The following is a 111632-nucleotide window of genomic DNA, read 5'->3' on the forward strand; positions in this document are numbered from 1 at the left end:
TGGCTACACGGCTTCCGCCGCCTGCGGATCCGCTGGGAGCGGCGAGACGACATCCATGAGGCGTTCCTCGGCCTCGCCACCTGCCTCATCACACACCGCCACGTCCAACGCCTTTGTTAGGACCTCTTAAGGGGCCCGTGACGGAGGACCGGCAGGGACACACCGTCAGGTGACTGATGTGGCACACATCGCTCGCGGCCGACAGTGAGGACACAGCGCCCACCGACCTGGCCGTGAGTGCCGGAAGCGGATGTGGTCACGGTGCTCACAGCGGGGCTCACGCTCGGCACGTTCGTCTTCGGTGGCACCGCCCACCGACCCAACCCACTGTCCGATTGTCCGAACCATCGAAAGCAGGGTCACAGCCGTGGACATGAAGCTCGAAGTCGTCATTCTCCCGGTGTCCGACGTGGACCGTGCCAAGCGCTTCTACGCGGAGCAGCTCGGCTGGCGCCTCGACGCCGACTTCCCCATCAACGACGGCTACCGGATCGTGCAGGTGACCCCGCCCGGCTCCGAGTGCTCGATCATCTTCGGCGAGGGTCTCACCGGGCAGGAGGCGGGCACACTCCACGGCCTGCAGCTGACCGTCACCGACATCGTCGAGGCCCAGAAGGAGCTGGAATCCCGCGGTGTGGAGGTCTCCGGCCCGTTCCGTGACGAGACCGGCGCCTTCCACCACGCCGGCGACTCCCACCGCGTCCCCGGTCTGCACCCCGAGCGGGCCAGCTACGGCACCTTCGCGGCCTTCAAGGACCTGGACGGCAACGAGTGGTTCCTCCAGGAGGTCACCGAGCGCGCCCCCGGCCGCTGAGACCCGGTCCCGGCGCGGCCGACCTCCCCGCCGTGCCGGGACCGCCACATCAACCGGCTACGACACCCATCCGGCCGACCCGTCCGTCAGACCCCGTCCGTCCGACCCGTCCGACCTGTCCGACCGGCCGACGTCCATCCACCGGAGCGCACATGACGACCGAGAACATCCGCACCTACGACGTCATCGTGATCGGCGCAGGACCGGTCGGCGAGAACGTCGCGGACCGCACCAGCGCCGCGGGCCTGAGCACCGTCATCGTGGAGAGCGAACTCGCAGGCGGCGAATGCTCGTACTGGGCCTGCGAACCCAGCAAGGCATTGCTGCGCCCGGCCCTGCTCCGCGCCGACGCCGTACACGTTCCCGGGCTCGGCCCCGCCGTCAAGGGCCCGCTGGACACCGAGGCCGTCCTGGCGCACCGCGACCGCATGTCCGCCGACTGGAAGGACGACGGCCAGGTCGAGTGGCTCAAGTCGGCAGGCATCGAACTGCTGCGCGGCCACGGACGCCTGGTAGGGGAGCGCGAGGTGTCGGTGCAGACCCCGGCCGGCGACACCGTCCGTCTACGCGCCCGGCACGCCGTCGCCCTGTGCACCGGCAGCCGTGCGGCCCTGCCCCCGCTGCCCGGGATCGAGAAGCTGAGGCCCTGGACCAGCCGGGAGGCGACCAGCGCCCGGAAGCCGCCCCGCCGCCTGGCGGTCGTCGGCGGCGGTGTGGTGGGCGTCGAGATGGCCACCGCCTGGCAGGCGCTGGGCAGTCGGGTCACCCTGCTCGCCCGGGAGGCGGGGCTGCTGCCCCGTATGGAACCCTTCGCGGGGGAACTGGTCACAGAGCGGCTGCGAGAGGCCGGCGCGGACGTGCGGTTCAACGTCTCCGTCGTCGCCGCGGAGCGGATGCGCGACGGAGAGGTCCGGATCACCCTGTCGGACGGCGGTGAACTCACCGCCGACGAGATCCTCTTCGCCACCGGCCGCACCCCGCGCTCGCAGGACATCGGGCTCGACACCGTGGGACTCGCCCCGGGTGACTGGATCGCCACCGACGACAGCCTGACGGTCACCGCCGTCCCCGGGAACTGGCTGTACGCCGTGGGAGACGTCAATCGCCGGGCGCTCTTCACTCACCAGGGCAAGTACCAGGCCCGCATCGCCGGTGCCGTGATCGGTGCCCGGGCCCGCGGCGAGGAACTGGACACCGGCCGCTGGGCGCCGCACAGCAGCACGGCCGACACCGAGGCCGTCCCGGGCGTCGTCTTCACCGACCCCGAGGTCGCCTCCGTGGGCCTGACCGCCCGCGAGGCCGAGCGCACCGGTCGCGCCGTCGAGGTCGTCGACTACGAGATCGGCCACCTCGCGGGTGCCCTCCAGTACCGCCCCGACTACCGGGGCAAGGCCCGCGTCCTCATCGACCGGGACCGTCAGGTCGTCGTCGGCGCCACCTTCGCCGGGCCGGGGGTCGCCGAACTGCTGTACTCGGCCACCGTCGCCATCACCGCGGAGGTGCCCCTCGAGCGACTCTGGCACGCCGTACCCGCCTTCCCCACGATCAGCGAGGTGTGGCTGCGCCTGCTGGAGACGAGGAGAGACTCATGAACATCGCACGCGACTTGGCGCTCGTCGCCCTGGGACTGCCGCCCCACCGGCCCGTGGAACAGGGCGACCTCTCCCTCGCGCTGGCGGGGGCGGAGGCGGTCGATCTGCTGGAGAGCGGGGCGCTCACGCTGGACGGCGACCGCATGGTGCCCGGGCCGCGGGTGGCGACGGACGACCGTCTGCTGGACCAGGCCCTCTCCTCGCTCGTCCGGCGGGAGCCGTACGAGACGGTCGAGGACTGGCTGTGGCGCCGCGGCAGCGAACTCGCCGCGGCCTACGTCGACGACCTGGAACGGACCGGGCTCGTCGTCCGCCCGCGGGGTCACGGGCTCCGGTCGTGGTTCACGCGGACCATGCCGGCCGACTCCCCGGAGCGCCGTCGCGCGGAGGAGCGTCGGGCCTCGGGTGATCCGGTCCTCGCCACTCTGACGGCCGTCCTGGGGATCGGCGACACCCCGTCGGACGCGCGCGAGAGCCCGGACGGGGACGCGGCGAACACGGTGCTGGCCGCCGTCGCGGACGCGGTGACGGAACTGGAGGCCGTACGGTTGCGCCGGGGTGTAGAAGGCGCCGCGTTCGACAACATATGGCGCGGTTAGGAAGCATGCGGCGGGCGCGCACCCCGACGAGGTCACACCTGTGAGTGAGTGCCGGCAGCCGAGTGTGTGTTCCGGGATGGAAGTCCGGTTCCACCTCGCCCCCACCGAACTCAGCGCCGGCCGCCCGCTGTCGGCCGTGCCCTCGGCCACGGCAGGCCACTCCGCCCAACTGGTCGACAGTCCCGGGTGGGCGGCTCTGGCGGCACGGCTGCAGGATCCCGTGCTCAACGTGGAGGAGCAGCGGTCGGACGCGGCATTGGGCGTCCCGGCTTGGGCCAGGGCGTCGCCCAGGGTGCACGACTGGCGGATGCGGTCCTGCAGCAGGACTCCTCGCCCGGGGTGCCTCACCTGTCCGCGCGGCGGCCAGCGTCGCACGCACACACCCGCGTCCGGCCGCGGGGGCCACCGCGCGCGGGACGAGCGGAGGTGTCAGCCGGCCACGCGCGACTTGACGAGGGTGTACATCACCGAACGCTGCTGCTTGTGACGCTGGATGCGTCCCTTGGCGACCAGGGATTCGAGGGTGTTCCGCACCACCTGCGGCGTCGGGTTGCGGTCCGGGTACTTCTCCAGGAGTTCGTCCCGCAGTTCCTTCGCCAGGCGCGGCCCGTCGTGCTTGCCGAGCAGTTCCAACAGGAGGTCACCGAGCAGAGGCCGACGCGACTTCCCCTTCGCGCCGGCCTTCGCCGCGTCACCCGCCAAAGTGGTCCTGGCCGAGGCCGAGCGTCGCGCAGCGGCTTCGGCAGGGGCTCGCTTCGGCTTTGCGACGACGGGCTCGTCCTGCAACTGCTCGGGCAGACGTGACGAGTCCGCGAAGCCCTCGTACCGCTGGGCGAGGCTCAGGATGTCCGACAGGAGGGCCTCCTCCTGCTTCAACACCATGAGCCTTTCCGCCAGCTCCTGCTGCTGACGGCGGTTCTCCTCCAGGTCCGACGCGGCTTGTTCTACCAACCGCGATCGGAGCGGGGCGGGTGACTGGCTGGTCACAACCGTTTCACTTCCTCGATATGGATGATTGTGCGCACGGTACCCACGCCGACGGGCCCGTGCAGATAAGTGTCGACGCCAGACGGTACGCCGGGCATGTTCACTTTTCACGATAAGCGCCGATGCGCTTGTGCAGGTAGCTGGTGCCGGCTTTCCTTCGGCCGCTCAAGGCACGTGGCCGCCACCCGCACGGGGCTCCTTGGCACAGACTGCCCGGCAGGTGTGTCACCGAACCTTCCGTGACGACCCTCGCGGGGATGTGTGTGTCGGGGCTGAGCACATGGGTCCGGGTGACCGGGGCCACCCGACATGTGGGTCCGGATCCGTCACTTTGCGGCGCGCTCACGGACCGCAAGGGCGCCTCCTGCGCCGAACCGTGGTGCACGGGTCCGTGCTGGAGCGGTCGGTGTGGATGCCGCTGTCGGTCAGTCGGTAGGCGCAGTGGCCGCCGGTGTGCCCCTGTGTGTGCACGGGAGGGGGGCCGTCGGGCAGGTCGAGCGCCCTCGGGGAGGGGAATGCGCGGGGTTCCGAGACCGGAACATGGGCGGTTCCTCCAGCGCGCAGGGCGTGCACGGCCCACGGGCGCACACCGGGCCGCCATGCCTGCGCCACACCTGCCGGCTGACACCTGGCCGAGGAAGTCGCGGCGGGTGTGCGGCACCTCATCCTGGTGCAGCAGGACGGGTACGCCGTAGCCGGTGCGCACGTCGAGGGCGCGGCTGCCTCCTCGCCCCGCGCACGGGCGGCCACCCGCCGCCCGTGCGCGGGACGCCGGGCGCACTGATGGGCACAGGTTCCTCAAGACCCTGGCAGCGCTTGCGGGCGCTGATCCCTGCAAGCGCCGGGACCGCACGAGGCCCCGGCCAAGGGGTCAGCGCGCGGTCACGGCGGACGCGGTCTTCTTGCGCGCGCGGTAGGCGGCGGCCTTGTACTTGTTGCCGCAGGACTCCATGCCGCACCACTGCCGCCGCATGCCTCGTGACCGGTCGATGTAGACGCGCGTGCACTCGGGGTTGCCGCACTCCTTCATCAGGGGGACGTCGGGGCCGCTGAGCAGTTCGACGGCCTGCCGGGCGACGGTGGCCAGGGCCTGCTCGGGGGTCGCCTCGGTGTGCCGGCCCGTGAGGGTGAGCTGCGGAGTCGCGGGGGTCTTGCGCGCGGCGCCGTTGACCACGGCGAGTGCCTGGCGGTCGAACTCCTCGCCGAGACGGCGGTTGGTGACGAGCTGGTAGATCGCTTCGCGCACGGCGATCGCCTCCCGGACGTCGTCCTCCTTGCCAGGGGTGATCGTGTCCACGAGTCCCGACTCCAGGTACCAGGCGTTGAGCCGCTCCGGGGTCACGAACATCTCGAACCGGGTCGAGCGCCGGGCGCGGAGGGTGGCCGCGAAGTCGAGTGCCGGGTGCCCGCATACGAAGACATGGTTGAGATTCACATCACCATTTTGACAGGTGACGCCATGGGGTGCAAGCACCGCAACGAGAACCGTCACCCTTCCATGCGGTCACCCCCGTGAGATGGGGAAGTGATCGTACGACACCGATGCGTGGTGCGCCCGTCAGGCCCGGGAGCCGGACGCTCCGCCGCGCTCTCCCGCTGCCCGCCTTCCGCCTGAAGCCGCAGTTCGCGCCCCTGCCACCGCCGACGCAGCCAGCGGTCGTGGCTGGCGAGGACGATCGCGCCGGGACCCGGGCCGAGCGCGGCCTCCAGTTCGTCGCACAGGGCCGGGGACAGGTGGTTGGTCGGCTCGTCGAGCAGCAACAGCTGGGGCGGGCGGGCCACCAGCAGAGCCAGCGCCAGCCGCCGGCGCTGCCCCACGGACAGCTGCCCGACCGGCTTGCCCAGGTCCGCCTCGTGCAACAGACCGAGCGAGGTCAGCGGCACCTTCTCGGCCCGCTCCGAACCCAGCGACTGCTCGTAGGTGTCGCGCGCCGTGCGCTCGGGCCGGTCGAACACGGTGTCCTGGCTGAGCAAGCCCACCGTCAGCCGGCGTCGCCTGCGCACCTCGCCCTCGGCGGCCGGCAGCCGTCCGGCCAGCACGGCGAGCAGCGTCGACTTGCCCGCCCCGTTGCCGCCCGTGACCAGCAGCCGATCGGCCGCCGACACCTCCAGGCCGTCCAGTGCCAGACGGCCGGGCACCCGCACGTTGTGCAGGGACACCAGCGGCTGCGGGCCGTCCTCCGCCCGCGCGGCCAGGTCTCCGGCCGCGAACCGCAGCGGGCGCGGCGGCTCGGCGACCTGGGCGCGCTCCAGCTCCTCCAGCCGCCGGGTGGCGTTGCGGACCCGGCGGGAGATCTGGTTCTGCACCCGGCCGGCCCGGTGGCCGTAGCCCATCTTCTCGTTGTCGGTGCGGCCCCGGTCCGGGGCGACCCGGTGCGCGGTCACGCCCGCCGACCGGCGCAGCTCCTCCAGTTCCTGCTGCTCCTCGGCGTACCGCCGCTCCCAGCGCTCCCGCTCGGCGCGCTTCTCGCCCAGATAGGCGCTGTAGTTGCCGCCGTGGCGGACCGGGCCGTGCACCGCCGGGTCGAGGTCGATCAGGTCGGTGCAGACTGCGTCGAGGAACGCCCGGTCGTGGCTCGCGACCACCACGGTCCCGGGCAGGCCGCGGACCTGTTCCTCCAGGAAGGCGGCGGCGCCGTCGTCGAGGTGGTTGGTCGGCTCGTCAAGGAGCAGCGCCGACGGCCTGCGCACGAGCAGCGCGGCCAGGGCGAGCCGGCCGCGTTGCCCGCCCGACAGCGAGCCGAGCGTGCGGTCGTGCCCGAGCGCGCCGAGGCCCAGGCCGTCCAGCACCAGCGCGGCGCGGCGGTCGGCGTCCCAGGACTCCCGGTCCTGGGCCAGGTCAAGCCGCCTGCCGTAGGTGTCGAGGAGTTCGCGGTGCCTGGGGTCGTCCTCCGGGACGCGGGCCAGCTCCTCGCCGAGCCTGTCCAGCTCCGCGAGGTCCTCGCGGGCCTCGCGCAGCGCCTCGTCGAGCACCGCGGCGATGGTCGAGTCGGCGTCGAACGGCATCTCCTGCTGCAGGAAGCCGAGGTCGCCGGGGCGGATGACACTCCCCGAGTCGGGTTGGTCCACGCCGGCGAGCACCCGCAGCAGGGTGGACTTTCCGGCGCCGTTCTCCCCGATCAGGCCGATGCGGCGACCGGGGGACGCGGTCAGACAGACGCCGTCGAGGACACGCCGTCCGCCCAGGGAGCGGACCAGGTCGTGGGCGAGCAGAGCGGGCTGGGGCACAGGAAACCGTCCAACGTGATCGAGGGTCGGCCCGCCGGGCGCACGGCCTCGGACGCGGGCCACTGCACGTCCGGCGGCTCACACCGTCGGGGCCCCCGTCTCCTTGAGCACGCCGTCGGCCAGCCGCAGCCAGCGGCTGACCCCGATCTCGGCGAGGAACCGCTCGTCGTGGCTGACCACCATGAAGGCGCCCTGGTAGGAGTTGAGCGCGCTCTCCAACTGCCCCGCGCTCACCAGGTCGAGGTTGTTGGTCGGCTCGTCGAGCAGCAGCAGGTGAGGGGCCGGTTCGGCGCACAGTACGCAGGCCAGGGTGGCGCGCAGCCGTTCACCGCCGGAGAGCACCCCGACCGGCAGGTGTGCCCGTGCGCCCCGGAAGAGGAAGCGGGCGAGCAGGTTCATCCGCTCCGCCTCGGGGCGCTCGGGGGCGAACGCCGCGAAGTTCTCCGCCACCGTACGGTCCAGGTCCAGCAGGTCCAGGCGCTGCGACAGGTAGGCGATCCGGCCGTCGTTGCGCTTGATGTCCCCGCTGTCCGGGGCGAGGTCGCCGGTGATCAGACGCATCAGGGTGGTCTTGCCCGCGCCGTTGGGGCCGGTCAGTGCGATGCGCTCCGGGCCCCGGACGGTCAGGTCGACACCGCCCTCGGCGAACACGGCCTGGTCTCCGAGATGCACCTGCATCCGTTCGCCGAGGAACAGGTTGCGACCGGCGGGCACCTTGGTGTCGGGCAGTTCCAGGGTGAGGCGCTGCTCCTCGCGCAGCGCGCGCCCGGCCTCGTCGAGGCGGGCCTTGGACTCGCTGACCCGCGCCGCGTGCATCTGCCCGGCCCGGCCCGCGGACTCCTGGGCGCCTCGCTTCATGTTGCCGGCGAAGATGCGGGGCAGACCGGCGTTCTTGAGGTTGCGCGCGGCGTTGCTCGCGCGGCGCTCGGCGCGTTCGCGGGCCTGCTGCATCTCCCGCTTCTCCCGCTTCAGTTCCTGCTCGGCGTTGCGGACGTTCTTCTCGGCGACCTCCTGCTCGGCACGCACGGCCGCCTCGTACTCGGTGAAGTTGCCGCCGTACAGGCGCAGTTCGTCGCTGCGGAGTTCGGCGATGCGTTCCATGCGGTCGAGCAGCGCGCGGTCGTGGCTGACCAGGAGAAGACTGCCGGTGAAGTCCGACAGCACGTCGTAGAGCTTGTGCCGGGCCTGCAGGTCGAGGTTGTTGGTGGGCTCGTCGAGCAGGAGCACGTCGGGGCGCTTGAGCAGTTGGGCGGCGAGGCCGAGCGAGACGACCTGGCCGCCGCTGAGCGTGCTGAGGCTGCGGTCCAGGGTGAGGTCGGCCAGGCCGAGACGGTCGAGCTGGGCGCGGGTGCGCTCCTCGATGTCCCAGTCGTCGCCGATCGTGGCGAAGTGCTCCTCGCTGACGTCGCCCGACTCCACGGCGTCCAGGGCACGGATGACTTGGGCGACGCCGAGCACCTCGGCGACCGTGAGGTTCCCGGTCAGGGGCAGGCTCTGCGGGAGGTGGCCGAGCGTGCCGCTGACGGTCACCGAGCCGGTGGCGGGCTTGAGTTCGCCTGCGATCAGCTTCAGCAGGGTGCTCTTGCCGGAGCCGTTGGGCGCGACCAGACCCGTACGGCCGGGGGTCACGGCGAAGGACAGGTCGTCGAAGACCGGGGTGTCGTCGGGCCAGGCGAAGGAGAGGTTCGAGCAGACGATGGCGGCGTCGGACATGAAAGCGACCTCAGAGGGACTGAGGGCAGAGCTTGGAGTTCTGCCCTGGGCAGACGTGGGAAAAGGGGTACGACGAAACGGACCACCTCGGCAGCGCTCCTGAGCGCCGGCCGGTGGCCGTCAGATCCGGATCTCACCCGGAGATGTCGTCGTCACCCACCACGTCTGCGACTCCTCGATACAAGGTCTACGGCCCTCAGAGCGTAGCACCTGTCGTGGCCTTGCCAGGTTCCGGCCGTCGGAACGCAGGTGTGTGCATGGGCACATGTCGAACGGGCACATTCCGCCTGACCCCATTGGACGTGTTGTTGACAGCCCGAAGCGGCCGTGCAAATATCGTCACCAGTTGAACTGGTGACGATGTCGCTGCATGGCTCGACGGTGTTCACACGTGTGGACCCACCCGGCCGGCGCCGTCTGCCGTGCGGCTGCACCTCGCCGGGATCGTCACCACTCCGAAGGAGCACACTGACCATGGCAGGAAAGCCGAAGCCGAGGGCCGAGGGCGCACCGGTGGGACGGCGGGCGATGCTGGGCATGCTCGGCGCGGGCGCTGCGGGGCTCGCCGCCGCGCCCTACCTCCAGCGCGGCTGGGAGGGGTTCCTCGGCGCCGCCTCCCAGGTCGACGCGACCGGGCTGACCGGCCTGCTGCCCAATCCGGGCGGCTTCCGGTACTACAGCGTCGTCGGCTCGGTGCCGCACAAGGACGAGACGAACTACGAACTGACGGTCGGCGGACTGGTGGAGAAGCCGAAGACCTACACGCTCGCCGACCTGCGCGCGATGCCGCAGACCCGCGTCGTCCACGACGTGCTGTGCACGGACGGATGGCGTGTGGACAAGACTCCTTTCGAAGGGGTGAAGCTGGCGGACATCCTGGACGCCGCCGGGGTGCGCTCCTCGGGCGCGGCGGTCCGCTTCACCTGCTTCGACGGTGCCTACACCGAGAGTCTCACCCTGGAGCAGGCGCGCCGCCCGGACGTCCTGGTGGCACTGAACATGCAGGACAAGCCCATCACCCACGACCACGGCGGACCCGTCCGTCTCTACGTGGCCCCCATGTACTTCTACAAGTCGGCCAAGTGGCTCTCCGGCATCTCGGTCACCGACAAGGTCGTTCCCGGCTACTGGGAGGAACGCGGTTATGCGATCGACGGCTGGCTCGACGGCGCCGACCGGCACAGCGACGCGGCCTGATCCCTCCGACCGGGTCCGCCGCTTCAACACCGCCGAGCGCATGGTCCACCGGGCCACCGGCTACCTGATGCTGGTGTGTCTGGTCTCCGCCGCCTGCCTGTACCTCGGGCCGCTGGCCCAACTGGTCGGGCGGCGGCACCTGATGGTCACGGTGCACGAGTGGTCGGGCATCTCGCTGCCGCTGCCCTTCCTGCTGGGACTCCTCTCGGCCGACTTCCGCGCGGACCTGCGCAGGCTGAACCGGTTCGCTGTGTACGACCGGCAGTGGCTGCGGGCCGTCCGCAGGCGCAGGGCCGCGCCCGAGGCGCGCCCGGCCGGCAAGTTCAACGCGGGGCAGAAGCTCTACGCCGGCTGGATCGCCGGCGCCGTCCTGGTCATGATGGTCACCGGCCTGCTGATGTGGTTCATGGGGCTGCTGCCCTTCATCTCCCGCACCAGCGCGATCTTCGTCCACGACCTGCTCGCCTGGACGATCACCTTCGTCGTCCTCGGGCACATGCGCAAGGCCTTCGAGGATCCGGAGGCGCGGCTCGGGATGCGTACCGGGTACGTCAGCCGGTCCTGGGCGCAGCGGTACCACTCCCGGTGGCTGCGGGAGGAGCGCGACGGCGGCGTGGCCGGGGGAGCGGACCAGGTGTGACGTGACTCGGGCGGGCGATGCCCGGCTGGGACGGCCCCGGGCCCCGCCGAATGACCTAACACGTTCGTCACCGTCCTCGGCCGGATTCCGTCGACGCGGACCGTCAACTGACTGTCGTCGGGTGCCCGGTGTGCGTCCAGAGTGGGAACCGGCCGCAGCGTCCGGCCACTGGCTCACCCGAAGTTCAAACCCACCCCTTCAGTCACCCCTTCAACCGGTGATAAGGTCCGGATCAGTCTTCGGTGGACCCGAGGCCGCCTCGGGTCGCACACCCAGGTCAGGGAGGCGTACGCGCGGACGTCGTCCGCGGCGAGGCCGCCGCCCCAGCCACTGTCCTGCTCATCCGCCCTACACATGTGTCGCCGCCGACCAGGCGCACACCCACTCCTTGGATGGATACCCATGAGACGACGACTTCTGACTGTCCTCGCGGCCGGAGTGCCGCTGGCTGCCGCGGTGTACCTGCCGACCGCGTCGGCGGAACCCCGGAACACCGCCTCCACGCCGCTCAATTGCGACACGGTGTCGGTGAAGGCCCCGGCCGGCACCAAGGTGGAGTCCGTGACGACGCTCCACCAAGAGGGCGGCACCATCCAGGGCACCGGGGTCCTGCAGGGCACGGTCACCGACGTCCCGGCGTTCTGCGAGGTCACGGTCACCCTCACCCACCCGGGCGACGGCGACCACGCCAAGGTGCGGACCTGGCTGCCCGTCAGTGGTTGGAACGGCCGCTTCCAGGGGCTCGGGGGCGCCGCCTACCTCGCCGGGGACAACAATGTCGGTCTGGCCACCGCGGTCAAGAACGGCTACGCGGCGACCACCACGGACGCCGGTGTCGGCGACGCCCTCGACACCAGCTGGGCACTGAACAGCAAGGGGCAGGTCAACACCGCCCTGCTGAAGAACTTCGCCTCCCGCTCCCAGCACGAGGCGGCGGTCGTCGGCAAGGAGGTCGTCGACGCCGTCTACGGCAAGCGCGCCTCCTACTCCTACTTCACCGGCTGCTCCACCGGCGGACGCCAGGGCTACATGGAGGCCCAGCGCCACCCGACCGACTACGACGGCATCCTCGCCGACGCGCCCGCGATCAACTGGGACGAGTTCGAAGTCGCCACCCTGTGGCCGCAGGTGGTCATGAACAACGAGAAGACCTACCCGGCCCCCTGCGAGTTCAAGGCCTTCACCGACGCCGCCGTCAGGGCCTGCGACCCGCTCGACGGCGTCGAGGACGGCCTCGTCAACGACGCGTCCCGCTGCGACTTCGACCCGCGCCGGCTGATCGGCACCAAGGTCGTGTGCAACGGCAAGGAGCTGACTGTCACGGCGGCCGACGCGGCCGTGGTGCGCAAGATCTGGGACGGTCCGCGCACGCCGTCGGGCAGGAAGCTGTGGTCCGGCGTCCCGATCGGGGCCAACCTGGCGGCTCTGGCCGGTGTTTCCGACCCCGACGCCAACGGGAACGTCAAGGGAGCGCCGTTCCCGGTGCCCGCCGACTGGGTCAGGCTGTGGGTGGCGAAGGACCCGTCCCTGGACGTCTCGAAGATCACTTACAGCCGGTTCACACGGCTGTTCAAGCAGTCCGAGGTCGAGTACGACAAGGTCATGGGCACGGACGACCCGGATCTGTCCGCCTTCCTCAAGTCCGGCGGCAAGCTGCTGACCTGGCACGGCCAGGCCGACCAGTACATCCCCACTCAGGGCACCGTGCAGTACCGCCAGCAGGTCGAGCGGGAGATGGGCGGTCCCAAGCGGGTCGACGATTTCTACCGTCTCTTCCTCGCCCCGAACACGGACCACTGCGGCCTCAACGGCCTTGACGGTTCGGCTGACGCCCTCGCCGCGCTGACCGCCTGGGTCGAGCACGGCAAGGCGCCCAACACGCTGCCCGCCACCCTGATCAACGCGGACGGTCAGACGGTCACCCGTGATCTGTGCAGCTACCCGTCGGTGTCCCGCTACAAGGGCCACGGCGACACGGCTGCCGCCTCCAGCTTCCGCTGCGTCTCCCCGTCCCGGCACTGACCGGCCGGTCCGCGAACGACTCCCCGACCCGAGAAAGGCCGAACCACCATGAGCACGCAGACATCGACGCCTCCGAACCCGACGACGACGGGCGAGCGCTCCTCCCTGCTGAGGTTGCACCTGGGCCGTGGCGTCCTGGCCCTGGCGTGGGCCCTGGCGTTCGCCGGAGCCCACGAGCACGTCGACGCGGTGGCGATCACGCTGCTGGTCGTCTACCCGCTGATCGACGCGGTGTCCTCGCTGATCGACTACCGCGCCACCCCAGACGGTTCCGAGCGCCGTGTCACCGCGTTCAACGGGGTCCTCAGCACGCTGGCCGCCATCGCGGTCGGCATCGCCGGCGCGGGCGGCGTGGCCCCGGTGCTCCATGTGTTCGGTGTCTGGGCCGTCGTCTCCGGTGCCGCCCAGGTGATCGTCGGACTGCGGCGACGCGGCCCCGAGCTGGGCAAGCAGTGGCCGACCCTGATCTCGGGCGGGCTGTCGTTCGTCGTCGGCATCTTCTACAACATCCAGGCCGCGGGCGACAATCCCTCGCTCGACGTGCTGTCGGTGTACGCCACCGGCGGCGGGGTGTGGTTCATCCTCCAGGCCCTGCTGCTGGGCTGGAAGTCGCGGCAGCTGCGCACCCGGACCGTCTGACCCCGGACCCCGCTTCCGGTGCCGTCCCGGCCCGCGCCCCGAGGCGCGGGCCGGGACTTTCGTGTCGTACGAACGGGACCCGGACGCGCAGCTTGTCCGCGATCAGACCGGCCAGCAATGGTGCAGGCCGGTGCGGGCGGTGCTCGGGCGAGGCGAGCTGGAGGGCATGGCTCGACCAGCGGCGGAAGTCGGCGTCGTGCTGCTCGGTGATGCCGAGGAGTCCGGCGATCACCGTCGCGGGCAGCGGCGCGTGGAACGCCTCGACGAGGTCGATGGCACCGGCGGGCGGCATGGAGTCGATCAGGTCGTGGGCGATCCGCTCGATGCGCGGAGCCAGTTCGGCGGGCGGCGCGCGGTGAAGGCGGGGGCGGCCAGGCGGCGCAGGCGGCCGTCTACGGCGGATCGGCTCCAGCGTCTGCGAGCCGAATCCCACCGACGGCTTGTTGAGGACGTAACCGGCGGCGAGGGCCGCGTTCACTCTGCCGACCTGGTACGGGCCTGCTCGTGAGGGCACTTGGGATGCCTCTACCGTACTGGCGGTCTCGTGGGTCCCGGAACGCATGGGGTGGCGTGCTCGTGCCGTCGTCATGCGAACGAGCCCGGTTCGGTGCGGGGTTCTGGCCGCCCGGTATGGGGGTCCGGACATGCCGCAGGGGCATGCGCGGCGCGCATGCCCCTGCGGCGTCGGAGCGAACTCAGTTCTCGTTGTTGAAGAGGGAGAGCACGCGCGCCACTTCCAGGTAGATCCAGACCAGCGTCAGGGTGAGACCGAAGGCGGCCAGCCAGGCCTCCTGGCGCGGGGCGCCGTAGGCGACGGCGTCCTCGACCTGCTTGAGGTCGAGGGCGAGGAAGGCCGCACCGAGCAGGATGCCGATGACGCCGAAGGCGAAGCCGAGGCCGCCGCTGTGGAAGCCGAGGCCGTTGCCGGCGCCGAAGGCGGAGAAGAGGGAGTCGGCGACAAGCAGGAGCAGGAACCCGGTCGCGGCGGCGGCGACGAATCCGGCGAACCGCTGGGTGACCCGGATCCAGCGCATCCGGTAGGCGATGAGCACGCCCGCGGACACCGCGAAGGTGCCGAGGACGGCCTGGACGACCACACCCGGCGCGATGTAGGTCGAGACCGTGCTGGAGAACACGCCGAGGAAGACACCCTCGAACGCCGCGTACCCGAGGATCAGCGCCGGAGACGGCGTCCGCCGGAACGACTGGACCAGCGACAGCACGAAGGCGACGAGGGCGGCGCCCACGGCGAGGCCGTAGGACCGGCCGATGTTCGCCTCGTCGACGGGCAGCAGGAGCCAGGAGAGCACCGCCGTCAGGGCCACGGTGCCGAGGGTCGTCGCGGTGCGGACGATGACGTCGTCCATGGTCACCGCGGTCGAGCCGGCGCGCAGGCCGGTGCCGGCGGGGGAGGCGTACGGGTTGGTCCGGTAGTCGCCGGCCGGGCTGCCGCCGACCGTGGCACCCATCGGCTCACGCTGGTGCGCGCCCGCCGGGCCTGCGTCACGGGTGGCGCCCCAGCGGGAGAAGATCGGGTTGCTTGTCCTCACGTCATTCCTCCTCGTCCGCCGCACTCGCGGCTTGCCGCAAAGCGTTTGTCGTCGGGCGCCCGTGGCGGCGCACGTGTGCCGGTGGCCACCCACTGGGCCGACGACCGCAACCCTTCGCGTCACCATTCTAACTGGTGACGTGAGGGAGGTAAGTCCCCGTCCGCTCGGGACGGGCGGGCGGTCATTCGGACGGCGCTTGCGGGCCGTCGAGCAGTTCCATGAGGAAGCCGTCCCAGTTCAAGCCGTCCATCTCGGTCTCGGCCGAGACGACGCGGTAGGTGGCGTCGAGCCACTCCGCCAGCGGCGCGGTGGGGATCTCGAACAAGGCCTCCACCTCCTCGGACTCCAGAAGCAGCCACGACGAGGGCCGTTCTCCGGGCAGAGTCGGCCACATCCGCACGTCGCCCGCCCCGCTCATCGACGTCACTCCGCGGTACAGGAGTTCACGGCCGATGTGCCAGATGAGAGTGGGTCCCCGTTCCGCCGCGAACTCGACCGTGATCACCGCGGGCATGTCCACGTCGAAGCGGAACTTGGCCCGCATGGGCTGCCGGGTGAATTCGTCCAGCATCTGGTCGAGGTCCAGCAACAACGACGGCACGAGCTCGGGCGCCGAACGCGCCCGCAGTGGTGACTGATCGCGATGCATGACAGAAGTTCCCCTCCGTGGGACGAAGTCTGCGTGCTTCCACTCTTCGCCCGGGGTGGACGCCGCACATCGGTCAGTTGACGGTCGGAGGACAGCCCCCGACGGGACAGTGACGGTCGGAGGACGGCTCAGGACGGGGCAGTTGGGTCCTGTGGACTGCGGGGGAGGTGACGTAAGTCATCGCCTGCCGGTGTCGCACGGCCGTGACGACTGCGGGGGTGCTGCCGTGGCCGGCGGCGCCGAACTCGCCGGTGCGGGGCTGCGGTTAGGGGTGAGTCAGCCGAGTTCGGGGGACCCGTGCACCGGAGCCGCCGCGTCACGTAGGCGGCGGTATTTCACTGAGAGTGCCCCGCCGCGGTCGTCGGTCTCGTGACACGGATCGGTGAGACGGCCGCAGTCACACCTGCGCGGCTGGAACGGCCACGTGGCCGGAGTGGACACCCATCTGGCGCATGTGCCGTACGGCCTTCACCACGGTCCCGTCGGCTGGGTACCTGTGGCGCAAGCCCGCCATGCGGACCGGAGGCCGGACCGGGAATCCGTTTGCGGTGGAGCTCCCATACCGAAGGATGTGGCCCCGCACCGGTGACCCCGGTGACCAGGGTCCGGGATGGCTCATCACCTGGCCTGCAGGGGGCCCGCGAAGGACTTGCGCAGGGACGGGGGAGCGGCGAGGGGGAGCAGTGCGGCGAGCATCTTTCCCTTGAGCGTGCTCGGCTGCCGCGTCAGCTCGACGTCGACCCGGGTGCCGTCGGCCTCGGGGGTCATCCGGAAGACCCAGCCGCCGCCGGCTCCGAAGAGCTTGGAGTCGAGGGTGGTGATGGTGACCGTGTCACCGCCCGGTTCCCACTCGTAACGCGCGCGCTCCCAGGCGGCGGCGGTGCCCTCGGTGACCTCGGCCCAGGTGTCACCGAGGTCGTGGACCTCGAAGTGTTCGTCGTCGATCGTGGGCCAGGCCTCGGCGCGGGAAGGGCCGAAGTCGGTCAGTACCCCCAGCACGTCCTTCGGGCTGAGCGTGGAGACGAGATGGAAGCGTACGACTGCCATGGGTTTTCCTCACCAAAAGTAACTGCTCTGACTGGTGACGAAAGATTTCCATGCGTCTGCGTCACCTGTCAAGACGGTTACTCCGGGATGGGGCGGGCGGTCACCGGCCAGGAGGTCCATGTGAGACACGTGTTTCCCTGCGGCACGATCGCCCTCGACTTCGTGGGCACTTGCAGGCGCGTCGAGGACCGGCTCGAGACGAGCGGACCGGCTCCCCGGACTGCTCGACCCCTGGTTGGGCCCGGGTTCCGCCGCATCGCCACGACGCTGCTGACGGCACGGGGCCTGCGTGTCGTGGCGGAGTCCGGGGACGGTGCCTCGGCCCTGGCTGCGGTGCGGGCACACCGCCCCGACGGGCTGCTGCTCGACCTGCACCTGCCAGACCTGGACGGACTGACCGTGGCCCGTCAGCTGACCAGGGAGGACGACCCGCCGCGGATCGTGCTGACCTCCACCGACAAGTCGTTCTGGTCGCAGGAGGAACTGCGGAGAGCGGGAATCGAGTCCTTCGTCGCCAAGGACAAACTGTTCGACGCCGACCTGCGGGGCCTATTCGCCCCCTCCGTGTCCCGACGGCAACCCCGGGCCGGGGCCCCTTCGCCGCCTGCCGCCCCCCGCTACTGCCCGAGGTAGCGCAGCACCGCCAGCACCCGCCGGTGCTGTCCGGAGGCGGCCTGGCTGAGCCCCAGCTTCATGAAGATGCCGGTCACGTGCCGCTCCGAGGCGGCGGGGCAGCTTCGCGGGGCGGCGCGCCCGGTCACCGCCCTCGCTGGAACGTCAGCGACCGGATCACTACCAGACGACGGGGCCGGCCTTGTCGAAGAAGCCGCCCGTCGGGCCGCCGACGCCGATCGAGGCCATGCGGACGATGATCTCCGCGCCCTCCTCGATGGTTTGTGTGCCCGTGTGGCCGTTGAGGTCGGTGGCGGTGTAGCCGGGGTCGACGGTGTTGAACCGGACGGCGGGGAAAGTCTTGGCGTACTGCGCGGTGACCATGACCAGCGCGGTCTTGGAGGAGTTGTAGTCCAGCGCCGTCACATGGAACTCCACCCGGTTGGGGTCGGAGGTTGCCGCCAGCGAGCCCAGACCGCTGCCGACGTTGACGACGACCGGGGCACTGCTTTCTTCCAACAGCGGCAGGAAGGCGTGCGTGACGCGCACGACGCCGAAGACGTTCGTGTCGTACGTGGTCACCATGTCGGCCCCTGTTGTCTCGCCGACCGACTTGCGTGCGCCCACGATCCCGGCGTTGTTGACCAGGACGTCGAGGCCGCCGGCGTCCGCGCGGACGAATTCGGCGGCAGCCTTGACGGAATCCTCGTCGGTGACGTCGAGCTGAACGAAGCGGGCGCCGAGCCTCTCCGCCGCCTCCCGGCCGCGGTGTGCATCGCGTGCCCCGACGTAGACGGTGTGCCCGGCCTCGATCAGGCGGCGGGCGGTCTCGAAGCCCAGGCCCTTGTTGGCTCCAGTGATCAATGTGGTGGTCATGAGTTCACTCCGTGCTCGATGGGATGGTGACGCCTCCACCCTCCTCGCACCGCGCAGGGACGGACAGTGCCCGCCTCAGCCAGTGGACCGGCAGTACCAGGCTGTCCGGGCACGGCAACGCGATACTGGGACGGTGAGCGAATCCAGGGAACTGGGCAGAGCCCTGCACGGCTGGCGGGACCGGATCGCCCCCGCAACCGTCGGACTGCCCGCGGCGGGAGTACGTCGGGCCGCCGGGCTGCGCCGCGAGGAACTGGCACAGCTCGCCAACCTGTCGGTGGACTACATCACCCGCCTTGAGCAGGGCCGGGCCACCTCCCCGTCGGCGCAGGTCCTGTCCGCGCTGGCCCGGGCCCTGCGGCTGTCGGCAGCCGAGCGCGCATACCTGTATCTCCTCGCGGGCCAGCCGGCGCCAGGCCCAGGGCAGCTGTCCGCGCACATCCCACCAGGGGTCCGCAGGCTGCTCGACCAACTGGACGGCTCACCGCTGAGCGTGCATGACGCCGCATGGAACCTGATTCTGTGGAACCCGTTGTGGGCCGCGCTGTTCGGAGACGCGTCCGCGCTGCACGGGCGCGAGCGCAACATCGTCTGGCGGCACTTCGCCGGTCTGCCGAGCCGGGTCAGCCACACCCCCGAGCAGGAGGCCCGGTTCGAGGCGGCCGTGGTCGCCGATCTCAGGGCGGCGACCGCCCGGTACCCGGCCGATGCCGACCTGCGCTCCATGATCAAGGACCTGCGGAGTGTCAGCACCGAGTTCGCGCGCCTGTGGGACTCGGGCATCGTGGGCGTCCATGAGTCGGACACCAAGACCGTCCATCACCCTGACATCGGCACATTCACCGTCGACTGTGACGTGCTCATCGCTCCCGGCAGCGATCTGCGGATCGTCGCCCATACCGCCGCTCCCGGCAGCGACGCCGCCGACCGGCTCAGGCTCCTCGGCGTCATCGGCACCCAGGCCATGACCGAGGACAGCACCCCGTGATCGAAGCCGGGCGTCACGCTCTCGGGCATCCAGGTCCGCCCGAACCGTGCTCCGCTCGCTGAAGTGGGGTGCCTGCTCGACGCGGGTCCGGTCCGCGTCGTGATCGACAGTATGTTTCCGCCTGCGGATGCCCGAGAAGGCCACCCGCGGCAACCCCAAGAGTCCGCCGCTCGCCGACCCGTCGTTCTGGCCCTGCGCGCGAGTACGCCGATCGGGACGGTGGCCCTTGCGGTCCGGCTCGGGTGAGCACCGCGGCAGGTCTCTTGTTCGTCCGGAACGGGTGCGTCGGCGCTGTTTCCGCCGCGCCGGAGCAGGCAACCGGCACCTCGCGGACGATCGCCGCGAATTCCCGCAGTAGTCATCGGCCGACGTCCGGGTGCGCCTCGGCTGCCGGGCGAGTGGCGGCAACGAGTGATTGCGTTAGCTCGTAAGCAGCGTTTGAAATAACCAGCGCATGCAATTAATGTGGGGTGCGGAAGCCGGCCGGTCCGCACCGCTGCCGAATGCGGCGTGGGCATGGCCACCTGTCGCGATCGGTCCGACGCCCCTGTGGGCAGTCGGGCCCGTCAAACAACATCTGGAGACCGTTCCTCATGACCATCCCTGCCACCGCCGTCACTCCGCTCACGGTCGGCGACGCCGAGTTCCTGATCGACACGGTGCGCTCGGCCGCCGAGGCCGCCGGTGTTCCCGTCGCCGTCACCGTCCTCGACGCAGGCGGCCACATGCTCGCCTTCCGACGGGACGACCGGGCCGTTCTGATCGCAGGTGAGACCAGCACGCGGAAGGCGTACACCGCTCTGCAGCTGAACGCCCCCACGGCCGACCTGGTCGACGCCGTCCAGCCCGGCGGCCTCTTCCACACCCTGCCGACCGCCCTGGACCGTCCGTTGCTGTTCATCGCCGGCGGAGTGCCCGTCCACCGTGACGGCCGGCTGATCGGTGCTCTCGGTGTCGGCGGCGGAGCTCCGGAACAGGACCACTCCTTCGCTGATGCGGCCGTCCAGGCGCTGCAGGCCTGAACTGCTCACGTCGAGGTGCCGGTACGGGTACCTGTACGGGACCACACATGAAAGGGCTGGGATGATGCAGATCGATCTGAAAGGCCGCACGGCCCTGGTCACCGGCTCCACGCAGGGCATCGGCGCGGCGATCGCCGCCGGTCTGGCTCGCGCCGGGGCCCGGGTGGGCGTCAACGGCCGTACCCCGCAGCGCGTGGACGACAGCGTCGCCCGACTGGCACAGGAGGTGCCCGGGGCGGAGCTGGTCCCGGTCGCGGCGGACGTGACGAGCGAGGAGGGTGCTCGCCAGGCCGCGGAAGTCCTGCCGCAGGTGGACATCCTCGTCAACAACCTGGGCATCTTCGGCGCCGAGGATCCTCTGAAGATCACTGACGAACAGTGGCGGCGCTACTTCGAGGTGAACGTACTGGCCGCCGTACGCCTGACTCGCCTGTACCTCCCGGGCATGACCGAGCGGGGATGGGGGCGCATCCAGTACATCGCCAGCGACTCGGCGGTCGTCATCCCCGCGGAGATGATCCATTACGGCATGTCGAAGACCGCGCTGCTCGCGGTGGCCCGGGGCTTCGCCAAACAGGCCGCCGGCATGGGCGTCACGGTGAACTCCGTGATCGCCGGCCCCACCCACACCGGAGGCGTCGAGGACTTCGTCTACGAACTCGTCGACCGTGACCTGCCTTGGGAGGAAGCCCAGCGTGTCTTCATGCGCGAGCACCGGCCCCAGTCGCTGCTGCAGCGCCTGATCGAGCCGGAGGAGATCGCCCACATGGTGGTCTACCTCAGCTCCGACCAGGCCTCGGCCACCACGGGTGGCGCACTTCGGGTGGACGGCGGATACGTCGACTCCATCCTGCCGTGAGCGAACCGGGGTCAATGCGCCTCCACCCGGAGCGTGGCAGAGGTGGCGGAGGAGGGGCTGAGCAGTTGCTGTTCGGGCGAGAGCGGTGTGGGGTCCAGCATGACCTGCCCCTCGTGGACGGGGTTGGGCTGGGTGGCGTTGAACCTGACGCGAAAGGTGAACGAGCTGCTCGTGCGCGGACCGAGAGACAGTGCGGTCTGTTGGGGCCGCGAGAGGAAGTCCATGCCGGTTCCCTCTGTCACGTACCGGACGCTGTCCCATGTTCCGGTCGCGGGACGCCATTCCTGCACAGGGCGGGCTGCGGGATTGCGTCACAGAATTGCGTCGTACGCTGCCCCGCATGGGTTACATGCGTTCGGGTGGGGCCCGGTCCACGCGGCGGCGGTCATCAGCCACATCGTCGGGAGCCACGGCCATACAGGCGTTGAAGTTTCTCGGCATCAGCGCCCTGTCCGGAATCGTGCTGGCCGGTATCGCACTGCCGGCCACCGGCGCGATCGGCCTGTCCGCGAAGGGCGCCGCAACCGGTTTCGACGACTTGCCGGGCGACCTCAAGCGTCCGCCTCTGAGCCAGGCTTCACACATCCTGGACGCCAACGGCGACCTCATCGCGACCGTCTACTCCCGAGACCGCACCGTGGTCCCGCTCAGCGAGATCAGCCCGGTCATGCAGAAGGCCGTCGTCGCCATCGAGGACGCCCGCTTCTGGCAGCACGGCCCCATCGATCCCAAAGGCGTGATCCGTGCGGTCGTCAGGGACACGCAGGCGGGCAGCGCTCAGCAGGGTGCCTCCACGCTGACCCAGCAGTACGTCAAGAACGTCTTCGTCGAAGAGGCGGGTGACGACCCGAACGCCGTGGCCCAGGCCACCTCGCCGACCCTCGGACGCAAGGTCCAGGAACTCAAGTACGCGATCAAGGTCGAGAAGGAACTCGGTAAGAAAAAGATCCTGCAGAACTACCTCAACATCGTGCCCTTCGGGGAGCAGTCCTTCGGCATCGAGGCGGCCTCCGAGCGCTACTTCAGCACGCACGCCAAGGACCTCACGCTGCCGCAGGCCGCTCTCCTGGCCGGCGTCGTCAACGGCACCACGCTGTACGACCCCATCCAGCACCCACAGGCCGCCCGCACCCGTCGCGACATAGTTCTGCAGCGCATGGCCGACGTCCACGACATCACCCAGGCGCAGGCCGACGCCGCCGAGCGGCAGCCGCTCGGACTGAAGCCCACCGCACCCAGGAACGGCTGCATCACCGCCGTCCGTGGCGCCGCCTTCTTCTGCGACTACGTCCGCGAGGTCTTCCTCGACAGCCCCGTCTTCGGCAAGACCGCAGAAGACCGAGCCCAGCGCTGGAACACCGGCGGCCTGACCATCAAGACCACCCTGGACCCCAAGGCCCAGGACGCCGTGCAGGCCGCCATCACCCAGCACGTCTACAAGACCGACCCCGTGGCCACCGCCGTCACCCTCGTCCAGCCCGGCACCGGCAAGATCCTCGCGATGGGCCAGTCGCGTCCGTACGGCTTCGGCACGGACGAGACGCAGATCAACCTCAGCGTCGACCACGACAGGGGCGGCGGAACCGGCTTCCAGTCGGGCTCGACGTTCAAACCGATCACCGCTGCCGCGGCGATCGACGGCGGTACCGACCCCAACACCGTGCTGCCGGCTCCGTATTCGATGGACTATCCGAGTCCGGTGAACACCTGCGGCGAACCCTGGGTACGCAATCCCACCGACCCACCGCTCTCGAACGAGGACAGGTCGGAAGTCGGTCCGATGAACATGAACAAGGCGATGGCCCTCTCGGTCAACACCTACTTCGTCCAGCTCATCGGCAACATCGGTATCTGCCCAGTGGTCCAGATGGAGCAGAAGCTCGGCGTGCACCAGGCGAACGGCGCCCCGCTCCAACAGGTCCCCTCCATCACGCTGGGCACACAGCAAGTGAGCCCGCTGACCATGGCCTCCGCCTACGCCGCCTTCGCCGACAACGGCGTCTACTGCACGCCGACGGCCATCGAATCGGTCACCGACGCGAGCGGCAAGTCGCTGCCGGTACCGCAGACCTCATGCAGCCAGGCGATGTCCCCGAAGACCGCCGCGACCATCAACACGCTCCTCAAGGGCGTGGTCGAGGACGGTACCGGCCAGCAGGCAGGCCTGAAGGACCGCGACAGCGCGGGCAAGACCGGTACGACCGACAACCGTTGGGCGGCGTGGTTCGTCGGCTACACCTCGGACCTGGCCGGCGCGGTCTGGGTCGGCGGCCCGTCCCACAACGTCCCCATGACGAACATCACCATCGGCGGCGTTTTCCACAAGGAGGTCTTCGGCGCCGACACCCCTGGTCCCATCTGGCGCGACGCCATGACCGGCGCCCTCGCCGGCACGGTCTCGCCCCCGCTGCCCACCGTCCAACTCGCTGCCGACAAGCCGCAGACCCCCGAGCCGGGCGCCTCCACCACCCCCGACAACAGTGGCAACACACCCCAGCCCCGTGCGACCCCCCGCCCACCCCGGCTTCACGGCCCGAACGGAGGGAAGCACAGGTAGCGGTCCGGTGGCCCGGTGCGACCGGTGTTCTACTGTCCTGCCTCGGTCTCGAAGTGCAGGGAGATCGACTGCAGAACGTCCGCAGCAGAGACGTCGGCGCGCCCGCTGTCGTGGATCTCGGCGAGCTGGACGAAGGCGAGTGCGAACGCTGATGCGATCTGCACGATGGCCGGCCCCAGCTGCTCGCTCACGGCGGTCGCCACCTCGTGGGCGGTCGCATCGGCGCGCAACTCGATGCGCGGCAGCATCTCCTCGAGCAACGCGGAGACGGTTTCGCTCTGTGTGACGTCACCGTCGCGGTTCTCGCGGGCTTGCCGTCGCATCTCCAGGGCCTCGGTCAGGATGCCGACGACCCGCTGCATGATTTCTCGCTGCTCCATGCGGGCACGGTACGCCGGACAGTCGTCAGAAGTGTGCTTACCCGGGCCGTGGATGTTCGTCCTGAGCCGATGAGACGGCGCGTGACGCTTCAGCGACGAAGTCGTCGCTGAAGCGCGAGGACAGGTCGCCGCCGCGGTCGCTCCACGCACGGTATTTCTCGACGAGCCAGGCGAGCAGGCCGGCGGGCGAGTCGGCCAGGCCCTGGCTCAGGGTGAGGGGACGGGTGCTCTGCTGGTGCCGGTAGCCGCCCACGTGCGTCTGCCAGGCCGCCGTGGATTCGAGGTGGGCCTGCTCCTGTGGGGTGAGGCCGGCAGGGTCGTAGACGGCCGGGGCGGCCACGGCCAGCAGGTGGATTCCGAAACCAGCGATCTGGTGAGCACCCGGGACAGACCGGACACCGTCAATGCCGCCACCACCACCGCCACCGCGAACTGGTGAACGGGCCAACGCTGCCGCCCCAGAAACCAGCATGCCGGGCTCTGCGGCTGGGAACAGAGGCGCCCGGCAATCGACCGATTCGGACCTTCGCCACCGGGGGGAGCCGGGGACCACAGCAGGCGCCGGCGGCCGTTCTCGCTGATCAGGCCGTGGCAGTCCAACTCAATGACGACCAGGGCGGGATGGACGAGACACGGCAGTCGGCGGCGCGTCGTGCGAGGCCGGAAGCTCCCGTCCCAGGCGTGCGAGCGGGGACGAAGCCATCACCACCGGGGACAGCATCATGCCTGCGGCCGTCACCAGGAGGCTGGTGCGCAGCCCCCACTCCTCGGCGAGAAATCCGCCGACCAGAGAACCGAGCGGGGTCGACCCCATGCCGACGAACGTGATCGTCGCGGCCACCCGGCCCTGCATCCCGTCCGGAGTGACGGCCTGCCGGACGGCCATGACCGTGACATTCACCAACTGGCCGCCGCCCCCGAACACGAAGCCGACCGCAAGAAGCACGGGAATCGTCACCGCAGAGGAGCCGTGCAGCGCGGGCACACACAGGAACACGCCGTCGCCGAGTGCCGCCGCACACACGAGCACCGGGCCATGGCCGAGCCGGCCCGGCAGGCGGGCGGCCAGCAGCGACCCCAGGAGCGCGCCCGGTCCCACCGCCGTGAGCGCCAGCCCGACGACGGTGCCCGGCAGATGCAGTTCCCGCGGCAGGAAGAGCAGATAGACGGTCATCATGGCCGCGAAGCAGAACTGGAATGCGGCCGAGGCCAGGCACACGGTGCGAAGCACGGTATCTCCGGCGACGAAACGCAGACCCTCACGAATCCGCTGCCAGACCCGACGGGGGTGTTCCGGGCGCTCCGGGATCGATTCTGCTCGGCGGATCCGCCGGATCGTCAGGAACGACAGCGAGAAGAACAGCGCGCTGGAGGCGGCGGCAATCGGCGCCGACAGCAAGGACACCAACGCACCGCCGAGAGCGGGACCCCCGATCTGCGCCGCGGACCGGCTGCCCTCGAGCGCGCTGTTGCCGCGCACCAGTTGGCCGCGTTCCACCAGGCGTACGAGAGACGCCTGGTATGCCACGTCGAAGAACACGGACAGGGACCCGACGGCGAAGGCGAGCGCAAGCAGGCCGGGCAGGCCGAGCCACCCGAAGAGGCCGGCCAGGGCGGCAGCGCCCAGGGCCAAGGCCCGACCGACGTCCGTGAGCACCATCGTCGTGCGGGTCCGCCACCTGTCCACCCAGGCGCCGACGAAGAGCGAGAGCAACAGGATCGGCGCTTGCCCCACCGCGCGAAGGACGCCCAGCCGGTCGGCACTGGCGTGGAGCGTCAGGACGGCGAAGAGCGGCAGAACCACCAGACTCGCGTGTTCACCGAGTTGGGAAGCTGTCTGACCCACCCAGAGTCTACGGAAGTCGACGTCCCGCCACAGGCTCGACGGACCAGGCCGACCGGAGTCGGATACAGCGGAGGAAGCGGACGGCACGGGGATCCCTTGTATTGCCGACAACGAGGCCCGCCACCGAGCACATGAAAGGTGCGTCGGCGGTTCAGGCAGGGAAAGGCTCGCTGTGCCGCAACATCAAGGGCAGCACGCGATGACAGGCCGGTCACGGCCTACGACGTCAACGCGCGCTCGGGAAACCGACCATGCCTCAGCTCCTCCTGGGTCACTCGCCGTGCCCAACCCTAGCCGCGGGGCGGCGCGACGCGAAAGGCGGCCTCACTCGCCTCTCGCGCGAACCAAGCAGGCCGGACCCGTAGTTCGGCGAAGGCGCCGCGAACCAGTGGGCAAACCAACACCGGGTCCATGGGGCGATCCAGGCGGTGGCAACCCCTGGGTTGAGACGGCCCTGGCCGGCGGGTGAACCCACACCAGTCGGCAGGGCGTACGCGCCGCCGATCTGGTAGTCCCATCGCACGTGCTTCGGCGGTGGCACCACCGTGCCCGCATTCGCCGACGCCGTTGTGGACGCCCGCCCAGAAGAACACCGTGGAGCTCGTGGCCGACCGTGCGCCGTGGGCCTGGACTTCGCCGTGGTGGTAGGCGCGTCCCACCGTTCGCCGGGTTCGGCCTCAGCAGGTCTGGCGGAGGTTTGGTTGGCGCCTATCCCACGAATACGGGAGGTGTGTCGTCCGCAGGTTCGCACGCCGCCTGGAGCCTGAAGGCTCCCCGTCCACAGCCCCTGGCTAGGCTTTGCGGGCGAGCAGTTGAACCTCCCGGAACTGCCGTCGGTCGGTGGGCTGAGGCTCGCGAACCATCCGGGCCACCTCGACCAACCCGGCCTCGCGCAGCAGCGCGGCGAGGTGATCAGGCCACCACCGATGGGCCGGCGCGACTGCGTGATCGAAGACCTGTGTCGGGTGAGACGGATCTTCGCTTGCCGAAAAGCCGACCAGAAGGTGGCCTCCAGGTGCCAGCACGCGGCGGAACTCGGCCAGTATGACGGGGAGTTCTTGCGGCGGAGTATGGATGATGGACCACCGTGAGAGTACGCCGCCGAGCACGCCGTCAGCGATGTTCAATGCGGCCATCGAGCCCACGTCGAACCGCAGGCCCGGATAGGCCTGTCGAGCCAACTCGATCATCGCGGGAGAGACGTCGACGCCGAACGCCGCCAGTCCCAGCTCTCCCAGATACGCAGTGATATCTCCGGGTCCGCACCCCAGGTCCGCGACCTGACCGTCTCCACCCGCACTGACGACCTCCGCGAAGACGCTCAAGATCGCACGGTCCAGGGGCCTGTCACGCAGCGCGCCACGGAACTGCTGCGCATACGTGGAGGCAGCAGCGTCGTAGGCCTCGCGGGTGGCACTGAGGGCATCATGTTCGACCATGCTCGCGACAGTAGTTCCTGGCGCCGCGGCGAGCCGAGAGAATCACGATCTCCCCTCCCGCCTGTTCGCCGTGCGCTCTCGCCAGTGGGCTCGTCATGCAGCCCAAGGCGGCGCCATCCCCAGTTCAAGGGGGCGTCCGTGCCGCGCTCGCCGTCCCGGGTGGTCTGTCAGCGCCCCCTGGTCTCCTGCTGGTGCAGCCGAGCGGGAAACCGTCACCATGACCGACGACGCCCGTCTATGGCTGAACACCCTGGATGACCGGGACCGGCTGCCCAGTGCGGTTCGAGCGGTGGCCGCCGCCGTCCGCACCGGCGACGGCCTGGCCCGAGCCGCCCTGCCCGGTCGGGACGACGGCCGGTGGGTGATGCTGCACGGCTCGGCAGCGGGGGAGTAGTACGGGCCGCTGCCGCCAGGGCCGACGTGCCCGGCACCGCCGCCGACAGCAAGTCGGCCCGGCACACGCTGATTCGCGGTAGCCGACCCTGAGCGCGACCAGCTCCGTGGAACCGTCAGCGCGCATGCCGACCGGGACCAGGACGCAGGCCTTGGCCTCCTACGGGCGGATGTCGAGATGGACGCCGTCGGCTCACATGGAGTCAATCGCGCTGTCCGAGACGGTTCCCGCATCGCCCAGGCCCGCCACCGGGCTGCAAGCCCTCCTCACCGAGGATGCAGCCGGCCCTTGCGCGAAGCGGGCTGGCGGTCGGAGTTGCGGCCGCCCGCTCCCGCGGCACCGCCCGTGGCCGTACCGGGTTCCGCCCGGCGAGCAGAACCGCGCCCGCCGGTTGGGGAGGTGCCACCGGACGCCCTCCTCTCGGCCGTGACGCGGCGGTCGGAGTCCCGGCTCCCCGTCCTGGTTGCAGCGCCTGTCGTGCCTTGGCCTCCGCCGCCGTTGCGGGGCTGGCGGCGGCGCGATGGCCTGGCGGGCCTGGTGCCGGTCTTCCGGTCCGGACGGGACGCCGTCGGTGCCGCCGGCTGGGGCACCTCGATGGTGACGGGCACGCCGGAAGGCTGGCGGGCGCCGGTGATGGTGGCCAGTTCCGCGTCGCTCGACGTGATGCGGGCCGTCCGGGGGCGGATGCCCGCGTCCGACATCAGCCGGGTGACGTCCCGTTTCTGGGTGGGCAGGACCAGCGTGACCACGCTGCCGGAGCCGCCGGCGCGGGCCGTGCGGCCGCCCCGGTGGAGGTAGTCCTTGTGGTCGGTCGGGGGATCGACGTTCACGACGAGGTCCAGGTCGTCGATGTGTATGCCCCGGGCCGCGACGTTCGTCGCCACCAGCGCGGTGACCTGGCCGCTCTTGAACTGTTCCAGGGTGCGATTGCGCTGTGGCTGGGAGCGCCCCCCGTGCAGTGCCGCCGCGCGGACCCCGACGGCCAGGAGCCGCTTGGCGAGCCGGTCGGCGGACCTCTTGGTGTCGAGGAAGAGGATGACCCGGCCGTCACGGGCCGCGATGCGCGTGGTGACGGCCTTCTTGTCGGTCTCGTCCAGGACGTGGAGCACGTGGTGTTCCATCGTCGTGACCGCTCCCGCGGACGGGTCTACGGAGTGCACCACGGGGTCGGTCAGGAACCGCTGCACCAGGCGGTCGATGTTGCGGTCCAGGGTGGCCGAGAAGAGCATGCGCTGTCCGTCGGGCCGTACCTGCTGGATCAGCTTCGTGATCTGCGGCAGGAAGCCCATGTCGGTCATCTGGTCGGCTTCGTCCAGCACCGTGATGCGTACGTGGTCGAGCACGCAGTCCCCGCGTTCCACGAGGTCGCCCAGCCTGCCGGGGGTCGCCACGAGCACCTCGGCGCCGCGCCGGAGCGCACCGGCCTGCTTGGTGATGGACAGCCCGCCGACCACGGTGGCCAGACGCAGGTTCACCGCCGTCGCATAGGGGGTCAGGGCGTCCGTCACCTGCTGGGCGAGTTCACGGGTGGGCACCAGGACGAGGGCGAGGGGAGCCTTGGGCTCCGCGCGCAGTCCGGCCGTGCGGGCCAGGAGCGCCAGCCCGAACGCCAGGGTCTTGCCGGATCCGGTGCGCCCCCGTCCCAACAGGTCGCGGCCGGCCAGTGAGTTGGGCAGCGTGGCGGCCTGGATGGGGAAGGGGGTGGTCACCCCTTGTGCGGTGAGGGTCTTCAGCAACCCCGCGGGCATGTCCAGACCGGCGAAGTCCTCGACGGCGGGAAGTGCGGGTGTCGTGCTTTCCGGCAGCCGGAATTCCGTCGGCGACGCGGACGGCGGGGGTGACGAGGTACGCCGGTTCGGCTTCTGGGGCCTGCGGGGCATGCAGTTATCTGCCTTCCTGGAAAACAGCACAAACCGGGGTCCGCACCATCACGGTGCGGACCCCGGTGAGCGGATACGCGTCCGGCGATCAGGCGGGGACGATGTTCTCCGCCTGCGGGCCCTTCTGGCCCTGCGTGACGTCGAAGGAGACCCGCTGGCCCTCCTGGAGCTCACGGAAGCCCTGGGTCTGAATGTTCGAGTAGTGCGCGAAGACGTCGGGGCCGCCGCCGTCCTGCTGGATGAAGCCGAAACCCTTTTCGGCGTTGAACCACTTCACGGTTCCCTGTGCCATGACTTTCTCCTTCTGTAGGCAGAGGCCCCATCCGGAGATGCCGGAAACAAATCATGCGCCTGATGGAAGCAATCCCGTCAGGCGCACATAGGTTCATGGGTACCACAACTGCAACGCCAAGACTCTAGCACGACTCGGCGGCCCGTGGTGGATCATCGAGGCGCGCGCCCGGGTTCCTCAAAGCCCTCGATCAAGGCCCTCGATGATCGTGACGTTGGCCTGGCCGCCCCCTCTCTTCCGCTCGGGGTGGCGGTGACGCCCCACTACCGTCACGACTCCACCGAGGCCGTCGCCTGGTCGTCGATGGGAATGCGCAGCCGGCCGGCCACGGTGGTGAGGGCCGTTCCCAGCGGGAGCGCGACGCGGGTCAGGGCGTGCCGGTCGCCCCGGGTCGGATCCCGGTTGACGATGAGCACCGGCTTCCCGGCCTGGGCCGCCTGGCGGACGAACCGCAGCCCGGACATCACCGTGAGTGAGGAGCCGAGGACCAGCAGCGATGCGGCTTCACGGACCAGCTTGCGGCAGTGCTCGACCCTCTGCGGCGGAACGGCTTCGCCGAAGAACACCACGTCCGGTTTGAGGATGCCGCTGCAGATCGTGCAGGGCAGCACGCGGAAGTCCCCGACCTGTTCGTCGGTGAGGTCGGCGTCACCGTCCGGGTTGATTGCTGCGGCCACCGGCTCGAAACCCGGATTGGCCTCATGAAGCCTCCGGGCGAGTTCGCGGCGCGGGCTGAAGGCGCCGCAGGAAAGGCAGACGACCCGGTCCAGGCTCCCGTGGAGTTCCACGACGCCGTTACTGCCGGCGGCCTGGTGCAGGCCGTCGACGTTCTGGGTGATCACACCCGAGAGCAGGCCGTGCCGCCCGAAAGCGGCCACGGCCCGGTGCCCGGCGTTGGGGCGGGCGCGGCCGAATGTGCGCCAGCCGAGGTGGCTGCGCGCCCAATACCTGCGCCGGGCCTGGGCGCTGGCGGTGAAGTCCTGGTAGGTCATCGGGGTGTGCCGGCTCAGGCTCCCGCCCTTGCCCCGGTAGTCCGGGATGCCCGACTCCGTGGAGATGCCCGCCCCGCTGAGCACCAGCACACCGCCGGTGCTCAGTGCATCGGCGACCGGCTCGAGATTCGTGGTGCCCGGCGGCACATCCTCGTCGGGGGTCCAGCTCAGAGTGGGGCGCATGCGCATGTCACCAGGGTACGAAACAGGCCGCATTCAGGCTTCGCACTGATCAGCAGCAGGGCGCACCGTGCAAGGGTGGCCAACGGCCGCCCCCCCAGGCCCGCCGGATCCGGGCGTCTCGCAGGGCAAGGAGGCGCCGGCCGTCGGCTTGCTCGCCGACCGCCACGGCACGCGGGCCTACGACGGCGTGGAGGCGCTGGTCGCAGCGCAGGCGCGGGCAGCCGGGCAGTCGGCATGCTGTGGTCCCTCAGGTTTGCGCTCGGGCGACGAGCAGGGCGACGTCGTCCTCGCCGCCGGGTGGCCGGAGGATGTCCAGGAGGCGGTCGCAGACTTCTCCCAGATCCGAGCCGCGCACCTCCGTGAGGGCGCCCAGGAGGGTGTCCAAACGGGCGTCGATGGGTTCGCTTCGAGTTTCGACCAGGCCGTCGGTGTAGAGGGTGAGCTGATCGCCCGGGCGGAAGGCGATGGTGGTGGTCTCGAAGGGCACGCCTCCGACACCCAGCGGGACACCCGTGGGCAGATCGAGGAGCTCCGCCGGCCGGCCGGGACGGAGCAGGGCCGGGGGCAGGTGCCCGGCGAGACTGATGTGGCACTGGCCCTGGTCAGGGTCGTAGACGCAGTAGACGCAGGTGGTGATGGTCTGCTGGACGCTCTCGGTCAGGTGATCGAGGTGGCGGAGGGCTTCGGCGGGCGCGAGGTCGAGTTCGGCGAAGGCGCGGGTGGCGCTGCGGAGCTGGCCCATGGTGGCGGCGGCGTTGATGCCGCTGCCCATGACATCGCCGACGATCAGGGCGGTCTTGCCCGCGTGCAGGGGTATTGCGTCGTACCAGTCGCCGCCGACCTCGCTCGTGGCGCCGGCGGGCTGGTAGCGGCAGGCGATCCGGAGGCCGGGCAGGTGTGACGGGGGCTCGGGGAGCAGGCTGCGCTGAAGGGTGAGGGCCGCGTGACGCTGGGCCTGGTACCCGCGGGCGTTGTCGATGCACACCGCCGCGCGGGAGGCCACCTCGCAGGCGAGGAAGACGTCGTCATCATCGAAGGGCGCGGGGTTGTGCGTGCGCTTGAGGGCGATGGCGCCGAGGAGTTCCCCCCGGGCCACGAGAGGTACGGCGAGGTAGGAGTGCACACCGGCCGCCGCGAGGAGGGCGGCGGCCTCGCTGTCGCGGGCGATGCGCCGCAGATCACCGGGGGTGGTGTGGGGCACCAGGACGGGCTTGCGGGTGCGCACGCACTGGGTGATGAGGCGGTCGCTGCCGTAGGTGGCGAGTCCCCCGGGCGGGCCGACCGCGCGGACCGCGTCTGTCGGGTGGGCCGCACCGACTGCGAGGACGCGGAAGCGCGTCGGACCCGCGTCCGGCACGGTCCGTTCGTAGAGCAGGCCGTGGAGTACGTCGACGGTCGCCATGTCGGCCAGATCCGGTACGACGGCCTCGGCCAGCTCATGCGCTGTCGTCTCCAGATCGAGGGTGGTGCCCACGGAGGCGGAGACCTTGGCGATCAGGGCGAGGCGTTGGCGTGCCTGTGCCGCATCGATGGCGGCTCGGTGGCGCTCGGTGATGTCGATCACGAAATAGGCCATGCCCAGCACCCGCCCGGCGGCGTCCTCCAGCCGGTAGTAGGAGACGGACCAGGCATGCTCATGATCGGGGTCGCCCGGGGGACGACAGACGATGTGCCGGTCCACGACTGGTTCCCCCGTCTCCAGGACACGGCGGAAACGTGCCTCGACATTCCCCCTGTCCAGGAAGGTCAGCACCTCGCCGGCCGGCCGCCCCACCCGCTCGGCGGCAGGCAGGCCGGTGATGCGTTCCAGAGCCGGGTTCACGGTCACGTACCGCAGCTCCGTATCCAGGATGGCCAGCCCGATCGGGGACTGGGACACCAGGCGCGCGGTCAGGGCGACGTCCCGCTCGACCCGCCGCACCATTGCCTGGTCCGCGGCCAGGCCCAGGGCATACGTCTCACCGCGGTCGTTCAGCAGCCGCATGTTGCGGAACTCCACCAGGCGGGTGCTTCCGTCCTTGTGCCGGATCGGGAACGCCCCGGCCCAGTCGGTGCCCGATTCCATGACCTCGGCGAAAAGCTTGATCACCTCGTCCCAGTGCTCTTCGTGGACCATCAGCCGCGCGGCGAACCGGCCCAACGCCTCCGCCGCGGTGTAGCCGAACAGTTCCTCGGCCTGAGGGCTCCAGAACACCACCTGCCCGTTCGCATCCAGCACCACGGCAGCGACGCTCAGGAGGTCGAGAAGGCCACTCGGTGGGGCGGCAGGGCTGGCCGCCGGCTGGTCTCGGCCTGCTCTGGAGGAATCCGCTCTGCCCATGCGCCGACCTCCTGCCTCACTCGGTACCCCGGATCGCGCCGAAGCGTGGCCGCTGCCTCCCTTCATAGTCGCCCCGGGGCGAGGCGGCACATCCTGGATCGGCCGGCGGGCCGGGACCGGAGGGAATGCGGCGATGCGTGACAGCTCGGCTCGGGGGTGTCCCTCCCCTTCCCGCGACGCAGAGACGCCGTCCGACTGCCCGCACTGGTGTCCGCGGGCGGCGGTGGCTTCCCTGCACCGACGAGAAGGTCAATTGCGGTCACCCCCCACCGCTGCTGATCCGTGGCGAACGGTGATCGCCGGAGCGTTGGACAGCCCCCCGCAGCCGCCGATCGGCCTGGCCGGCACACTCGCCCCGGTAGCCCGGCAGGTCCACGAGACGGCACTGGAACCAGGCGACTGCATCCTGCTCTACACCGGCGGTGTCGTTGAGGCTCGTGACGCGGACGGCGTCGAGTTCGGCCTCGACCGGTTCACCGACTTCATCATTCGCTCCTCCGCCGCCGGCCAGCGCCCGGCCGAGGTGCTGCGGCTGCTCATCCACGCCATCCTCGATTACCAGCGCAACCAACTCCGGGACGACGTGACCATCCTGCTCTTCGAGTGGCACCCGCAGTTCCGGTGACGCGGTACTGCGCCGAGCCTCGCTGCGCCGGCCCTCACCGTGTGACGTTCAGGCCAGTTGGCCTTGCGCCGTGCTGCCCATGGGTGTCGGGGCCGGCGGAGCGACGACCATTGATCAACGCGTCCCGGCTTCGTACCCTTTCCCGGTGGGACATGACGACCTTCCGACTCTTGAACTCGCCTTTCCCGGCCCGGAACGTGACCGTGGTGTCGCAGCGATCCTGAGCGGTCAGAAGACCGCGCTCACGGGTCTCCTGGAGATCTACGAGCACGCCGGAGAGGCGGTGCCGCAGGCCGGCCAGTGGTTCTCGGTGCTCGATTCCGAGGGTCTTCCGGCCGTCACGATCGAGCTCGTCGACGTGCGGGTCGTTCCCATGAAGGAGATCGACGACGAGTTCGCGCGGGCCGAGGGTCGTGGTTACTCGGACGTGGCACAGTGGCGGGCAGCCCACGAAGAGTTCTTCCGGAGCGATGGCGTGAGCGAGTTCTTGGGTCGTGTCCCCGTCATCGACGATGACACTCTCGTCGTTGCTGAACGCTTTCGGGTGGTCGAGCCCGACGACCCGCGGAGATCCCGCCACTGACCACCGGTCACAGGGCTGATCATCCATAGGATCGCGGCATGGCACTGCGACCTGTTCAGGTGAACATAAAGGCTCTTGATCACGCGGCAGTCGGCCGGTTCTGGGCGGAGGCGCTCGGCTGGAGTGCTTACAGCCCCGGCGTGACGACCTACGTCGGACCCGGCGGCGGCCTCGTTTGGCCGGACCCGGTCGCCGTCTGCGTCGACGTCGTTCCCGTCCCGGAACCCAAGACGACGACAAAGAACCGTGTGCACCTCGATCTCGCCACCACATCTGCGGCCCATCAAGCGGAGTTGGTCGCGCGGCTGAAGGCTCTCGGCGCGACACCCGTCCACGTGGGCCAGGGCAACGTGCCGTGGACGGTCCTCGCCGACCCCGAGGGCAACGAGTTCTGCGTGCTGGAGCCTCGGGAGATCTACCGGGACACCGGTCCGATCGCCGCGGTGGTGGTCGACTGCACGGATCCGCGGGCCATGGCGCGGTTCTGGGGTGAGGCGATGGACTGGACCCTGCACGAGGTGGCCGACGATCATGCGGTGTTGCGCTCCGCCAAGGGTGTCGGCCCGTATCTGGAGTTCCTCCGCACGCCCGGCGTGAAGACCGTGCCGGACCGCGTCCACCTTGACCTGCTGCCGTACCCCGGTGACGACAAAGCAGCGGAGGTGGCCCGGCTGCGGGCCCTCGGCGCCACCGACCTCGACCTGGGCCAGGGCGACGTCCCGTGGACGTGCCTGGCCGACCCGGAGGGCCACGAGTTCTGCGTCCTCGCCCTGCCCTGACACGGAGCGTTCCCCGGCGGAGACGGCCGCGTCGAAGTCGAGATCGCGGCGGCCGACCAGGGCGGGTATCGAAACGGCGGCAACGGCAGCCGAAGTGCGCGCCCGGGGTGTCCCGGGCGCGCACTTTCCCCTGCTCAGGTCCGGTACCGGTAGATGATCCGGCCGCGGGTCAGGTCATACGGGCTGAGCTCCACGACCACGCGGTCGAACGGGAGGATCTTGATGTAGTTCTTCCGGATCTTCCCGCTGATGTGCGCGAGCACGTGGTGCCCGTTCTGCAGCTCCACCTTGAAGGTGGCGTTGCGCAGGCATTCGAGGACGGTGCCCTCGACTTCCAAGCCCTTCGCTGTTCTTGCCAATGTGTCTCGCTTCTCGATTCGGTGAGTTGCGTGGGGTCGGCCGGGGGGTTTCGGTGTGTGAGCAGGCGTCAGCGGCGCACCAGTTCCAGGTAGCTGCTCGATCGCCGCGCGCCGGCCCCCTCGACCAGCGCAATCGCCGCGGCGTTGGATTCGTCCACCTCGGCCCAGGCGGAGTCGATCCCGTTCCGGTGCAGCGCGCCCAACGCGTGGGCCAGCAGTGCCCGCCCGATGCCGCGTCGGCGCTGATCGGCCCGAATCGCGATCAACCCGATCCGCGCCCGGCTGCGCACCGGCACGACCCGGACGAGACCGACGTACTCACCGTCACGGACCGCCGTCGCGTACTTCGACGGGTCCACCAGTGTGGATCCGGCCGGGCCGGGCAGCACCTCGGCCGGCATGGTGCGCCAGCCGACGGTGGCTTCGACTTCTTCGCGAATCGTGCGGTCCAACGTGCGCAGTAGGCTCTCGTCCGCCTCGCCGGCGGGCAGGATCGTCACACCCGCCGGGAGGTGCAGCTCGCCGAGCCCGGTTTCGCGCGAGCCGGTGGGCAGGACGTACTCCCACTCACGGCGTCCGACAGTGAAGCCGAGCCGCTCCCAGCTCGACTTCAGGTCGTGATCGGCCTCGCCGACCAAGGTGTAGAGCGGCTCGGGCAAGTCCGCCAGCATCGCGGTGGCGAGCTGGTCGAAGACCGCGTCCTGCCACACGTCGATGCTGATGAAGAGCCGCCCGTCGGGCCGGTGCGAGACATCGCCCTGGCCGACGATCCGGTCGTCGGACACGGCCTCCCACTGCGCCTCCGCGACCCGTGTGATCGTCACAGTGTTCATAGGTGTTCGCCTTTCAGGAGTGCCTTGGTGGAGAGGCGCTCCCGACGACACCTAGATCAGTCGCACACCGTGACGGAAAGGGGGAGCACCCACCTCGATACAACGTTCACGGGTCTCACCTCCTCCGGCAGAGTCACGGTCAACTGCAAGCTACCAGCCGGATCATCAGCCCGCCCAACCCTTTTCCCGGCCATGCGATCAGAACTCCAGACAGGCCCGGGCTCAGAGCAAACAGGGCCGACCAGCGTCGGACACCGGCGAACCTCTCGCCGTCTCTGCCCAACTATCGCTGGAGGTCGCAGGCGTGAGCACCGTGTCCGCCCCGGAGCGGCGTGTTCCTGAGCCGACCGGGTATCACTTTCGGGCGGTGGGGGACCCTCCTGCCGCTGGGAGGGGGCGTCATGGCCGGCAAACGCCGCATCCTGGACAGGACACGCCTCATCGGCCTGCTGATCACGGCGCCGGCGATCGCGATCGAAATCCCCCTTGCCGCGGTGGCGTTCCGCGACCACGTGCTCTGGGCGTACGGCCTCTTCGAGCTCCTGCTCTGCGTACTGGTCCTCGGCATCGCCATGTTGGTCATGGGCGATCACTTCGAGGAGTCCGGGGGCGACACCAAGGGCGATGACGGGGTCGGCCCCGGAGGTCTCTAGCGGCGGCTCTTCCGGTGTCCCTGCTGCCGTTGGCCGACGCCACGGTGCACGGAAGGCTCCCGCGCCGGTCAGGAGTCGTCCGACTCCCGGGCGGCAACCGGCGGGCGGAAGCAGGCATGGACGATCTTGCCATCGGGGCATGGTCGTGCCTGCCACTCGTCGGCGAGGGCGTCCACCAGCAGCATGCCCCGCCCGCCGAGTTGCTCGGTGCTCGGTGGACGCGGGGTGGGCAGGTCCGGGGAGTTGTCGTGCACGGCGACATGGAGACAGCGCGTGTCCCAGGTCAGCATCAGCTGCGCGGAGCTGTGCGCGTGCAGGTGCGCGTTGGTCACCAGTTCCGAGACGGTCAGGAGTACGGCCTCCACCGTCTGCGGCGCGCTGTCCGTCCAGCCCAGCGACTCCAGATGCGCGCGCGCCCAGTCCCGGGCAGTCTTCACCTCGCTGTTCAACGGCAGGGAGCGTGCCCACCCCACTGCCTTCACCGACGAACCGCTCACGGTGTCCTCCCTGTGGTCAGCGTGCCGGACCCGAGTACCCGTTCGGCGCGCCTCGACGCAGGCCGGCCATGCCTCGACGCCACGTCACCGCGAATCCGTGAAGCCTCAGCGAGGTGACTCCAGCCGGACCGTCACTCCGCGTAATCGTCGAAAAAATCCGGACGGCGATGTCGAGAACCGGTTCCTGGCTCCGTCCCCGCAGTGAAAGCGACCACAATGGGGCGCACCAGCACCGAGGAGACACACGATGGCCAAGTACTTGCTGCTCAAGCACTACCGCGGCGCTCCGACTCCGGTCAACGACGTGCCCATGGACCAGTGGGCCCCGGAGGAGATCTCGGCGCACGTGCAGTACATGCAGGACTTCGCGGCCCGGCTCGAGAAGACCGGCGAGTTCGTCGACGGTCAGGCGCTCGCCCCCGAGGGGACGTGGGTCCGATACGACGGCGAAGGGCGGCCCCCGGTCACCGACGGCCCGTTCGCCGAGACCAAGGACCTCATCGCCGGCTGGATGGTGATCGACGTCGACAGCTACGAGCGTGCCGTCGAACTGGCCGGGGAACTGTCGGCCGCCCCCGGAGCGGGCGGGAAGCCGATCCACGAGTGGCTCGAACTGCGCCCGTTCCTGGCCGCACCGCCCACCATCACGGAGTGTCCTCATCGATGAACGAGGCCCTGCTCCGGAGCCTCACGCCGAGCGTGCTCGCCATCCTCGTCCGCCGCGGAGCCGACTTCGCGGCGGCCGAGGACGCCGTGCAGGACGCGCTGGTCGAGGCGGTCCGCGTCTGGCCGGCCGACCCACCGCGGGACCCCAAGGGCTGGCTGGTCACCGTGGCCTGGCGCCGGTTCCTCGACGCGACCCGGGCGGACGCCGCCCGCCGCCGGCGTGAGGACCTCGTCGAAGAGGAGCCGACGCCCGGCCCCGCACCCGCGGTGGACGACACGCTCCAGCTCTACTTCCTGTGCGCCCACCCGTCGCTGACGCCGTCGTCCGCGGTCGCGCTCACGCTGCGCGCCGTCGGCGGGCTCACCACCCGCCAGATCGCCCAGGCCTACCTGGTGCCCGAGGCGACCATGGCCCAGCGCATCAGCCGTGCCAAACGCACCGTCTCCGGCGTGCGGTTCGACCAGCCCGGCGACGTCGCCACCGTGCTGCGCGTCCTCTACCTGGTCTTCAACGAGGGGTACTCCGGCGACGTCGACCTCGCCGCCGAAGCCATCCGGCTCACCCGGCAGCTGGCGGCCGCCATCGACCACCCCGAGGTGGCGGGGCTGCTCGCCCTCATGCTGCTCCACCACGCCCGGCGCGCCACCCGGACCGCGCCCGACGGCAGCCTGGTACCGCTCGCCGAGCAGGACCGCGGTCGGTGGGACACCGAGTCGATCGCCGAGGGCGTCGGGATCCTGCAGGCGGCCCTCGCCCGCGACCGGCTGGGCGAATTCCAGGCCCAAGCCGCCATCGCGGCACTCCATGCCGATGCGCCCACCGCAGAGGAGACCGACTGGGTCCAGATCGTCGAGTGGTACGACGAGCTCGTGCGCCTGACCGGCAGCCCGGTCGTCCGGCTCAACCGCGCAGTCGCCGTCGGCGAGGCGGACGGACCCCGCGCCGGGCTGGCGGCGCTCGCCGCGCTGGACGACTCACTGCCCCGCCACGCCGCGGTGGCGGCGTACCTCCACGAGCGGGCCGGCGACCTGGCGACAGCGGCACGGCTGTACGCCGAGGCGGCCCGACAGGCACCCAACCTCGCCGAGCGCGACTACCTGACGCGCCAGGCCGCGCGGCTCAACGCGCGCCGGTGCCCCTGACGGGTCGCGCTCGGTGTTTCCCACAGCGCGCGGCCCCATGGCATGGCGAAGGCACCACTGTTCACCAAGGTCAGGGGCTGTATCCATGTGTTCCGGCCCGGCGGCGGCGCCCACGGGTCCGCCCCGGTCGCATGCTCGCCGAACGTGCTTACTCCTCCGCGATCTCCGCGCGTACCCGCGCGGGCTCCAGATCCCGCACGCCGTCCCGGAAAAGGGTGGTCGGGCTGGGCACCGCCCGCGCCGAGGTGGCAGGATCAAGGGGTGTCCGTCATCAGTAGGCTGCAGCTCAGGCCCGGTCAGAGTGTCGTAGTACTGGGCAAGCCCAACGACGTCCACTTGGAGATCGACGCCACGAGCGACGCGGCTTCGGCCGATGCGGTGCTCGCCTTCGTGACCACCTCCGGCGACCTCCTCGGGGCGAACGCGCAGGCGGCGCTGGCCGCGGCGCAGCGCGATGCCCTCGCCTGGGTGGCCTACCCCAAGGGTGGGAAGCTCGGAACGGATCTGAACCGCGACACCCTGGCCGCAGCGCTTTCCGAGCGGGGCGTGCGCCCCGTGCGGCAGATTGCCATCGACGACACCTGGTCGGCGCTCCGGTTCCGACCCGGCGACTGATCTTCGGCAGCACTGCACACTTGATGTGCGGAAGCGCGGGCAGGCGAACTCGCGCATCAGGCGGTGAAGCCGCCGTCGACATGGATCGAGGCTCCGGTGATGTACCTGCCGTCCGCGCTTGCCAGATGGGCGACGGTGGCCGCGATCTCGGCCGCTTCCGCATAGCGGCCCACAGCGGTGAAGCCGGCGATCGTCTCGGCGTTCGGCCCGTCGGCGGGGTTGGCGTCCGTATCGGTGGGGCCCGGGTGCACCAGATTGACGGTGACTCCACGTGGGCCGAGTTCCCGGGCCAGGCCCTTGGTCATTCCGACGAGAGCCGTCTTGCTCATCGAGTACAGCGCCAGTCCGGGGAAGACCGCACGTTCGGCGACATTGCTGCCGATACTGATGATGCGGCCGCCCTGGCCCATATGACGCACTGCCGCCTGGGCCGCGGCGAACGGCGCCCGGACGTTGACCGCCAGGGTGCGCTCGATCTCTGCCGGGCCCAAGTCCTCGAGTGGGCCGACGAGGAAGACGCCGGCGTTGTTGACCAGGATGTCGAGTCTGCCGAACACCGCGGCGGCCTCGTCGACCGCTGCGGTGAGTGCCTCAGGTACCGCACTGTCGGCCTGGATGGCCAGTGCCCGGCGCCCGGTGGCCTTGATCTGCTCCACCACCTCGGTGGCGCGTTCCGCGCTCTTCTCATAGGTCAGGACGACATCGGCGCCTTCTTCGGCCAGTCGTAAGGCCACAGCGGCACCGATGCCCCGGCTTCCGCCCGTGATCAAGGCCACGTTTCCCTCAAGTCGGTTCATGGCCACGAGCATTGCGGGCCCCACCGTCGGGCGCTGGCGGAAAACCGACCTGGCGTTCCGCCTGCGGAAAGCATGCTCGTAGACTGACGGCATGGCATTCATGAGCACCCCCCACTGCTGCTTCCTGTGACCGGAAGGCGTTGAGGGCGATGCCGGAGGGCGTCGCCCTCCTTGGTGTGCCTGCTGCATGCACCACGTTCCCGGTGCCGGCCGTTGCTTCCTGAGGCAGCGACTTTCTGAGGCAGCGACTTTCTGAGTGCGCATGCAGGCACGGCTTCCTTCCCTCACGCTTACCAGGAGTGCCCCGTGTCCGTGTTGCTTCCCCCTGCCCTCGAACTGTCTCTCGACATGCTGCGCTGCCCAACGTGCCGCACCCGCCGCCTGCACCCCGAACGCTGCGCACTGCGCTGCCCGGTGGGTCACACCTTCGATATCGCCCGCCACGGCTACGCCGGCCTGCTGACGGGCACCCGTGCCACCAGCGGCGACGACGCAGCCATGGCCCAGGCCCGGGACCGGTTCCTGTCCACCGGTACGTACGCGCCCATCCGCGAGGTCGCGGCCCGCCTGGCGTCCGATGCTGTGCCTGAGCAGGCCACGGTTCTGGATGTGGGGTGCGGCACGGGCTACTACCTGGCCGGCGTGCTCGACCAGTTGCCCGACGCCCGTGGTCTGGGTCTGGACACATCGGTGCGCGCGCTGCGCTCGGCAGCCCGTGCCCATGAACGAGCCTCCGCGGCGGCCTGGGACGCCTTCCGTCCCTTCCCGCTTGCCGACGGGGTCGCCGATGTGGTGTTGGACGTGTTCGCCCCGCGCAACCCGGCCGAGTTCCACCGAGTGCTCCGGCCGACTGGCCGGTTGATCGTGGTCCGTCCCACCGGACGGCACCTGGCCGAGCTGCGCGGCCGACTGCCTGCGATGGTCGCGATCGACCCGGCCAAGGAACAGCGCCTGCACCGGGCGCTGGATCCCTTCTTCGAGGCCACCGTCGCCGAACAACTTGAGTACCACGCGACCCTGACCGGGACGGATGCCGTGGACTTGGTGGCGATGACGCCGAGCGCACGCCACGTGAGCCGTGCGGACGTGAGCGACGACGGCCTGCTGCCCGAGCGGGTCACGGTCTCCGTGCTGGTCACCGCCTACCAGCCTCGGTGACCACGAGCGGGCGCACCCGCCTGCTGACCGACGAGCAGTGGGCACACCTGGCGCCCTGCCTTCCCCACGACACAGGAGAGGTGGGGCGTTCGTTCACCGACCACCGTCGGATCGACCTTGTGCCGATGTCGGATGCTGCCACCCACTGGTCGCTCTTCCCCCAGGGGAAGGCGCATTGTTGCCGGTAGGTGTGGCACGCTCGGCAATGACCGGACGCTCCAGGCGCCGGTTGTCACCTTGATCGTCAGAGTGGAGAGGCGACGGCATGCGCATCGGGCTGCTCGGTACCGGCCCCTGGGCTCAGGCAGCCCACGCACCCGCGTTGAGCGGGCATGACGGACTGGACTTCGTGGGCGTGTGGGGGCGCCGGGCGAGCGCGGCCAAGGAGCTCGCCGACCGCCACGGCACGCGGGCCTACGAAGACATGGACGCGCTGCTCGCCGACGTGGACGCGGTCGCCGTGGCCCTTCCTCCTGACGTGCAGGCCGAGGTGGCGGTGCGAGCCGCGCGGGCCGGGTGTCACCTGCTGCTCGACAAGCCCCTGGCCGCGACGGTGGCGCAGGGACAGGCAGTGGTCGACGCCGTGCGGGAGGCGGGCGTGGCCTCGGTGGTCTTCTTCACGACGCGCTTCCAGACCGAGACGGACGCCTGGATCGCAGAACAGACCGGACTCGGGGGCTGGTTCACCGCGCAGGCGCAGTGGCTGGGCGCGGTGTTCACCGGCGACAGCCCCTTCGCGGCATCGCCGTGGCGGCGGGAGAAGGGCGCCTTGTGGGACGTCGGCCCGCACGCACTGTCCGTGCTGCTGCCGGTGCTGGGCGACGTAAGGCGGGTGGCAGCCGCTGCGCACGGCCCCGCGGACACCGTCCACGTGGTCCTCGACCATGTCGGCGGCGCGTCCAGCACCATGACGCTGAGCCTCACGGCGCCGCCCGCGGCGGCAGGAGCGGCCGTCGAGCTGCGCGGAGAGGCCGGGGTGGCGTTGCTGCCGGAGAGTTCAGGCGGCGTGGTCCCGGTCCTCGGCCGGGCGGTGGACGCCCTGTGCGCCGCCGCTCGTTCCGGCCGGCCACATCCCTGCGATGCCGCGTTCGGTCTGCGGGTGACCGAGATACTTGCGGAAGCCGAGTACCTTCTGCGGCCGTCCGCGGGGGACGCTCCCGGGGACGAGCGCCAACCCCCGCATCGCCACACCCTCCCACGCTCTTCCGGCGTACCGGCCCGGTGACGTGTCGTAGGAGCGGTACCGCGGCAGGCGCAGCAGAACCCGAGAACGGTCGTCGCCGACGAAATCGGCGTCGGCGCCGCCCCGGACACCGTCGGCCCGCGGCTGCTGATCGTCCTGGAAGAGGTCAACGCCACCCTGGGGCAGCCGGCCTGCTCCTGGGACAAGAGCTGAAAAACACCGGAAGCAGCCCTGGCGGGGCAGGCCGAAGTGCGTACAGCTCACAGACGCTCTGGCGTAAGTCGGTGTTGTCGCTCAGGCCGGCGTGACGTTCTCGGCCTGCGGCCCCTTCTGCCCCTGAGTGACGTCGAAGCGGACTTTCTGGCCCTCATGCAGTTCCCGGTAGCCGCCGCCGGTGATGGCCGAGTAGTGGACGAACACGTCAGGGCCGCCGCCGTCCTGCTCGATGAAGCCGAAGCCCTTTTCCGCGTTGAACCACTTCACCGTGCCCGTGGCCATGTCGGTCTCCCTCGTCAATCGTCGGGCGGCGCAGCACCGTGCCACGCAGCCGTAGGCTGGATCATCCCGGACCACCCGGGCGCAGGAAAGGAGAAACGCCCGGGACGCACCCTGCGTCTCGGGTACCCGGAACCCACACCACCTTGCACGGACATCGGTAACCGCTGCCCCGCCGGCATCACTCAACCGGATTGCGCTCTACGGGTTGCCGCAGAATCGTCCTGAGCTTGGCGGGAGCAGTCCTGCGCGGGTCGCTGAGGTAGACCTCGTGGTGCAACCCCGCCTCCATGTCGTCCGCCCACCACAGTCCCTCGAGTGGGCCCACGACGAAGTCCTTGCCAAGGTCGCCTCTGCTTGCGAACTTGACGGTACAGGCGACCGCGTAGAGCGCCTCGACCGCGCGGCGGTACGCGGCGCTGGTGTTCGGGTCGCCGTGCCCGAGTGCCGCGCCACGTTCGCGGCATGCAGCAGTTTCCCTCGTCCGCGCGCACGGGCCGGCCCGCGGGCACTCTCGTGCGGGTGACGGGCGCCAACTCCATTGACCACGGCGGCCGGTGAACGTCAGGTTCTGGCGGTTGGCGATCTGCCCGTTGTTCTATGCTGCTTGCTCATCAAACAGGGCGCCGGGCAAACGGGCCGTGGCGTCAGCATGTTCGACCATCGGGGGATGGGCGTGAGTACCGCCTACGTGCCGCACCAGTCACAGCCGCCCGTGCCTGCCTCGAAGCCGACTGCGGCCACGGCCCTGTACGCGAGTGAGCCCACCCGGCTGCTGTGCGCGGGCACCTACCTGGATTCCGACTTCCGCCACCGCGTCATCGAGGAGCTGTATCTCAACGAGCAGCGCATCGCGGCCCCTTCGGTCGGCTTCGACGCCGCCCGCGTCCTCGCCCACGCCCTGCGCGCCCGCCGCCTGGAGCTGAGCTGGGACCTGGGCATCCTTCTGCTGTGGGTGATCGGTGCGGCACTCAGTGAGGGCCTGCTTCTCTTGTTCCTTGCCTGCGGGGTGGACCTCGCCATCGCGTCGTGGGTGCGGGGCAGGAGCGAGAACCCGCCGCTGTACCGGCGCTTCCTGGCCTGGCTGCTGCGCTTGCAGGGGCTGCTCTCCGGAGCGTACTTCCTGGTCCTCACGGTGTCTCTGGCCTTCGGCGTCGGCTCCGACTCCTCATCGGGCGGAGGCGACTACGGCTCGTCCGGGCCGGACCCCACGTCGGGCAACGCCCTCCTCCCGTCCGGGAGCGACTTCGGTGCCCTGCAGGCGTGGCTGGCGGTGGCCGTGCTGGTGCTCATCGGGTTCTGCATCGCCGCCCAGCGTGCACAGGTCACCCGCTCGCTGACGCAGGAGCTGCACCCCACGCGCTTCCCGGACGCCGCGGCCGACCCGGCATTCAACTCGGAGGGCACGCGGTTCCGGCGGATGCTCCAGCGCATCCGCACCGAGCAGCACCAGGCGCTGATCATGTACCACGAGGCGCGTCCGTTCTGCGGCGCGGGCAGCGCGTACGACCCCTGGGTGCTCGCCGTGGAACTGCGGCCCGACGGGATGCGCAAGCAGCGCCCACTGAGCAACCGGGCCGTCCTGGACACGGTGCGGCCGCTGCTGGAACAGCTGCGCGAGTCCCCCGAGACCGCCCGGCACACGGTGCGCGACCGGCTGCGCCAGCTGGAGATCGACGAGTGTGTCTTCCTGCCCGTCGAGGGGCTGATGCACCGCGACGACGTCACCTACAACGCCGAGGAGTTCGAGGCGTTCCGGGCTCAGGCGGTCGAGGAGGGGGCCGAGAAGCGGCGGCACTTCCTGCGGGTACGGGTCGGTGGCTGGGACGACGAAGTGGTCGTCAGCGTCTTCGTGCGCGTCCACACCCAGGGCCGGATGCTGATGCTGGAGATCGCCCCGCACGTGCTCGCCCCGGTCCGGGAGGACTTCAAGGACGCCGACCGGGTCGCCCACCGTTACGCCCACAACAACCGTTTCGGCAAGGCCACTTACGCCGCTCCCCGGATCGTGCGCTCCGCGGGCGTCGCCATCGGGCACCTGTTGCGGCTGGGCGGCTTCGGCTGGCGTCTGCTGACCGCGGGCAACTCAGGCGCGCTGCCGGAGGGCCCGGCTGTGTCGGTACGCGAGCTGGGCTCGGCGCCGGAGGGGTCGCTGTTCCAGAAGATGGACGTCGACCGTTACCTGCGCACCATCCAGGACCGGATCGCGCACGGCGTGCGCACCGCCCTGGCCGAAGCCGGTTACCAGACCGGCGAGTTCGTCCAGAAGATCGTCAACATCAGCAACGGCGGCGTGAACATCGACTCGGTGCAGGACTCCACCTTTGCCGTCGGCACCCACGCCACCGCCAGCAGCGGCACCGAGCCGCAGAGAGGAACGGGGAGCGATGACCGACCCGCGTGAGCCGAACGTGTCCATCGGTGACGTGTCCGGCAGCACGTTCGCCATCGGCAGCCACGCCAGCGCCGTCAGCCACCACGGCGCCGGGCTGCGGACCGACGAGGCGACCGAGAAGCTGCTGGCCGCCGTGCGCGAGCTCCGCGCCGACCTGACCCGGGTGCGCGGCACCGAGCAGACCGTCGCGCTGGACGCCGAACTCGCCGGCACCGAGGAAGAGATCACCAGCACGGGTCAGGCCGGCCCGACCCGGCGTGAGCGCCTGCGCCGGCTGCTGGACGACTCCCAGTCCTTGCTGAACGTCCTTGCCTCCGCGGGTGCGGTGGCGGGGCTGCTGGCCCAGTGAGCGTGCGATGAACCGGGGCCAGCGGTACTGGAACGAGGACTCCCAGCGCTGGGAGTACGACACGACGCGTCCTTCCCCTCCCACCGCGCCGCCGGTGCCGGCCCGCCCGGAGAACCCGCCCCCGGTGCCCCCGGGACGGCCCGATGCCGGGTGGCAGGAGGCCACGGTGCTCGCGCCGCAGGCCCCACAGCCGTCCGGCAACCGGAGTGCCTTGTGGTGGAAGGTTGTGGCGGGCGTCGCGATGGTCGGCCTCGGGTCGGCTTTCGCCGTGGTGAAGCTGGCCGGCGGCGACGGTGCGGCAACGGTCCGTGCGACGGCGAGCCCCTCGCCACTCGCAAGCGGCTCGGCGTTCTCGAACCCGGCCACGGGCGGTTCGAGCCCCGGCGACTCGGCCTCCGCCTCCCTGTCGGCGGAGGCGTCAGGCCCGCCCGAGGGCTATCACAGCGTGGACGACCCCGACGGCTTCACCATGGCCGTACCGGACGGCTGGCAGCGCAGCGTCCGCTCGAACGGCATCTTCTACGCCACGGACGGCGACCGCAGGCTTCTCCAGGTCTTCGTCGTCACGGAGGCCGGGATGTCGGCCTACGACGCGGTCAGCAAGTCCTCCGAGAATCTCGCGGGCCAGCCCGGGTACGAGGAGGTGAGCTTGGACCGCGCTCCCGACACGGGCGGCGCGTCCCGTGCGGTGGGGGACGACGTGGCCCGGCTGGTCTATGCCTACGACAGCGTGAAACAGGGGGAGCGCCGAAAGGTGGTGGAGTACGCCTTCACCGCCGACAACGGCAAGTTGTACGCGGTTCTGGCGGCCGGCCCGGCTGCCCAGTGGCCGCAGCAGCAGCGGGACGCCGACACGGCCTTGCAGTTCTTCGCGACCCGCTGACTTACGGCTCGCTGATTTTCAGGCTCTTGCGGTCCCTGATGTCGCCGCCGAGATGGGCGTCTTCCGCACCACAGCGCACACGGCGGTCGGCGAAGCCGCGCAAGCCAGTGGTGTCGTCGCCGTCGCCGAGGCACTCGGTCCGGCTGCCGTTCAGGGCGACATGACGGCAGTGCGCCGGATCAGCGCCGGGCACGGGCCTGCCGCCTCTCCTGGAGGACCGCGATCGTATGCGTGCACCAGTCGCGGTTTTCCTGCTCGAAGGCCAGGCCGCGCAGGCAGGTCAGGTACGGGCCGATGCGGTCGCCGTGGCGGAGGAACTCCTTCTCCGTAAGGTCGCCCCGCAGGCGGCGCAGCAGTGCGCCGAAGAGGTCGATCTTGGCCTGGGCGACGGTGGCGCGTTCGGCCAGCTCGGCGATCAGGGCGTCGGTGTCGACGCGGTCGGCGGCCTGGACCTTGACGAGCAGGTCGTCGCGAATGAAGGCCGGTTTGGCGGAGGCGGCCGTGAAGTTCTCCAGCTCGGCCAGGCCGGCGTCGGTCACGTGGAACAGCCGCTTGTTCGGCCGGCTCTCCTGCACCACCTCCCGACCCGCGACCAGCCCTTCCTTCTCGAGCCGGGTCAGCTCGGCGTAGAGCTGCTGAGGCTGGGCGTACCAGAAGTTGGCCACACCGACGTCGAACGCCTTGGCCAGCTGGTAGCCGCTGAGCTCGCCGTCGAGCAGCGCCGCCAGCACGGCGTGCCGTAGTGCCATGGAGTCGCTCCCCACATACCTCTGTCGCTGTACCAGTCGCTCATGATAGTCATAAAAATGACTAATCACGTTCATGACTATGGAGGTGTGGGCCCGTGAACGCCGCAGCCCGTTTCCGCGCAGCCGTCGACAACCAGGACCTCGCGGCCCTGGACGACCTGTTCACCGACGACATCCGCTTCTACAGCCCCGTGAAGTTCACGCCCTTCGAGGGCAAGCCGATGGTGATGGGACTTTTCGGGGTCCTGCTGCGCACCTTCGAGGACTTCCGGTACATCGGCGACCATGTCGGCACCGCGCAGACCAGCACCGACGCCAGTACCGCGCCGTCCACAGTGCTGCTCTTCCGCGCCAAGGCGGGCGGCAAGGAGATCCACGGCATCGACCTGCTGCATTTCGATGACGACGGCCGGATCAAGGAGTTCACCGTCATGGTCCGCCCCCAGTCCGCCGTGCACGCCCTCAGCGAGGCCGTCCTGGCCGGCCTGGTCGCAGACGGCTTGGTCCCCGCCCCCACCCATCCGTAGACGACCACGGGCCTGAGGCCGTCTGCCCGGACCCGGCCGCCGGCCCCACGGCGGTGGCGATCGCATGAGGGGCTGTGCGAGCCGGTGCTGCGCTCCCACGACATCGACTCCAGAGGTTGACGATGTCGCCGTCCGGGTACTACAGCCACGGGCCCGTGCCCGGGTCAGACGTACGTCGAGCTGATCGGCGGCCCGCTGGGCGGGCTGTGTGGTTCAGCGCTTCCGCGGCGAGGCCGCCGCCCGGTTCGTGGACTGCTGTGCCCAGACGGTCTTTCCCCCTTCGTGGTAGCGGGTGCCCCAGTGATCGGCGAGGCTGGCGATGATGAACAGCCCACGTCCGCGCTCGTCGACAATGCGGGCGTGCTTGACGTGGGGGGCACTGGGCACTGCGTCCCTGACCTCACAGGTGAGCACCTGGTCGTGGATGAGGCGCAATTGAAGGGGTGGGGACCCGTAGCGGACGGCGCTGCCGACGAGTTCGCTGGCGATGAGCTCGGTGGTGAAGGCGGTCTCCTCGTCGATGTTCCAGGTCGCGAGCCGGTCACGTACTGCGGCGCGCGCGAGGGGTGCGGCCTCCGGGCCGGCCGGGAGGGGGCAGGTGAGGACGTTGTCCGTCGGGATGGCTTGGACGCGGGCGAGGAGCATGAGGGTCTCGCCTGCCGGCCGGCTGTTCGTCAGCGCGTAGGCGATGTGGTCGCACAGGTCGGACAAGGTCCGGTCTCTGCTCTCATCGAGTAGCGAGCGCAGTGGCGCGGACGGCGTGAGCACTTTCTCGGCCAGGGAGGCTGTGCTGATGGCAAGAGTGCTTCCCGCCGGGAGGTCGACGGTGGTGGCGGGGAAGGGGGCGTTGCCGGTGTCGGCGAGCGGCGGGCCCGCCGGGACGGGGAGGGCGGTCGATGTGCCGCACAACGACGAGTGGGCTGCCTCGCACCAACCAGCCACCGATCGGCGCAACGTCGGGGTCCCTTCTGCGGAGATCTGCGTCCCGTGACCGCACACGTCGCGGGGGAGTCGTGTGGGAAGTGTTGCGGGAGACGCCCCGTACGGCTCAGCAAGATCCTTCGCCGACAGCAGCAGCGCGAAGCACGAGCGCAGAACCCCTCGTTGGTGTTCCTGGTGGGGTTCGGGGCCGGTGGCCGTGACGTCCGCGCCGGACCCGTCCGGTACCCGCTCTCACACGCCTGCCGGGCGGTCGTACCGCAGCAGGCCGGGAAGTCTGCACGGGCGGTATCAGGTATGTGGGCGTCGTGGCGCTAGGGTTGTGGCTGCCGGGGTACCACAAGGAGGGACCGCAGGTGGTTGGTGTCGTTGGTGCCGCATCGTCTTGCGAGCGCGGCACCGGCCCTGTCCGGGTCCCCGGCAGTGTTCCCGAAACGAAGGTGCCATGCCCGCCGAGAACTCGCCCGCCGGTAACCTCGACGACGAGGACTACCCCGCCTACACCATGGGTCGCGCTGCCGACGTCCTCGGCATCACGCCCGCCTTTCTCCGGGCCGTCGGTGAGGCCAAGCTGATCACTCCGCGGCGCTCGGAGGGCGGCCACCGCCGTTACTCCCGCCACCAGTTGCGTCTCGTCGCCCGCGCCCGCGAGCTCGTCGACCAGGGAACTCCCGTCGAGGCCGCGTGCCGCATCATCAGCCTTGAAGACCAGCTGGAAGAGGCCCGGCGCCTGAACGAGGAGATGCGCCGCATGCTGGGCGGCTCCGGTATGGGTGACAACCGTGAGCTGAACAGTCCGCGTGAGTGAATATCTGTCACCGCCGTTGCAGAATTACCCACCGGATCGCGAAAGCCTCTTCATCTCCGCGGGTACGGAATACTGTCCCCGCTGGGTCAGGATGGAAGAAGGCGCGGGCATTCCGCGTGCGCCTGTGTTAACGTGACAGCAGTTGCGGCTTTGGTTGCCGGAGTTTTTCTATGAGAACCCTCCAGGTTTTCCGGCACTCCGGATGGTGATCATCGCGGCGACTCGGGTCTGCGCAGTGCGGATCCCGGCATTCGCCTAGGGAGTATCGAATATGGCATCTGGCACCGTGAAGTGGTTCAACGCGGAAAAGGGCTTCGGCTTCATCGAGCAGGACGGCGGCGGCGCCGACGTGTTCGCGCACTACTCGAACATCGCCACCTCCGGCTTCCGCGAGCTTCAGGAGGGCCAGAAGGTGACCTTCGACGTGACACAGGGCCAGAAGGGCCCGCAGGCGGAGAACATCGTTCCTGCCTGACGCTGACACGCGTATGACGTGGCTGGGGCCCGCGCTCTCAAGGCGCGGGCCCCAGTCTGTTTACCCCTCATTTTTCACGTCCCCGCCTTTCCGGTTTTCCCTGCGGTTCATTCTTGCGACTTCTGCCGCGGTTCCTCGTCGCCGAATGGAATTCCTCGATGCGTGCCGCGCGCATCTGGAGGTGACGCCGCGACCGCTCGCATCAGGCCGGTCGAGGTGACTGCTCGGCCGAAGTGCCGGGTGAAGAACCTGAACGCGCTGACGGCCCTGAACCTGGGCAGCTCCTTGTGTGTGCCCGCGTTGGCGTGCAACGTCTGCTCCTTCGAGGCGAAGGCGTCGAACAGTCACCTGGTGCCCGTCAGCCCCGGCAGCACTGCGTCGCCTGACCGCGACGGCCCGCCGAACGACCGAGTCGAGCACGCTGCCGTCACCGACGTGCGTCGCCCGCGCCGACGTTTGCCCTCAGGCCGAGAGTGCCGACTCCTGCCAGTCCGGATCGTGTGCGCAGGCGGCCGCCAGCTCGTCCAGGGAGACCTGGAGGGCGGCGGCCAGAGCCGCGACGGTGAAGAAGGCTGGTGTGGGAGCCCTGCCTGTCTCGATCTTGCGCAGCGTCTCTGCAGAGACTCCTGCCGCAGCCGCCACCTCCGTCATGCTCCGGTCGCCGCGCGCCTGACGCAGCAGCGCGCCGAACCGCTCGCCGCGTTCTCGTTCCCACGGGGTCAGTGGAGTCCTCACCATGACCGTGATACTAATACCGGTATAAGTATTGGGTCATCTTGGGTGGGGAGTCACAGCACATGGTGGAGATCAAGACCGATGCCGCGCTGGACGCGATGCGGGAAGCCGGACGCGTGGTGGCCCGGGCTCTGGCCGCCGCCCGGGAGGCAGCCCGGGTAGGGGTGTCCCTGCGGGAACTCGACGAGGCGGCCCGCGCCGTCCTGGCCGAGGCCGGAGCCCGATCGCCCTTCCTCGGATACCGGCCGTCCTTCGCCCCCACCCCCTTCCCCGCGGTGATCTGCACCTCGGTCAACGACGCCGTGGTCCACGGCATCCCCACCGACTACCGTCTGAGGGACGGCGATCTGGTGAGCATCGACTGCGGCGCCCAGCTCGACGGCTGGACGGGCGACGCCGCCATCACCTTCACCGTCGGAACCCCGCGCCCCGCCGACGTGGACCTGATCGACGCCACCCGGCAGGCCCTGGACGCCGGCATCGCCGCCGCCCGAGTGGGCGGCCGCATCGGCGACATCTCACACGCCATCGGCGCGGTCGCCCACAAGGCCCGCTGCGGGATGCCCACCGACTTCGGCGGCCACGGCATCGGCCGCCGTATGCACGAAGACCCCCACGTGCCCAACCGGGGCCGCCCCGGCCGCGGTTTCCCCCTCCGCCATGGCTTGGTCCTCGCCATCGAACCCATGCTCATGGCCGGGGGACAGGACACCTACCGCACCGATGCGGACGGCTGGACCCTGCGCACCACCGACGGCAGCAGGGCCGCCCACATCGAGCACACCGTCGCCATCACCGACCAGGGCCCCCGCATCCTCACCCTGCCCTGACCCCCGCACCCACCAGCGGACGGGCCCGTGGCCTCCGCCCCCCAGCCGGACGGGACGGAAGCGGGCGCGCCGCACCGCGGGCAGGCACCGTTCGCCACGTCTCGAACGACAGGGTGCGGCACGCCGAGTCGGGGCCCGGCACGGCCGTGCACACCGGGGGACCGGATCGTCGTGCTGTCCGAGGAGGCGGGTCACATCCCCGCGCTAGGCGGCGGTCTGGGAGGCGGCGGCGTCGGGGCGCAGGTCGTCGAGGCTGAGCCGGTGTGCCGGGGCGTCGGGCAGGATCATCCGGTGGGTGGTGTGCAGGTCGGGGCCGACGTGAAGAAGGGCGCCGGGTTGCATCTCGCGCCAGTAGGGGTTGTCGTCCATCCGTTCGCTGGCTACGACGACGGAGGGGTGGTCGGTCAGGTGCTCGCAGTGGATGCGCATGCGGCCGTGGCTGCCGCTGTGGTCGAGATGCCGGTTGCCGTGCTGGCCGCCCGCCCGGCGCTCGAGGACGTACAGATCATGGGTGTCCGGATAGCGCAGCGCCCACAGCTGGTCGAAGGTGATGAGGATCAGGTTCAGGGCGTAGACGGGCAGGTTCCCGGCGATCCACCGGGCCGCCTGCTCGATACCCGCAGAGACGTCACCGTCGTGCTTGCGGGTCTCCCGGGTGATCAGGGCGAAGAACCGCTCGGAATCGGTGTCGCCCTGGACCAGCGACCGGTCCGCGCCGAGGTGGTCATCGAGCTTGTCGAGACCCTCGATGACCCCGTTGTGCGCGAAGAGCCGCCCGTCCTGCTCGAAGGGGTGGGTGTTGCGGGTGTCCAGGCTGCCGGTGGAGGCGAAGCGCACATGGGCCAGGAAGGTTGCCGACTCCTCCCGCCTGGCCTCCTGGGCGAAGGCCCGGTCCTGATACGCCGCGATGGGTGCCTTGTCGACGCGCGGGGTGCCGTCGGCGGCGAAGTACCCCAGGCCGGTGCCGTCCGGGTCGTGATGGCTCTGCCGGCTGAGACTGTCGGGGGCGTCCAGCAACCAGAAGGTGGCGTGGGCGCGCCGCGGGGCGCAGCTGAGACCGAACAGACGGCACATGGGTTCCTCCTTGCCTCTCTGCTTCGGTTGGCACGGCCGCAGCGAGCGTTCCCCCGCCGGGGAGCCGCGAACCAGGCAGATCGGCGGCTGGGGCAGTCGGCGCCGGCGGCGCGGTGACGGCCTGGCGGTGAGGAGCCCCTTGCCGGCGATCCAGGTGCGGTGCGGGCGCTGCCCCTCGCCAGGGCGATGCCGCATCAGCGCCTGGCACGTCGGCCAAGGTCGGTGCCGGGTGGCGTCGGTGCGCAGAGGGGGCTGCCGGTCACGGGATCGCCTCCCTGATCTGCCGGCAAGGGGCGCAGTGGCGGACCTGCGGCAGGATCATCAGCCGTTCCCGCTCGATGGGGCGCCGGCACAGGTGGCAGGCGCCGTAGGACCCCTCCGAAACCAGCAGCCGCTCGGCGGGACGATGCAGCACCTGGTCAGCCGAATAGCCCCCATAGGCGCTCGGCGGCGCCGGTCCACACGGAGACCCTCATGTCGGCACTGAGCACTGCCAGGACGTCACCCGGTTCCACAGCCCACTCTTCAGCTGAGGATCTTGTAGAACCATCAGTGGACATATTGCAACTATGCCGCGCATGTGCCCGCCGCTCCACGGCAGGCCGCCCGACGCGCTCAAGGGGGGCTTTCCGAGTAGCGTAGGACGCCAGATGTGCTCATCGGCCGCCTTCCGCTGCCGGCCTCTCCGTCGCCCCCGATGCGCGTCCGCTGCTGGTCGTGGCGTGACAATTCCAAGTGTGGCTCGGGCACTGAATTCCACGCAGGGCGGAATTCCGGACAAGCGCTAGAGAGGCAATCATGGCCTTTGCCGCTGCCAAGGACGGCACGCAGATTTACTTCAAGGACTGGGGATCGGGTCCGCCGGTCGTCTTTTCCCACGGCTGGCCATTGATCGCGGACGCGTGGGATCCGCAGCTGAAGCTGATGGCGGACAACGGCTTCCGGGTCGTGGCCCACGACCGGCGTGGGGGTGGACGCTCGGGCCAGCCCTGGCAGGGGAACGACCTCGACACGTACGCCGAGGACCTGGCCTCGGTCATCGAGGCCCTCGACCTTCGTGACGTCATCCTGGTCGGTCACTCGACCGGTGGGGGAGAGGTCACGCGCTATATCGGCCGACACGGCACGAGTCGTGTCACCAAGGCGGTTCTGCTCGGCGCGATCCCCCCGTTGATGCTCAAGACGGAAGCGAACCCGGAGGGGCTGCCGATCGACGTCTTCGACGACATCCGAAAAGGCGTGCTCACGGACCGTTCCCAGTTCTACAAGGACCTCAGTGCTCCCTTCTACGGCGCCAACCGCGAGGGATCGACCGTTTCGCAGGGGACTCGCGACGAGTTCTGGCTCTGGAGCATGACGGTGGGCATCAAGGGCGCCCATGACTGCATCAAGGCGTTCTCCGAGACCGACCTCACCGAGGACCTGAAGAAATTCGACATCCCCACACTGATCATTCACGGCGACGATGACCAGATCGTTCCCATCGTGGCATCCGCGAACAAATCGTCAAAGCTCGTCAAAGACGCGACCTTCAAGGTCTACCCGGGTGCTCCGCACGGCTTGTCGATGGTTCCCGAGTTCGCGGATCGGTTCAACGCCGACCTGCTCGCATTCGCACGCGGCTGACCGGCCGGCCACGGGGTCATGTGATCTTGGGCTGGTCGGTCCGGTGCTGAGCGACGCCCCCTCGCGGCATCCGCGGGCACGGCGATGGCCGATTCATCGCATGGCACGGTGCGGCGAGCTTGCCGGTCACTTGGGCCAAGGCGAACCAAGGATGCGCTCGACCATGGTCGTGCGCCGGAAACCCGGAATGAAATGCTCAAGCACGTCCTGGTTCACGGTTCCATACGTGGTGTCGGGACGGTTTTTGAGGCCTTCGACGAAAGCCTGCAGAAACTCGTTCTTGAAGTCACCCCGCGGATGGACGGAGGTGATCTCCTCCACCTCGCCGGGATCCATCCTGCCCAGCCCCAGGCCCACCACATCAGTCAGTACTCCGTAGTTCGTGGCGGCGATCTCCGGTCCCAGCCGGCCCGGTATTCCGGGCGTCGTGTGCAGCGCAATCGCCATCCACACCGTGTCGGTGGCCACGGTCGAGAAACCATGGTCGAGCAGAAACTTGCGCGCGTGGTCGGCGCCGTCCAGTTCGAACCGCTGCTCCTTTTCGGAAAACGGCGTCAAGAGGCCGGAATCGTGGAAAAGAGCCGACAGGTAGAGCAGCTCGGGATCGGGTTCCAGGCCGAGCTCGCGAGCCTGAATGACGCCGAAGAAGAAGACGCGCCGGGAGTGGTGGAAAATAAGGGGGCTGGTTCTCTCCCGGATGAGCCGGGTGGCTTCGGCGGCCGCCGGGGTCTTGGGAACCTCTACGCCCGCGACGATTTCGGTCATGAGCTCTGTGCCTCTTCGGGTATCTTTCTCTTGCTGCACTGGACGGATGCTTTCTTCAACGATGCCGACCACCCGGCCTTCCGCGCCGCCTCGGTCCGGCCGTGAACCACCCGAATCCAGACACGCAAGGAAGGTGACGATGAGCTCCCACACACATCGGGTCGCGATCCTGGTGTACGACGGGGTCAAACTGCTGGATGTCGCCGGCCCCGCAGAGGTGTTCTCCGAGGCGAATCGGTTTGGTGCCCACTACCGGGTCGTGCTGGTGTCACCGAACGGTGCGGACGTCGTCTCATCCAACGGGATCCGGATCGCGGTCGACGGCGACATCCAATCCGAACGGGATCCTCACACGTTCCTTGTGGCCGGCGCGGACGTCTACCCGAGTACCCCGGTCGCCCATGATCTGGCCCGGGCCGCTCAGACCCTGTCCGCCCGAGCGGCAAGGACCGCCGCCATCTGCACGGGAGCCTTCGTCCTCGGCGCGGCTGGTCTCCTGGAAGGCAAGCGTGCGACCACGCACTGGAAGGTCACTCACCAGCTCGCCGCGCGCTGTCCGACCACCCGCGTCGAACCCGACGCGATCTATGTGCGAGACGGCACCACATACACCTCGGCGGGCGTCACCGCCGGCATCGACCTGGCACTGGCGCTCGTGGAGGAGGACCACGGCCCCGACCTCACTCGCGACGTGGCCCGCGCCCTGGTGGTCTACCTGCAGCGCTCGGGCGGCCAGTCTCAGTTCTCCGCACCGCTGCAAGGACCACCACCCCGCACGCCGGCGCTCCGTAAGATCACCGACCTGGTGACGGCGGATCCCCCGGGGAACCACTCACTCGGTGAACTCGCGAAGCACCTCAACCTGAGCCCTCGCCATCTCACCCGGCTCTTTCGCGACGAGTTGTCCACCACCCCGGCCCGATTCGTGGAATCGATACGCTTCGACATGGCCAAAGCCCTGCTTGACCAAGGGCACACCGCCACGCAGGCGGCCGCCCTCGCCGGCTTCCCCAGCTACGAAAGTCTGCGGAGAGTCTTCGCCAGGGAGCTGTCGATCAGCCCCGCGGCCTACCAGCGCCGCTTCGCCACCGCGCGCCGCGGCAACGCCGGGTAGAACCACAAGCCCAGGCCTGGCCGAGCCGGTCAGCGGTGGAGGGCGTCGCGGAGGGTGGGGTGGCAGTCGATGATCGTGTCGAGTTCCACGATGTGCAGGGTGCGCAGGACGGAGTCCTGGGCGCTCGCGAGGCGCAGCCGGCCGCCTGCTGGTGCGGTGCCACGCTTCCCTCCACGCTGTCGGATGCTTCAGGCCGGTTCTCCCGGCGGGTCGACCTGCGGTCGACGTGCGGCAGGTCACCTTCATGGACTCCGCCGGCATCAACCCGCTCGTCGCCGCGCACCAGGCCACGTCGTACGGGCCGGCCCCGTGAGTTGAGCCAGGCGGCGGGGCCAGGGCGCACGCAGACCACGAGGGCAGTGTCCTGCCGGGTGGCGGACAGCGGGGTCATCGGTATTCTCCGGTTGCGCTGCGCACTGGCGTGATGATCTCGTCGACGAGCCACCGTGCGGCCCGTGAGGGATAGGGGCTCCGCAGGCTCAGCACGATGTGCGTCACGCCCGCTGCGATGAGCTCCATGATGGCCTTGCGGTCGGTGGCCGGGTCGTCGTAGGAGACGATGTACTGCACGGAGCGGGTGATCGTCCGCGGATCACGGCCGATGGCGGCGCAGTGGTCGTCGAGAACGGCACTGCGCTCGGTGATGTGGTCCAGCGTGTTGTGCGGCGGTCCGGGGATGTTCCAGATGTCGGCCTGCTCGGCGACCAGGCGGAGCGTCCTGTTTCCCCAGCCGCCGATCAGCAGGGGCGGTCCTGACTGCTGAACAGGTTTCGGCTCGTTGCGGTTACCGGTCACGGTGTAGTAGCGCCCGTGGAAGTCGAACTCGTCGCGCGTCCACATGCTGCGGAGGATGGTGATGGTTTCCTCCAAGCGGGCGATGCCTTCGGCGGGCGGGACGAGTGTGAGGCCGTAGGCCGCGTACTCCGCGACGGCCGGATTCTCGCCTGCGATGCCACCCGCGTCGGGTGGCTGCGCGGTGCCGCCCACGCCGAGGCCCATGATCAGTCGGCCGCCGGAGATCACGTCGACTGTTGTGGCGATCTTGCCGAGGACGGCGGGTGGCCTGATCCGGTTGCTCGTCACCAGCAGGCCCAGGCGCAGCCGCCGGGTTCTGGCGGCCAGGGCGCTCAGCAGCGTCCATCCTTCGAGGATCTGCCCGTCCTTCGGGCCGACGATCGGCATGAGGTGGTCCCACAGCCAGGCGTCCGCGATTTCGGGCAGGTCGTCGGCCTCCTGCCACACGCGGAGGATGTCCTCGTAGGGAACCCGCATCGGGGTGGTCTTGATTCCGAATGTCAGAGAGGGGAGCTGCCGGTCGGACATGGTTGCCACGCGCCCTTCGAATCGACACGCCACCGTTGACGGCACGCACCGTCAACGTAGCTGATCGTCAGCATAACTGACTATCAGCCTCTGGATATGCTACGGCCATGACCCGCGACGCACCGCCCGAGGTCCTGTCCTCCCGCCTCGGTTATCTGCTCAAGCACGCGTACCTGCGGTTGACCGAAGAGTCGGCGCGGGCCTTGGCGCCGTACGGGATCGACGGCCGTGAACTGGTGGTTCTTGCCGTCCTCGACGCGCATGACGAGCTGTCTCAACTGGAAGCGGCGGGCAAGCTGGGCATCGACCGCACGACGATGGTGGCCCTCGTCGACGCTTTGGAGGGCAAGGAGCTCGTCGAGCGGCGCCGCAGTCCGCAGGACCGACGCAAGAACATCGTGCAGCTGACGCCGACCGGACGGGAGCGCCTTCGCGACGCCGAATCCGCCCGCGAGGAGATGGAACGCCGGTTCCTCGCCCCGCTCTCCAGAACGGACGCCACGTGCTTGGTCCGTGCCCTGCAGTCCGTTGTCGGTGCCCCGACGAAAGATGGTCAGGCGTCTGACTCGGCATGACGGACGGCGGCGGCCCGCAACCCCGGCCGTCCGCAAGGGCCGAGTCGGGTCCCCAACCATCCCGGGTCACGCTGCGTCAGTTCTCCGGGTGTGTGGCGTTCGACGAGTTGACCCCGTTCAAAGTGGCTCCTGGTGCGGACGCGGGCGGAGCTCCGTCTTCGCGTACCGGCGCCTGGTGCGCGAACTCGGCATCCGACCGTTGATCGCCCGCCGCAACATGGAGCACGGCTTCGGCCTGGGTATCCATCGGTGGGTCGTCGAGCGCGCCTTCGCGCTCCTGCATCACTTCCGGCGCCTGCGGATCCGCTGGGACATCCGCGACGACATCAACGAGGCGTTCTCGAGCGTGGGATGCGCGCTGATCTGCGGGAGGCGGCTCATACAAGCAAGCCCGCAAGCCTAGAAGGGCGGCCAGCCCGAACCAGGCGGAGGCGGGAGCAGCACCCGCTCGTACTTCTCGCCTCGCACGTCCACAGGCCAGCGCCCGTCGATGACGACCGATGCCTCCTTGCATCCCGGGCAGGCATCGTCCCATTCCGGCACCCACGGGTATGGCGAGGGAACGATGCCGTCCTGCCGCAGGCCGCACAAGGTCGTACCGAAGTGCCCGTACGCATGGGAGATGTCAGCGGGCAGCTCCGCCGAATCCGCGCGCTCCCAGCGCACGTGCACGGGCAGGTACCGCGGCCGTGAGACCAAGCCTGGATGAGCGCCCAGCATGGTCCACGCATGGCACCAGGGGCAAAACCACTGTTCCTTCACCCGCGGATCCGCCGTCGGCACTTGGTGCATCTCATGCCCGCATACGTCACACGTCACGGGCCGATCCTTCCACCCGCCACCGAACACGGCGTTCCCAGCCCCACTGCGGCAGCCGACAACTGAGGGATCGCCGGACCGCATTTGTTAGAGGTTCTAAGCCGTCCACCGGCTCATCCCTTAGCGGCCATACCCAGAGTCCCCACGCCCCGTCAGAGTCCGAACAGGTCTGCCGCGTTGTCGTGGCACACGGCCCGCAGCCAATCCTGCCCGAGTTCCAACCGTTCCAGTGCCTGGAGCTGGTGGAGGTAGGGGTAGGGGATGTTGGGGAAGTCGGAGCCGAGCAGGATGCGGTCGCCGAGGTCCGCGAGCCGGGGCAGGGCCTGGCGGGGGAAGGGCTCGAGTTCCTCGGTGAAGTCGGTGAACGTCATCGTCGTGTCCAGCCGTACCTGGTCGTACCGCTCGGCGAGGTCGAGGAACTCCTGGTACTCGGGCATGCCCATGTGCGCGACGATCAGCCGCAGCTTCGGGTGGCGGGCCAGCACTCGCGCGATGGGTTCGGGGCCGGTGTGCTTTCCCGGCGCGGGCCCTGAGCCGCAGTGCATCACCACGGGGACGTGGGCCTCGGCCAACAGTCCCCACGCCTGCTGGAGTCGCTCGTCCGCCGGGTCGTACGCCCCCACCTGCACGTGCGCCTTGAACACCCTGACCCCGGCTTCGAGGGCCTCCCGGACGTAGGTCGCGACGTCCGGCTCGGGGTAGAGGGTGGCGGTGTGCAGGCAGTCGGGGGTGCGGCGGGCGAAGTCGGCCGCCCAGCCGTTCAGCCACCGGGCCATGCCCGGCTTGTGGGGGTAGAGCATGGAGGTGAAGGCGCGCACGCCGAACTCCCGCAGCAGGGACGTGCGCTCCGACTCCTCCTTCCGGTAGGTGATCGGCCACTCCAGGCCGCCGATCAGCGGGCCGTTGGTGTCGAAGTAGCCCCACACCTTGTGCAGGACACGCTCGGGCATGAAGTGGGTGTGGACGTCGATCAGCCCGGGCAGCCCGAGCCCGCTCCAGAAGCGACGGACCTCACCTGCCTCCTCGCTCACGACCGTGCGGGGGGAACTCACCTGGTACTACCTCTCTCGAACGGCCTGCGACTGCCACCGGCGTCAGGGCGCTGAAACGAGCCCGCCACCCTCGGGTATCAGATGCCCTTGGCTTTGTCCACGAGGTTGGGTTCTGGCTCAAGTTCTGTGATCAGTAACAGTGGGTTATCCAGTTAAATATCGAACAGTGCGTCTTTCTGGGGATCGTATTCGGGTGCGAGGACGGTGCGAAGGCGGCTGATGCTCTGCCGCCACTTCGGGCCACTGGGTGTCTCGTTCCAGAGCTCGGCGAGCTCGGACTTCTCGGCTACCACTCGGTCGAGTGCCTCGACAGCAAGCGGCCGAAGATCGTCGGCGAACGCCGGAAGGGTTTCCTTGGGCCCGTAGCTTGTACTGATCGGTTCACCGCCCGGGCACTGTGCCGCGATGAGAGCGGCAGCTGCGACAGCCTCTGCGCCCTCTGGGCTTTCGAGGTAGTCCGGGGCCTGGATGGTGCGGCTGAGCGTCGCCCGCACGAGGTCCTCGCGCTTGTCCGGGGCCGTCTCGTCCAGGGTGTAGGCGAAGTCCGCGGCCATGTCGTTCTCGAAAGGGCCGATATCCCAAGTTCCCATGGTGATCTCCTCGCGTTGACGTGCAGTGATCATTGCAGCGGCCACCGACAGTGGTTGTCATGAGGAAAGCAGGACGCGCTTGCAGGAGGGCGAAGCCGGCCCGGCCGAACATCTGGCGCTTGAGCATCTTGATCCGGTTGACATGACCTTCGACGACGCCCGAGTTCCCGGGCAGGGTGAGGCCGGCGATGACGGCGTCATGGTCTCGGTCGATGCCGGCGGCGAGCGTGTGGAGGCTGGGCAAGTCGTCCTGCCGGACAGCGTCGAGCCAGTCCGGCAGGCGCTGTCGGGGCGCTGCCGGCGTCAAGACGTCCAGACAGCGGCGGTGCCGCGCAACACTCCGCTCGGCGGCTTCGCTCAGGTTGCGCCGGAGACGCCACCGATCGGCGACCTGGACCGCCTGCGACGCCCCGGCTGCGGCGCCTTCGGCGAAGAACGGGCCGCGGTCCCGGCAGACGACCTCGACGCCAGGCCGTTCGGCGAGCCAGGCGGCCAGGCTGAAAGCCTCCCGGGCTGGGAGGAGACCGATCGGACGGCGGGTTTCGACGTCCACCAGGACAGTGCCGCAGTGGCGGTCCTTGCGGGTGGCGTACTCGTCGACGCCGACGACCCGCGGCGCGGGCTCCTCCGGCTCAGGTAGCGCGTCGACCAGGCGCAAGACCGTGCTCCGGCTGACGGACACGCCAAAGACGACAGCCGGCGGGGCGCCGGCCCGACCGGCCGGGGTCCAACCGCCCCTGCCCGCGTAGCCGAGTCGGCGCACGCGGGTGGCCACCCTCTCCTTATTAGATAGACTGACCTACCTAATAAGGAGAGGGTGTGTGATGAGCGAGACCGGAACGGCGGCAGAGCGCCCCGGCAGGCGGCGGGGGGCCGCGCGCGAGAAGCTGCTCGCTGCCGCGGCGCGCCGCTTCTATGCGGACGGTGTGGCGGCGACAGGGATCGACACGATCACCGCCGAGGCGGGCGTGGCGAAGATGAGCCTGTACAACAACTTCTCCTCCAAGGCCGATCTGGTGATGGCCTACCTCGATGCACGGCACGAGGAGTGGTTGGGTCTGTACCGGCGGAGGCTGGAGGAGGCCCAGGACGGTCGCGGCGGCGTGCTGGCCGTTTTCGACGCGTACGCCGATCACGCGGCCTTCGCCTACGAGCGCGGTTTCCGGGGCTGTGGCCTGCTGAACGCGGCCGCCGAGCTGCCCGCCGGGGATGAGGGCCGGGACGTGGTGCGGCGGCACAAGGAGGAGGTCGAGGATCTGCTCGCCGGGCATCTTGAGGAGCTGCTGCCCGGACGGCCGGAGGAGGCACGCGCGGTGGCGGAGCATCTGTCGTTCCTGCTGGAAGGCGCGATGGCACGCGCCGGCCTGGAGGGCGCGGGTACGCGTCTGGAGCATGCCCGGGCGATGGCGGCCGACCTGCTGGACCGGCTGTGACGCGGCCCGCAGGACACGCGGCAGACTCGGTCGGCGTGGGCGCGACGTGCGTGCTGATGGCGTCGGTGCTGTGGGGTACCACGGGCACCGCCGCGACCTTCGCCCCAGGGGTGGGACCGCTCGCGATCGGGGCTGTCGCCATGGGGCTGGGCGGGCTGCTCCAGGCACTCATCGCCGCCCCCCGCATTCGCCGGGAGGCCCCTCGGCTGCGCGCGCACAAAGGTGTGGTGGTGCTCGGTGCAGTGTCGGTGGGGGCCTACCCTCTGGCCTTCTACACCTCCATGCACCTGGCCGGGGTCGCCGCCGGCACCGTGGTGTCGATCGGCTCGGCCCCGCTGGCCTCGGCCCTGATCGAGCGCGTCGTCGACGGGCGCCGCCTCACGCACCGCTGGATGACCGGCGCCGCTCTGGGCCTGTCCGGGACGGTGCTGCTGTGCACAGCCGAAGCTGCCGGCGCTCACTCCGGGTCCGGCGCACGCTCCGCAGGGGAGACCGTGCTCGGGGTGGGACTCGGCCTGGTCGCCGGGCTCACCTACGCCCTGTACTCCTGGGCGGCTCACCGCCTGATCAGCCGCGGTGTCACCTCCGGCGCGGCCATGGGAACCGTTTTCGGGCTGGGCGGGCTGCTGCTGATGCCGGTGCTGCTGGCCACCGGCGCCCCGCTCCTTGCCTCCTGGTCGAACGCGGCCGTCGGCGCCTACATGGCCCTGGTGCCCATGTTCCTCGGGTACTTCCTGTTCGGCTGGGGCCTGGCGCACGTTCCGGCGAGCACCGCGACCACCCTCTCCCTGCTCGAACCCGCTGTCGCGGCCGTCCTGGCCGTACTCGTCGTCGGTGAACGTCTGCCCCCTGTGGGGTGGGCCGGCATCACCTTGGTCGTCGGCTGCCTGGCCGTGCTCACCACGCCGACCCGGACGACTCATCGACCGCGTGGGCTCACGACGGACCAGAGCACCGGCGCAGAGGTATCCGGCGTGGCCGACCCCGGCCACGGCCCGGAGAAGGTGGTCACCGGCTGAACTACACCGCCGTGCGCGACGTCCGAACCGCCCCGCACCGCGTCGAGGCGGTTCACGGCGGCGGATCGGAAGTGCACGGCGAATGGGCGGTCCCGCTTGGGCGGTTCGAGTGGGCCGTCAGAAGTGGTGGGGCTGCGCCAGGTCCACGCGCACCACCTGCTGGCGATCACCCTCGCCGCGCTGCGCTATGCCGGCGCCGACGCCCCGACCTTCCCCGGCCCGGTCGGCAAGCGCGGCGCCGAACTCCTCTACCGCGTCGGCGACCTGAGCACTGCGCACGCCACCGGCCCCCCGCCGCGGCCGGCACCACCGACCTGGACCGACCGCACCGGTCGGGCGCACCGAGCGACCGCCATGCCGCCCGTCACTGGTGGCATCGGCAACGAGGAGGACCTGAGCAAGGTCGAAGGACAAGCTCAGGCCGGGAAGCCGTAGTTGTAGCCCTGAGCGTCCAGCTGGTCGAGGAGTCGGGCGAGCGCCTGCACCGTCTGCGAACGGTCACCTCCGCCATCGTGCATGAGGATGATCGCGCCGGGGCGCAGGTCGTGGTTGATGTTGCGCAGGATGCCGTCCACACCCGGGCGCCGCCAGTCGTTGGCGTCGTCGCTCCAGCCGAGCGGCTGCAGGTGGTTGGCGCCGGCTATCGCCCGGATCGTCGGGCTCCAGTCGCCGCCGGGTGCCCGGTAGTACATCAGCTTCGCGCCGTTTCCCGCGGCGTTGGTTATCTCGCGCTTGGCGTCCACGATCTCGTGGATGTTGTACTCGACCGGCTTGCGGCTCTGCTGCTCGTCATGGTGGACGGAGTGGTCGCACAGCCGGTTCCCAGCCGCGACGATCGCCTTGGTCAGGTGCGGGTGGCGCTGGGCGAGCGGCCCGATCTCGCAGAAGGTGGCCTTCGCGTGGTGCTGGGCGAGGAGCGCCAGCACCTGCGGGGTCCACCGCGGGTCCGGGCCGTCGTCGAAGGTGAGCGCTACGGACTTGCCGCTGCCCTCCACCCCGTGGCCGACCACCACGTCGGAGCCCGTCGGGGTGCTCGGCAGTCGCCCGAAGGCATTCGCCGAGCCGGACTGCGAAGCGGGCCCGGACGGATTCGCGGTGGCGCTTCCGTTGCGGCCGGGCTGCGTTCCTCCTGCCGCGCGGCCGGATGCCGACGCGGACGGGGAGGCGGACGAGGGCGACGGCGCCTTGGTCGACGAGTGCGCCCTGGGAGAGGAGGGCTTCGTCGAGGGAGTCATGCTGCTGGGAGAGCTCTGAGGTGTGTGCCCGCCGGCGTGCGGCCCGCACGCCGTGAGCACGGTTCCCGCGATCGCCGCCGTGAGGGCGGCTGCCGTCGCCCCTTTGAGTCTGGCCAATGCCACAGATCTTCCTCCTGGGCACCACTCGGTGCCCGAATCGGTGCTGGTACTGGCCACGCAGACGCGCGCAGGGCTGAACATGGGCGCGCCGCCGGGCCGACGGCACGGCGACGTCCAGAGTCAGGGTCCGCTGGAGATCTGCGTCCCTGCGCATCAGTGCCCAGGGGTTACCGGTCGCTCCGAGCGCTCCGGGGGTCGGTCACGGGGCGGGCGGGCTCCATCGCCCGGCCGCGGACCCCCTGGTCTCGATGACGGTGGCCAGTACATCCGTTTTATGCCTGATGTCCGACCACGTTAAAGGACTCGGTCGCCTTGCTTAACAATTCCAATGCGTGATGAATGTCGCATTGCTTCCTGAGGTGAGGGGCGTGAGGTGAAAACAAAGCCGCCCGCTCATCAATCGGTGCGGCCGGTGGCGTGATCACCGGCAGAGGGTCAATGGGATCATTTCTCGGCTCCATCACTGACTGTGAGGGCGCAAGCTGCCCGAACGTTTTCGGCCCCAGGAAGACCGTCCACAAGCGTCACCTGCTGTTGAGCGGTCGTTCAACGAGATCAAGCAGTTCAGAGCCGTACCCACCCGCTACGACAAGCGCGGATACGTCTTCCTCGGCACCGTCACAGCTGTCGCACTCTCAACTGGCTCCGCTCGTGATCGAGGAGGCAAGGCACTGGGCGTCCCGGTATTTATCCCGGACCTCGGGGCGTTGCTGAAAGCCGGCTGACTTATATGTGGCGACGGCGCCGACATTGGAGCTCGGGGTACAGACGATCGCGCTCGACGAGCCCAGCCCCCGGAGTACGGCCGCCGCGGCGACGGTGATCGCCTTGCCATAGCCGTGACCGCGATGTACCGGGTGCACGCCCAACGGTTCGAGCAACCCGGGCCTACCCGGACCGGCCGAGCCTCGTCGATGCGGCCGCCCACTCGCTCGCGCTCCAGCGCTGAGCCGCGCAGGAAGCCCCCCACAGGAGGAGACATGACCACCTCACTCGAAACCGGCCAGGCGCCGACAGGCATCCCTGACTTTCCCGAACCCAGTTCCGACCGCTGCCCGTTCGACCTCTCTCCGGAGATGCGCCACCTGACCGTGTTCGGCCCGGTCTTCCGGGTCCGGACCTGGGACGGCAAGACCCCGTGGGTGGTGACCAACCACGCCGAGCAGAAGGCACTGCTCTCCGACAACCGGCTGAGCGTGGACTTCGTCGCGCCCAACTTCCCCAGCCCGGTCGCCCACCACGGCGGAGGAGAGAGCGAGGCAGGGGCCTACGGCGAAGGCGCGGAGGTCGGTGACAGCCACGGCGTCACCGACCTGAGCTTCGTCGGAATGGACGACCCGGAGCACGCCCGGCTGCGCCGGATGGTCAGCGGCGCCTTCACCATCAAGCGGGTCGAGGCCATGCGCCCCGCCGTGCAGAGGATGGTGGACGGCTTCATCGACCGCCTGCTGGACGGACCGGCATGGGCGTCCTGCTGCTGCTCGGCGGCCACGAGACCACCGCCAACATGATCACCCTGGGCACCCTGCTGCTGCTCCGGCATCCGGAGCAGGCCGCCCGCGTCCGTGAGGCGGAGGACCCCAAGGTCGTCGTCGACGCGGTCGAGGAGCTGCTGCGCTTCCTGACCATCGCCCACCTCGGGCGCCGCCGCACCGCGCTGGAGGACATCGAGATCGCCGGGCAGACCATCCGCAAGGGCGAGGGCGTCATCATGCTCGGCGAACTGGCGAACCGGGACCCCTCCGTCTTCCCCGACCCGGACCGACTGGACATCACCCGCGACGCCCGCCGACACCAGGCCTTCGGCTCAGGCACCCACCACTGCATCGGTCAGCCGCTGGCCCGGATGGAACTTCAGGTGATCTACCCGACTCTGCTGCGCCGCATCCCGACTCTCCGGCCGGCGACCGAGCTGGACCAAGTCCCGTTCAAGTACGACGCCGTGATCTACGGCGCCCACGAACTCCACGTCACCTGGTGACCGGGGAGGTCTGAGAACTTTCGGCCGACCAGGACCGAAGTCCTGGCCGCCCTCGGTCTGCGACGATGGGCTGCATGGACGAGGAAGTCATTCCCATTCTTCATGTCGGGGACGCCGCGGCCGCGGTTCGGTGGTACGAGCGACTGGGCTTCGTCAAGCAGTGGGAGCACCGCTTCGAACCGCGTCTTCCCGCGTTCGTCGAAGTCGCCCGGGGCAGGGTGCGGTTGTTCTTGTCGGAGCACCAGGGCGATGCCCGCCCCGACACGTTGGTCTACCTCCGTGTTCGTGATGTCGATGCCATTGCTTCCGAGTTCGGTGTGCAGGTGAAGGACGCTCCCTGGGGGCGTGAGATCGAGCTGCGCGATCCGGACGGCAACCGGCTTCGGATCGGCACGCCGACGGAATGAACACTCGTCCGCGCTGTGAACTCCATCAGCGCGGCGACATCTTCCGACGAGAGTCACCACCGAAGACGCCTCCGCCATGTCCGCGGAGTGCGCCCTGGCCGAGCGTCCAGGCTACGAGGACCTTCACCCTGCGGGACGGCGGTCATCCCCGTGACGGCCATCTGGCTCTTCCACACGGGCACCCCGATCACGGTTACGTGCCGCTCGTGACAACGGGCGACCGGCCGGCTGACGCAGCCTATTGACGCGACGTCACTAGATGGCCGCGGTGTTGCAGTCGACGACCGGGCGCAGGCCGCACCAGGCTTCGGGAGTGTGGGCCTCGGCCGTCGGCCGGGTGCTCGCAGTGACAACAAACACCCAGGTGGAGATCCGCGACGGCTCGCATTGGATCGCGGTTTCCGCCTGAAGCCGCGTCCGGCCGTGACCGGCCTGGTGATACCGAGCCCCGGATCAACCGGAGCCTTTGGTGTCCCGGGAACGTATCGCAGCGAAGTACAGCAACCGCGTTCCCCGCTATCGCCCGGTCGCGTCGGACATTGCCGATCGCGGCGTATCTCTTCCCTGTCGAGGCGAGCCTCTGCGGTCGAGTGGCCCGTGCCGCCGAGGGTGTCGCCCGGCTCCGGCGGCAGTGACCAGGAAGCCTTTCGGCTGATGGTGAGTCAGGTAGGACCTGCGGAACCGTTCTGAGGGCCTTATTTCAGCGGTGTGTGCCGTGTCACGCATTTCAATGGCTTCCTGAGTTGTCTGCATCACAGCGTAAATGTCCATTTGGCGCCCATGCTCGAAACGGATGCCGGCTCCCGAAGTGGAGCTAATCGGCGAGTTCTTGGGCGCGCATTTCCAAAGTGACCCATGACACAGCACTCGTGAAATTCCTCATTGTTCCCTCGGAAAGGTGCCGCATTATGACCGCTTACGTCTGTCCTCCTGCCGTGATACACGGCGAGCACGCCGTGGAGACCAGCGAGATCGTGGCGGAGGTGCGCGGCCGGCACCCGCACGCGGCGTGGGCGCCGCGGATCGACGGCATCGCGGCCAGTACGGGCATCGAGACCCGCGGGTGGATGCTGCCCCTGGAGACCGCCGTCGCGCCCGGCAACGGCGGCGGTCTGCGGGCTGCCGGCATCGGGCCGGCCCGAGAGGCGCTTGCACGCGAGGGGTTCACTCAGCAGGACGTGGACCGCGTGATCGCCGCCCTAGAGGCGATACCCGCGCCGCAGACCGTCCAGGAGCGCACCGCGCCGGCCTGGGAGGCCGTGCAGTCCTACGGGGAGCGTGCGGCGCGCGGGGCCCTGCAGATCGCCGGGCTGGACGCCGCAGACATCGACTGCCTGATCACCAGTCATTCCACCACCCCGGCGCTGCCGGGTCTGGACATCGCCCTGGCCAACAGGCTTCCGCTCCGCAACGACGTGATGCTGCTGCCGGCCACACAGTGGGCCTGTATCGCGGGGACCCGCTCCCTGGCGCTGGCGGCGGATCTCGTGGCTGCGGACCCCGACCGGGTGGTCCTGGTCGTGATCGCGGAGGCCCTGAGCACGACCTACCAGCCCGCGGACGACACCCTCGAGTCCCTGATCGTCCGGTTGCTGTTTGCGGACACCGCAGTCGCGGCGGTGGTCACGGGCCGCCCGAGGCGCGAGTCGGTGCTGCGGCTGGACGCCGCCTGGCACCACACCCTGCCCGGCACCCAGGGCCTGCACCGCCTGGACACGCGGGCGGACGGAACCCACTTCGTGATGGACCGGCGCGGGCCGCGCGCCGTACAGGAGACGGTCACCGCGATGTGGGAATGGCTGCGCGTCCGCTACCAGGACGACCCCGACGCGTGGCACCCCGATGTGCTGCTGGCGCACCCCGGCGGGACGAAGGTGCTGGAGTACATGGAGCAGACGATGCCCGACGCGTGGCCGTCGGGACTGCTGGACTACAGCCGGGACAGCTACACCAGCGGCAACCGTGGAGGCGCCGCCGTGTTCGACATCATGCGGCGGGCCCACGACGCCGGGCAGAAGCCGGGCAGTCGCGCCGTCCTGTACGCGGCGGCACCTGGCCTCACCGCCACCGCCCTGGAAGGGGAGTGGCTGTAGTGCGCGCCCGCGCCATCCGTACCGGCAAACGAGCCGTCCGCGTCACCGGTGCCACTGAGGGACCGTCCGTACTGCCGATGGCGCCCGGTGACGAGTACGCCGGCCGTACCCTCGCCGCCCTCCCATTCGCCGGCCGCGCCTCCGCCCGGCAGCCGCATCACCTCGTGAGTTCCGCCCAGACCACCTTGCCGGTGTCCGTCCACCGCACCCCCCACCGGCTGGTGACCCTGTGCACGATGTGCAGGCCACGACCGCCGTCGTCGAGGAGGCCGCCCCGGCGCAGACGCGGCCTGCCGTTGCCGGTGTCACCCACCTCGCACAGCAGGCCGCGACCGGCCCTGATCAGCCGTACCGTGACGGGACCGGTGGCGAAGCGCACCGCGTTCGTGACCAGCTCGCTGACCAGCAGCAGCACGTTGTCCCGGGTTTCGTCCCTGGTGCGCCATTTCCGCAGCAGCGCGGCGACCTGCGCGCGGGCACAGGCGGGGGCGTCGTCGCGGGCGGGCAGCCGCCAGGTCGCGGTGTCCCCCTTGCGGTAGCCGATCATGCGCGCGAGCAGCAGGGTCACGTCGTCGCGCTGGTGCCCGGGTGCCAGCGCGGAGACGACGTGCCGTGCGGCCTGCTGCAGGGCGTCCCAGGGGTGCACCGTGGACACGACCTCCGCCAGCCTGCCGATGCCCTCGTCGATCGACATGGCCGGATCCTCCACCAAGCCATCGGTGTAGAGGGCGAGCAGGGAGCCTGGGGGTGCGCCGAACGTGTGCACGTCGAACGGCTCCCGCAGCGCGAACTCAGCGCCCAGGCCGGGATGAGGGCGGACCGCGAGCGGGCCCGCGTGCCCGTCCGGGGATACCAGGACCGGGGGGAGATGGCCGGCGCTGGACAACGCCACGCGGTGGCTGACCGGGTCGTAGAGGGCGATGCAGCAGGTCGACCCGAGGGCGCTGTAGCCGGCCGTCAGTCCGGACTCCGCGTCGTCCAGCAGCGTCACGGTGTCGTCCAGGCGCTCCAGCACCTCGTCGGGTGCCAGTCCCGCGGACAGCAGCGCGCGGGCCTCCATGCTCAGCTGGCCCATGGTCGCCGCGGCTCCCAGGCCGTGCCCGACGACGTCACCGACCACCAGCGCGGTCCGGCCGTCCGGCAGCGGAAAGCTGTTCACCCAGTCGCCGCCGACGCCCGCGCTGTCGGGGGTGGCGGGCTGGTAGACGCTGGCGATCTCGACGGTGTCGCCGCCGGTCCGGGGCAGCAGTCGGCGCTGCAACGCCAGCACCTGCGTGTGCTCGCGCTGGTGCTGACGGGCCAGGTCGACGTGATGGGCGGTCCTGGCCACCAGCTCCTGCAGGTCCAACAGCTCGCTGTCGCGGAAGGGGCAGTCCGCCCGCCGCCAGACCTCCGCCACGCCCAGCACGACGGGCGGCGTGCCGTCCAAGACCAGCGGAATGCACGCCACACCTGCCGACCGGTCGCCGGGCACCAGGGCACGCATCACTCGCGGACTGCCGAGCACCCGCTCGACCGCCTCCCGGTCGGGTATGACGATGGCCTGCGGGGCGTCGTCCCGCCGTACTGCCTGCGCCAGCAGGCGACTCGCGTCGCTGGGAAGATCGTCGCCCGGAGTCACGTAGCCGTCGGGCCACGCCCGGTCCGGCACCAGGGCCGCCCGGCGCAGCCGGATGCGCCCCTGCGCCTGCCCGGTGACTCCTTCGCCCGTCCACACGGCGAAGTCGAGGTCGACGGCGGCCACGTCTCCCCAGGCCAGCAGGGACTCCGCCAGCGACTGCGCGGTCTCGCCGATGTCCAGCGAGGTGCCGATCGCGGTCTCGGCGGCGAACAGATGCAGTCTCCGGGCCATGGCGATCAGGGAGACGGTCAGGCCCTCGTGAGGCACCGCGGCGGGCAGGATGCTCAGCGAGACCACCAGCTCCGACCCGTCGGAGCGCCGCAGGCGCTGGATCCGGGCGACATGCGCCTCACCGGTCGACAGGACCTGCCGCAACCGCCGTGTGACCGTCGGTACGTCCCCGGGGGGCAAAAGATCGACGAAGGGACTTCCGGGCACGGCGTTCAGGCCCGCGAATACGGGGGCGTCCAGGTTACAGCGGGTGATTCTCAGATCCCTGTCCAGGTTGACCACGCCGAGGATCTGATCCTGGTGGTCGACTGCCGGATTGTCGGGTACGCGTTGGCGGCTGGTGCGGTCACCCTGCGCGTCGGCAGGACCGGCGGCCGCTGCCGCTCCGCTGCGCGGGACGTAGCGCCCCAGGGCGCTGCTGACCAGGCTGAACGGCGAGGAGGACGAAGGCGAGGGTGTGGAGTCCATGCGGCTCTCTCAGCAATCCCCGGCGCAGCGCCGGGGCCGTACTCAAACCCATGCGACGGGACCCCGAGATCCCTGACCGCACACCTCATTCAATAACACCGGTGGTCGCTTCGCCCACACCAGCGGATCGCGCGGTGAACGCGGACAGTGACGGAAGACCGCAGCCGGTATGGAGCCGTACTCAGCTCGCCGGGGGCCGCCGCCACCGGCTCACCTTCAACGGCACCATCATCGAGACCGGCATCGACTCCGACCGGATCGCCATGACCAGGGCGCGGGCCGAGGAGTCCTCCAAGGCCGACTGATCTCATTCATCAGGCCATTCGTCGCCTCGTATGCGGGCGTGGAGATGTTCGTCGTGCCAGCCGTCGGCATGCAGCAGGGCACTTCGCATAGTGCCCTCCAGGGTGAAGCCTGCCCTCGTAGCCACCCGACAAGACGCCTGGTTGGCCACGGAATGGGTGAGGCGTAGCCGGTGCAGGCCGAGGTCATCCATCGCCCACCGGCTGAGACGCACAGTGGCGTCGACCATGACGCCGCCGCCACGACCAGCCGGCAGCAGCCAGTACAGGATCTCGGCGCTCCCGCCCTTGAGATCGATGTCCCCCCAACCGATCAAACCCATGGCTCGCTCACCAAGCCGCGCGATGGCCCAGATCGCTGCCTGCTCGGATGTCCAGCGCTCATGCCAGCGTGCGATCTGCGCTCGGGCGTCCTCCTGGGAGACGTCACGCCCCGGACGGTTCCACTGCTGAATATCCGGGTCGAGACTGGCATCCACGAGGGTCTGGGCATCGTCTTGTCGCCACGGACGCAGTTCCACATTCCCTGCGAGCTGGAACACGGGTTGTTCGATCTGGCTCATCCGGCCTGCAGGCACTACGGCAGGTGTCGAAGAGATCATCGCTGCATCATGCCACCTGGGCAGTGTCACTCAGCGGCCCTCCAGGAGCGCGGGTACTCAGCCGCCGACAGGCGCATTGGCGCGTGCCCACCGACACAGAATCCGGCACCGCCGTCGGTGCAGGCTCCCGCGTCACCCCTCTCCGGCGGAGGACCGCAGCGGGGATGGGGTGGTGCGGCTCCACGAGTCCCGGGGCGACCGGGTGCGGGCCACTCTCACACCCGGGCTTCCGGTGGTCGGGCCGAGGTGCCGGGCGTGCTGGAACGGCCGCCGCGGAAAAGCGACGTGGCCTCGAGCTGCGACCGTTCCAGATCCTCACGCCAAGGCTGCGACCAGAGTGACTACTTGCGTCCCACGCCCTTTTCGCCGATGTGGAAGATCCTGTGGCTGTCGCGGGTCATGTCGACGACCAGCTTGGTGGTGGTGTCGCGGCTCCAGGTGAGGGTGACGACGGCCTCCGTGTAGTTGCGGGTGGTGCCGTTGTCGGTGACCTTCCAGGCGAGCGGGACGTTCTGCGCGCGCAGGACGCCGTCGGCGTGCTCCCGGTCCTCCCAGGCCGCCAGCTCCTTCTCGAAGGCGGGGGTGAGGTAGTGGCTGCGCAGGGCCTGTCCGAGGTTGCCCCTGTCCTCGTCGATCACCGCGTCGATGTAGGCGCCGTAGAAGTCGGCGATGCGGGTGATGTTGTCGGACGGTGTGCCGCTGACGCTGCGCGGGGCGCCGGCGGAGGCCTGGGCGGTGGCGCCGACGCCGAGGGCGACGGCGAGGACGCCGGCGGTCAGGACGGTGCGGGTCTTGCTGCTCATGTGTGTTCCCCGTTCTCCGAGTCGTGATGAATCGCGCCGAACGGCGCTGTCGGTGGTCGATGGGCCGCCCTCCCCACCCCCGTGGCGGAGGGCGGCCCCGGTCATGCGGTCAGTGGAGCTTGTTCACGGCCGTGACGGTCGTCTGCTCGAAGGCCTTCACCGGCGCGTCCCCGAATCCGCCCAGCTGCCCCCAGTCGACGACCGTGACGGTCCTGCCGTCCCGGCCGACGGAGAGCAGACGGATGTCGGAGGCGCCCTGGAGGGTCACCGTGTGCAGGCCGTAGACGTGGGCGCCCTCCTCGACAGGCAGTGTGCCGTAGTCCTTCAGCGTGGCCTCGGTTTCCGGGTCGGCCTTCTCGATGCGTGCCGCACAGGACGTGATGTCCTTGTTCAGCCGTGAGAAGCGGCCCTTCGCCGCAGCCGTCGTGGACAACTGCACGCTGACCTGGCGGGCGCTCGTGTCGTGGTCGGTACGGAACTCCCGGTACCAGGTGTCCGAGCCGCCGCCGCCCAGCGCCATGCTCAGGCAGCGGTCCTGTTCCACCGCCTCCGGTACGCCGGAGGTGACCTCGCCGGCCGTCCAGGCCGAGCTCGGGTGCGGCGGGAGATCGGCCGTCGTGAGGAAGCCGGGCGCCTTGGCCGCGGCGTTCGCCGGTGTGGCGAGCGTCGCCCCGAGGGCGAAGCCCGTGACGGCGAGTGCGAGGAGCGCGCCTGCTCCGGTGCGCTTGGGCATGGGTGTCCCCCGTGGATGAGTGCATGGGTGTCGTCTTTCGCCCGCCGCCGGCTGGTCGGTCCGGCCCTGGTCGGTGCGACACCAAGAGCATCGGCCGTCACGGCGGCCCAGTGCAATGCCGGACGCCCGTCCGGCGACGGTGGAACCATCCCAGCCCATCTGACGTGCAGGTATATGGACCGCCTGGGATACGGGGACACGTGGGAGGACGGGGGAACGGTGTCGACCGGGGACGACGTCGAGCAGTTCGCGGCGCTGCTGCGCCGACTGAAGGACCGCACGGACCGGAGCTACGGCTCCCTGGCCCGGCGGCTCAACATGAACACCTCCACCCTGCACCGCTACTGCGCGGGCGAGGCGGTCCCGCAGGACTACGCCCCGGTGGAGCGCCTGGCCGCCTTCTGCGGGGCGGCACCGGAGGAACGCCTCGAACTCCACCGCCTGTGGCTGCTCGCGGTGACGGCACGACAGCGGCCGAGGGCGGGTGAAGGGGGCGCGGGGGAGCAGGCAAGTGCCGAGGAGGCAGCGGAGCCGACGAGGGCCAAGGCGGCGCTGGAGCCAAAAGGGGGCGAGCGGGCTTCGGTTCCGGACAGCCGGACGGTGCGGGGCCGGGGCGGCGGCGCGGACGGCGTCGGTGGTGACGGCGGCGGCACGAGCGGTGCACCGCCGCGACTCGGCGCGGGCGCACCCGACGCCGGGCGGCCCGCTCCCGACGCTCATGGGCCGGGCAGTCGGGAGTCGACGGCCCAGTGGGATGCGGCCCGCTCGACCGGACGGCCCTGGTACCGCCGTCGCCGCACCGTCGTCGGAGCCGGCGTGGCGACCGTGCTGTTGGTGACGCTGGGCAGTCTGTCGGCGCTGTCGGCCGATCGGTCCGACGACAACTCCGCCAAGGCCCCCGGTCAGTCCCGCAGGGCAGGATCGGGTACGTCACCCCACCCCTCGGCCCCTGCGACCGGTCCCTCTCCCAGCCGTTCGTCGGCCTCTCCCTCCGCAGGAGTTCGGGCTTCGGGGAGCACCGAGCCGAAGGCCGGACCGTCGAACACGATGAGCGACGCCCCGGTGACGACCGGAGTGCCGCTTGCCTGGACCGCCGACTCGCAGATCTGGCAGGGCGGTTGCGGGCACGACTACGTCATCGCGAAGCAGCCGGCCCAGGTACCCCCGCCGCCGCAGCAGCAGGACGCCGGAGCGTGGGCGGCGACGCAGGGGGCGGTGCACGGGGGGACGACGATGGTGCAGATCTCGGTGCAGGGGAAGTCGTCCACGGCCGTGGTCCTGGAGGCCCTCCGGGTGCGTATCGTCAGCCGCGGTACCCCGGTCACCGGCAACGCGTACGCCATGGACCAGGGCTGCGGCGGAGACCTGACGCCTCGTGACTTCTCCGTGAACCTGGACGTCAACCGCCCGATCGCCCACGCACGCCCCGGCAACGACGGCGGAAAGCCCCTCCCCGCGGTTCAGTTGCCCTACCGCGTCTCCGCCGAGGACCCCGAGGTGCTGCTGGTCACCGCGACGACCAAGGCCTACGACTGCGACTGGTACCTGGAACTCGACTGGTCCTCCCAGGGCAGCACCGGCACGATCCGCGTCGACGACCACGGCCGCCCGTTCCGCACCAGTAGCACCAAGGGCCTGCCCCGCTACTGGTACGGCACGAACGGCGACGGGGTGCGTCAGTGGGTACCCGCCGACTCTTCGAGGTCCTGACTGTCCACCAGCGGCAGCTGGGTGACGTCGTTGCGGTTGCAGCCGGTCAGCGACACCGCGAACGGGATGCCCTGCCCGTCGACGAGGATGTGGCGTCAGGTGTCCCGTTTCTCATCGCCGATCCCCGGATGATCCAGGCGCGTGGCGGGTGCTCGGCCGCTGCGGACCTGTGTCGCCGGGGAACTGCCGCGGAGCCTTGTCCGAGCGCCCGCGCCGCGCGAGAGGGCCCGGACGCGCTCGTGAAGGCGATCGCAACCCAGGGGGTCACTACGCGGTGTATCCGCCGTCGGCGACGGGAGCCTGTCCGGCGCCGTATCAGTGGACGGTGAAGCCACCATCGACGGGGAGAGCCGTTCCGATGACGAAGCTGGCGCCGGGGCTGCACAGCCACAGGACGGCCGCTGCGACCTCGTCCGCTGCCCCCAGCCGGCCGATGGGCTGTTCCTTGAGGATCCCGGCCATGGCCTCGGCCTGGTTTTCGACCATGTCGGCGACCATCGGGGTGTCGATGACGCCGGGGCATACGGCGTTGATGCGGATGCCCCGCGGCGCGTACTCGACCGCGGCGCTGCGGGTCAGGCCGATCACGCCGTGTTTGGAGGCGTGGTAGGCCGCGCGCTCGGGCAGTCCGACGAGCCCGCCCAGGGAAGAGCAGTTGACGATGGCGCCGCTGCCCTGCTCGCGCATCTGCCGCAGTTCGTGCTTCATCGCCGCCCAGACGCCGCGCAGGTTGACGGCGTTGACCCGGTCGAAGTTCTCGGCCGTCTCGTCGGCCGCGTCGGCCGGCGGCACCTGGATGCCGGCGTTGTTGAACGCCATGTCCAGGCGGCCGTACTCCGTCACCGCGCGCCGAACCGCCGCTTCCACTTCCTGTTCGTCGGTGACGTCGCAGACGACACCGATCGCCCGCCCTCCGCGGCCGGTGATCTCTTCGGCTGCTTTGTGGACGGCATCGGGGTCACGGTCGGCCAGCACCACGGCGGCGCCGAAGTCGGCGAAGGCGCGGGCGGCGGCCAGGCCCATGCCGGAGGCGGCGCCGGTGACCAGGGCCACCTGCCCGGAGAAGTCGTAGGTGGGGTTCATGGGGGTTCTCCCGTCGAGATCAAATGAGGTTCCGCAACCTGCCCGGGATGTTCGAGGTCCCGGGCGAGAGCGGCTGGGATCGGTCAGTGAGGGGTCAGGGCTTGAGCAGGGTCTTGATGGCGCGGCGCTCGTCCATCGCCTTGAATCCCTCTGCGGCCTGATCGAGCGGGAGGGTGAGGTCGAAGACTTTGCCCGGGTCGATCTCGCGGTCCCAGATGAGCTGGATCAGCTCGGGCAGGAACCGGCGCACGGGAGCGGGACCGCCGTGCAGGTGCACCTCGGCGAAGAACAGTTCCTCACCGGGAAGCTCCACGCCGTGGGCCACACCCACGTATCCCACGTGTCCGCCGGCGCGGGCGGAGCGGATGGCCTGCATCATCGATTCCTGGGTGCCGACGGCCTCGATCACGCTGTGGGCGCCGTATCCGCCGGTGAGCTCCTTGATCCCGGCCACGCCCTCGTCACCGCGCTCGGTGACGATGTCGGTCGCGCCGAACTCGCGGGCGAGCTTCTGCCGCGACGCGTGCCGCGACATGGCGATGATCCGCTCCGCGCCCAGCTGCTTCGCAGCCAGAATGGCGAGCAGACCCACGGCACCGTCACCGACCACGGCCACGGTCTTGCCCGGCCCGGCCTCCGCGGCCACGGCGCCGAACCAGCCCGTCCCCAGCACATCGGAGGCGGCCAGCAGCGAAGGGATCAGGTCGTCGTCCGGCATTCCGGGGGTGGCGACGAGGGTGCCGTCGGCCAGCGGCACACGCAGGTACTCCGACTGCGCCCCGCCGGCTCCGACGTACTCGGCTTGCGCGCACCGTGACTGGTAGCCGGCTTCGCAGATCTCACAGGTGTTGTCCGAGGCGAAGAACGAACCGACGACGAAGTCACCGACCGCGATGTTCTTCACCTCGTCGCCGATCTCGGTGACCACCCCGACGTACTCGTGCCCCATCGGGGTCGGCTGCGTCACATCGTTGACGCCGCGGTAGTCCCACAGGTCGGAACCGCACACGCAGGTCGCCGACACGCGGATGATCGCATCCGTCGGCGCGACGATCGTGGGGTTCTCGCGCTCTTCCACCCGGACATCGCCCGGGGCATGAATGACAGCTCCACGCACTTGCAGCATTCCTTTTCACACAGATTTTCTGGGGTGCCTGGCCACCGTCCCTCGCCTCGCGGATGCCTGCCAGGCACTCTCAGGGACCCCCACGCCAGGAACAGGCGTCCTAGCCTTGAAGCCATGGAGTTTCAGCAGGAGATCCGGGGCTTCCTCATGAGCCGCAGGGCGCGGATCACGCCCGAGCAGGCCGGGCTGCCCTACGTCGGAGGCAACCGCCGCGTCAAAGGACTGCGGCGCGAGGAAGTCGCGATGCTCGCCGGCCTCAGCGTCGAGTACTACACCCGTATGGAGCGCGGCCAACTCGGTGGCGCATCCGAGAGCGTCCTTGACGCGATCGCCCGTGCACTGAAACTCGACGACGACGAGCGGGCCCACCTGTACGACCTGGCACGCAACGTCGCACCCGGCTCACGCCGCAAGCGCCCCGAGCGCACCTCCCCCATCACCGCGTCGGTGCAGCAGGTCCTCGACTCCATGAGCGTGCCCGCCGTCGTACAGAACGGCCGCCTCGACCTCCTCGCGGCCAACGACCTGGGCCGCGCCCTGTACGCCGACCTGTTCACCATGGCCCAGCAGCCACCGAACTTCGCCAGGTACGTGTTCCTCGACCCGCGCGCGGAGGCTTTCTACGCCGACCTCGACGAGGCGAAGAACCTGCTGGTCGCGGTCCTGCGCGCGACCGCCGGGCGTGACCCGCTGGACCAGCAGGCGACCGAACTCATCGGCGAGCTCTCCACCCGCAGCACCGATTTCAGCACCCGCTGGTCCAAGCACCACGTGCGCCGCCACTCGCGTGGACGCAAGGTCGTCAACCACCCGGCCGTCGGAACGATGGACCTCGCGTACGACGACTTCGCACTGCCCGGCGACCCGCACGTCTCCATCACCACCTACACCGCAGATCCCGGTACGCCCAGCGCTGACGCTCTCACCCTGCTGGCGACCTGGGCCGATGCGCAGAAGCAGCCGCAGACCATCAGCGACGACGTACGCCGGATCCGCCCCCGTCACCCTTAGGTGTTCGATCTGCTCGGCCGGTCGCCTCCCACCCGTCGTGGTCCACCGCGACGGCACGGTTCACGGCCGGCAGCTCGCCTGCGATCCGCCCCCTTCGAGACGCACGAACCCATACCGCGATGGTGATGCCGCGCACTGCTCGCCTGGCGGCGGTTGTCGAGCCCCAGCCGACCCAACCGTTTCACGGGTGGTGGCCTGCTGGAACAGTGCCTCGAGACGTTGACCCGGCGAGGCGCGCGAGGTCGTACGCCGTACCCTCATGGACATGTCGATCGTCGCAACTTTTGCGGTGCTGGCCATAGCCGTGCTGCACTTCTACATCCTGGTCCTGGAGATGTTCCTGTGGACCACGCCCCGGGCCAGGGCCTCCTTCGGCACCACGGAGGAGTTCGCCGCCTCGACGAAGACTCTGGCTGCCAACCAGGGCCTGTACAACGGCTTCCTCGCCGCAGGCCTGGTGTGGGGCGCCGTTGCCGCCGATCCGGCCGGCTTCCAGGCCAAGGTGTTCTTCCTGGTGTGTGTCGCGGTCGCCGGGGCCTACGGGGCGGCCACCTCCAGCCGCCGGATCCTGTTCGTCCAGACGGTGCCTGCGCTCGTCGCACTGACACTGGTGGTCGCCGCCCGCTGATTCCGTCACGGGCCGAGGACCGGCGTGAAGGGGATGTCCAGCCGAGCTGTGCGAGCGGGCCGGCGTTCGTTCGCCTGCAGCAGTTCGTGAACCAGTCGTCGTGGGAGTGGGCCGGTGCGGCAGCGGATCGCCCGGCGGCTGTGCGAGGCGATCCACCCCGAGGTTTTGCTGGACCGGCCGGCCGCGCAGGCCCGGCAGTACCGGTGATCGTGGCTCACCTTGGACCGTTGGAGATCTGGCATGCCGAGGAGTTCGCGGACCATCTGGACGCTACCACCTCCAGGCCGTCCTCCCGCCGATGAAGACCGCTTCCCGGCCGGCCCGTCACTGAGGCCCACAGCGCTCGATCCTTGGCTTGCTGCGTATCACGTGAGCGTGTACCGCCCTCCTCGCATCAGCGTGCACGCGGGCACCCGCTGAACTGCTGGACCGGCACCTGTACCCCCTGCTGCCACCTACCGCCGTCCCCTGCCCAGAAGACCCGCTCTTTACATCTCGAGAGCCGACGCAGCCCAACGGAGTCCTGCTACGCGTCTGCCTCTTGAGAACCAGGGGGCGAACGAGGCGTGGAAAAGCATTGCCATTCGAGGGGTATTGACGGGCCTCGCCGACACCTTAAGATCCCTGCTGCTCGAAGTAACGATCAATGTACGGCATATCGAACGAGGTTGGTTGGCGGCTTCGGCAGGCTGCCCTACTCCGGCCGGTACGCAACGCAACGATCCGTCACAAAGGAATGAGCCGCATGCCTTCAGAAGCCGGAGTGCCCCGCAGAACCGTCCTCACCGTCCTGGGCGCCGCCTCCCTCGCCGGAACCTTCGCCGCCGCCGCTCCCGCCCGCGCCGCCACGCTCACCGGCACAGCCCCAAGCGCCACGGCCGCGAACCTCCCCGCCGCAGCCGCCCACTGGACCTTCGACGAAGGCTCCGGCACCTCCGCCGCCGACTCCTCCGGCAACGGTCGTACCGCGACGCTCCAGGGCGCGGCCGGCTGGGACACCGGCAAGGTCGGCACCCACAGCCTGAGCCTCACGGCAGGCGGCAACGCCACGGCGTCCGGGCCGGCCCTCGACACCTCCAAGGGATTCTCGGTGGGTGCCTGGGTCAACCTCGCTCAACTCGGCGGCTACCAGACCGCCGTCAGCATCGACGGCAAGGTCGTCAGCTCCTTCTACCTGGGGCTGCGCGATGACACCGGCACCTTCGCCTTCGCCCGGCTCGACTCGGACGCCACGCAGAGTGCCGCGGTGGCGGCCGCCGCTTCAGCGCCCACCACCAGCACCTGGACCCACCTGGTCGGCGTCAGCGACCCGACCGCCGGCGTCATTCGCCTCTACGTCAACGGCGTGCTGGAGGGGGAGACCGCCTACACCGCGGGCTGGGCCGGCAGCGGCGACACCGCCATCGGCCGTGCGCTCTACGGCGGTGGGCACGTCGACCAGTGGCACGGCCTGATCGACGACGTATGGATGTTCCCGTCCGTCCTCACCTCCGACCAGGTCGCCGCGCTGGCCGGGGTCCCCGTGGAGACCACGACGCCGCTGCTGAGCGTGGACGTCGGCACCCCCGCCCACGCCGTGTCCCCGATCCTCCCCGGCTTGATGTTCGAGGACATCAACCACTCCGGCGAGGGCGGCATCTACGCCGAACTCGTCCAGAACCGCTCGATGATGGCCAGCGACACCACGCCCGTCCACTGGTCCGCCGTCGGCGGAACGACCCTCGCACTCGACACCACCACCCCGCTCAACGCCGCGCTCAACCGTTCCCTCAAGGTCGTACTGCCGAGCAGCACCGGTGCCGGAAACCGGGCCGGCGTCGCCAACGACGGCTTCTGGGGCATACCCGTGCGGCCCGGAACCACCTACACCGCCCGGCTGTTCGCCAAGGCGTCACGACGCATCGGCCCGCTCACGGTGGCCATCGAGTCGGCGGACGGTGCGACGGTGTACGCGTCCGCCCACGTGTCCCACATCGGCACCGCCTTCCCGGACCGCCCGTTCGAGCTGACCCTGCGCACCGGTTCGAGCGCCCCCGTGGTCGGTGACGCAAGGCTGACCGTCACCACGGCCGACCCCGCCGGCGCGGGCGAGACCCTGTGGCTCCAGCACGTGTCCCTCTTCCCGCCCACCTACAACAACCGGCCCAACGGCCTGCGCATCGACCTGATGGACAAACTGGTCGCTCTGAAGCCGAAGTTCCTGCGCTTCCCCGGCGGGAACTTCCTCGAGGGCAACACCATTGCGACACGGTTCAACTGGAAGAACACCATCGGTCCGGTCTGGGAGCGCCCCGGCCACATGGACGACGCCTGGGGCTACTGGTCCACGGACGGCCTCGGTCTCCTCGAATATCTGGAATGGGTCGAGGACATGCACGCCCAGCCGGTCCTCGCCGTGTTCGCCGGCTACTCGCTCAAGGGCGAACACGTCACCGGCGACGCACTCAAGCCGTTCATCCAGGACGCACTCGACGAGATCGAGTACGTCACCGGCCCGGTCACCAGCACCTGGGGCGCACGACGTGCCGCCGACGGACACCCCGAGCCGTTCCCGTTGGAGTACGTCGAGATCGGCAACGAGGACTGGTTCGACTCCTCGGGGTCGTACAACGAGCGGTTCGCGGCCTTCTACGACGCGATCAAGGCGAAGTACCCGCATCTGAAGCTGATCGCCTCGACGTCCGTGACGAGCCGCACGCCGGACCTGATCGACGAGCACTACTACCTCGCGCCGTCCGCCGCCCAGGCCTCCACCCACAAGTACGACAACCGGGACCGCAATTCGACGAAGGTGTTCGTCGGGGAGTGGGCCGCGCAGGAGGGCCGCCCCACACCCGACCTCAACGCGGCGCTCGGCGACGCCGCTTGGCTGGCCGGGCTGATCCGCAACTCGGACCAGGTCCTCATGGAGTGCTACGCGCCGCTCTTCTCACACGTCAAGAACAACGTCTGGGCCACCAACCTGATCGCCTACGACAACCTCACCAGCTACGTGTCGCCCAGTTACTGGGCACAGCACATGCTGACGAGCAGGCTCGGCAACACGGTGCTGCCGGCCACCGCACGTGCACTGCCCGGTCTCGCCACCGTGGCCACGCGCTCCGGGAACCGCCTCTACCTCGCGGTCGTCAACTCCGGGACGGAGAAGGTGAACGTGCCGGTCGAACTGAAGGGGCTGGCCAAGGGGGTCAAGAGGCAGGCCACCGCGACGGTCCTCACCGGCCCCTCGCGCGCTACCACCAACACGCTGACGGAACCCGACACGCTGGTGCCCAGGACCAGCACCGTCACCGGCGCGGCAGCGTCCTTCACCAGCACCGTGCCGCCGCTCTCGGTCACCGTACTGGAGCTCATCCTGACCTGAGGCGATGTCCGAGGCGGCAACTTGCGCAGCTGCTGGTCCGGCCTCGCTGCATCATGACGAGCACTCAGACGAGCACTCAAGTGAGGGCGGCGCCCCTGGCGCCGCCCTCTTCGTCAGGTCCACGGGCCACTGCCGGGGAGCCTGATGACGGTTCGCGAAGGCCGGCACGGGGCGGATTGGTGGCCTTCGCTACGCCGGGACCAGGCCAGGACTTGCTGCGGCTGATCGACGAACGGTCGGCCGCCTTCCGCGCCGCGGTCGCCTCCGCGCCCAGCCTCGATGTTCAGGTGCCGACCTGCCCCGAGTGGACGCTGTTCGATCTGGTGCGGCACCTGGAACCAGGGGCGCCGCTTCTGGGCCGCCACCGTGGCGGCGGGCCGGCCGACGCTCCCCTGGCCGAGGCCACTGCCGAGCGCGCCATGGCGGCGCCCCGGGGGCGCGAGGCCCTGCTGGCCTGGTCGGCCGCATCGACGCAGCAGCTACTGGACGTACTGAGGGAAGCCGGCCCGGATCAGGGTTGCTGGACGTGGTGGGGTGCGTCGCAGTCACCGCAGACCTGCGGTGCCGTCGCCCGGCACCAGCTTCAGGAGGTCGCGGTCCACACCTACGACGCCCTGATCACCCTGGGCGCCGCGCAGGCGCTGCGGACGGGGTGGCACTCGACGGTGTCGACGAGTTCCTGTCCACCTGCGTCGCGACGACCAGCGCCTGGCCCCACAAGCCCACTGCCTTCGAGTTCCACGCCACCGAGGGCCGCTGCTCCTGGCGCCTGACGGTCGACGGCGACGGCGCACGGTCCACCCGTCTGCCCGCGACCGCTCCCGGTGAGGGCCCGGACGCAGCCGGCGCCTCTGTCCGGGGCACGGCCAGCGAGCTGGTCCTCTTCATCCACGACCGTATCCCGGCGCAGTCCGTGCAGATCGACGGAGACGCAGGGCGGATCTACCTGCGCACTCCGTCGCGCTCGCTACGTGATCGTCTTACCGATCCGCATGACGAACATGCCGACACCGGTGGTGGGCGTGCTTCAGCCGACCCAGGGGCCCGGGAGTTCTGCGCGGATGGTCTCAAGATCGGAAATCGTGTGCCCACGCGCGTGGATCCAGGACTGGTCCTGAAGGCCGTCCCGGCGCACCAACCGGCCGGGAGCCGCGTACCAGCGGACCGGCGAGTCGTCCTCGCTCGCCCACATGGGATGGTCGGGCAGGCCGACGCGGGCATAGCGGGCGTGGAGATCCGGTATGAGCGCGTCGGGGAGCTCGCAGGCGTCATAGAGACTGTCCGCCGCGAAGAGCGACTCGCTCAGCACCAGTTCGACCCACGCCAGGGACATCCGCTCGAGAAAGGGAATCCAACCCTGATCTGATGCCACCACCACCGGTGGATCGTCCTCCTCGATCTGGGCGAGGGGGATTCCCCAGGAGGCGCAGTCCTGGTTCTCGCGGCGGAAGACCAGGACGCCGCCCAGGGCGTCATCGACGTAGAGGCCAGCCGGCTTGACCAGAGGGTCCTGCTGCCGGGTCAGGTCGTCCCGGCGGCCGATGAGCGCGTACCCCTCACTCAGGGCGGCCGGCAGCTCGAAGCCAAGATCAGCCTCCGCAGCTGCCAATTCGTCTGCGGTGCAGCCGTCTTCCGGCTCCACCGGACGGCTCATCCATGCGTCGGCGAACCAGCGCACGAACTCCCAGGTATGGGAGCGGGTACCCACTCCGCCTCGCAGAGCCACCGACACATCAGGACCGTCCAGCATGCCGAGCACGCTACCGCCTTCCTCAACCGTGCGGCGAAGCACATCAGGCCCGGCTCCCGATCGTCGGCGACTCAACTCGGCCCGCCGACGACATGAGATGTCTGACCTTTCGGCTGCCCGGACCCGCGGCATGTGCTGTTCGAGGAATCGGATGTGCGAACCTGGATCAAGGCCTACGGCATACCTGTCGGGTGTCGTGAACGCTGAGCGCGGGACAGGCGGTGACCGGTGCACCGACGAGGCTGTCGACGAGCACGAAGCTGGGTGCTGCCGCAGCGATGAGTCTGCCGACGCTCACAGGTCCACCTCCCGACCGACACAACCGAGACAACCAACTCATCGGGAGCAAGGCATGGGCCAGATCCACATCGAACTGTTCGCGACCCTCGACCTCGTCGGGCAGTCGCCCGGCGGCCCCGACGAGGACCCGGTGGGGTTCCCGTTCGGCGGCTGGCAGGCCCCGCTGCTGGACGAGGTCGCCGGGGCGCAGATCGGTGCCGCGTACGAGGGCACGGACGCCCTCCTGCTCGGCCGCCGGACGTATGACATCTTCGCCGCGTACTGGCCGTACCAGGAGGGCGGCGAGGACAACGAGATCGCCGCGCTTTTCAACAGCGTCCCGAAGTACGTGGCCTCCCGTGGCAAGCCCGACCTCTCGTGGGCCGGGTCCACGCAGCTCGGCCCGGATCTGGTCGGCGCGGTGCGCGAGCTCCGTGACCGGCACGAGCACGTGAAGGTCGTCGGGAGCCTGAACCTGGTGCAGACCCTGTTGCGTGAGAAGCTCTTCGACCGTCTCGACCTCTGGGTGCACCCGATCGTGCTCGGCGTCGGGAAGAAGGTGTTCGACGGTGGCGCGGTGCCTACGAACGTCAAACTCCTCGAACCGCCGGTGGCCAGTCCGAAGGGCACCGTGTACCTGCGTTACGGGCTCGCCGCTGGCACGCCCGAGACGGGAGACATGAGCGCACCCGATCGCGGCGTCGGGCGCGACGACTGAAGTCGGCCCCCAGGGCAGGTTTCTCACGTCGGTGGTTGATCCGCCAGGTCGCCGCCGTCACGCAATGGCGTGGCAGGCCCCGCCGTCCTGGCGGGCCCAGGAGGGAGGAGACGCCTTCCGCGGTGCTCAGGTCGGCCTACACCGCGTGTGCGCCGGTCTCCTTCAGCTCGGGCGTGACGGCGCGGGCGGCGCCCACGACCCGAACACCTTCGCTGATCGGGCACCTTCCGTGGTCGACGCGATCCGCTCCGATCTGACCGCATTCCAGCACGTCCACCCGACCATGGCTGCCGACGGCACCTTGAGTGCGGAGCCGCGCTCGCCCACCCTCACCCGGCCACCAAGTGAGCTGCGCCAACAGCGCCCGGACCAGTCCTTCCACGCCGAGTTGCCCACCTCCGGCAACTGGCGGGTATTCCTGCGGCTCCAGGCCCGTGGCAAGCTCCATACCGCCGCCCTGACTCTGCGCGTCGGCTGAACCCAGGCGGGGTACCGCACACGGTGGCGTCCAGGCACCCCGGCCCGCCGAACGCGCACCCACAGAGGGCGTGTCTGTGGGCGGCGGGCCGCACCTTGGGAGGAAGGCTTCACAGATGCACGCCGTACTGCACGCACTGTCGATTGCCGGGTCCATGACCTGGGAGATCACCTGGGCCCTGGTTCTGGGCTTCGCGCTGTCCGCTGTCGTCCAGGCCGTGGTGCGCAAGTCCACCGTGGTTGCGCTCCTGGGCGACGACCGGCCCCGCACTCTCGCCCTCGCCGCCGGACTGGGCGCGGCGTCTTCGTCCTGCTCCTACGCGGCCGTCGCGCTGGCCCGCTCACTGTTCCGCAAAGGCGCGAATTTCACCGCCGCGATGGCTTTCGAGATCGCCTCCACCAACCTGGTCGTCGAGCTCGGCGTGATCCTGGCCCTGCTGATGGGCTGGCAGTTCACCGCCGCCGAATTCTTCGGCGGCCCGATCATGATCATCCTGCTGGCGGTCCTGTTCCGCATCTTCCTGCGGGACGGACTCCTGCACACTGCCCGCGAGCAGGCTGAACGCGGGCTGGCCGGCTCGATGGAGGGCCACGCCGCGATGGACATGTCCGTTCACCGTGAGGGCTCCTTCGCCCGGCGCCTGTTCTCCCGCGAGGGCTTCACCTCGACCTCGCATGTCTTCGTCATGGAGTGGGCGGCGATCCTGCGCGACCTGATCGTTGGCCTGCTCATCGCCGGTGCCATTGCCGCCTGGGTTCCCGATTCCTTCTGGCGCAGCTTCTTCTTCGACGGCCACCCTCTCGCTGCCAAGCTGTGGGGCCCGATCGTCGGCCCGCTGGTAGCGATTGCCTCATTCGTGTGTTCCATCGGCAACGTGCCGCTGGCGGTGGTGCTGTGGAAGGGCGGCATCAGCTTCGGCGGCGTGGTCGCGTTCATCTTCGCCGACCTGCTGATCCTGCCGATCCTCAACATCTACCGGAAGTACTACGGCGCGAAGACGGCCGCCTTCCTGCTCGGCACCTTCTACCTCGCGATGGTCATCGCCGGGTACATCGTCGAATTCGCCTTCGGCGGGCTCGGCCTGATCCCCCACCAGGCCGACGCGAAGATCCCCATGGAGGGCGTGAGCTGGAACTACACCACCTGGCTCAACATCGCCTTCCTCCTCCTGGCCGCGGTGCTCCTGGTGCGCTTCTTGCGCACCGGCGGGCTGTCCATGCTCCGCATGATGGGCGGCACACCCGACACCGGCCACGATCACACCGGCCATCTGCAGCATGGGCACCCAGCAGGGGATACGCACGGCGAGAACCACCACTGAAGTGCGGCCTCCACCCGTGGGTGGAGGGTCGATTCTGCCCACGGGCCGATCCGTGAACCGCCGTCGACATGCTGGAGTACTTCTGTGACTGCCCTCTTGCCGCGCGTCCTGCCCAGCCCAGACGGCACCCGCGCCGACTCGGGCGCCGGCTTGCGGCCCTTCCACGACGCGGCCCGAGGAACGGACGCTTCCGGCGCTCCGATGGCAGCGCCAACGTCATGAAGTGGTGGTGGCGCGATCCCGCACGGCCCGTGGACGACGACCCCGACCTCGCTCACATGCGGCAAGAGCTGAGCGTCACGCCGGCGGCCCGGTGAGTTTGGCGGCCACGGCGTCGAGGACCCAGTCCAGGCCGGTCGCGAAGGACGCCTCGGCGTCCACGTCCGTGCCGTCGTACACGGCCTTGGCCAGCGCCGGGAAGCGGCCCGTGGCCAACATTCTCGTCACATGCGGGCCGGAGGCGCGCTGCCAGTCGCGCTTGGACAGCCCCGTGGCGCGCTCGGCCCGCAGGTTTGCGATCTCGCGCCTGATCGCGCCGGTGAAGTAGGCGCTGACAGTCTCCACGGCGCGCATGACGGTGTCGATGTCGGCGAGGCCGTCGAGGGCGGCCAGCGTGGCCTCGGTCACGGCGAGGCCGTTCGGGCCCAGGGTCGGGCGGCCGCCGAGCAGGTCGGCCAGCCATTCGTGACGCAGAGCGGTCTGCCTGGTGCGGTAGGCGAGGATGCGCAGCGCCTCCCGCCAGTCACCGGGCTGCTCCTCGGGGAGGATCTCGGCCTGGACCTCGTCCACCATGAGGTCGAACAGCTCCTCCTTGGTGGAGATGTATCCGTACAGTCGCATCGGGCCGGCGTTCAGCCGGGCCGCGACCTTGCGCAACGACACCGCCTCCAGCCCGCCTTCGTCGGCCAGCGCGATGGCGGCGGCGACGATCCGCTCCCTGTCCAGCGGCACGGGGCGAGTCGGCGGCTCCGGCCGGTCCCACACAGTCATGGTGACATCGTACTGTTGCGATACACCGTAAAGAAGCAATACGGTGTATCGCCATGAGACATCGCATCGCAGTGGTCGGGAGCGGCCCCGGCGGCCTTACCTTCGCTCGCGTCCTGCACCGCCATGACTACCCCGTCACCATCCTCGAACGCGATTCCGCCCCCGACGCCCGCCCCCCGGGCGGCACGCTGGACCTGCACGAAGGGCTGGGTCAGCTCGCGCTGGAAAAGGCAGGGCTGCTGGCGGAGTTCCGGGCGCTGTCTCGTCCCGAGGGGCAGGCCATGCGCATCCTGGACACGGACGGGACCGTCCTTCGCGACTGGCGACCCCGTCCGGATGACCGGGCCAATCCCGAGATCGACCGCGGGCAACTCCGTGACCTGCTGCTCGGCCCTCTCGACGTTCGGTGGGGGCGGGGCGTGACAGAGGTGGTGCCGGGGACCCGGGATGGCGTACTCGTCCATTTCGCGGACGGGCGACAGGAGACGTTCGACCTCGTGGTCGGCGCGGACGGCGCCTGGTCCCGGACCCGCCCGGCAGTTTCATCGGTGACGCCGCACTACACCGGCGTCACCACGGTCGAGACCTCCCTCGACGACGTCGACACCCGCCATCCTCGCCTCGCCCGGTTGATCGGCGACGGCTCCGTGGCTGTGTACGGCGTGAACCGAAAGCTCGTCGCCCAGCGCAACAGCGGCGGCCACGTCAAGGTGTACGCCCAGTTCCGCGCTCCGCTGGACTGGCACGCGAACCTGGACCTGGCCGACGCCGAGGCCGTGCGATCGAGTCTTCTGGCTCTGTTCGACGGTTGGGCCGCTCCCGTCCTCGACCTCCTCCGCCACGGCACCGCTTTCGTCCACCGCCCCCTCTACGTCCTGCCCGTGTCCCACACCTGGACCCACGTCCCCGGGGTGACGCTGCTGGGCGACGCCGCCCACCTGATGCCCCCATTGGGGGCGGGCGCGAATCTCGCGATGCTGGAAGGCGCCGAACTCGCCGAGTCCGTCGCCACCGGCTCTGGAGACCTGGACGAGGCCGTCCGCGCCTTCGAGGAACAGATGTGGGTACGGGCCGGCAGGTGGGCGAAGATCACGACGGCCGGTCTGGAACGCCTTGTGAGCCCGGACCCCGCAGAAGCCCTCGCCCTCTTCGACCAAGTCCAGCCATCCTGACTGAGCAGATCCCATCCTCCATCCCAGTCCTTGCCTATCGCAGTCCTTGCTTATCCCAGCCCTTGCTTAACCTATCGATATTCGATAGATTCCCATCGCGTTTCGATGGAAGGGTGGGTCATGGGAAAGCTGACAGTGGGTGCGCTGCGCGCCGTACTCGTCGTGGTGCTCGCCGGCACCGTGTTCGTACAGGCATCGATGGTGTGGGCGTTGGCCACCGACCCGGAGAACGGGTCGCTCCCACTGACCCCGCTGCGCCTGATCACGATTCTGGGCATGGTGTCGGTCCAGGTCGTCGTGGTCTGCGTATGGCGGCTGGTGACGATGGTGCGACGCGGAACCGTGTTCTCCCACGCCGCCTTCCGGTACGTGGACGTCGTGATCGGCGCGATCGTGGCGGCTGCCCTCGTGTGGTTCGCGGTCACGGCCATCAATGCGCCGGGCCAGCGGGCCGACCCCGGCGTCACCGTCATCATGGGCGGGGTTGGCGTGGCGATCCTGGGAGTTGCTCTCATCGTGCTCGTGCTGCGGATGCTGCTCGCCCAGGCCGTCGCGCGCGATGTCGAAGCGGCGCAGATGCAGGCCGAGCTGGACGGGGTGATCTGATGCCGATCGTCGTCGACATCGACGTGATGCTGGCCAGGCGGAAGATGTCCGTGGGCGAGCTCGCGGACCGCGTCGGTATCACGCCCGCCAACCTGGCGGTACTCAAGAACGGCCGCGCCAAGGCGGTGCGCTTCGCGACGCTCGCCGCGCTCTGCGAAGTGCTCGAGTGCCAGCCGGGCGACCTGCTGCGCTGGGAGGCCGAGGACGCCGCGAGCGGATACCGTGCCCAGGGCGGGCGTGAAGACGCCTGGCGCCACCGGTGATCTCCGCCTCGGGTGGCTCGGTCAACGCGTCCTTCAGCGGATGATCGAGGTCAGCACGTCCACGCCCAGGTGCATGAGGCAGTCGGTGTCGAGCCGGTGGTAGATCAGTCGACCGTCCCTCCGGGAGGTGAGCAGGCCGGCCTCGCGCAATCGCCCGAGGTGGCGGGAGACCTGCGGCACAGCGGCAGCAGCACCCGGCAGCGCCGCCGGTTCCACAGTGGTGCGTAGACCGCGAGGAGGCTCTTGGACTCCGCGGACAGCTCTGCGCTCACGCGTTCCAGCCACGGGCGCACGTCGAGGTGGTGCTCGGGCTCGGCCATGGAGTGCAGGCACGCCATCAGCTCGGCCAACGGTGAGAGCCCCACCGCCACATCCTGAGGCCGGGATCGTGCACGCCGGCACCGGAGACACCCTCGCCGAGGCCTGCGCCCCCCGGTTCCTCACCACCCCGGCCGGCCGCGTCTCGCTGGTCTCCGTCGCCTCCCGCTTCGAGGCCATGTCCCGCGCCGCCGACCCGCTGAGCCGCGTCCCCGGCCGCCCCGGCGTCAACGCCCTGCGCACCACCCGCTACGTCGCCGTCCCCGCCGCCCGTCTGCATGAACTCGCCCTGATCCGGGACGCGTTGCCACCCGGTTCCGTACGCGCCTGCGCACTGGAGGCGGGCCGCCGCGACGACACCGTCACGCTCTTCGGCACCCGCTACTACACACTGGGCCAGCCCGCGCGACGCCGACCGCGGCATCCCCCGACCGGCCGACCCGCCCGGCACGGACCGGATTCTCCGACGTCTGCAGCGGCTCTCCACACCGTTCGGAACCGAGATCACGATCAAGGGGGGATCGGTCACCTCAGCCTCTGAGTGCCTGCAGACCGACAACGGGACCAGCACCGCACAGCCCACCGTTCTCGCCAAGCCAGGTCGGGCGCTGTTCGTGCTGGACGAGTTCCGTGCTCAGCGGATCCTGGTGATGACCTGCGCGATCCGGCACGACCGCACGGTCGGCGCACCGGTCACCCGCTCGCTGGTCGCCCACGACCGCTGAGCCACATAGGCACTACTCGTGCACCCGTTCTCCCCTCGGGTTTGACATGGTTGCCGGGCATCCACCATGCTTCCGTTAATTCATTAATACAAGCCTGGTGGAGCCGAGGAAGGCGACGTGATCGACTACCGGATCGACCGTGGCAGCGGCGTACCGGCCTACGTGCAGATCGTCGAGCAGACCGAACGGGCGCTCCGGATGGGCACCTTGGAGGTCGGGGACAAGCTGCCCACAGCCAGGGAGGTGGTGGCGGCGACCGCCATCAACCCCAACACCGTGCTGCGGGCCTACCGCGACATGGAGCAGGCCGGTCTGGTCGAACTGCGCCGTGGCCTCGGAACCTTCGTGACGCGGTCGCTCGCCCGGCCCGGCGCGGAGAACGACTCCCCGCTGCGCCGGGAGGTCACCGACTGGGTGGCCCGTGCGCGCGCCACGGGACTGGAGCGGGCCGATGTCCTCGCCCTGGTCACAGCCGCTCTCGACGCCTACGAGAACGGGCACGACAGCAAAACCCCGGGCGACCGGGAACGAAAGAAGGAGGACGCATGACCGGGGCTGACGCGTCGGCCGCGCTGTGCGCCACGGGACTGGCATTCCGGTACCGGAGGCGGGGCGGCTGGGCCCTACGGGACTGCGAGTTCACCGTGCCCGGCGGTCGTATCACCGCACTCGTCGGACGCAACGGCGCCGGCAAGAGCACACTGCTGCATCTGGCCGGCGGCCTGCTGCGACCCGAGTCAGGGCAGCTGCGTGTGCTGGGCGCCGTACCCGGCACGTCACAGGCCCGCGCCCGCGTCGCGCTGCTCACCCAGGACAAGCCGCTCTACCCGCGCTTCACCGTCGCGGACACCCTGCTGATGGGGGAGAAGCTGAACTCCTCGTGGGACCGGACGACCGCCGAGCGGATCGTCCGCGAGGGCGACATCCCGCTCCACGCCCGCGTCGGCGAGCTGTCCCCCGGGCGGCGCACTCGGGTCGCGCTCGCCCTGGCGCTGGGGAAGCGCCCCGAACTCCTGCTTCTCGACGAGCCGTTGGCCGACCTGGACCCCGTGGCACGAGGCGAGATCATGGCGCAGCTGATGGCCGAGACCGTGGAGCGCGGCATGAGCATCGTGCTGTCCTCGCATGTCCTGCCCGAACTCGAGGAGACCTGCGACTGGGTGCTGGTACTGCGGGACGGCCGCGTCGAGCTGAGCGAGGACGTCGAGGTACTGCGCGAGAGCCATGCAGTGCTGGTCGGACCCGCCGGCCAGGCCGACACCCTGGCCGGACAGCACACCGTCGTGCGGAGCCGTACCCGGGGCAGGCAGCTGACCGCTCTGATACGGCAGCGCGGACCGCTGCGCGGCGACTGGCACGTCGAACGGCCCGGCCTCGAGGACATCCTGATCGGCTACCTCCAGGCCGGTGAGCCGGGTCACCGGGCCCCCGCCGAGTGGACGGAGGCGGCGGCGTGAAGGGCTCCCTCTGGCTCGCATGGCGCCAGCAGCGCGTGTCGGCCGGCATCGGCGCGGCCGCCCTGGTCCTCGCTGCGGCGATCGCCGCGTACTACCGCTCGGGCATGCTGGACGCCCTGCACAGCGGGCTGTTCGACCACTGCGCCACCGGGCCGCTGTACTGCACACGGTCCGACACCGGTCTGCCCCTGCTGCTGGACGTCGAGCCGCTGAAGTACCTCGGGGCGCTGAACATCGCCCTGCCCGTCGTCATCGGCGTCTTCTGGGGCGCCCCGCTCCTGGGCCGCGACCGGGAACTGGGCACACACCGCGTGATCCTCACCCAGGGCGTGAGCCGCGGCCAGTGGTTCGCCTCCCGGTTCGCCCTGGCCGCGGCGACCACGATCGCCCTCTCCGGCCTGCTCGCGGGAGTGTTCGCCTGGTGGTGGCGACCGGCCGCCGACCGGAGCTACGGCCTGTTCTGGTACGAGAACACGGCCCTGAGCGGCTCGGGCCCCCGCGTCGTCGCGGCCGCCCTGTTCGGCCTGGCGGCCGGCACCCTGCTGGGTCTGCTCGCCCGCCGGGTGCTGGCGGCGATGGTCCTGACGCTGCTGGTGACGGGGGCTATGACGCTCCTGCTGGAGTGGACGCACCGGGCCCGGCTGCTGGTCCCGCCGCACACCTATGTCAGCGCCGGCAGCACCCCCAAACCGCCGATGGGTGAGAAGTGGTCGACCGGCGACTACGGCCTGATCACCGCCACCGGCCGCCACGACGACGTGCTGAACTGCCCCTTCCCGTCGGGCGCCCAGCTCAAGGAGTGCATGGCGGCACACGGGTACGTCGCCCGCTTCTACGAGGCCAACCCGGCCGGTGACTACTGGACCTTCCAGTGGACCGACACCGCCGTCCTCGGCGGCCTCGCCGCTCTGCTCACGGTCGTCACCGTGCTGCTCCTGCGTCGCCGCGTCTGACCTCGGCGATCCCATCGGGGCACATCGCCTTCACCCTCCTCTCCTTCCTTCATCCCTCACGGGGATCCCCTTTCGCACGGAGGTCGCTTCGCCATGCCCGCCGACGCCAAGTCGCCGAAGAAGCTGCGCAACAACCGCGCCGCCCTCACCCACAAGACCGGTTACGCCCTGCGCCACCCCGGCCGCGTCATCCCGTACCTGCGCCGGGCCGGCCGGGACGCGTGGCTGCGCCTCAAGCACCCCGACCACGTCGGCTACTACCGCGCCGTGATGGCCTCGGACACCCGCCGCAACCCGGAAGCCGCGGTCGGCAGCAAGACCCACGACCGCTGGCTGGCGCTCGGGCAGATGCAGTTCGACTACCTCATCGAACACGGACTGCGCCCCGACCACCGCATGCTCGACATCGGCTGCGGCAACCTGCGCGGCGGCTGGCGCTTCATCAGCCACCTCGACACAGGCAACTACTACGGCATCGACATCTCACCCGACATCCTGGTGGCCGCCAAGAAGACCCTCGTCGAGCGCCGTCTCCAGGCCAAGCTGCCGCATCTGACCATCACCGGCGACCTCACCCTGGACTTCCTGCCCGATGACCACTTCGATGTCGTCCACGCGCACAGCGTCTTCTCCCACTCGCCCCTGGAGGTCATCGACCAGTGCCTGGCGCACGTCGGCCGCGTGCTGACCGACACCGGGTTCTTCGACTTCACCTTCGACCGTACCGAGGGCACCGAGCACCAGGTACTGCGCGAGGACTTCTACTACCGCACCGAGACCCTCCTCGACCTCGCGCGGCGGCACGGTCTGCACGCGCGGTTCATGGAGGACTGGGAGAAGCGCCCGCACGGCCAGTCGAAGATACGCGTCAGCCGCTCGCCCCTGCCCACCGACTGAACCGGCCCTGGTTCCGACATGCCGTCCGACAGACCGTTTCCCGGACCGCGGAGCGGGCCGGCGCGCCTGGCCGCGATAGACGGGCTCCGCCTGGTGGCAGCGGTCATGGTGGCCGCGTACCACTTCCTCGGGACACCCACCCCTCACTTCTGGGGCAGGGCCGGACTCCGGGATTTCGCGCCGTTCCTGCATGAGATCAGCCGCTACGGCTGGCTCGGCGTCGAGTTCTTCTTCGCCATCAGCGGCTTCGTCATCTGCATGAGCTGCTGGGGGCGGACTCCCGCACAGTTCACCGTCTCCCGCATCGCACGGCTCTTCCCGGCCTACTGGTGCGCCGTACTCCTCGTCGTCGCGCTCGTCCTCGTCTCACGGATGGGCCACTGGCCGGCCGCCACCCGCATCGACCCTCGTACCGTCCTGGGAAACCTGACGATGGCCCCGGGGCCGCTGGGACTCGAACTGGTCGACGGAGTCAGCTGGACGCTCTGGGTGGAGGCCCGTTTCTACCTGCTGATGGCCGCGCTGCTCGTCTTCGGGCTGTCGTATCGGCGGGTGGTGACCTTCTGCGGAGCATGGCTCCTGGCCGGTGTCATCGCCCTCGAACTCCAGTCGCCACTGCTCGACGAATTCGTACTGCCCCGGTACACGGGCCTCTTCGTCGCCGGAATCGCCCTCCACCTCATGCACAGATTCGGACAGAACCTCCTGCTGTGGCTGCTGCTGGGTTTCGCCTGGTCCTACGAACTCACCGCGCTCGAACTCCGGGTGGCCGACCACGCCACCGTACCCCCCGGCGAGAGCCGGCCCTGCTGGGCCGTGTGCGCGGCCGTTCTCACGCTCTGTCTCGGGCTGCTGGCGCTGGCCGGTGTCGGAGGACCGCTGGCGAGGCTGCGATGGCGTTGGCTGGTCACCGCAGGGGGACTCACCTACCCCTTCTACCTCGTCCACCAAAGCATCGGAATTCCCTTGGCCAAAGGCTTGATCCAGGCCGTTCCGAGGCTGGGACCGCTGCCTTCGATGGCTGTGTCCGTCGTCTGCGTGCTGGGGCTGTCCCTGCTCATCCACACAACGGCGGAGCGTCGGCTCGGACGCCTGCTGAGGCATCGCCTGACGCTCGACATGCGGCTTCAGAACCCCGCCGCGAGGCCGACTCCCGCCCGCACGCGGTAATCCCGGGAACTCCATCCGAAGAAGGATCTCGCCATGCCCTTCATCACGCGCACAAGACGCTCTCGCCTGCTCATCGCCGTCGCGACAGGGGTGGCTGTCGTGCTGTCCGTCGCGCTGACTGTGGCCCTGACGGTCACGACCTACGACCACACCTCGCCCCGCGCCGCCCGATCAAAGGCATCCGGATCGGTGGCCGCAAACGTCGACTGCCGCAAGGCGAAGTGCGTGGCCCTCAGCTTCGACGGCGGCCCCAGCCCGACGACCCCCAGGCTGCTGGACATCCTCAAGCGGGACGGGCTGCACGCCACGTTCTTCGTTCAGGGCAAGGGCCACATCGCGAGGTACCCCGACATCCTGCGTCGCATCTCGGACGAGGGGCACGAGATCGGCAATCACACCTGGAACCACAGGAGGCTGACAGACCTCGACGAGGACGATGCCCGTCGGGAACTGACCCGTACACAGGACGCCATCGAGAGGATCACCGGCACCAGGCCCGTCCTGATGCGTCCGCCCGAGGGCCGCACCAACCGTAACGTGGCCGAGGTCTGCCGGGACTTGGGGCTGGCGCAGGTGCTGTGGAGCGTCACGGCCAAGGACTACGAGACGACCGACTCGGCTCTGATCACCGAGAGGGTGCTCGACCAGACGCACCGCGACGGCATCATCCTGCTGCACGACCTGCACAAGGGGACCGTGCCCGCCGTACCGGGGATCATCAAGGCGCTCGAACAACGCGGCTACACCATCGTCACGGTGTCGCAGCTGCTCGCCCCTGCCAAGCCCCGGCCGGGCATGGTCTACCGGCCGTGAGGGAACGCGGCGAACGCGCCCCGCAACCGGGGTCGAGGATGGGTCCCGGGGAACCTGCACCCGGTCAGTCTCCGTCGGTTTCGGCGAGAGTGTGGGCGACGAGGGCGTTGGCGTGGCCATGCCCGAGTCCGTGCTCGGCCTTGAGCCAGGTGACCAGTTCCATGTGCTTGGTCAGGGGCGAGGCGCGGATGAGGTCCTTCCACTCCGCGATCGGGCGGCCGTACTTCTTCTCGATCGAGGGGAAGTAGCTGGCGGGGCCCTTCACTGGTGCAGTCATGCGCGAAGTCCTGCCTGTCATGTCGTAGTGATCTTGCTTGTGTACTTCCAGCGGGGTGTCACGTCCGGAGACGCGACGGCAGGGCGGGTGTGGGAGCCTTGTCAGCGGACGACGTCGAATACGTTCTTCTGCAGCCCGTTGGCGTACGCCTCGTGCTCGACCAGCTTCAGCTTCTGGGCGTCCTTGTCCGTAGCGCTGAACAGACGCTTGCCCGCGCCGAGCAGGAGCGGGAAGACGAGCAGGTGGTAGCGGTCGATCAGGCCGGCGTCCGAAAGGCTCTGGTTCAGGGCGGCGCTGCCGTGGACGATGATCGGGCCGCCCTCGGTCTCCTTCAGCGTGGCGACCTCGTCGAGCGAGCGCAGGATCGTGGTCTCGCCCCAGTTCGACACCAGGTCGTCCTCGGTGAGCGTGGTGGAAACAACGTACTTCGGCATCACCTTGTAATCGGCGAACTCCTCCATGTCCGGCCATACCGGGCTGAACGCCTCGTAGCTGACCCGGCCCATCAACATCGCCGTGGCTTCCTTCTGCTCCCGGCCCTTGATGTCGAACGCCTCGGCGAGGAAGTCGACGTTCTTGAAGGTCCACCCGGAGTTCCGGTAACCGGGCTCGCCGCCCGGAGCCTCCACGACGCCGTCGAGAGAGATGAAGGCAGTGCTGATCAGGGTACGCATCTAAGGTTCCTCCGTCACTCGTGGTTGCTTCACAGTGTCAGACGGGGCACCCCGACGGAACTCATCGCCATCGGACGAGGATTTTCCAAAAAAACCTTTGGCGGGCTGCGCAGCAGGCCGTCGCCCGGCTGATGCTGGGCCGTGCCTCTGTGGCCAGCCGGCCATGTAACTGACGAACCATGCGGACGCGCAGTCCGTAGGCATCGTCGGCCTGCCGCGTGGTAGGCATGAGCGGTGATCGGTCGCCTCCCGCTCGATGAGCAGCTCGCTGTCCTCACGTCCGTGCTGTCCAGCAACGAGGTGCTGCTGGAGGTGCTGAACCGCGCGGCGACGCTGGAGCTGCCCGGCTGGTACGTGACGGGGGGTTGCCTGTTTCAGACAGTCTGGAACGTGGTCACGGACAGGCACCCCGGCAGCGGCATCAAGGACTACGACGTCTTCTACTTCGACGACCGCGACCTGTCGTGGGAGGCGGAGGACGCAGTGATCAGGGCCGTCGGCGAAGCCTTCGCCGGGCTGCCGGCGGAGGTCGAGGTCCGCAACGAGGCACGCGTCCATCTCTGGTACGAGCAGAAGCTCGGCGTCGCATGCGCTCCCCATGCGTCCACTGAGGCGGCCATCGACAGTTTCGCGGCGACCACGTGCTGCCTGGGCGTGCGCCTGGAGTGGGGCGGGCGATGGCGCGTCTATGCGCCGCACGGGCTCTCCGACGTGTTCAACCTCGTCGTGCGCCCCAATCCGGTGCTTGCCCCGCGCGAGGTGTACGAGGCCAAGACGGCTCGCTGGCGACAGCGGTGGCCCGAACTGACGGTGCTCGGCTGGCCCTCGGCGTCGACCATGCTGACGCCTTCTTCAACCTGAGGTGCGGAGGCGACGCAGGCAGATGATGCCGCACGCGAGTTGGAGCAGCCCGAGGTGGAGGTCGGCCTGCCGTTCGTAGCGTGTACGCGCACCGCTGCGCTCCGACGGGCTGCCGGATGACCCGTGACCGCGGGTCCACGCCCGCGCCGGTGCTGCCAACGACTCCATCGCCCGGCCTCCATGACAGTCGGCGCCTCGCCGGCAGAGGGGCCCGCCCTGGACCGGCCTGACCAGACGGGGCCGCAGAGACGGAACCGCACACTTCACATGGGTCACCGACGCATGAAGAAGAGATCCAGGATGTGTGACGGTCAGGCAAAGCGGTTTACAAGTTGCGAAGGGGCGCCGAACAGCAAATCGGTCAGGTTCGGCAAGGATCAGTCAAGCCCTGCACAAGATCAGCTCTTGAAACCGTCCACGGGTCGTTCACGGAAGGCAAGATCAGAGCGTTTTTATGTCGCTCTTAACAACTGGAGTCCTAGCCGTGCCTCTGTGGCCGCCCAGCCGCCGTCTACGCCCCCAGCGCGCCGCGCGGCCCGCACGTCGTGCCCGTAGAGCGCGGCGTTCCATAGCCGTGCTGGTGCTCACCGCGCTGGCGCTGATGCTGACCACCGATCAGGCCCTCGCCGAAGGCATGGAACTGGGCCGGATCCAGCTGCCCAGCCTCAGCCTGTCCTCGCTGGCGTCGTGGTTCACCGACCCGAACTGGGGCAAGCTGCCGCACCAGCAGTCCGGCACCGCGGCCGGCCGGCGCCACCACGTGTCGGCCGCCGCGACCGAGGCGCACCGTGGCGCGGGCCACAAGCCGGGCAAGGGCCGCGGCGAGCTGGCCGCCTACCAGGCGCACCGGCCCACGGTGAAGGCGGGCACGAGCGCCTCGTTCCGCGGCTTCAACGCCCGGACGAGCCAGCGCGTGGCCGCCAAATCGACGGCGCACTCGACGTACTACCGCAACGCCGACGGCTCGTTCAGCCGGAAGGTTTCGCCGTTCCCGCTGAACTACAAGGACTCCAAGGGCGACTGGCAGCAGATCGACACGGACGTCGCCCGCGGCTCCGACGGCCGCTTCGACGAGAAGTCCAACGCCATGGACGTCGCGTTCGCTCCGAAGGCCTCTGACCAGAAGCTCGCGTCGTTCGACAAGGACGGCAACAGCATCGCGTTCGGGCTCGACGGCGCCGCATCGGTCGCCGGCACGGCCAAGGGATCGACGGTCTCCTACCCGAAGGTCCTCCCCGACACCGACCTGCAGCTGACCTCGACGTCCGTCGGTATGCGCCAGGAACTGGTGCTCCACTCGGCGGCGGCCGCCAACTCCTGGGTCTTCCCCCTTCAACTGAAGGGCCTGACGGCCGAGCTCAACAAGTCCGGCGGGGTGGACCTGCGCGACGCCCAGGGCAAGGGCGTGGCGTCGATCCCGTCGGCGTACGCGTTCGACTCGAAGATCAACAAGGTCTCCGGCGAGCGCGCCACCACGCACGCGGTGACCTACGAGCTGATCACCGAGCACGGCAAGCCGGCGCTCCGGATGACCCTCGACAGCGCCTGGCTGCACGCCAAGGCCCGTCAGTTCCCGGTGACGGTGGACCCGGACACCTCGGTGTGGGACTACGTCCACACCACGTACGCGGAGTCGGGCTACTCGCCGGTGGACCGTTCGCAGGAGCAGACCATGAAGGTCGGCTCCTACGACTCCGGTACGCACTCCGCGGTCTCGTTCGTGCAGGACTGGCGGACCAGCTTCGACGGCTCCGGCGTGACCATGGTCTCGGCGAACCTGCACCTGTACGACATCTGGGCGTCGACGTGCACCCCCGAGTCGTTCAACGTCGCGCAGGTGTCGTCGGCGTGGGACCCCACGGACGCCATGACGTACCCCGGTCCTGCGCACGGCGCGTCGATCGGCAGCGTGACGCCCTCGGTGCCCCACGCGTGCGCGAACACCACCAGCAGTGTGACCGGCGGTGACTGGGTGACGGTGCCGCTGGACACGGCGTCCATCCAGAAGTGGGCCAGCGGCACCAGCGCGGACTACGGTCTGGCGATCTACGCCACGACCACGGACAACCTGCACTGGAAGCAGTTCGCCTCGATGGCCAACCCGGGCGACGAGCCGTACATCGTGTACGACTACACCGGTGACATCGCGCCGATGGTCGAGGCGACCTTCCCTGCGAACAACTCCTCGGTCTCCACGGTCACACCCGAACTGCAGGCGTTCGCGGACTTCCAGCAGAACCCGGTCGCGCAGAAGTACGACTTCAAGGTCTACAACTCCGCGGGCACGCTGGTCGTGGACTCCGGCTGGGTGACGACCCCCAACTGGACCGTTCCGGCGGGCAAGCTGACCTGGAACACGACGTACAGCTGGACCGCCCAGGCCTACGACGGCACCAAGTACTCGACCGTGTCCCCGACGTCGGCGCTGACCACCGATGTGCCGCAGCCGTTCATCACCTCGGAGCTGTCGCAGAACAGCAGCGACCACGGCTACGACGCGACGATCGGCAACTACACGACGTCCGACACGGACGCCTCCGTCTCGACCGTCGGCCCCAGCCTCGACGTCGAGCGGGACTACAACTCCCGTGACTTCCGCACCTCGGGAGCCTTCGGCGCCGGCTGGTCGAGCATCTTCGACGCCAAGGTCACCGAGCAGAAGAACGCGAGCGGCACCCTGACGGGTGTCGTGACGACCTACCCGGACGGCTCCGAGGTCGGGTTCGGCAAGAACTCCGACGGTACGTTCTCCGCGCCCTCCGGCCGGTTCGCGATGCTGCGGTCGGTGACCTCGCCGACCGGCTACACGCTGACCGACAAGGACGACACCGTCTACACCTTCACCCAGTCCCTGGGCACGGGTGTGTACGGCATCACGTCCGTGAAGGACGCCAACAACCGTTCGGTCGACTTCACCTGGACCTCCGGTCACGTCACCAAGATGAAGTCCGCGGTCTCCGGCCGCTCCCTGAACCTCACCTGGTCCACGCCCAGCGGCGCGACCTCCGCGCACGTGGCCACCGTGGTCACCGACCCGGTCAACCCGAACGACGGCAGCAGCGCCCAGACCTGGACGTACGGCTACACCGGCGACAAGCTGACCCAGGTCTGCTCGCCGCTGTCCACCACCAAGTGCACGGCGTACGGCTACACCAACGGCTCGCAGTTCCGCACCGAGGTGGAGAACGCCGGCGCGTCCTCGCTCTGGCAGCTCAACGAGTCCAGCGGCACCGTCGCGGCCAGCTCGGTGGGTGACAGCGAGGGCACGGACAACGCGACGTACAACAACGTCACGCTGGGCCAGACCGGCCCGCTGGCCGGGTCCACCGCGACGGCGGCCCAGTTCAACGGCTCCTCCTCCTACCTCGAGCTGCCGCCGAGCCTGGCCTCCAGCTCCACCCAGCTGACCCTGTCGATGTGGTTCAAGACCACGACGGCTCCGGGTGTGCTGTTCTCCTACTCCACGCTGCCGATCAGCAGCAGCATGACCCAGGCCCAGTACACCCCGGGCATCTACGTCGGCAGCGACGGCAAGCTGAACGCGGAATTCTGGAACAGCAACGCCGTCCAGCCGATCGTCAGCACCGCCGCCGTCAACGACGGCGCCTGGCACGAGGTGGTCCTCTCGGGCGCCGGCTCCAGCCAGACCCTGTACCTCGACGGTGCCAAGGTCGGCTCGCTGTCCGGCATGATCTCCTACAGCAACGGCTACCACAGCGCGCTGCAGAACCACACCTACATCGGCGCCGGCTTCCTCGGCGGCACCTGGCCGGACGAGCCGCACTACTCGACCACGGACGACACCGGCTACCCGACCTACTTCAACGGCACCATCGCGGACGCCGCGTTCTACCCGGGCGCGCTGACCGCCGACCAGGTCGCCCGGATCCACACCGCGGCCACCAAGGCGTCGCCGCTGCTGACGTCCGTCACCCGTCCGTCGGGCAAGGCGTTCGCCGGCATCACCTACGACACCAACGCCGCCCGTGTCACCCAGCTGACCGACGAGAACGGCGGCGTCTGGAAGCTCAACCCGCCGACCATCGCCGGTTCCAGCAACACCTACCGGGGGGCGGTGCTGGGCGGTGCCCCCAACCAGTACTACCGCTTCGGTGAGTCCGCGGGAGCCTCGACGGCACTCGACGAAGTGCACGGTGGCCAGGGCACGTACAACGCGGTGACGCTCGGCGCGAGCGGTGTGTTCAGCGACCACACCACGGCGTCGTTCAACGGCACCAGCTCCGATGTGGCGCTGCCCAGCGGCACCGTGCCGGGTTCGGGTGCCGAGTCGGTCGACATGTGGTTCAAGACCTCGACAGCCAACGGTGTGCTGTTCGCCGCCTCGAAGGACCCGTTGACGGGCGGCACCACCCCCACGTCGTACACGCCCATCCTCTACGTGGGCAGCAGCGGCAAGCTGTACGGCGAGTTCTACTTCGCCGGCGGCTCCACCAAGCCGATCGGGTCCGCGTCCGCGGTGACCGACAACAAGTGGCACCACGTGGCCCTCTCCACGTCCGCCACCAGCCAGTCCCTGTACCTGGACGGCAACCTGGTCGGCACCCAGACCGGCACCGCCGCCATGAGCGGTCAGAACTACACCTACGTCGGCGCGGGCTTCCTCGGCGGCAACTGGCCGGACGAGGCGCACAACAGCTCGACCAGCAACACCGGCTACGCCACCTACTTCAAGGGCTCCATCGCCGAGGCGGCGTTCTACCGCTCGCAGCTGTCCTCCGACGACGTGGACGCCCACTTCCAGGCGGCGCAGAACTCTTCCGGCCTGCTGCCGGTGAAGACGGTGACGGTGACCACGCCGACCAACGCGACGCTCACCTACACCTACGACGTCACGCACGGCAACCGCGCGCTGACCGAGACCGACGCACTGGGCAACAAGACGAGCTTCGGCTACGACACGGCCGGCTTCGAGCACACCGTGACCGACCCCAACGGTTCGATGACCGTCACGGGTCACGATGTCCGCGGCAACATCGTCTCCTCGACGTCCTGCCAGGACCAGGCCGCGAACAAGTGCAACACCGAGTACTACACGTACTACCCGGACGACACCACGGCCCAGCTGACCACCGCCGACCCGCGGAACGACCAGCTGCTGACCGAACGTGACGGCCGTTCCTCGTCCGCGACCGACAACACCTACCTGACGTCGTACACCTACGACTCGGCCGGCAACCAGACCGCGATCACCGGTCCAGCCGTCCCGGGCTTCCCGAACGGCCGTACCACGACGACCGTCTACAGCGACGGCACCAGCGCCTACCCGTCCGCCGACGGCGGCGTGGTGCCCGCGGGCCTGCCGGTGAAGACCATCAGCCCCGGTGGCGCCGTCAACCAGGTCTCGTACTTCAAGAACGGCGACGTGGCCTCCACCACCGACGCCATCGGCCTGGTCACCCAGTACACCTACGACGGCCTGGGCCAGGTCACCACCCAGAAGGTCGTCTCCGACACCTACCCCAGCGGCCTGACCACCACCTACAAGTACGACGCGGCCGGGCAGGTGACCGAAGAGGACGACCCGCAGCTCACCGACCGCGTCACCGGCGCCACACACGCCGCCGTGACCAGCACGGTCTACGACGAGGACGGCAACACCACCTCGCAGACCGTGGCCGACGCCAGCGGCGGCGACCGCTCCCGCACCCAGACGTGGACCTACGACCAGTACGACCACGTGGCGACCGAGTCAGACGCCAATGTGGCCGCAGGAGCGTCCTACGGCAACACGACGACGTACACCTACGACTCGTCCGGCAACAGGACCAAGGAGGTCACCAGCGCCGGCAACGAGACCCAGTACACCTACGACGCCGAGGGCAACCTGCTCACCCAGGGCCTCATGTACAAGGGTGACCCGGTCAACCCGCAGACGCCGACCCTGCTCGTGGAGTCCTCCCGGGCCTACGACCCGGCCGGGCGCCTGGCGTCGGTCACCGACGCGATGGGCAACACCACGTCGTACACCTACACCGACGACGGCCTGACCTCGACGGTGAAGCGGACCAGCGCCGACGGCCAGAGCACCTACGTGCTCGAGTCGGACACCTATGACGCGGCCGGCAACCTGCTCTCCCAGACCACGGACAACGGCGAGAACGTCACCAAGTACACGGTCGACGCCGCCTCCCGGACCACCTCAACCGAGGACGACCCGACCGGTGTCGACCGGGTGACCACCGTGTCGTACACGCCGGACGACCAGGTCGCCACCGAGAACGACCACGACGCCTCGGGCTACGACCGCACCACCACCAACACCTACGACGACATGGGGAACCTGCTCAGCGAGACGCTGTACGGGGACGCCTCCGGTCACCCGGCGGGCTGGTGGAAGCTCGACCAGTCGTCCGGCACGTCCGTCACGGACGCCTCCGGCACGGGCAACACCGGTCAGGCCACGGGCGTCACGTGGAGCGACAGCGCCGCGACCTTCGACGGCACGACCTCCACGGGGATCGCCACCAACGGTCCGGTCCTGGACACCACCACGTCGTACACCGTCTCGGCGTGGGTGAAGATGAGCTCGCTGCCGACGCACAACGCGGCGGTGGTCGCGCAGACCGGTAGCACGAACAGCGCGTTCATGCTGCAGTACAACTACACGCACACCAACGCGCCGCTGTGGGGCCTCGTCGACACGAGCAAGGACGCGGCCAGCCCGACGTTCCCGGCGGCGTACTCCTCCGGCGCGCCGACGAGCAACACCTGGACGCACCTGGTCGGTGTGTACGACTCCACCACCGGCGCGATGAAGCTGTACGTCAACGGCGCCCAGTCCGGCTCGGGCGGCACCAACACCACGCCCTGGGCGGCCACCGGCCCGCTCACGATCGGCCAGGACAAGTGGGCCGGCGCCGCCGACGACGCGCTGCCCGCTTCCGTCTCGAACGTGCAGGTCTATCAGCGCGCACTGTCGGCCTCCGAGGTCTCCTCGCTGTACGGCAAGGGGCGCACCGGCGGCACGGTCGGCTCCTCCGACGCGCAGACCACCAAGTACACCTACGACAAGAGGGGCCTGCCGACGTCCATGACGGACGCCGAGCAGCACACCACCAACTACTCCTACGACGAGGCGGGCAACCTCGCGGTCACCACCGCGCCCGCCGTCCAGGCGGAGCCGGACGGCACCACGGCCTCCACCGTGCGCCCGGTCACCACCAGCGGCTTCAACACCTTCGGTGAGGCCGTCGAGGAGCAGGACCCGAACGGCCTGGTCACCACCACGGCGTACGACGCAGAGGGCAACAAGGTCTCCGAGACCCTGCCGCCGTACACCCCGGCGGGCGGCTCGACGGCCAACGCGGGTACCACCGTGTACACGTACGACAGCGAGGGCAACCAGACCTCCGTCACCACGCCGGGCGGCAAGACCACCTCCTACCTGTACGACCAGATGGGCAACGTCGCCCAGACGACCGCACCGGACGGGACGAAGACGCACGCGACGTACGACGCGGACGGCGATCGGCTGTCCGCGACGGATCCGACCGGCGCGCAGACCCAGGCCACGTACGACTTCCTGGGCCGGCAGCTGACGCAGTCGACGCTGGAGCGCTACCCGTCGACGAAGACGCTGACGACCACGAACTCCTACGCGGTCACGTCCGGCAACCCCTTCGGAGCGCACCTGGCCTCGACGACGTCGCCGGGCGGTGTGACCACGTCGTACGGCTACAACCGGACCGGTGACGTCACCTCGGTCACGGACGGCGCGGGCAACACCACCCGCTACACGTACGACTTCATGGGCAATCGTCAGAAGACGATCCTCGCCGACGGCACGTACACCGAGACGGACTTCAACGCCTCCGCCGACCCGGTGGTGACGAAGCAGTACGACGCCGGTGGCACGAAGCTCTGGGAGACCGACCAGCAGTACGACGGTGTCGGCAACCTGATCGCCTCCACCGACGCCAACGGCCACACCAGCCACTTCACCTACGACGCGGCCGGTACCGTCACGCAGGAGACCCAGCCGGTCGACGCCTCCACGTCGATCACCACGACGTTCGGCTACGACGCCGCGGGCAACCGCACGCGCTTCACGGACGGCCGTGGCAACTCCTGGCGGTACACGTACACGCCGTGGGGCCAGCAGGAGAAGGTGATCGAGCCGACCACCGCCAAGTACACCTCGGCGGCCGACTCGACGACGACCTTCGCCTACGACGCGGACGGCCAGCTCACCAACGTGACGCTGCCGGGTGGCGTGACCACGTCGATGACGTACGACTCGCTGGGTCAGCTGCAGTCGATGTCCGGCCAGGGCGCCGACGCGGCCTCCGCGACACGGCACTTCACCTACGACGCCGACGGCCGGGTACTGTCCGCGGACACCGACGAGGCGGGCATCTCCACAGCGGTGGACCACCAGGCGGCCACCCACGAGCAGTTCACCTACGACGACCGCAGCAATGTGCTGACGGCGTCGGGCACGGGCGGCTCGTCCAGCTTCGCCTACAACAACGACGCCCAGATGACGTCCCGCACGGACGCGGCGGGCACGACGACGTACGGCTATGACACGGCCGGCCGCCTGTCGTCCCTGAACGACGCCGCGACGGGCGCCCAACTGACGTACAGCTACGACAACCTGAACCAGCTGAAGACGATCAAGTACGGATCGACGGGGCAGACCCGCACCTTCGGCTACAACAGCGCCCACGAGCTGACCAGCGACACCCTGGTGCAGGGCGCAACGACCCTGGCGAGCTTCGCCTACGGCTACGACAACAACGGCAACCTGACGTCGAAGACGACGACGGGCGTGTCGGGTGCGTCGTCGAACACCTACACCTACGACTGGGCCAACCGCCTGACGTCGTGGAACAACGGCACGACGACCACGCAGTACGCGTACGACGCCTCGGGCAACCGCATCCGCAACGGCTCGAACGTCTACACGTACGACGAGCGGGACGAGCTCACCTCGGACGGCGTGCACAGCTACGACTACTCGGCGCGCGGCACGATGACGCAGGAGTCGTCGGCCTCCGGCACGATGGCGTACAAGACGGATGCCTTCGGCGGCCAGATCGTCGCCGGTGAGCAGTCGTACACGCTGGACGCGCTCGGCCGGAACGTCTCCGACCGCGACACGAGTACCGGTACCACCCGGACCTTCGCCTACTCCGGCGCGGACAACACGATCGCCTCGGACGGTGACTACACCTACAGCTACGACCCGGCGGGCGGCATCGTCGGCATCAAGCCGACGGGCGGCAGCGGTGTCCTGGCCCTGACGGACCAGCACAACGACGTGGTCGGCACCTTCACCTCGGGTGCCACCTCGCTGGCCGGCTCGGTGTCGTACGACCCGCTCGGCAAGGTGGTCTCGCCGACCAACACGGTGACCGGCCACCTGGGCTTCCAGTCCGGCTGGACGGAGCCCGGCACGGGTGACGTCGGTACGGCGTCACGCTGGTACAACCCGGGTACGGGCCAGTTCCTGAACAAGGACAGCGTCTCGCTGGACCCGGTGCCGAACTCGGTGGCGGCGAACCCGTTCGCCTACGTCGACGACAACCCGCTGGCGGGTACGGACGACTCGGGTCACTGCTCCTGGTACGACGTGGTGTGCGGGGCCAAGAAGGTCGCCCACCACGTGGCGCACGCCGTCAAGCACGCGGTCCACAAGGCCTACCACGCGATCAAGCACGTGGCCCGCAAGGTGGTCCACGCGGTCAAGCACGCGGCGCACAAGATCGCGCACCGGGTGCGGGACGTGTACCGCGCCACCGTGCGAGTGGTCCGGCGCGTCTACCACTACGCGGCCAGGCACGTCAGACGCATCTATCACCGAGTGGTCCATGCGGTTCACTCCGCCTACCACAAGATCTCGCATGTGGTGCACCGTGTGGTGCACGCGGTGAAGAAGGCGGCGAAGAAGATCGTCCACGCCGTGAAGAAGGCCGCACACGCGGTCGCCCACGCGGCCAGGACGGCCTATCACGCCACCGTCAAGGCCGTGAAGACGGCGGCGAAGTTCGTCAAGCACCACGCCGCGGCGATCACCTCCTTCGTGGTCTCCACTGCGGTGTTCGCCGGCTGTGAGGCGATCACCGGCGGCGTCGGCTCCATCGGCTGCGCGGCCGCCGCGGGCGCGGCCGGCTCGCTGGTCGAACAGGGCTTCAAGTGCGCGGAGAACGGCGGGGGAGACTGCAGCGTCGGCGCGTTCGCGGGCTCGGCGGTCACGGGCGCCGTGGCCGGCGCGGCCGGCGGCATCCTCGGCAAGATCGGCGGTTCCCTGCTGGCCAAGGCGGCCCCGAAGGCGATGAAGGTCGTCGGCGGCCTGTTCGGCAAGGGCGTGACGGACGCCGGCGAATCAGCGGCGGCTGATGCCACGGACGGAGCGGCATCCGCTGCGGAAGCGGAGGAGGCCGGGACTTCGGCTCAGTCGCATTCCGACGATGCGGGCGGTGCCGGCGAGGAGTCCGGTCGCAGCTGCCCGATCCCGCACAGCTTCACGGGGTCCACCCGAGTGCTGATGGCCGACGGCACGACCAAGGCGATCGACCAGATCAAGGTCGGCGACACCATCGCCAACTCGGTCCCGGGCGCTGCGGGCACCGAAGCGCACAAGGTCACCGATGTGATCGTGACGCACACCGACCACGACTTCGTGGACGTGACGATCAAGCGGTCCGCGAAGGCCGGTGCCAAGGCGGCGGCCAAGTCCGTGGCCAAGAAGGCGGCCCGCAAGGCGGCGTTCGGCCTGGCGGCGTCGGCTGCGATCCTGGGCGCGCTCTCGGCCGGCCACGGCCACGGTGATGCGCATCAGTCGGCTACGGCGTCGGTGGCGGCGGTCAGCAAGGTGTCCTCCGAGGCTGCGGTCAAGACCGATGAGGGCGCGAAGGCCACGCAGGTGGCTCACCTGACGACGACCTTCCACCACCCGTTCTACGACGAGACCCAGTCGGCCTTCGTCGACGCGAAGGACCTCAAGCCCGGCGACGTCCTCCAGACGCCAACCGGCACGGCCGAGGTCACCGGTGTCCGCCTGTACCACGCGAACACCACGACCTACGACCTGACCATCGGAACCCTCCACACGTACTATGTGGAGGCCGGGGACACGCCGGTCCTGGTACACAACTGCGGCAGTGGTTACAACGCAGCCGGGAAGCCGTGCGGGTGCGGGGCTCCGCGAATATTCGCCGTTGATTCCGCTGGCGAGACTACCGTTATGCCGGTCCACGAGATTGACACAGCAAGGTTCCCTGATGTGGCTGACAATTTCGATAATGCGATCGGAAATGGTGAGAGTCCGATCGTGAACCGTATGGCGGGCAGGGCTAAGATCAGGGCGAACCGTAATGCCGCGCAAGCGGGACAGCCGCGTCCCAGTAGCCTGGGTACCGATGCCAATGGTGGTGCGTTGTCTTGGGAGGAGTATCCGTTCGCCTCGACAACCCAAGGGGGTTCTGGTGCGACCCTGAGGCTGATCAATCGCACTCAGAACACGACGCATGGACGAGAGTCTCTGTGGCCGTTCCTCCGCGATAACGGAGTCAACGACGGAGACCCGTACTACGTGCGGACCAAGTAAGGATTTCGCGAAGATGCTGGATGTCGAACTCGAGCGATTGACTGCCCATCTTGACAGGTTGGGCAGGCCGGTCGTCGCATGGATGTTGCCGGGGGTGGACATGGATCACGTCTCATCGGTCCTCGGCGAGCCTGTTCCGGATTCTGTTGCGAGCTGGTTCCGCTGGTGTAACGGCATTGCCAGCGTGGAAGGCCAACTCCAGGACGATGTCAACGCGATTCCGGGGTACAACCCCCTTTCCATCGAAGAAGGCGCTCGTATGATGGCCTCCTACAGCGGTGATCCGGTGTTGGGGGACCACTGGGTGCCCCTTCTCGGTAGTGCAGGTGGCGATCTCTATGCTGCCGTCTGGACTCCTGGAGAAGAGGCAGCGGTTGTCGGGGTTTTGATCGGGGAACCGACGGAGGTCGAGTTCTCGACGATCGAGCAGATGGTGACGTTCTTCAACCACTGCTTCGACAGCGGAGCTTTTTCCGTGGACGGAGATGGTCGGTTGGCCATGTCTCCGGACCAATATGACGAGATCTACGCGCGCATTGTCGGATAGAGATCCACCTCTGTCGAAGATCGAGGGAGACACAGGGCCGACGTCACTGAGGCGACGGCCCTGTGTGTTTGGTATCGTCAATAAGTGAAGTGACTAGGAGTCCCACTGGGGCCCCTATTGTTCACGGCCGTCGAGGATTCGTCAGACAGCTTCATGACGGGCGCCGGTCGCGGCGTGATCCAAATTCGATAATTCGATGAGCGATTCTGTCTCTGCAGAAGGGATGCATGCGACGGTGACCGACAATCGGCTAGAGGCCCGTTATCGTCGCACCGACATGCAGAACCCCGTTCTGCTTTCTACGTCGGGTGACGTAGATCGCCTCATTGATGCTCTATTGACGGGGCCGGCACTCCATGACGCAGTACATATCGTGTCAAGGGCTCGATCGCGAATGTCGGCGGGATTCCCGGATCACGAGCTGTATGTCGGAGTCAGCAAGGATCTCAATGTGGGTGCGCTAGCTCTAACGGCGCCCGAGGCCGGACAT

General features: G+C 69.5%; 106 protein-coding genes and 11 pseudogenes (1 of these 117 running past the window's edge). 66 read left to right on the forward strand and 51 right to left on the reverse strand.

Translation table 11 applies throughout. The features are described 5' to 3' along the window. From SY2F82_RS36070 to SY2F82_RS36085, 4 genes and pseudogenes are all read left to right on the forward strand, one after another. Positions 1-120 (forward strand): annotated as a pseudogene (locus SY2F82_RS36070) (IS5/IS1182 family transposase); the annotation flags it as partial. 247 nt (positions 121-367) lie between these two features. Continuing rightward, complete coding sequence (locus tag SY2F82_RS36075) at positions 368-814, forward strand: VOC family protein (protein ID WP_200423329.1); 447 nt, start codon at positions 368-370, stop codon at positions 812-814. A gap of 152 nt (positions 815-966) precedes the next feature. Continuing rightward, a complete protein-coding gene (locus SY2F82_RS36080) occupies positions 967-2406 on the forward strand; it encodes an NAD(P)/FAD-dependent oxidoreductase (RefSeq protein ID WP_200423330.1) in 1440 nt (479 codons plus the stop codon). Next, the gene (locus SY2F82_RS36085; protein WP_200423331.1) at positions 2403-3005 is read left to right on the forward strand and encodes a GPP34 family phosphoprotein; all 603 of its coding nucleotides are present in this window, start codon (positions 2403-2405) and stop codon (positions 3003-3005) included. Before SY2F82_RS36080 ends, SY2F82_RS36085 begins: the two co-directional genes overlap by 4 nt. Positions 3006-3434: 429 nt before the next feature. Here SY2F82_RS36085 and SY2F82_RS36090 read toward each other — a convergent pair whose 3' ends face one another. The 5 genes and pseudogenes from SY2F82_RS36090 to abc-f all read right to left on the reverse strand — a co-directional run bounded on the left by SY2F82_RS36090 (position 3435) and on the right by abc-f (position 8933). Beyond that, on the reverse strand, positions 3435-3992 hold the full coding sequence (locus SY2F82_RS36090) for a hypothetical protein (RefSeq protein ID WP_200423332.1): 558 nt from the start codon (positions 3990-3992) through the stop codon (positions 3435-3437). Positions 3993-4403: 411 nt separating this feature from the next. Continuing rightward, positions 4404-4698 (reverse strand): annotated as a pseudogene (locus SY2F82_RS39330) (MBL fold metallo-hydrolase); the annotation flags it as partial. A gap of 165 nt (positions 4699-4863) precedes the next feature. Continuing rightward, on the reverse strand, positions 4864-5427 hold the full coding sequence (locus SY2F82_RS36095; RefSeq protein ID WP_200423333.1) for an ABATE domain-containing protein: 564 nt from the start codon (positions 5425-5427) through the stop codon (positions 4864-4866). Between the two features lie 53 nt (positions 5428-5480). Next, complete coding sequence (locus SY2F82_RS36100) at positions 5481-7220, reverse strand: ABC-F family ATP-binding cassette domain-containing protein (protein WP_236042000.1); 1740 nt, start codon at positions 7218-7220, stop codon at positions 5481-5483. A gap of 78 nt (positions 7221-7298) precedes the next feature. After that, a complete protein-coding gene (abc-f, locus tag SY2F82_RS36105) occupies positions 7299-8933 on the reverse strand; it encodes a ribosomal protection-like ABC-F family protein (RefSeq protein WP_200423334.1) in 1635 nt (544 codons plus the stop codon). A 474-nt stretch (positions 8934-9407) separates the two neighbouring features. On the opposite strand from abc-f, the gene SY2F82_RS36110 reads away from it, so the two are divergent. The 5 genes from SY2F82_RS36110 (at position 9408) to SY2F82_RS36130 (ending at position 13939) form a co-directional block, all read left to right on the forward strand. Then, positions 9408-10130: a molybdopterin-dependent oxidoreductase gene (locus SY2F82_RS36110; protein ID WP_200423335.1), complete on the forward strand. Its 723-nt coding sequence runs from the start codon at positions 9408-9410 to the stop codon at positions 10128-10130. Next, positions 10078-10770 carry a cytochrome b/b6 domain-containing protein gene (locus SY2F82_RS36115; RefSeq protein ID WP_200423336.1) on the forward strand — a complete coding sequence of 231 codons (693 nt, stop codon included), beginning with the start codon at positions 10078-10080 and terminating at the stop codon, positions 10768-10770. Before SY2F82_RS36110 ends, SY2F82_RS36115 begins: the two co-directional genes overlap by 53 nt. 402 nt (positions 10771-11172) lie before the next feature. Next, positions 11173-12792, forward strand: a complete 1620-nt coding sequence (locus tag SY2F82_RS36120) for a tannase/feruloyl esterase family alpha/beta hydrolase (protein ID WP_200423337.1) — start codon at positions 11173-11175, stop codon at positions 12790-12792. Between the two features lie 48 nt (positions 12793-12840). Beyond that, a complete protein-coding gene (locus tag SY2F82_RS36125) occupies positions 12841-13431 on the forward strand; it encodes a DUF308 domain-containing protein (protein WP_200423338.1) in 591 nt (196 codons plus the stop codon). Positions 13432-13492: 61 nt separating this feature from the next. Further along, positions 13493-13939: a hypothetical protein gene (locus tag SY2F82_RS36130; RefSeq protein ID WP_200423339.1), complete on the forward strand. Its 447-nt coding sequence runs from the start codon at positions 13493-13495 to the stop codon at positions 13937-13939. A 187-nt stretch (positions 13940-14126) separates the two neighbouring features. Here SY2F82_RS36130 and SY2F82_RS36135 read toward each other — a convergent pair whose 3' ends face one another. From SY2F82_RS36135 to SY2F82_RS36145, 3 genes are all read right to left on the reverse strand, one after another. Then, positions 14127-14981, reverse strand: a complete 855-nt coding sequence (locus SY2F82_RS36135; protein WP_200423340.1) for a Bax inhibitor-1/YccA family protein — start codon at positions 14979-14981, stop codon at positions 14127-14129. Between the two features lie 181 nt (positions 14982-15162). Then, positions 15163-15630 carry an SsgA family sporulation/cell division regulator gene (locus tag SY2F82_RS36140; RefSeq protein ID WP_200423341.1) on the reverse strand — a complete coding sequence of 156 codons (468 nt, stop codon included), beginning with the start codon at positions 15628-15630 and terminating at the stop codon, positions 15163-15165. Positions 15631-16248: 618 nt separating this feature from the next. Next, the gene (locus SY2F82_RS36145) at positions 16249-16677 is read right to left on the reverse strand and encodes a hypothetical protein (protein ID WP_200423342.1); all 429 of its coding nucleotides are present in this window, start codon (positions 16675-16677) and stop codon (positions 16249-16251) included. Between the two features lie 120 nt (positions 16678-16797). Between SY2F82_RS36145 and SY2F82_RS39335 the strand changes: the two genes are divergently transcribed. Next, positions 16798-17310 carry a response regulator gene (locus tag SY2F82_RS39335; protein WP_236042001.1) on the forward strand — a complete coding sequence of 171 codons (513 nt, stop codon included), beginning with the start codon at positions 16798-16800 and terminating at the stop codon, positions 17308-17310. On the opposite strand, the pseudogene SY2F82_RS39980 reads toward SY2F82_RS39335, so the two are convergent. Beyond that, a pseudogene (locus SY2F82_RS39980) lies at positions 17295-17402 on the reverse strand (DNA-binding response regulator); the annotation flags it as partial. The gene SY2F82_RS39335 and the pseudogene SY2F82_RS39980 sit on opposite strands and share 16 nt — an antisense overlap. Before the next feature lie 67 nt (positions 17403-17469). Then, the gene (locus SY2F82_RS36160; protein WP_200423343.1) at positions 17470-18165 is read right to left on the reverse strand and encodes an SDR family oxidoreductase; all 696 of its coding nucleotides are present in this window, start codon (positions 18163-18165) and stop codon (positions 17470-17472) included. A 133-nt stretch (positions 18166-18298) separates the two neighbouring features. On the opposite strand from SY2F82_RS36160, the gene SY2F82_RS36165 reads away from it, so the two are divergent. The 3 genes from SY2F82_RS36165 (at position 18299) to SY2F82_RS36175 (ending at position 21034) form a co-directional block, all read left to right on the forward strand. Next, positions 18299-19153 (forward strand): helix-turn-helix transcriptional regulator, encoded by an 855-nt coding sequence (locus tag SY2F82_RS36165; protein ID WP_236042003.1) that lies wholly within the window; start codon positions 18299-18301, stop codon positions 19151-19153. 599 nt (positions 19154-19752) lie between these two features. Next, positions 19753-20175, forward strand: coding sequence for a heme-binding protein (locus tag SY2F82_RS36170; protein WP_200423448.1), 423 nt, complete (start codon positions 19753-19755; stop codon positions 20173-20175). A gap of 64 nt (positions 20176-20239) precedes the next feature. Further along, positions 20240-21034, forward strand: coding sequence for an SDR family NAD(P)-dependent oxidoreductase (locus SY2F82_RS36175; protein WP_200423449.1), 795 nt, complete (start codon positions 20240-20242; stop codon positions 21032-21034). A gap of 11 nt (positions 21035-21045) precedes the next feature. On the opposite strand, the gene SY2F82_RS36180 is transcribed toward SY2F82_RS36175, so the two are convergent. Next, positions 21046-21276, reverse strand: coding sequence for a hypothetical protein (locus tag SY2F82_RS36180; protein ID WP_200423345.1), 231 nt, complete (start codon positions 21274-21276; stop codon positions 21046-21048). Between the two features lie 98 nt (positions 21277-21374). Here SY2F82_RS36180 and SY2F82_RS36185 point away from each other — a divergent pair, with 98 nt between their 5' ends. Beyond that, on the forward strand, positions 21375-23591 hold the full coding sequence (locus SY2F82_RS36185; protein ID WP_200423346.1) for a transglycosylase domain-containing protein: 2217 nt from the start codon (positions 21375-21377) through the stop codon (positions 23589-23591). A 29-nt stretch (positions 23592-23620) separates the two neighbouring features. Here the strand turns inward: SY2F82_RS36185 and SY2F82_RS36190 are convergent, their stop codons facing one another. The 4 genes from SY2F82_RS36190 to SY2F82_RS36205 all read right to left on the reverse strand — a co-directional run bounded on the left by SY2F82_RS36190 (position 23621) and on the right by SY2F82_RS36205 (position 27256). Continuing rightward, positions 23621-23971 carry a hypothetical protein gene (locus SY2F82_RS36190; RefSeq protein WP_200423347.1) on the reverse strand — a complete coding sequence of 117 codons (351 nt, stop codon included), beginning with the start codon at positions 23969-23971 and terminating at the stop codon, positions 23621-23623. Positions 23972-24008: 37 nt separating this feature from the next. Further along, on the reverse strand, positions 24009-24311 hold the full coding sequence (locus tag SY2F82_RS36195) for a hypothetical protein (RefSeq protein WP_236042005.1): 303 nt from the start codon (positions 24309-24311) through the stop codon (positions 24009-24011). Positions 24312-24572: 261 nt separating this feature from the next. Next, positions 24573-25904, reverse strand: coding sequence for an MFS transporter (locus SY2F82_RS36200; protein WP_200423348.1), 1332 nt, complete (start codon positions 25902-25904; stop codon positions 24573-24575). Positions 25905-26608: 704 nt separating this feature from the next. Then, complete coding sequence (locus SY2F82_RS36205; RefSeq protein WP_200423349.1) at positions 26609-27256, reverse strand: class I SAM-dependent methyltransferase; 648 nt, start codon at positions 27254-27256, stop codon at positions 26609-26611. Positions 27257-27473: 217 nt separating this feature from the next. Between SY2F82_RS36205 and SY2F82_RS36210 the strand changes: the two genes are divergently transcribed. Continuing rightward, positions 27474-27650 (forward strand): hypothetical protein, encoded by a 177-nt coding sequence (locus tag SY2F82_RS36210; protein WP_200423350.1) that lies wholly within the window; start codon positions 27474-27476, stop codon positions 27648-27650. Positions 27651-27916: 266 nt separating this feature from the next. Here SY2F82_RS36210 and SY2F82_RS36215 read toward each other — a convergent pair whose 3' ends face one another. The 4 genes from SY2F82_RS36215 to SY2F82_RS36230 all read right to left on the reverse strand — a co-directional run bounded on the left by SY2F82_RS36215 (position 27917) and on the right by SY2F82_RS36230 (position 33317). Next, entirely contained in the window at positions 27917-29530 is a 1614-nt protein-coding gene (locus SY2F82_RS36215) for a DEAD/DEAH box helicase (protein ID WP_200423351.1), read from the reverse strand. A gap of 88 nt (positions 29531-29618) precedes the next feature. Then, the gene (locus SY2F82_RS36220) at positions 29619-29822 is read right to left on the reverse strand and encodes a cold-shock protein (protein ID WP_028423304.1); all 204 of its coding nucleotides are present in this window, start codon (positions 29820-29822) and stop codon (positions 29619-29621) included. A 269-nt stretch (positions 29823-30091) separates the two neighbouring features. Further along, the gene (locus SY2F82_RS36225) at positions 30092-31003 is read right to left on the reverse strand and encodes an NAD-dependent protein deacetylase (protein WP_200423352.1); all 912 of its coding nucleotides are present in this window, start codon (positions 31001-31003) and stop codon (positions 30092-30094) included. Between the two features lie 241 nt (positions 31004-31244). Further along, positions 31245-33317, reverse strand: coding sequence for a SpoIIE family protein phosphatase (locus SY2F82_RS36230; protein WP_200423353.1), 2073 nt, complete (start codon positions 33315-33317; stop codon positions 31245-31247). Between the two features lie 251 nt (positions 33318-33568). Here SY2F82_RS36230 and SY2F82_RS36235 point away from each other — a divergent pair. From SY2F82_RS36235 to SY2F82_RS36245, 3 genes and pseudogenes are all read left to right on the forward strand, one after another. After that, positions 33569-33942, forward strand: a pseudogene (locus SY2F82_RS36235) (PP2C family protein-serine/threonine phosphatase); the annotation flags it as partial. Between the two features lie 145 nt (positions 33943-34087). Then, positions 34088-34525, forward strand: a complete 438-nt coding sequence (locus tag SY2F82_RS36240; RefSeq protein ID WP_200423354.1) for an ASCH domain-containing protein — start codon at positions 34088-34090, stop codon at positions 34523-34525. 38 nt (positions 34526-34563) lie between these two features. Further along, complete coding sequence (locus SY2F82_RS36245) at positions 34564-35304, forward strand: VOC family protein (RefSeq protein WP_200423355.1); 741 nt, start codon at positions 34564-34566, stop codon at positions 35302-35304. A 134-nt stretch (positions 35305-35438) separates the two neighbouring features. Here the strand turns inward: SY2F82_RS36245 and infA are convergent, their stop codons facing one another. Continuing rightward, the gene (gene infA, locus SY2F82_RS36250; protein WP_200423356.1) at positions 35439-35663 is read right to left on the reverse strand and encodes a translation initiation factor IF-1; all 225 of its coding nucleotides are present in this window, start codon (positions 35661-35663) and stop codon (positions 35439-35441) included. Between the two features lie 68 nt (positions 35664-35731). After that, positions 35732-36496, reverse strand: a complete 765-nt coding sequence (locus SY2F82_RS36255) for a GNAT family N-acetyltransferase (protein WP_200423357.1) — start codon at positions 36494-36496, stop codon at positions 35732-35734. 401 nt (positions 36497-36897) lie between these two features. On the opposite strand from SY2F82_RS36255, the gene SY2F82_RS36260 reads away from it, so the two are divergent. Further along, complete coding sequence (locus SY2F82_RS36260; RefSeq protein ID WP_200423358.1) at positions 36898-37149, forward strand: hypothetical protein; 252 nt, start codon at positions 36898-36900, stop codon at positions 37147-37149. A gap of 68 nt (positions 37150-37217) precedes the next feature. Here SY2F82_RS36260 and SY2F82_RS36265 read toward each other — a convergent pair whose 3' ends face one another. Beyond that, positions 37218-37646: an ATP-binding protein gene (locus tag SY2F82_RS36265; RefSeq protein ID WP_200423359.1), complete on the reverse strand. Its 429-nt coding sequence runs from the start codon at positions 37644-37646 to the stop codon at positions 37218-37220. 247 nt (positions 37647-37893) lie between these two features. Here SY2F82_RS36265 and SY2F82_RS36270 point away from each other — a divergent pair, with 247 nt between their 5' ends. The 3 genes from SY2F82_RS36270 (at position 37894) to SY2F82_RS36280 (ending at position 40070) form a co-directional block, all read left to right on the forward strand. Next, complete coding sequence (locus tag SY2F82_RS36270) at positions 37894-38313, forward strand: YciI family protein (protein WP_200423360.1); 420 nt, start codon at positions 37894-37896, stop codon at positions 38311-38313. Then, positions 38310-39455, forward strand: coding sequence for an RNA polymerase sigma factor (locus tag SY2F82_RS36275; RefSeq protein ID WP_200423361.1), 1146 nt, complete (start codon positions 38310-38312; stop codon positions 39453-39455). The genes SY2F82_RS36270 and SY2F82_RS36275 overlap by 4 nt, the downstream gene beginning before the upstream one ends. A 261-nt stretch (positions 39456-39716) precedes the next feature. Continuing rightward, the gene (locus SY2F82_RS36280) at positions 39717-40070 is read left to right on the forward strand and encodes a hypothetical protein (RefSeq protein ID WP_200423362.1); all 354 of its coding nucleotides are present in this window, start codon (positions 39717-39719) and stop codon (positions 40068-40070) included. Between the two features lie 56 nt (positions 40071-40126). Here SY2F82_RS36280 and SY2F82_RS36285 read toward each other — a convergent pair whose 3' ends face one another. Continuing rightward, complete coding sequence (locus SY2F82_RS36285; RefSeq protein WP_200423450.1) at positions 40127-40867, reverse strand: SDR family NAD(P)-dependent oxidoreductase; 741 nt, start codon at positions 40865-40867, stop codon at positions 40127-40129. Positions 40868-41173: 306 nt separating this feature from the next. On the opposite strand from SY2F82_RS36285, the gene SY2F82_RS36290 reads away from it, so the two are divergent. Further along, the gene (locus SY2F82_RS36290) at positions 41174-42025 is read left to right on the forward strand and encodes a methyltransferase domain-containing protein (protein WP_200423363.1); all 852 of its coding nucleotides are present in this window, start codon (positions 41174-41176) and stop codon (positions 42023-42025) included. Positions 42026-42290: 265 nt separating this feature from the next. Next, the gene (locus SY2F82_RS36295) at positions 42291-43250 is read left to right on the forward strand and encodes a Gfo/Idh/MocA family protein (RefSeq protein WP_200423364.1); all 960 of its coding nucleotides are present in this window, start codon (positions 42291-42293) and stop codon (positions 43248-43250) included. A 252-nt stretch (positions 43251-43502) separates the two neighbouring features. Here the strand turns inward: SY2F82_RS36295 and SY2F82_RS36300 are convergent, their stop codons facing one another. Together SY2F82_RS36300 and SY2F82_RS39985 are read right to left on the reverse strand one after the other, a co-directional pair. Further along, positions 43503-43706 carry a cold-shock protein gene (locus SY2F82_RS36300; RefSeq protein WP_200423365.1) on the reverse strand — a complete coding sequence of 68 codons (204 nt, stop codon included), beginning with the start codon at positions 43704-43706 and terminating at the stop codon, positions 43503-43505. Positions 43707-43884: 178 nt separating this feature from the next. Continuing rightward, the gene (locus SY2F82_RS39985) at positions 43885-44031 is read right to left on the reverse strand and encodes a hypothetical protein (protein WP_236042007.1); all 147 of its coding nucleotides are present in this window, start codon (positions 44029-44031) and stop codon (positions 43885-43887) included. A gap of 348 nt (positions 44032-44379) precedes the next feature. Between SY2F82_RS39985 and SY2F82_RS36310 the strand changes: the two genes are divergently transcribed. Genes SY2F82_RS36310 through SY2F82_RS36320 form a run of 3 tightly spaced genes read left to right on the forward strand, consistent with a single transcriptional unit; the run spans position 44380 to position 47330 of the window. Then, positions 44380-46107, forward strand: coding sequence for a hypothetical protein (locus SY2F82_RS36310; RefSeq protein WP_200423451.1), 1728 nt, complete (start codon positions 44380-44382; stop codon positions 46105-46107). After that, positions 46091-46447, forward strand: a complete 357-nt coding sequence (locus SY2F82_RS36315; protein ID WP_200423366.1) for a hypothetical protein — start codon at positions 46091-46093, stop codon at positions 46445-46447. The genes SY2F82_RS36310 and SY2F82_RS36315 overlap by 17 nt, the downstream gene beginning before the upstream one ends. A 7-nt stretch (positions 46448-46454) precedes the next feature. Further along, on the forward strand, positions 46455-47330 hold the full coding sequence (locus tag SY2F82_RS36320; RefSeq protein WP_200423367.1) for a hypothetical protein: 876 nt from the start codon (positions 46455-46457) through the stop codon (positions 47328-47330). Positions 47331-47412: 82 nt separating this feature from the next. On the opposite strand, the pseudogene SY2F82_RS36325 reads toward SY2F82_RS36320, so the two are convergent. Together SY2F82_RS36325 and SY2F82_RS36330 are read right to left on the reverse strand one after the other, a co-directional pair. Further along, positions 47413-47523 (reverse strand): annotated as a pseudogene (locus SY2F82_RS36325) (SGNH/GDSL hydrolase family protein); the annotation flags it as partial. Next, positions 47510-48079 (reverse strand): PadR family transcriptional regulator, encoded by a 570-nt coding sequence (locus SY2F82_RS36330; RefSeq protein ID WP_200423368.1) that lies wholly within the window; start codon positions 48077-48079, stop codon positions 47510-47512. The gene SY2F82_RS36330 and the pseudogene SY2F82_RS36325, both read right to left, overlap by 14 nt. A gap of 95 nt (positions 48080-48174) precedes the next feature. Between SY2F82_RS36330 and SY2F82_RS36335 the strand changes: the two genes are divergently transcribed. Further along, positions 48175-48606 carry a nuclear transport factor 2 family protein gene (locus SY2F82_RS36335; RefSeq protein WP_200423369.1) on the forward strand — a complete coding sequence of 144 codons (432 nt, stop codon included), beginning with the start codon at positions 48175-48177 and terminating at the stop codon, positions 48604-48606. 213 nt (positions 48607-48819) lie between these two features. Here the strand turns inward: SY2F82_RS36335 and SY2F82_RS36340 are convergent, their stop codons facing one another. Beyond that, positions 48820-49515, reverse strand: coding sequence for an ATP-binding protein (locus SY2F82_RS36340; RefSeq protein WP_200423370.1), 696 nt, complete (start codon positions 49513-49515; stop codon positions 48820-48822). A 475-nt stretch (positions 49516-49990) separates the two neighbouring features. On the opposite strand from SY2F82_RS36340, the gene SY2F82_RS36345 reads away from it, so the two are divergent. Continuing rightward, positions 49991-50353 carry a MerR family transcriptional regulator gene (locus tag SY2F82_RS36345; RefSeq protein WP_200423371.1) on the forward strand — a complete coding sequence of 121 codons (363 nt, stop codon included), beginning with the start codon at positions 49991-49993 and terminating at the stop codon, positions 50351-50353. A gap of 271 nt (positions 50354-50624) precedes the next feature. Continuing rightward, entirely contained in the window at positions 50625-50828 is a 204-nt protein-coding gene (locus SY2F82_RS36350; protein ID WP_007383480.1) for a cold-shock protein, read from the forward strand. A 462-nt stretch (positions 50829-51290) separates the two neighbouring features. On the opposite strand, the gene SY2F82_RS36355 is transcribed toward SY2F82_RS36350, so the two are convergent. Next, positions 51291-51566, reverse strand: coding sequence for a helix-turn-helix domain-containing protein (locus SY2F82_RS36355; RefSeq protein WP_200423372.1), 276 nt, complete (start codon positions 51564-51566; stop codon positions 51291-51293). Between the two features lie 59 nt (positions 51567-51625). Here SY2F82_RS36355 and map point away from each other — a divergent pair, with 59 nt between their 5' ends. Next, positions 51626-52393, forward strand: coding sequence for a type I methionyl aminopeptidase (gene map, locus SY2F82_RS36360; RefSeq protein WP_200423373.1), 768 nt, complete (start codon positions 51626-51628; stop codon positions 52391-52393). Between the two features lie 204 nt (positions 52394-52597). Here the strand turns inward: map and SY2F82_RS36365 are convergent, their stop codons facing one another. Both SY2F82_RS36365 and SY2F82_RS36370 read right to left on the reverse strand, forming a co-directional pair. Beyond that, positions 52598-53467 carry a class II glutamine amidotransferase gene (locus tag SY2F82_RS36365; protein ID WP_200423374.1) on the reverse strand — a complete coding sequence of 290 codons (870 nt, stop codon included), beginning with the start codon at positions 53465-53467 and terminating at the stop codon, positions 52598-52600. Between the two features lie 259 nt (positions 53468-53726). Beyond that, positions 53727-53882: a TraR/DksA C4-type zinc finger protein gene (locus SY2F82_RS36370; RefSeq protein ID WP_200423375.1), complete on the reverse strand. Its 156-nt coding sequence runs from the start codon at positions 53880-53882 to the stop codon at positions 53727-53729. Positions 53883-54265: 383 nt separating this feature from the next. Here SY2F82_RS36370 and SY2F82_RS36375 point away from each other — a divergent pair, with 383 nt between their 5' ends. Next, positions 54266-55093, forward strand: coding sequence for an alpha/beta fold hydrolase (locus SY2F82_RS36375; RefSeq protein WP_200423376.1), 828 nt, complete (start codon positions 54266-54268; stop codon positions 55091-55093). A gap of 126 nt (positions 55094-55219) precedes the next feature. Here the strand turns inward: SY2F82_RS36375 and SY2F82_RS36380 are convergent, their stop codons facing one another. Next, positions 55220-55858, reverse strand: a complete 639-nt coding sequence (locus SY2F82_RS36380) for an HD domain-containing protein (protein ID WP_200423452.1) — start codon at positions 55856-55858, stop codon at positions 55220-55222. Positions 55859-55997: 139 nt separating this feature from the next. On the opposite strand from SY2F82_RS36380, the gene SY2F82_RS36385 reads away from it, so the two are divergent. Continuing rightward, positions 55998-56972 (forward strand): GlxA family transcriptional regulator, encoded by a 975-nt coding sequence (locus SY2F82_RS36385; protein ID WP_200423377.1) that lies wholly within the window; start codon positions 55998-56000, stop codon positions 56970-56972. A 387-nt stretch (positions 56973-57359) separates the two neighbouring features. Here the strand turns inward: SY2F82_RS36385 and SY2F82_RS36390 are convergent, their stop codons facing one another. Continuing rightward, positions 57360-58295 (reverse strand): LLM class flavin-dependent oxidoreductase, encoded by a 936-nt coding sequence (locus tag SY2F82_RS36390; protein WP_200423453.1) that lies wholly within the window; start codon positions 58293-58295, stop codon positions 57360-57362. 107 nt (positions 58296-58402) lie between these two features. Between SY2F82_RS36390 and SY2F82_RS36395 the strand changes: the two genes are divergently transcribed. After that, complete coding sequence (locus SY2F82_RS36395) at positions 58403-58870, forward strand: MarR family winged helix-turn-helix transcriptional regulator (RefSeq protein ID WP_200423378.1); 468 nt, start codon at positions 58403-58405, stop codon at positions 58868-58870. Between the two features lie 175 nt (positions 58871-59045). Beyond that, positions 59046-59273 (forward strand): hypothetical protein, encoded by a 228-nt coding sequence (locus SY2F82_RS36400; RefSeq protein WP_200423379.1) that lies wholly within the window; start codon positions 59046-59048, stop codon positions 59271-59273. A 568-nt stretch (positions 59274-59841) separates the two neighbouring features. Here the strand turns inward: SY2F82_RS36400 and SY2F82_RS36405 are convergent. From SY2F82_RS36405 to SY2F82_RS39760, 3 genes and pseudogenes are all read right to left on the reverse strand, one after another. Next, on the reverse strand, positions 59842-60741 hold the full coding sequence (locus SY2F82_RS36405) for an amidohydrolase family protein (protein ID WP_200423380.1): 900 nt from the start codon (positions 60739-60741) through the stop codon (positions 59842-59844). 152 nt (positions 60742-60893) lie between these two features. Next, positions 60894-61364: a DUF4259 domain-containing protein gene (locus tag SY2F82_RS36410; protein ID WP_236042010.1), complete on the reverse strand. Its 471-nt coding sequence runs from the start codon at positions 61362-61364 to the stop codon at positions 60894-60896. A 349-nt stretch (positions 61365-61713) separates the two neighbouring features. Next, positions 61714-62106: pseudogene (locus tag SY2F82_RS39760) on the reverse strand (transposase); the annotation flags it as partial. Positions 62107-62155: 49 nt separating this feature from the next. Between SY2F82_RS39760 and SY2F82_RS36420 the strand changes: the two are divergent. From SY2F82_RS36420 to SY2F82_RS36430, 3 genes are all read left to right on the forward strand, one after another. Beyond that, positions 62156-62764 carry a TetR/AcrR family transcriptional regulator gene (locus SY2F82_RS36420; RefSeq protein ID WP_200423382.1) on the forward strand — a complete coding sequence of 203 codons (609 nt, stop codon included), beginning with the start codon at positions 62156-62158 and terminating at the stop codon, positions 62762-62764. After that, positions 62761-63783 carry a DMT family transporter gene (locus SY2F82_RS36425; protein WP_374707236.1) on the forward strand — a complete coding sequence of 341 codons (1023 nt, stop codon included), beginning with the start codon at positions 62761-62763 and terminating at the stop codon, positions 63781-63783. Before SY2F82_RS36420 ends, SY2F82_RS36425 begins: the two co-directional genes overlap by 4 nt. Before the next feature lie 126 nt (positions 63784-63909). Further along, the gene (locus SY2F82_RS36430) at positions 63910-64218 is read left to right on the forward strand and encodes a hypothetical protein (protein WP_200423383.1); all 309 of its coding nucleotides are present in this window, start codon (positions 63910-63912) and stop codon (positions 64216-64218) included. Here the strand turns inward: SY2F82_RS36430 and SY2F82_RS39370 are convergent. Continuing rightward, positions 64200-64796 (reverse strand): polysaccharide deacetylase family protein, encoded by a 597-nt coding sequence (locus SY2F82_RS39370; RefSeq protein WP_236042012.1) that lies wholly within the window; start codon positions 64794-64796, stop codon positions 64200-64202. The genes SY2F82_RS36430 and SY2F82_RS39370 overlap by 19 nt on opposite strands. A gap of 16 nt (positions 64797-64812) precedes the next feature. Here SY2F82_RS39370 and SY2F82_RS39375 point away from each other — a divergent pair, with 16 nt between their 5' ends. Next, entirely contained in the window at positions 64813-65037 is a 225-nt protein-coding gene (locus SY2F82_RS39375; RefSeq protein WP_236042014.1) for a hypothetical protein, read from the forward strand. 736 nt (positions 65038-65773) lie between these two features. On the opposite strand, the pseudogene SY2F82_RS36440 reads toward SY2F82_RS39375, so the two are convergent. Continuing rightward, a pseudogene (locus SY2F82_RS36440) lies at positions 65774-66043 on the reverse strand (GNAT family N-acetyltransferase); the annotation flags it as partial. Between the two features lie 75 nt (positions 66044-66118). Between SY2F82_RS36440 and SY2F82_RS36445 the strand changes: the two are divergent. The 3 genes and pseudogenes from SY2F82_RS36445 (at position 66119) to SY2F82_RS36455 (ending at position 69619) form a co-directional block, all read left to right on the forward strand. After that, positions 66119-67119: pseudogene (locus SY2F82_RS36445) on the forward strand (cytochrome P450). A gap of 74 nt (positions 67120-67193) precedes the next feature. Further along, the gene (locus SY2F82_RS36450; RefSeq protein WP_200423385.1) at positions 67194-67526 is read left to right on the forward strand and encodes a glyoxalase superfamily protein; all 333 of its coding nucleotides are present in this window, start codon (positions 67194-67196) and stop codon (positions 67524-67526) included. Between the two features lie 908 nt (positions 67527-68434). After that, positions 68435-69619 carry a type III polyketide synthase gene (locus SY2F82_RS36455; protein ID WP_200423386.1) on the forward strand — a complete coding sequence of 395 codons (1185 nt, stop codon included), beginning with the start codon at positions 68435-68437 and terminating at the stop codon, positions 69617-69619. 157 nt (positions 69620-69776) lie between these two features. On the opposite strand, the gene SY2F82_RS36460 is transcribed toward SY2F82_RS36455, so the two are convergent. After that, positions 69777-71939, reverse strand: coding sequence for a SpoIIE family protein phosphatase (locus SY2F82_RS36460; RefSeq protein WP_200423387.1), 2163 nt, complete (start codon positions 71937-71939; stop codon positions 69777-69779). 134 nt (positions 71940-72073) lie between these two features. Between SY2F82_RS36460 and SY2F82_RS39385 the strand changes: the two genes are divergently transcribed. Further along, positions 72074-72244: a hypothetical protein gene (locus SY2F82_RS39385; protein ID WP_236042031.1), complete on the forward strand. Its 171-nt coding sequence runs from the start codon at positions 72074-72076 to the stop codon at positions 72242-72244. A gap of 2 nt (positions 72245-72246) precedes the next feature. On the opposite strand, the gene SY2F82_RS36470 is transcribed toward SY2F82_RS39385, so the two are convergent. The 3 genes from SY2F82_RS36470 to SY2F82_RS36480 form a co-directional block, all read right to left on the reverse strand. After that, positions 72247-72843, reverse strand: coding sequence for a GNAT family N-acetyltransferase (locus SY2F82_RS36470; protein ID WP_200423388.1), 597 nt, complete (start codon positions 72841-72843; stop codon positions 72247-72249). A 341-nt stretch (positions 72844-73184) separates the two neighbouring features. Then, the gene (locus tag SY2F82_RS36475) at positions 73185-73646 is read right to left on the reverse strand and encodes a hypothetical protein (RefSeq protein ID WP_200423389.1); all 462 of its coding nucleotides are present in this window, start codon (positions 73644-73646) and stop codon (positions 73185-73187) included. A 109-nt stretch (positions 73647-73755) separates the two neighbouring features. Beyond that, entirely contained in the window at positions 73756-74379 is a 624-nt protein-coding gene (locus tag SY2F82_RS36480; RefSeq protein ID WP_200423390.1) for a hypothetical protein, read from the reverse strand. Positions 74380-74553: 174 nt separating this feature from the next. On the opposite strand from SY2F82_RS36480, the gene SY2F82_RS36485 reads away from it, so the two are divergent. Then, complete coding sequence (locus SY2F82_RS36485; protein ID WP_236042015.1) at positions 74554-76089, forward strand: helix-turn-helix transcriptional regulator; 1536 nt, start codon at positions 74554-74556, stop codon at positions 76087-76089. Here the strand turns inward: SY2F82_RS36485 and SY2F82_RS39390 are convergent. The 3 genes and pseudogenes from SY2F82_RS39390 to SY2F82_RS36495 all read right to left on the reverse strand — a co-directional run. Continuing rightward, a pseudogene (locus SY2F82_RS39390) lies at positions 76089-76181 on the reverse strand (IS5/IS1182 family transposase); the annotation flags it as partial. The gene SY2F82_RS36485 and the pseudogene SY2F82_RS39390 sit on opposite strands and share 1 nt — an antisense overlap. Positions 76182-76404: 223 nt before the next feature. Next, on the reverse strand, positions 76405-77172 hold the full coding sequence (locus tag SY2F82_RS36490) for a glucose 1-dehydrogenase (protein ID WP_200423392.1): 768 nt from the start codon (positions 77170-77172) through the stop codon (positions 76405-76407). 94 nt (positions 77173-77266) lie between these two features. After that, the gene (locus tag SY2F82_RS36495; protein WP_200423393.1) at positions 77267-78289 is read right to left on the reverse strand and encodes a zinc-dependent alcohol dehydrogenase family protein; all 1023 of its coding nucleotides are present in this window, start codon (positions 78287-78289) and stop codon (positions 77267-77269) included. Positions 78290-78412: 123 nt separating this feature from the next. Here SY2F82_RS36495 and SY2F82_RS36500 point away from each other — a divergent pair, with 123 nt between their 5' ends. From SY2F82_RS36500 to SY2F82_RS39765, 5 genes and pseudogenes are all read left to right on the forward strand, one after another. Then, positions 78413-79309: a helix-turn-helix transcriptional regulator gene (locus SY2F82_RS36500; protein ID WP_200423394.1), complete on the forward strand. Its 897-nt coding sequence runs from the start codon at positions 78413-78415 to the stop codon at positions 79307-79309. A 265-nt stretch (positions 79310-79574) separates the two neighbouring features. Continuing rightward, positions 79575-79937, forward strand: a complete 363-nt coding sequence (locus SY2F82_RS36505; RefSeq protein ID WP_200423395.1) for a DUF1304 domain-containing protein — start codon at positions 79575-79577, stop codon at positions 79935-79937. A 745-nt stretch (positions 79938-80682) separates the two neighbouring features. Further along, positions 80683-83301 (forward strand): LamG-like jellyroll fold domain-containing protein, encoded by a 2619-nt coding sequence (locus SY2F82_RS36510; RefSeq protein WP_200423396.1) that lies wholly within the window; start codon positions 80683-80685, stop codon positions 83299-83301. A gap of 212 nt (positions 83302-83513) precedes the next feature. Next, entirely contained in the window at positions 83514-84074 is a 561-nt protein-coding gene (locus tag SY2F82_RS36515) for a maleylpyruvate isomerase N-terminal domain-containing protein (RefSeq protein WP_308437811.1), read from the forward strand. Continuing rightward, positions 83981-84178 (forward strand): annotated as a pseudogene (locus SY2F82_RS39765) (hypothetical protein); the annotation flags it as partial. The gene SY2F82_RS36515 and the pseudogene SY2F82_RS39765, both read left to right, overlap by 94 nt. Positions 84179-84328: 150 nt before the next feature. Here the strand turns inward: SY2F82_RS39765 and SY2F82_RS36520 are convergent. Further along, on the reverse strand, positions 84329-85051 hold the full coding sequence (locus SY2F82_RS36520; protein ID WP_200423397.1) for an SMI1/KNR4 family protein: 723 nt from the start codon (positions 85049-85051) through the stop codon (positions 84329-84331). A gap of 352 nt (positions 85052-85403) precedes the next feature. Between SY2F82_RS36520 and SY2F82_RS36525 the strand changes: the two genes are divergently transcribed. The 3 genes from SY2F82_RS36525 to SY2F82_RS36535 all read left to right on the forward strand — a co-directional run bounded on the left by SY2F82_RS36525 (position 85404) and on the right by SY2F82_RS36535 (position 87847). Further along, positions 85404-86048, forward strand: a complete 645-nt coding sequence (locus SY2F82_RS36525) for a dihydrofolate reductase family protein (protein WP_200423398.1) — start codon at positions 85404-85406, stop codon at positions 86046-86048. Positions 86049-86112: 64 nt separating this feature from the next. Continuing rightward, the gene (locus tag SY2F82_RS36530) at positions 86113-86526 is read left to right on the forward strand and encodes a hypothetical protein (protein WP_200423459.1); all 414 of its coding nucleotides are present in this window, start codon (positions 86113-86115) and stop codon (positions 86524-86526) included. Positions 86527-86641: 115 nt separating this feature from the next. After that, a complete protein-coding gene (locus SY2F82_RS36535) occupies positions 86642-87847 on the forward strand; it encodes a permease (RefSeq protein WP_200423456.1) in 1206 nt (401 codons plus the stop codon). A 297-nt stretch (positions 87848-88144) separates the two neighbouring features. Here the strand turns inward: SY2F82_RS36535 and SY2F82_RS36540 are convergent, their stop codons facing one another. Next, positions 88145-88837: a TetR/AcrR family transcriptional regulator gene (locus SY2F82_RS36540; RefSeq protein WP_200423399.1), complete on the reverse strand. Its 693-nt coding sequence runs from the start codon at positions 88835-88837 to the stop codon at positions 88145-88147. 53 nt (positions 88838-88890) lie between these two features. Between SY2F82_RS36540 and SY2F82_RS36545 the strand changes: the two genes are divergently transcribed. The 3 genes from SY2F82_RS36545 (at position 88891) to SY2F82_RS36555 (ending at position 90878) form a co-directional block, all read left to right on the forward strand. Beyond that, positions 88891-90009, forward strand: a complete 1119-nt coding sequence (locus SY2F82_RS36545) for an NAD(P)/FAD-dependent oxidoreductase (RefSeq protein ID WP_200423400.1) — start codon at positions 88891-88893, stop codon at positions 90007-90009. A 120-nt stretch (positions 90010-90129) separates the two neighbouring features. Next, complete coding sequence (locus SY2F82_RS36550; protein ID WP_200423401.1) at positions 90130-90615, forward strand: DUF2975 domain-containing protein; 486 nt, start codon at positions 90130-90132, stop codon at positions 90613-90615. Then, positions 90615-90878, forward strand: a complete 264-nt coding sequence (locus tag SY2F82_RS36555; protein WP_200423402.1) for a helix-turn-helix transcriptional regulator — start codon at positions 90615-90617, stop codon at positions 90876-90878. Before SY2F82_RS36550 ends, SY2F82_RS36555 begins: the two co-directional genes overlap by 1 nt. 104 nt (positions 90879-90982) lie before the next feature. On the opposite strand, the gene SY2F82_RS36560 is transcribed toward SY2F82_RS36555, so the two are convergent. Continuing rightward, positions 90983-91249, reverse strand: a complete 267-nt coding sequence (locus tag SY2F82_RS36560; RefSeq protein WP_374707237.1) for a DUF5937 family protein — start codon at positions 91247-91249, stop codon at positions 90983-90985. Between the two features lie 17 nt (positions 91250-91266). Here SY2F82_RS36560 and SY2F82_RS36565 point away from each other — a divergent pair, with 17 nt between their 5' ends. From SY2F82_RS36565 to SY2F82_RS36600, 7 genes are all read left to right on the forward strand, one after another. Next, positions 91267-91737: a hypothetical protein gene (locus tag SY2F82_RS36565; RefSeq protein ID WP_200423404.1), complete on the forward strand. Its 471-nt coding sequence runs from the start codon at positions 91267-91269 to the stop codon at positions 91735-91737. A 301-nt stretch (positions 91738-92038) separates the two neighbouring features. Further along, entirely contained in the window at positions 92039-92470 is a 432-nt protein-coding gene (locus tag SY2F82_RS36575) for a GntR family transcriptional regulator (protein WP_200423405.1), read from the forward strand. Then, positions 92467-93378 (forward strand): ATP-binding cassette domain-containing protein, encoded by a 912-nt coding sequence (locus SY2F82_RS36580; protein WP_200423406.1) that lies wholly within the window; start codon positions 92467-92469, stop codon positions 93376-93378. Before SY2F82_RS36575 ends, SY2F82_RS36580 begins: the two co-directional genes overlap by 4 nt. Continuing rightward, a complete protein-coding gene (locus SY2F82_RS36585) occupies positions 93375-94331 on the forward strand; it encodes a transporter (protein WP_200423407.1) in 957 nt (318 codons plus the stop codon). The genes SY2F82_RS36580 and SY2F82_RS36585 overlap by 4 nt, the downstream gene beginning before the upstream one ends. A 93-nt stretch (positions 94332-94424) precedes the next feature. Further along, on the forward strand, positions 94425-95228 hold the full coding sequence (locus SY2F82_RS36590; RefSeq protein WP_200423408.1) for a class I SAM-dependent methyltransferase: 804 nt from the start codon (positions 94425-94427) through the stop codon (positions 95226-95228). Between the two features lie 18 nt (positions 95229-95246). After that, complete coding sequence (locus SY2F82_RS36595) at positions 95247-96398, forward strand: acyltransferase (protein WP_200423409.1); 1152 nt, start codon at positions 95247-95249, stop codon at positions 96396-96398. A gap of 33 nt (positions 96399-96431) precedes the next feature. Then, entirely contained in the window at positions 96432-97211 is a 780-nt protein-coding gene (locus SY2F82_RS36600; protein ID WP_200423410.1) for a polysaccharide deacetylase family protein, read from the forward strand. Between the two features lie 64 nt (positions 97212-97275). On the opposite strand, the gene SY2F82_RS36605 is transcribed toward SY2F82_RS36600, so the two are convergent. Further along, positions 97276-97488: a DUF4287 domain-containing protein gene (locus tag SY2F82_RS36605; protein ID WP_200423411.1), complete on the reverse strand. Its 213-nt coding sequence runs from the start codon at positions 97486-97488 to the stop codon at positions 97276-97278. A 101-nt stretch (positions 97489-97589) separates the two neighbouring features. Further along, positions 97590-98162 carry a dihydrofolate reductase family protein gene (locus SY2F82_RS36610; RefSeq protein WP_200423412.1) on the reverse strand — a complete coding sequence of 191 codons (573 nt, stop codon included), beginning with the start codon at positions 98160-98162 and terminating at the stop codon, positions 97590-97592. Between the two features lie 234 nt (positions 98163-98396). Between SY2F82_RS36610 and SY2F82_RS36615 the strand changes: the two genes are divergently transcribed. Continuing rightward, positions 98397-99023: a nucleotidyltransferase family protein gene (locus SY2F82_RS36615; RefSeq protein WP_200423413.1), complete on the forward strand. Its 627-nt coding sequence runs from the start codon at positions 98397-98399 to the stop codon at positions 99021-99023. Here the strand turns inward: SY2F82_RS36615 and SY2F82_RS36620 are convergent. Continuing rightward, positions 99015-99110 (reverse strand): annotated as a pseudogene (locus tag SY2F82_RS36620) (IS5/IS1182 family transposase); the annotation flags it as partial. The gene SY2F82_RS36615 and the pseudogene SY2F82_RS36620 overlap by 9 nt on opposite strands. 487 nt (positions 99111-99597) lie before the next feature. Between SY2F82_RS36620 and SY2F82_RS36625 the strand changes: the two are divergent. The 3 genes from SY2F82_RS36625 to SY2F82_RS39990 form a co-directional block, all read left to right on the forward strand. Next, complete coding sequence (locus SY2F82_RS36625) at positions 99598-110595, forward strand: LamG-like jellyroll fold domain-containing protein (RefSeq protein ID WP_200423414.1); 10998 nt, start codon at positions 99598-99600, stop codon at positions 110593-110595. 13 nt (positions 110596-110608) lie between these two features. Next, entirely contained in the window at positions 110609-111142 is a 534-nt protein-coding gene (locus tag SY2F82_RS36630; RefSeq protein ID WP_200423415.1) for an SMI1/KNR4 family protein, read from the forward strand. Between the two features lie 277 nt (positions 111143-111419). Further along, positions 111420-111632, forward strand: partial view of an Imm1 family immunity protein gene (locus tag SY2F82_RS39990; protein WP_374707239.1) — the beginning only. The gene runs 231 nt beyond the window's last position; the window shows 213 of its 444 coding nt (coding positions 1-213); it begins with the start codon at positions 111420-111422; the stop codon falls past the right edge of the window.

It is taken from the genome of Streptomyces sp. Y2F8-2 (assembly GCF_014905555.1).
GTDB lineage: Bacteria > Actinomycetota > Actinomycetes > Streptomycetales > Streptomycetaceae > Streptomyces > Streptomyces cynarae.

What these genes read in the sequence shown, in the direction of transcription:
- SY2F82_RS36395 (WP_200423378.1), top strand. Translation starts at nt 58,403, where the DNA reads ATGACCCGCGACGCACCGCCCGAGGTCCTGTCCTCCCGCCTCGGTTAT.
- SY2F82_RS36255 (WP_200423357.1), bottom strand. Translation starts at nt 36,496, where the DNA reads ATGAACACTGTGACGATCACACGGGTCGCGGAGGCGCAGTGGGAGGCC.
- SY2F82_RS36145 (WP_200423342.1), bottom strand. Translation starts at nt 16,677, where the DNA reads ATGGCAGTCGTACGCTTCCATCTCGTCTCCACGCTCAGCCCGAAGGAC.
- SY2F82_RS36300 (WP_200423365.1), bottom strand. Translation starts at nt 43,706, where the DNA reads ATGGCCACGGGCACGGTGAAGTGGTTCAACGCGGAAAAGGGCTTCGGC.
- SY2F82_RS36275 (WP_200423361.1), top strand. Translation starts at nt 38,310, where the DNA reads ATGAACGAGGCCCTGCTCCGGAGCCTCACGCCGAGCGTGCTCGCCATC.
- SY2F82_RS36330 (WP_200423368.1), bottom strand. Translation starts at nt 48,079, where the DNA reads ATGGCACTACGGCACGCCGTGCTGGCGGCGCTGCTCGACGGCGAGCTC.
- SY2F82_RS36260 (WP_200423358.1), top strand. Translation starts at nt 36,898, where the DNA reads ATGGCCGGCAAACGCCGCATCCTGGACAGGACACGCCTCATCGGCCTG.
- SY2F82_RS36630 (WP_200423415.1), top strand. Translation starts at nt 110,609, where the DNA reads ATGCTGGATGTCGAACTCGAGCGATTGACTGCCCATCTTGACAGGTTG.
- SY2F82_RS36350 (WP_007383480.1), top strand. Translation starts at nt 50,625, where the DNA reads ATGGCATCTGGCACCGTGAAGTGGTTCAACGCGGAAAAGGGCTTCGGC.
- abc-f (WP_200423334.1), bottom strand. Translation starts at nt 8,933, where the DNA reads ATGTCCGACGCCGCCATCGTCTGCTCGAACCTCTCCTTCGCCTGGCCC.
- SY2F82_RS36160 (WP_200423343.1), bottom strand. Translation starts at nt 18,165, where the DNA reads ATGACCACCACATTGATCACTGGAGCCAACAAGGGCCTGGGCTTCGAG.
- SY2F82_RS36545 (WP_200423400.1), top strand. Translation starts at nt 88,891, where the DNA reads ATGAGACATCGCATCGCAGTGGTCGGGAGCGGCCCCGGCGGCCTTACC.
- SY2F82_RS36080 (WP_200423330.1), top strand. Translation starts at nt 967, where the DNA reads ATGACGACCGAGAACATCCGCACCTACGACGTCATCGTGATCGGCGCA.
- SY2F82_RS36450 (WP_200423385.1), top strand. Translation starts at nt 67,194, where the DNA reads ATGGACGAGGAAGTCATTCCCATTCTTCATGTCGGGGACGCCGCGGCC.
- SY2F82_RS36500 (WP_200423394.1), top strand. Translation starts at nt 78,413, where the DNA reads ATGGAGTTTCAGCAGGAGATCCGGGGCTTCCTCATGAGCCGCAGGGCG.
- SY2F82_RS36295 (WP_200423364.1), top strand. Translation starts at nt 42,291, where the DNA reads ATGCGCATCGGGCTGCTCGGTACCGGCCCCTGGGCTCAGGCAGCCCAC.
- SY2F82_RS36525 (WP_200423398.1), top strand. Translation starts at nt 85,404, where the DNA reads ATGGGCCAGATCCACATCGAACTGTTCGCGACCCTCGACCTCGTCGGG.
- SY2F82_RS36510 (WP_200423396.1), top strand. Translation starts at nt 80,683, where the DNA reads ATGCCTTCAGAAGCCGGAGTGCCCCGCAGAACCGTCCTCACCGTCCTG.
- SY2F82_RS36110 (WP_200423335.1), top strand. Translation starts at nt 9,408, where the DNA reads ATGGCAGGAAAGCCGAAGCCGAGGGCCGAGGGCGCACCGGTGGGACGG.
- SY2F82_RS36460 (WP_200423387.1), bottom strand. Translation starts at nt 71,939, where the DNA reads ATGGACTCCACACCCTCGCCTTCGTCCTCCTCGCCGTTCAGCCTGGTC.
- SY2F82_RS36555 (WP_200423402.1), top strand. Translation starts at nt 90,615, where the DNA reads ATGCCGATCGTCGTCGACATCGACGTGATGCTGGCCAGGCGGAAGATG.
- SY2F82_RS36410 (WP_236042010.1), bottom strand. Translation starts at nt 61,364, where the DNA reads ATGATCACTGCACGTCAACGCGAGGAGATCACCATGGGAACTTGGGAT.
- SY2F82_RS36120 (WP_200423337.1), top strand. Translation starts at nt 11,173, where the DNA reads ATGAGACGACGACTTCTGACTGTCCTCGCGGCCGGAGTGCCGCTGGCT.
- SY2F82_RS36540 (WP_200423399.1), bottom strand. Translation starts at nt 88,837, where the DNA reads ATGACTGTGTGGGACCGGCCGGAGCCGCCGACTCGCCCCGTGCCGCTG.
- map (WP_200423373.1), top strand. Translation starts at nt 51,626, where the DNA reads ATGGTGGAGATCAAGACCGATGCCGCGCTGGACGCGATGCGGGAAGCC.
- SY2F82_RS36590 (WP_200423408.1), top strand. Translation starts at nt 94,425, where the DNA reads ATGCCCGCCGACGCCAAGTCGCCGAAGAAGCTGCGCAACAACCGCGCC.
- SY2F82_RS36345 (WP_200423371.1), top strand. Translation starts at nt 49,991, where the DNA reads ATGCCCGCCGAGAACTCGCCCGCCGGTAACCTCGACGACGAGGACTAC.
- SY2F82_RS36315 (WP_200423366.1), top strand. Translation starts at nt 46,091, where the DNA reads ATGACCGACCCGCGTGAGCCGAACGTGTCCATCGGTGACGTGTCCGGC.
- SY2F82_RS36390 (WP_200423453.1), bottom strand. Translation starts at nt 58,295, where the DNA reads ATGTCCGACCGGCAGCTCCCCTCTCTGACATTCGGAATCAAGACCACC.
- SY2F82_RS36385 (WP_200423377.1), top strand. Translation starts at nt 55,998, where the DNA reads ATGAGCTCCCACACACATCGGGTCGCGATCCTGGTGTACGACGGGGTC.
- SY2F82_RS36205 (WP_200423349.1), bottom strand. Translation starts at nt 27,256, where the DNA reads ATGGTCGAACATGATGCCCTCAGTGCCACCCGCGAGGCCTACGACGCT.
- SY2F82_RS36225 (WP_200423352.1), bottom strand. Translation starts at nt 31,003, where the DNA reads ATGCGCATGCGCCCCACTCTGAGCTGGACCCCCGACGAGGATGTGCCG.
- SY2F82_RS36475 (WP_200423389.1), bottom strand. Translation starts at nt 73,646, where the DNA reads ATGAGCAGCAAGACCCGCACCGTCCTGACCGCCGGCGTCCTCGCCGTC.
- SY2F82_RS36595 (WP_200423409.1), top strand. Translation starts at nt 95,247, where the DNA reads ATGCCGTCCGACAGACCGTTTCCCGGACCGCGGAGCGGGCCGGCGCGC.
- SY2F82_RS36320 (WP_200423367.1), top strand. Translation starts at nt 46,455, where the DNA reads ATGAACCGGGGCCAGCGGTACTGGAACGAGGACTCCCAGCGCTGGGAG.
- SY2F82_RS36375 (WP_200423376.1), top strand. Translation starts at nt 54,266, where the DNA reads ATGGCCTTTGCCGCTGCCAAGGACGGCACGCAGATTTACTTCAAGGAC.
- SY2F82_RS36245 (WP_200423355.1), top strand. Translation starts at nt 34,564, where the DNA reads ATGGCACTGCGACCTGTTCAGGTGAACATAAAGGCTCTTGATCACGCG.
- SY2F82_RS36125 (WP_200423338.1), top strand. Translation starts at nt 12,841, where the DNA reads ATGAGCACGCAGACATCGACGCCTCCGAACCCGACGACGACGGGCGAG.
- SY2F82_RS36580 (WP_200423406.1), top strand. Translation starts at nt 92,467, where the DNA reads ATGACCGGGGCTGACGCGTCGGCCGCGCTGTGCGCCACGGGACTGGCA.
- SY2F82_RS36420 (WP_200423382.1), top strand. Translation starts at nt 62,156, where the DNA reads ATGAGCGAGACCGGAACGGCGGCAGAGCGCCCCGGCAGGCGGCGGGGG.
- SY2F82_RS36535 (WP_200423456.1), top strand. Translation starts at nt 86,642, where the DNA reads ATGCACGCCGTACTGCACGCACTGTCGATTGCCGGGTCCATGACCTGG.
- SY2F82_RS36505 (WP_200423395.1), top strand. Translation starts at nt 79,575, where the DNA reads ATGTCGATCGTCGCAACTTTTGCGGTGCTGGCCATAGCCGTGCTGCAC.
- SY2F82_RS36550 (WP_200423401.1), top strand. Translation starts at nt 90,130, where the DNA reads ATGGGAAAGCTGACAGTGGGTGCGCTGCGCGCCGTACTCGTCGTGGTG.
- SY2F82_RS36190 (WP_200423347.1), bottom strand. Translation starts at nt 23,971, where the DNA reads ATGGAGCAGCGAGAAATCATGCAGCGGGTCGTCGGCATCCTGACCGAG.
- SY2F82_RS36355 (WP_200423372.1), bottom strand. Translation starts at nt 51,566, where the DNA reads ATGGTGAGGACTCCACTGACCCCGTGGGAACGAGAACGCGGCGAGCGG.
- SY2F82_RS36455 (WP_200423386.1), top strand. Translation starts at nt 68,435, where the DNA reads ATGACCGCTTACGTCTGTCCTCCTGCCGTGATACACGGCGAGCACGCC.
- SY2F82_RS36140 (WP_200423341.1), bottom strand. Translation starts at nt 15,630, where the DNA reads ATGCATCGCGATCAGTCACCACTGCGGGCGCGTTCGGCGCCCGAGCTC.
- SY2F82_RS36230 (WP_200423353.1), bottom strand. Translation starts at nt 33,317, where the DNA reads ATGGGCAGAGCGGATTCCTCCAGAGCAGGCCGAGACCAGCCGGCGGCC.
- SY2F82_RS36480 (WP_200423390.1), bottom strand. Translation starts at nt 74,379, where the DNA reads ATGCCCAAGCGCACCGGAGCAGGCGCGCTCCTCGCACTCGCCGTCACG.
- SY2F82_RS36220 (WP_028423304.1), bottom strand. Translation starts at nt 29,822, where the DNA reads ATGGCACAGGGAACCGTGAAGTGGTTCAACGCCGAAAAGGGTTTCGGC.
- SY2F82_RS36210 (WP_200423350.1), top strand. Translation starts at nt 27,474, where the DNA reads ATGACCGACGACGCCCGTCTATGGCTGAACACCCTGGATGACCGGGAC.
- SY2F82_RS36270 (WP_200423360.1), top strand. Translation starts at nt 37,894, where the DNA reads ATGGCCAAGTACTTGCTGCTCAAGCACTACCGCGGCGCTCCGACTCCG.
- SY2F82_RS36470 (WP_200423388.1), bottom strand. Translation starts at nt 72,843, where the DNA reads ATGATCTCTTCGACACCTGCCGTAGTGCCTGCAGGCCGGATGAGCCAG.
- SY2F82_RS36215 (WP_200423351.1), bottom strand. Translation starts at nt 29,530, where the DNA reads ATGCCCCGCAGGCCCCAGAAGCCGAACCGGCGTACCTCGTCACCCCCG.
- SY2F82_RS36520 (WP_200423397.1), bottom strand. Translation starts at nt 85,051, where the DNA reads ATGCTGGACGGTCCTGATGTGTCGGTGGCTCTGCGAGGCGGAGTGGGT.
- SY2F82_RS36185 (WP_200423346.1), top strand. Translation starts at nt 21,375, where the DNA reads ATGGGTTACATGCGTTCGGGTGGGGCCCGGTCCACGCGGCGGCGGTCA.
- SY2F82_RS36085 (WP_200423331.1), top strand. Translation starts at nt 2,403, where the DNA reads ATGAACATCGCACGCGACTTGGCGCTCGTCGCCCTGGGACTGCCGCCC.
- SY2F82_RS36365 (WP_200423374.1), bottom strand. Translation starts at nt 53,467, where the DNA reads ATGTGCCGTCTGTTCGGTCTCAGCTGCGCCCCGCGGCGCGCCCACGCC.
- SY2F82_RS36380 (WP_200423452.1), bottom strand. Translation starts at nt 55,858, where the DNA reads ATGACCGAAATCGTCGCGGGCGTAGAGGTTCCCAAGACCCCGGCGGCC.
- SY2F82_RS36175 (WP_200423449.1), top strand. Translation starts at nt 20,240, where the DNA reads ATGCAGATCGATCTGAAAGGCCGCACGGCCCTGGTCACCGGCTCCACG.
- SY2F82_RS36285 (WP_200423450.1), bottom strand. Translation starts at nt 40,867, where the DNA reads ATGAACCGACTTGAGGGAAACGTGGCCTTGATCACGGGCGGAAGCCGG.
- SY2F82_RS36610 (WP_200423412.1), bottom strand. Translation starts at nt 98,162, where the DNA reads ATGCGTACCCTGATCAGCACTGCCTTCATCTCTCTCGACGGCGTCGTG.
- SY2F82_RS36115 (WP_200423336.1), top strand. Translation starts at nt 10,078, where the DNA reads ATGCGATCGACGGCTGGCTCGACGGCGCCGACCGGCACAGCGACGCGG.
- SY2F82_RS36605 (WP_200423411.1), bottom strand. Translation starts at nt 97,488, where the DNA reads ATGACTGCACCAGTGAAGGGCCCCGCCAGCTACTTCCCCTCGATCGAG.
- SY2F82_RS36490 (WP_200423392.1), bottom strand. Translation starts at nt 77,172, where the DNA reads ATGAACCCCACCTACGACTTCTCCGGGCAGGTGGCCCTGGTCACCGGC.
- SY2F82_RS36530 (WP_200423459.1), top strand. Translation starts at nt 86,113, where the DNA reads ATGGCGTGGCAGGCCCCGCCGTCCTGGCGGGCCCAGGAGGGAGGAGAC.
- SY2F82_RS36485 (WP_236042015.1), top strand. Translation starts at nt 74,554, where the DNA reads ATGGACCGCCTGGGATACGGGGACACGTGGGAGGACGGGGGAACGGTG.
- SY2F82_RS36600 (WP_200423410.1), top strand. Translation starts at nt 96,432, where the DNA reads ATGCCCTTCATCACGCGCACAAGACGCTCTCGCCTGCTCATCGCCGTC.